Source organism: Streptomyces sp. NPDC048664 (assembly GCF_040650555.1).
Taxonomy (GTDB): Bacteria; Actinomycetota; Actinomycetes; order Streptomycetales; family Streptomycetaceae; genus Streptomyces.
The window spans coordinates 204,476-289,248 of sequence record NZ_JBEZHK010000007.1 but is presented as its reverse complement, the minus strand read 5'-3'; the positions used below and the strand labels follow the sequence as shown (position 1 = coordinate 289,248).

The following is an 84,773-nucleotide window of genomic DNA, read 5'->3' as shown; positions in this document are numbered from 1 at the left end:
GTGGAAGCCGTCAACCACCACACCGACGAGGAAGAACGCACCATCCTCAACGGCGCACGCGAGAACGTCGCGACGGAACGGCGCGAGGAACTGGGGGCGGCGTTCCGGGAAGAGCGTGAGCGTCAGTTGGAGGCTGGATGCGGCTCGATCGACAACCTCCGCCGCATCCTCAACCCCTGACCACACCCCGGCGCGGCCCACCACACCTGGGCCCGGCGCGGGGTCCCACGCCGAGGTCGGAGTGCCTTGAGGCGGCGGAGGCCGGTGATCGCGCCGTCCAGGCCGAGGTAGCCCAGGTCGGCGAGCAGGCCGAGGAGGGCCGGACACCTTCTGGGGGATCTTGGCGCGGCGGGCGGCGGTGATGTCGACAGCGCTGCCCGGCAGGGCGGCGGAGGCCCACAGGAGGATCCCGTCGGGTGCGCAGACGGTCTGGACGTTCACACCGTGGCGCCGGCGCTTACCCAAGTAGTGACGTTGCCGGCTTTGCGGGCCAGGCGTACCACGTCGGTGAGCCGGATCGCCCGCGCGGCCAGTTCCGCGATGCCCTGCTCGATGTACCGCCAGCAGGTGGACACCGAGATGTCGTGCGGGGCCGCCAGCTCGGCATGGGCCAGATTGCTGCGCAGGAACGCGATGGTGAGGGTGGCTGGAAGGCCCTCGGTGTCCTCGGCGGTGCGCCGGGATTCCCGGCGCACCGCCGTCATGGCGCGACACACACCGTCCGACCGGCCCAGGAACTCGACGAACACCGGGGCCAGACCAGCCACGATCACACCCCTACTGGTGATCATTGCGTGGTGTCGCCGATCGGTCAGGCAAGGCAGCAGTTCGGGACCCACGCAGCCACACGACCATCACGACCGCAATCTCAGTAGCGCGTGTATTGCATTGTGATCCATGGGTGCGGGGGACCCGGAATGGGCCGGTGCGTCACGGAAGTTCCTCACCCTCGTGTTTTAGGCTGTATATGACGGTTCGTCGGTTCTAATGGGGCTCGTGGTGATGGCGTCTTTGCGGAGGCTGCCTCCCATTCCCCAGCGCACGCCCATGGCGTGTGAGATCGCTTCCAGGAGAGGGGCACCTCGTCGTGACCGACGACGTTCACAAATGGGCCGGCAGGGGCTGGCGCGGACTGTGGCCCGCCCCCCGCCCGCCGGGCGGGGGGCGGACCAGGTCGGGTTTCGAGGTGGTCGCGGGCCGGGCTTCGAGGGCGCGGTTGGCGTGCCGGGGTCACCGCTGCGGTGTGTGCTGTGCTGACGGGTGCGGGGACGTTGCCGGGCATCGCCGACGCCACGGCTGCGGGCCGTCCCGGCGGCAGACAGGCTGCCGCGGTGGTCAGTCAGACGTTCACTTTCACCGGCGCTCCGCAGACCCTGATGGTTCCTGCGGGGGTGGTCGTGGCGATCACCGCGGACGGGGCCGGCGGTGCCGACAACACCGGCACCCCCTGTTCCGTCACGGGGACGGGTGGGACGGGGGCGCAGGTGGTGACCACCCTCCCGCTGACCGGCTCTCCCACAACGTTCACCATCAACGTCGGCGGAACCGGCGGCAAAGGCTGCAACGGCACCGGGACGGGGGGTGCCGGTGGATTCAACGGCGGCGCCCCAGGCGGGGGTTTTCCGCTCAGTGGTTTTCATTTTGAAGGGCCGGGTGGGGGCGGGGCCTCCAGCATCAGCACAGGTGGCTCCTTGCTGATGGTCGCCGGGGGCGGTGGTGCCGCAGGCGGCACCGGATCGGGCTCTACGGGAGGGAACGGAGGCAACGGCGGGACAACGCCGGATGCCACCGGCGGTACCGCGGGAAGCGCCGCCGGCAATGGTTCGCCGGGGCAGGGTGGGGGCGGTGGCAGCACCAGCACCAGCACCGGCGGTGCCAGCGGGGCCAGCGGCACCGCTAGCCCCTGTGCGGTCATGAACGGCGGACCGGGGAGCGGGTTTTCAGGTGCCACAGTCGGTACCGGTGGCACCGGGGGCCGCTTCGGCGGTGGCTGCGCCGCCTCTGTCATCGGTGCAGGTGGGGGCGGTGGTGGTGGTTACTTCGCCGGCGGGGGCGGCGGCAGCGGGGCCGTCAACGGCACCGGCACCTCGGCGGGCGGGGGCGGGGGCGGTGGAGGCAGCAGCTTCGCCACCCCGACGGGCACCGGCACGAGTTACGCGCTGTCCACGATCGGGACAGCGAACAACAACGGCCAGGTGATCATCTCCTACGCCCCCCCTGGTCCCAGTCTGACCATCGGCAAGAGTCACAGTGGCAGCTTCGTGCGGGGGCAGTCCGGTTCCTACACGCTCACGGTCGGCAACGACGGGACCGGCCCGACGGACGGCAGTGCGGTCACCGTGACCGACACACTTCCCGCAGGACTCACGGGGACAGGGTTGAGCGGTACGGGATGGTCCTGCACTCTGGCCACCCTCATCTGCACCCGCAGCGACGCCCTGGATCCGGGGGCCAGCTACCCACCGATCAGCCTCACGGTCGATGTCGCCTGCACCGCCCCTGACGACGTCACCAACACGGCTACCGTGACGGGCGGCGGGGACACCGGCACCCATACCGCGACCGACCCCACGACCATCACCGGCGTCTGCCCGCCCACGCTGACCATCGGCAAGAGTCACAGTGGCAGCTTCGTGCGGGGGCAGTCCGGTTCCTACACGCTCACGGTCGGCAACGACGGGACCGGCCCGACGGACGGCAGTGCGGTCACCGTGACCGACACACTTCCCGCAGGACTCACGGGGACAGGGTTGAGCGGTACGGGATGGTCCTGCACTCTGGCCACCCTCATCTGCACCCGCAGCGACGCCCTGGATCCGGGGGCCAGCTACCCACCGATCAGCCTCACGGTCGATGTCGCCTGCACCGCCCCTGACGACGTCACCAACACGGCTACTGTCACGGGCGGAGCCAGCGCCCCTGACACCGTCACCGACCCCACGACCATCACCGGGGTCTGCCCGCCCTCACTGACCATCACCAAGCATCACACCGGCCACTTCGAGAAGGGCAGGAAGGGCACCTACACCCTCACCGTTGCCAACAACGGCAGCGGCCCCACCAGCGGAACCGTCACCGTCACCGACGCCCTCCCCCCGCAGCTCAGGGCCGTCTCGATCAGTGGCGCCGGCTGGACCTGCACCCTGGCCACCCTCACCTGTACCCGCGACGACGTCCTGGATCCGGGCAGCAGTTACCCGCCCATCACCCTCACCGTGAAGGTCTTCTGCAAGACCCATGAGAAGGCCGCGGACACCAAGCGCGGCAGCAGTATCCAGGTCAACAACACAGCCACTGTCACCGGCGGCGGCAGTCCATCCGACACCGCCACCGACCCCACCACCATCAGGTGCAACGAACATAACAAGCACCACCGACCGAAGCGGCATGAAAAGCACGGACGGAAAAGGCACTTGCCCCCCGGCCGCCGCTGACCAGCAGACACAGCCCCACGGCACTGAACAGGTCAACTGCCCCTGACCGCCCACACGCGAAGACCGGTCCTCTCGGCGAAAGAGGGAGGAGCGAAGGCCCTTTGCTGAATAATCAGACCTGTTCGGGAGATCGCTTCTGCGACTTCGGACGCAAGCCATTGAGCGTGTTTCATCTTCGTTGTTGCTGGTGGGAGGCCCTTGACGAGGTGGTCGTGGAGGCTCTGTCGCTGGTCGGATACCCGAGTTCGACAGTTGATGGGCATGCGCGGGCGCTCGGGGCTCTCACCTGGGGTGATGGGGAAGGACGCGTATGCCCACAGGGCTCCCAGCGCCCTGCACAGAGCGGGGAAAGCGCGCGAGGAATGAGATGACGAACCATCAAATACTTTTGCAGAGCGGTAAATTCCCCTGCTCCTTCATGCTGGAAAGGCAGATGCAAACCGCGGACGTTCCCGGAGGCCGAGAGCGTGGCGGGCACCGGTGGGCACACGGACTGTGCCCACCAACTGTCGAACTCAGGGGATAGGTTGATCGTCTTTGGGTCGATGCCGGGGATCATGGAACGTCACGGTGGACACCGTCCGCTCACGATGACGTGATGTCAGAAGTCCCTGGTAGATGCGTGTTCCGTGACGAATGCGAGCACCGACAAGGACCCCGAGTGGCTCGTCTACCAGGCGGGTTGTCGGGTGTCGGCCGGTATGCGGGGCTGGCTCGCCGACAAGATCGCGGCCCGGCATGCGGCGAACGGTTCCCGCTGGCGTAAGAAGGACGCCGTCTTCCAGGCCACCCTCACCATCGCGTTCCTGCGCAGCAATCTGACCTATGCCGAGCTGGCGGCCCCGCACGATATCTCGGTGTCCACCTGCTGGCGCCGGTACATCGAGCAGGGCATCGCGGAACTGGCCGCGCGGGCGATCCGGCGCTCAGCTGAAGTGGTGGCGCGTCCTGGCCACCGAGCTGCGCTGCCGGCCCGGACGCGCCACCCGGATGGTCAAGCCGTCCTCGCCCTGCACCACCGCGAGCAACAGCCCTTCGCATGCTGATCGTTACCGGAACGTGCCCACCGCGAGGAACCATGATCCCCAGGATCGACCCAAAGATGATCAGCCTCACGGCCAGGAAAGGAGCCCGCACAAGCCACTCGCCAAGGGCCTCCCACCAGCCAGAACGAAGATGAAACGAGCTCCTTGGGTCCGGGCACATGTCCCGCCCCGGCGTTCTCCCATCCAGCCCCGACTGACCCGGAGCACGATCCAGACGCCGTTCAGCCTGGCATCTGTGACGGGTGCCTGGTCGCCGGCAGGGAGAGCATCACTGGCAGAACGGTCTGTGCGCACTGCCGTCTCCGCCGCCAGCGTCCAAGGACAGCAGCGGTCTCTGGGCCGATCCCCCTGGATCCGATCTCGAGCAGTGCAGTATCGCGGTGAAGGCGGGCGCAGGTGTGGCGGTACGGTCCAGTTGTCGCTCTCAGAACACCTCGCTCCGGCTTGCGCCGGTCCGGGCCAGGGACGGAAGGGCCGGGAGGCTGCGCAGGTCCCACCGCGCATGGCCCTCCCGCCCCCGACAACACCACACCTACCCTCACGGACCCCTGGGACTCCCTCTTCGTCCGGCGATGCCCGGTGGGTGTGCACATTTTTCAGACATGCATATGGGCCCGACCATCCAGAACGGTCAGGCCCATATGTGGGGACGCGCTGTCAGATCACCATCGATACCAGCGGCCGCGGCCGCCTCCGGCATCCGTGGAACGCATCACGAAGCCAAGCAGCCACAGCACCAGCACGGCCACCGCGACCCACCAAAGGATCTTGATGGCGAAGCCCGCACCGAAAAGGACCAGAGCAAGAAGCAGCACAAGAAGCAGGGGAACCATAGTCATCAACCTCCTGCGGCACCGTATGCCCGGCAGGCCACCCTCCATTCCCTCGGTGACACGTTGTTTATGACGGGAAGGTAGGGGCACCAGAGACTTCGCCGCGACAGCGGCACCAACCGCTTACGAGGAGGGGCATTCCATGACTGCCGGCGAGAAGGCCAAGGCGAAGACCGAGCAGGCCAAGGGCAAGACCAAGGAAACCCTCGGAAACGCCGTCGGCAACGACCGGATGGCCGCCAAGGGACATGCGGAAAAGGCCACGGGCGACGCCCGCGAGGCCAAGGAGAAGACCAAGGACGCTTTCAAGCACTGACATCTTCCCCAGCCCACCCCATCCGGGGTTTCCGGCGGTATCGCCGGAAACCCCGGATTTCTGCTGCAGTGGAAACTCCCGGGTCAGCTGAAGAGTGACGGGCGCGGCGGGTCGATGACACCCCGGCCGCCCACGCAGCCCTTGTACAGCCCAGTCGACACCACTCAACTCACCGGTGACCTGTCTGCTCGACCGGCCTCAAGGCTCGGTCCGGGAGATCCCAGCGGCTGCGAGGTCATCTCTCCCAGGCGCCCCGGCCGGCTTGGCGGTGTCCCCGTCAGGTGCTCCAGTGTCGCCGGGCACGAGCAGGTCATAAGCGCCGGTCAGGTGCAGCACGCGGGCGGGGTGGCCCCGCAGGCCGCTGAGGGCGAGTTGTCCGTCGTCAGCAAGGAGGCGCCGGCGCAGCTGGAGCAGAAAGTTGAGACCGCTGGAGTCCATGAAGGTCACGCCGGACATCTCCAGATGCAGAGTCTTGCCGTTGAGCGGGATGACGAGGGTGGCCTGGGCGAGGGCAGGGCAGGTGTGGAGGTCCATCTCCCCTGCGACGGTGATCACGGTACGGTCGGCGTACTGCTGCGTCACCACATTGAGGTCGTTCACGGTTCGCCCCTCCAATCGGGGTCGAGCCCATCACGCCCCCACCACGGGGGCATCAAGCGCGCAACTACTGGCGAGCCGCGCACAGCCAAGCAAGACCACCCGCACCCTGCCCCGGCCACTGTGGTGGCCATACAGGTCAGCGCGGGGTCTCCCACCAGACCAGGCTGGTCATTCAGCAAGCCTCGCACACACCGGCCCGGTTCCACGACCCTGCACACCCGTCCAGTGGTCAAACAGACCACACCGCCTCGCGATCACGTCCGCTGCCCTGCCTGCGCGACAGGCCCTGGCCGTTCCGCCAACGCAACTGATGCGAGAATCACCCAGGGCATGCCCCTCGTACACGGCGCTCGATACAGCTGCCTCGCTCGAGCACAGAGACCAGTAGCCATGAGTGAGATGTCAGTGGGTATGTGAAGCGATACGAAAAGGGACATTCCGTGATCTCGACACAAAGAACGACGACAGGACTCGGCCCATGCTCAGCCAGCTAGGTCTGAAGCCACCCCTGAGCCAGGAAGAGGCGGCGCCTTTGCACTACTTCACCGTCTGGGAGACCGGGTCCGCCCCCATCTCCGAGGCCCGCCAGGCCGTGCGCGCGCTGCTCTCCCGGGTCGGATACCGGCCGGATCACCGCACCAGCCAGGACGCCCAGCTCGTCGTCAGTGAACTCGTCACCAACGCACACCGACACGCCCCCGGCCCCGGCAGACTCGAGCTGGAAGTCATACCCGACGCCGCGCTGCTACGGATCACCGTCCGCGACAGCTCCCCCCACCAGCCTCAGCTGCAGCCGCCCGACCCCGGCCGGATCGGCGGCCACGGCCTCCACCTCGTCACCCGCCTGTCCACCAAGCTGCACACCCTTGCGCAGGAAACCGGCAAGCAGGTCGTCGCCCACCTCCACCTCCACGCCGCCGACAAACAGCGAGCGGACGGATCCGGCTGAGGCACTCAGCAGCCGCGAATCCCAGCTCGCGACTGGCACCAGCACCGACCGCGCGTGATGTCGCCGAGGGAGCGGTCCAGGCGGCATGCCGCAGGCCACTTCCGACGGCCGGCATGGACAAGGCGATTCCGCCGATGCCGCCAGCACCCACGCGGCCTGGGAGTGGCGCGGCGCCGGCAACAGGCTCAGTGGGTGGTGAGCATGCCCTCGCGGAGCCGGGCCAGGCAGCGGGACAGCAACCTGGAGACGTGCATCTGGGAGACGCCCAGGCGCTCGCCCATCTGGGCCTGGGTGAGTTCCTCGACGAACCGCATGTGGATGATCTGCCGGTCCCGCTCGTCGAGCTGGGCGATCAACGGTGCCAGAGTGTGGAAGTCCTCGACCAGCTCAAGAGCGGTGTCGTCGAGGCCGATGAAGTCCCGCAGGGCGCTCTCGCCGTCCTCGCCGGTCCCGAGCGCGGCGTCGAGGGAGGCGGAGGCGTAGCCGTTGGAGGCCAGCTGGGCCTCGCGGACCTCGTCCTCGGACAGGCTCATCAGCGCGGACAGTTCCTTGACCGTGGGGGTCCGGCCGAGCCGGCTGCTCAGCTCCTCCTTGGCCCGGGCCAGCTGCACGCGAGCCTCCTGCAGACGCCGCGGAACGTGCACGGCCCAGGAGGTGTCACGGAAGAACCGCTTGATCTCGCCCACGATGTACGGGATCGCGAAGGACGTGAACTTCACCTCACGCGACAGCTCGAACCGGTCGATCGCCTTGATCAGCCCGATCACCCCGACCTGGACGATGTCCTCCATCTCCTCCGGCCCCCGGCTACGGAACCGGGACGCCGCGAAACGCACCAGGGACATGTTCATCTCGATCAGCGTGTTCCGCGCGTAGCTGTACTCCGCCGTCCCCTCCTCCACCACCGCCAACTGGTGGAAGAACAACCTCGACAGTTCACGGGCGTCCCTGGGCGCCACCCGGGAGGGGTCAGCGACCTCCGGAAGCTCGGACGTCTGCGTCCGCGTCCGCGTTGTCGTCGTCATAAGCGTCATGCCGTTTCCCTCCCAAAGTACGGACACACCACTGCTCCATGCACAGACCCAGCCGGCGGGCCGGCGCTCACCCATTGCCGCTTCTCGCTCACGAAGGTCGCGGACATGGGCGCCGACCTGTCCCCCGTCGACCTGCCGCCCATCGATGAAGGCATGGGCTGGAGACGCCGTTGCCCTCCTTCTCGCCCGGCTCCACCCGGCGGGCTCGCGGGGCACGCCACGAAGAGGCTGAGGGTATTGGTAAGAGCCAGCAGGCGCTCCACCGCAGGACTGACGGCGGTGAGGGTGACGGCTTTGGAAACCGAGCCGGCGCGGCTGTGCATGCGAAGCAGGACATTGAGGGCGGAGCAGTCGCAGAAGCCGACGCCCGAGAGATCCAGTTCCAGAACCCTCTTCGTCCGGTCGAGTGCGCCGCTCAGCGTCTGATGCAGCAACTGCTCGCAATCCACATCGAGTGCTCCGGACACCCTGACCACGACCCTGTCACCCATCACGTCGAGGACCATCGCCGCCGAGGCGGGCGCCTGAGCATGCCCCGACGCGGTATCACGCTCCGCACCCACTCCCGTACCTGGAGAGGCCGTCGCACAGTGGGACATGTCAAGCTCCCCGCTCATGCCGTCGTCTCGGTCCCTCCTAGGATCACCCACCCTGCCTTTCACGTCAACCAATGCATGAAATGTGATTCATCCTTTTGAACACGTGAATCGGGTCCGTATCGTAGAACCATGGATCGAGCACCGGAACCACACGCAGGCTGGACGTTTCTCACCAATCACTCCCGGGTGCTGGCAGCCATCGCCGAAGATCACACCATCCGCGTCCGCGACATCGCCGTTCGCTGCAGGCTCACCGAACGAGCCGTGCTGAAGATCATCTCGGATCTGGAGCAGGGTGGGTATCTCACCCATGTCCGCCAAGGCCGCTCGAACGTCTACCACGTCTCCCCCGACACGGCCCTGCGCCACCCCGCCGATGCCCCTGCCACCGTGGCAGAACTGCTGTCCATCCTGATCCACCACGAGTCCGGGCACCCCTCGGCGGCGGTCCCCGAAGAAGAGCAGGGCAGCGACTTGCAGTGACGCGCCACGCGTCGCAACACGGGACGGGGAGCCGCCCCGTGCGCGGCCCGCTGAAGGCCGGAGCAGGCAGGCGGACAGGCGCAACCCGCACCGGTGCACCGTCACGGCGCCACCACGGTCGCGAGGCGCGGAGAGGGCGTCGCATGTCGCCCTTCGGCCGCGCTGCGTCCTGCGTCCTGCGTCCTGCGTCAGGAAGCCTGATCGCCTCGTCGGGACCGCCTGAGGGGCCCGGTCAGCCGCGGTGTCGCGGTGAGGTCGGCGCCCAGCGTCTCGGTGAGCCGTCCGGCTGCGGCGTCGGCCGGCTCGCCAGGGTTCCCTTCAGACACGGCCCGGATGTGCGAACCTTCGCCATCCCGGAATCCTCCCTACGCCAGGATCGGTCCGCGCTTTGTGCGAGGTCGATCTGCAACCAGCTCCACGTCGTGGACACCGTAGGCGCCTGATCGCTGGAGTTCCCGCATGAGTTCACCCCATGAGCCAAGGCCGGTGACAGTGCCCATCAGGTCGTAGCTCCAGCGGGACCGTCATCGCGGCGACCGGGTGTGGGCCGCGGCCGCCGGTCTCATCGGGTTCGGGACGGCGGCGCATGGGCAGCTGGTGGGGTCCGCGGTCGGTGACGGCTCCCCACTCCTCCTCTCCCCCTCCCCCAGCCTCTCGATCAACCAGCAACGCAGCAGGTCAGCCACCACCCGATACGCCGACAGGCCCCCATCCGGGCGTCACCAGGCGCCGACGGACCCGACTTGCCACTCCTATCGATATTCGATAGCTTTCCATCGTGATTCGATCAAAGGAGTGGCGTTGGGCAAGGTGACAGTGCTCGTGCTGCGCGCCGTGATGGTGGCACTGCACGCCGGGGCGGTCTCCGCCCAGGCGCTGATGGTGGCGATGCTGACAGGCGCGATGAGGGAGAGCATCCTTGTGGACCGCCGCACTCCGGTCCTCGTGATCACGATCATGGGCGTCGTGACGGTCCAGGTCGTCCTGGTCTGCGTGTGGCGGCTCGTGACGATGGCGCAACGCGGAACGGTCTTCTCCCACGCCGCGTTCCGCTACGTCCATCTCGTGATGGGCGCGTTCGTGGCGGCCTCGCTCCTGGTGCTCGCGCTCGGGGCGGTCCTGGCGCCAGGCGATGTGGTTCCCCCGGGCGTGGTGGCTCTGTTGGGCGGGGCCAGCCTGGCGATCTTCGGCAACGCACTCATCGTGCTCGTGCTGCGGATGCTGCTCGCCCAAGCCGTCGCACGCGACGTCGAGGCGTCGCAGCTGGGGGCCGAGTTGGCCGAGGTGATCTGATGCCGATCGCCGTCGACATCGACGTGATGCTGGCGAAGCGGAAGATGTCCGTGGGCGAACTGGCGGACCGCGTGGGGATCACACCCGCCAACCTGGCGGTGCTCAAGAACGGCCGGGCCAAGGCGGTGCGCTTCACCACGCTCACAGCGCTGTGCGAGGTGCTCGAGTGCCAGCCCGGAGACCTGCTGCGCTGGGAGCCCGACGGCCCCGGGGAGGGGGACGGGGCTGCGCACGACTCCGGAGCATCCGTCCCAGCCGGCTCCCCGCCACGGTGACCACGGTCGCGGTAGCCGGCCGCCTGCACGCGATCACCAGGTACGACGCCCTCCACCATCCCTGCTGCGCGACCCGCTCCGCCTGATCTTCAGCAGGCTCCCGAGTGACGACCTGACGACGACGTCCGCACAGCCCATCGCGGCACGGGCCTGGCCGTAGCGCCCGCAGCCGGTCGGCGTCCACCGCGCGCCGCACTCACCGATGGCGGACTCCACAACGAACAGAGCAGACATGACGACAGCACGCCTCCCCTATCGCCTCGGGGGCACAGACAGTGCCGACGTACTGGTGGTCGGGGCCGGCCTGGCCGGACTCAACACCGCCACCCTCCTGGCCCGACAAGGCCACGACGTGCTCCTGGTCGAACGCCGGACGAACCTTGCCGGCGCGATCCGCACCACAGGAATCTTCGTACGAAAGACACTCGACGACTTCCCGCTGCCCCCCGACTGCCTCGGACCACCGATCCGACGCGTGGTCCTCTACCCCCCTGGCCTACGCCGCCCGGTCAGCCTCGTCAGCCCCCGCGACGAATACCGGGTGGGCGACATGGCGCCACTCTACGAAGCGACGGCAGCCACCGCGGCCGACGCCGGCGTACGCATCGCACTCGGCACTCGCTACGCCGGCCGACAGGGCAACGTCTTCCACCTGGCCGGTCGGGACGGACCGGCCACGGTCCGGGCCCGCTTCGTCGTCGGCGCCGACGGGGCCCGTTCAAGAGTCGCCCGCGACCTCGCTCTCGACCGCAACCAGCACCTGATCGTCGGCGCCGAAGAGGTCTTCGAACTCCCCGGAAGCGACCAGCCGCCGACCTTCCACTGCGTACTCGACCCCTCACTCGCCCCCGGCTACCTGGCCTGGGTGATCAACGACGGGCAACACGCCCACGTCGGAGTCGCAGGCTACGCCGACCGCTATCCAGACGGTCTTCGCCGTGCGATGGAGCGGTTCAGCACCTCAGCGCCCGGACTGACCGGCATCGAACGTCCCGAAGCGGTGGAACGGCGCGCTGGTCCCATACCCGTCGGCGGCCTGCTGCGCCGGATCAGCTGCGCCGACGGGCTCCTCGTGGGTGATGCGGCAGGCGCGGTCTCCCCGCTCACTGCCGGCGGCCTGGACCCGTGCCTGCGACAGTCGCAGCTCGCGGCCGAGGTCCTCGACGACGCGCTGCGCACCGGACGTCCCGACACGATGGCCAACTACGACGGAGCCGCGCTCCGGCCCCATTTCCGCGGGCGACTCATGCTGCGCGGGCTATTGGCCCGCGTACGGACGCCCCCCGTAGCAGCAGCGGGATTCGCCCTGCTGCGCACACCGTTCGGCCGGGCCGCGGCAAGCCGAGTCCTCTTCGGCGACAGATCCTTTCCCGACCCCACACCCAAGTGAACCCACTGACCGAGAGGCCGAGTCATGCCCACTTCCCCCGTACCAGCAGCCACGAAGCTCATCACCACGATGGCGGGGCTGGCTGTCACCTGCGGACTCCTTACGGCTTGCGGTAGTGCCAAGAGTCCCGACGTGACGTACAAAGCCTGGATCGAAGGGGGCAACCTTCAATCCGTCAGGCACGACTACATCGATGGCGCCAACGGCGCGGTGAGCATGCCGGCCAAGGTGAGCGGAGCAACATGGAGCACCCGGGAGGACGGCGGGCACACTCCACGCATAGAGGTCGTACCTACTGGCAAAGGCGTGGCGCACTGCCTCCTGCAGGAAGGCGACGACCACGTTCTGGACCAGCAAGAGGGAGCTGCGGGCCAGCCGGTGACATGCTCCGCCCAGCGGTAGCGCACGACCCCCGCCGCTCTCCCGCCACCGGCCGGGATCGATCCCGGCCGGTGGCGGGGAGTCCCGGGAGGCCGTGACGGCCCCGAACCTGAGCTGCTGGACGCTCCTGGGATCCGGTGCCCCTGCTGCGGGGAACCAGCCAGCGGCCGCACCTCGCGCCCGGCTACGTCGACCTGTACGCGCACCCGCTGTCGGCGCTTCCGAGCACGTTCCCGTGGCCGGCGCGGGCCGCCGGCCTGGGCGACCAGGGCGGCCGGGTGCGCGGTGGCGAGCTGGTCGGCGACCACCCTCACCGTTCGGGGCTGCGGCCCTCAGGTACTTCCGGCCGATGTGCGGAATGTCCCCGACCCGCTTCTCCTGGCTGTCGTTGAACAGGCACATCAGAGCTACCCGGGCCGGGTCGGCGCCTTCCATCATGAAAGTCGGCCACACTGAGCGCCCGTCGATCGGCGTGCGTCAGGCGACGGTGACGGTGACGAACGCCCGCAACTACTGCACCGAGGTGTCACGCGAGTAGCGTCGGCGCAGTGCGCGCAGCTGGGCCACCTGCTGCTCGAAGGACCGCACCTCCGCGGCTCCGACGTACGGCACCGGTAGCCAGACGACGGCACCGTCGCGCAGCCGGGCCGCGACACGGAGGTTGGTGCTGTGGAGGCAGGGGGTCGCCAGCCTCTACCCGCACATCTTCGAAGCCGACGATCGCGTCCCACTCCAACCGGTGCCACCGCAACAGGGTGCGGAACCTCAGCCCCGTCGGGCCCGCCTCGACTCGACGCCCGAGCATCGTGAGGGCGCCCACAACGGTCGCCACGCCGATGGTTCCGGAGAGAATCCCCCACTTTTCTGCCTGCGCAACTCCGAGTCCGGCCACGACTCCTGTGGCAATCGCCGCCAGTGCGGACAACGCGATCGCTACGCGTAGGGACTTTCCGCCGGACCGCAAGGACAGCCGGACCGCAAGGACAGCTCACCATGATCAGTCACCCTCTCATCCTGTCACCCGCCCACCGCCGCATCCAATGTGCCGATCGCACCGGCCAAGCTCCCCTGCCTCCGAGATGGCCGACCGTGACGCTCAACGTGGCCAACCGAAGCACTGGGGCACACCGGCCGAGTCATCTCACGTGATCGACATCCCATGGCAGCGACCGCGTCCGCGCAGGTGCCCGAGCAGGGCGGCATCGTCGGCGTGGGACCGGGCCGGGTCGCTGCCTTCTTCGGGCCGCTGCCGGTGGAGGCGCCGCACGGGATCGGCTCGGTTCAGGCACGGGGGTTGCGGCGCTTCGGGGTCGCCACGGTGGCTCCCGCAGCAGCGTCGGCGCCACGCCACCGAAATCGGGAGCGGTTCGAACGTTCGTGCCGGTCTGGCGGATGCCCTTCAGGCGAGGTGACCAGGAATGTCACCCGGACAAGGACCCGTGACGAGTGCTTCGTCGCCCCTCTTCACGGGCGGCCCTCGCCACAGGAGGGGCCACCGAGCCTGCGCCCCGGGAACGCACGCGGTCACCAGTACCTCGGCGATGTTCACGACGACCTGCAACGCCTGCTCACCTACCACCTGCGACCGGGATGTCCGACCACGTCCTCAGTCGAGTGCGCGCTCGTAGACGAGGAAGCCTTCGTGCCGGGCCACTTGGTCGTAAAGCGCACGTGCCGTCACGTTGCCGACGTGAGTCTGCCAATAGAGCTTCTCGGCACCGGCTTCCCGTGCCACCGCGGCCGTCGCCTCGATGAGCGCCCTGCCCGCTCCTTGGCCGCGGGCTGCGGGCACGGTGAACAGGTCCTCCAGGTAGCAGTAGGCGCCGGAGGCCCACGTGGACCGGTGCAGGATGGAGTGGCAGATGCCGATCAGTTCACCGTCGCTCCAGGCACCCAATGCCGTCATCGGCTCAGCCGGGTCACTGAAGCGCGCCCATGTCAGGTCGGACACGCTCGGGGGGAGTGTGTGGTCGTAGAACTCGAGATACGCCTGCCACAGAGGCTCCCAGGCGGTGCGATCACCGGGTGCCAGGGGGCGCACGTCAAGATCGGGGTTCTGTGGCACGGTTCCTCACAGCCAGTCGAGAGCGGCCGTTGACGGGGTGCAGGATATCCGGCGCCCCGCCTGAGCCCGGCAGCCGATGTCCGCAACGCCCTGTCCGCCCTGGTGGAGCAGGGCTGAGGACCGCCGACCCCCGGCTCTGCTCGCACCCGCCCGACACGAACGCCTTACGGCCCGGACACCCGGCCTGCGGGCGTCTCAGCTGCACGTCGGTGCCGTCGAAGCGCAGCCCGACGGCCTCTGCCTCGGCGTAGGCGACCACGCCCTCGATGGTGCGCAGCCGGATGCCGGGCCGGTCGGGCACGGCGAACCCGCGCGCCGCAAGCAGCGGCCGGAGCTGGCGGATCGTGGCGGACGCCGGGGAGCGGTCCACTCCGAAGAGCACAGCCAGAGCTGAGTGCGGAAGATCGTGTCGCACATGCGTGAGCGTGACCAGCACCCGGTCGACGAACACCAGACGATGCTTCGGGCCGGCACCGGCGGCCGCGCAGGCTGATGGGTTCACGTCTACGGGCGCCGCGCCTCACACCGCCTACGCCCGCCGCAGCTCCCACTGCTCCTTCGTGATCTCGTACCGCACACCCCCGTGCTCGGAACCCTCAACCGCCATCATGTCGTCAGGCGTGGGGATGCTCTCCGCGAGCGTCATCCCGAGCTTCTCCATGACGTTGCGCGAAGGGCGGTTCACGGTCATCGTCTCGGCCCAGACCATGCGAATGCCGAGCTCGGCGAACCCCTTCGTCAGCAGCGCCTGCGAGACCTCCGTGGCATAGCCCCGGCCCCAGGCCGCCCGGCGCAGGCGGTAGCCGAGCTCGGCCTCCTCACGCGGGCCGCTGCGCAGCGGACGCAGGCAGAACCAACCGACGAACGCGCCGCCGTCCTTCTCCTGCGCGGCGAACAGGCCGAGGTCGTGATCCCAGCGCTCGTAGCCGGCAAGGATGCTGGGGATGGCGAGGCGACGCACCTCCTCCGGCGGGGTCGGAGCGCCGCCGGTCAGGTAGCGCATCACCGCCGGGTCGCTGTCCAGCTCGATCAGCAGGCCCGCGTCGGCGGCGGCGAAGGGGCGCAGGGTCAGGCGCTCGGACTCGAGGTAGGTGGTCACGTGAGGATCATGGCTGAGACGGGTGGGACGGGCCAGGGAGTTTTCGGGCCGCACCTGTCACCGGGTGGGGTACTGGAGGAACAGCACGGCGCGGCCGCCTTCACGCCACCGCCAAGGACCTCCTCTACCGCGCCCCAGGCCGTAAGGAGTCCGGCGCCGCTTCACTGTCCATACCGTGCAGGTCAACTACTGCTTGTCGTGGCAGTTGCCGACCATCACGATCAGCCTGGCAAGCCCGTACCGGGGCATCACCACGTCTGCGGTGAACCTGAGGACCAAACCAGCGCCGGCAACCGAGCCGACCAGACCGAGAAAACGGATCGCACCGTCGATCATCAGCTTCGCGATGGAACCAGGGCCACTCGTCTCCGCCTTGAAGTGCGTCCCGCCGACCCCACCACCGCAACCGGCCATCCGAGAGGAACCACCAGCCGATGTCCATATGGCCTTCCATCGTTGCCGTTCTCGGTACCCTGGCCGGCGCTCTGACCGCCGGACTCCTCCAGCACCGCTCAGCACACACCGCACGTGCCGAGGAACGCGCCGGTCGTCACCGCCAGGACCAGTTCGACGCCGTCACCGACTTCGCGGCCGCCCTCGACGCGCACCGCTCGGCGATCTTCCACCGGGAGCGCCTGGCTCTGACCGAGGCAGGCACCGAACACCAACTGGAGGCCCAGACGAGATCCCACGACACCCGCGCGGCCGTCACCGCGCCCCACATCCGCCTCCAGATCCTGATCCCCGAGCTGGCCGGCCCCGCCCAGCAAGCCGCAGATGCCACGTACGCACTACGCAAGGCCATCGACCAGACCGAGCTGGACGCCCGGCGGCATACGGCCAAGGAAGCGTCCGCCGCCTTCGTCGCCGCGGCCGCCACGCTGCTGAGCCCCGACAGCCGCTGACCACGGGCATCGTCTGCCAGCGACCGGACCTCCTGTCGGCGCCCAGGCCATCCGCTCGGCGCCCCTCGCATGCTCCCGTGGCCGGTATTCCTGAGCCCTTGCTCACAACACAACGAAGGCCCCTAACCGTACTTCAGAAGCGGTACGAACCATCACCCCTGGCGCAGCGGCCCCGCAGACAGGAGGAGCAGGTTCCGCTGCTGGGCCCGCGGGACCGGTGCGTCACTCACGTACCCTGCGGTGCGCACGATACGCCCGATCCCGCCCCACCACCCAGCCGGACACACCTGTTCGCATGCGAGTGGGCCCGACCGTGTCGGCCGGACCCACTCGTCCTCGCGCGTGGCGCGCTCCTCGCGCCGGATGCCTTCCGGCTACCAGCGGTACCAGCGGCCCCGACGTCCGCCGCTGTCCGCGGAACGGACCACGAAGCCGAGCAGCCACACGATGAGCACGAACACCGCAATCCACCACAGTGCCTTCAGGGCGAAGCCCGCACCGAAGAGGATCAGAGCCAACAGAAGAACCAGAAGCAGGGGAACCATCGATATCAACCTCCTGGCAACCAGATGCCCTTAGTTCATCCCTACAAGCACACAAACAATGAGTTACTTCCAAGGGATGAGGGGCATACGAGCGCCGCACCCCGTGGACGGTTCCCCCGCGCGGGGACCTCACGCACCACACTCACCTTGACATGTCGCTCAAGGTAGTGCCTTGGCCTTCGATGTGTACCGGTCGTGACGAGGATGACCGGCCTCAGCAGGTGCAGCAGCCGGTGGGCATGGCGATCCCACCCGCGAGCTGGAACCGTCGTAGGACACCGTCCGGTAGGCGCCGAAGCGCACCCCGGACGGGGTTGGGCGGCCCAGCGGTCCGGCGGGCACCTCGTACAGTGACCACACCGGCATGCACTCCCAGCCGACGGCGAGGTCCTGCGGCTCCGCGGCAGGCCTGCCCAACCGGTGTGCCATCCGCAACGAGCTCTACGCCCTGCGCAACAACGCCTAACCGGGGCCACCGTGCACTTCCACATCGACAGGAACGGAGACCCCGCCAACACCGCCGCGATCACCACCGCCCACCGCCTCGGCCGGCCCCTGGACGGCCTTACCGCCATCCTGTTGAACGGCGCGTACGCCCGAAACATCGACGGAACTCACCCATGGCCACGGGTTCGGGAGCGCGGCCGTCCGCTCCGGCTTGCGCCCCCGGGATGTGGCGGCGACGGGCCCGGCGAAGGCGTGTCGTAAGCTGCGCCGGGTTCTGGTTCAGGGAGGCATGTGTGGGGCGGGATACGGTCCTCGGCGGCCGGTACGAGCTGGTGGAGAGGCTCGGGCAGGGCGGCATGGGAACAGTCCATCAGGGAGTGGACCGGCAGTTGCGCCGCACCGTGGCGGTCAAGCTGCTCTCGTCGGAGTTGGCCCACGACCCGCAGTCGCGAGCCCGTTTCCGGCGTGAGGCGCACGCCGCCGCCGCGCTGAACCACCCAGCGGTGGCCACCATCCACGACGTCGGCGAGGAGCCGCACGAGGACGGGCCTCGTCCCTACCTGGTCATGGAGTACGTGCAGGGCACCACTCTGGCCGAGGCCCTGCGAGAGGGCCCGTTGCCCGTCGCCGAGGCGATCACCGTGGCCTGCGCGGTACTGGACGCGCTCCAACACAGCCACGAACGCGGCATCGTCCACAGGGACATCAAGCCCTCCAACATCATGCTCACCGGACCCGGCTCGGTGAAGGTCCTCGACTTCGGCATCGCCAAGGCGTTCACCGAGGCCGCCACCCGCATCACTGGCAGCGGCGCGGCCATAGGCACCCCCGCCTACCTCTCGCCCGAGCAGATCAGCGGCGCGGAAGTCGACCACCGGGCCGATCTGTACGCGATGGGGTGCCTGCTGCACGAACTCCTGACAGGACAGACCCCGTTCCGCGGTGAATCGCCGTTCGCCGTCATGCATCAGCACCTCTACGCCGAACCCGAGCCGGTCTCCCGGCTCCGACCGCAGACACCGCCGGCAGTCGAGACGGTGATCCTGCGCGCACTGCGCAAAGACCCGGCGGAACGGTTCACCGATGCGGGAGACATGCGCGCCGCCCTCGCCGACGCCCTCACGCAGAGCGTTCTGCCGACGGCCCAGGCCACCCCTCCGCCGCCCCCCTCCCAAGCGATGCGGTCCAGTGGCCGAACGGCATCCCGCGACAGGTTCCGTATCTCGCTGCGTCCTTCCGCCGACAGTGCTCTCGCCGTGCTCGGCTGCCTCCTTTCGCTGCTGTGCGCACATGTCGATCTGGTGGAGACCCTTCACTTCGGCCAGGTCGCCGTCGCTGCCTCAGTGCTGGGAGCGGTGGCACTGCCATGGTCGACACGCTTGGCGTGCGCGGTGAGCTGGGGACCGGTGGCCGAGGCCGTGGCGGTCAACTCCGAACTGCGGCGTGCCGAGCTCGGCTGGGCCAACTCCTACGTTGCCATCGCCGTCCTGCTGGCAGCGACTGCCGCCTGCTGTCTCGTCAGCGCGATGCGCGGTCGGGAACGGAGCGCCGGCTCGCTGATCGCCTTCTGGTTCAGCGCCACCGCATCGATCTGGTACTTCTTCGACGACCTGCACAAACTCTTCCTCTTCTACCTGCTCCTGCCTCTGGTGACGGTTGCCACCCTGTCGTGGCAGGCCACCGAAGTCCTGCGTCGGCGGGCCAGGAACACGCAGGCGGCGACACCGAGGCCGGCCAGCAGCGTGGCGCCGTAGGACCGCCGGCCCACGGCCGCATCACCGCGGAACCTCAGGGCGTGAAGCTGCCAGTGGCTCGCCTGCGGCCTGCCGCCTTCGGAGGCGTCGATGGGGCGGTGAGCGGTGGGCGTTACGAGTCTTCCGGCTGGAGGAGGACGGCGCAGTGGGGCTGTGTGCCAGCGTTCATGAGGTCTGATCGGCCCTCAGCTCAGAGCCCGTCACCCGTCATGCTTGGGTGGAAAAATGCGACCGACCGACGCTGTGCCGACCGAGGCAGCTTCGGGGTGGTGCAGTCGCTGTCGTCAGGCAGACGGGTGGCGTTGTCTCCCCGTGCGGCGCTGAGCGTGCCTCCGGAAATCTCACGACACCCCTCCACGATACGGCGACCGGCACGGTCGGTATGTGGGCGCCGGCCACTCGTGCACCGCGTCCCGGGCCCCCAACAGGCCGCCCGCCAGAGTGAGAAGGAACACCCCGGCAGAGATCGCCGCCTGATGCGCCTCGAAGCCGTCCCTTCCCCGGAAGGACCCCCTGTCCAGTGCGCGCGCCAGAGCCCCCCGTACCGGCGATGACGAAATGCGCCAGCTCATCCCCCCACCCGGCCCCGGGCCGTCCCCATGGCCACAACTGGGTGCCGAGCGCACACGCCAACCCGATCGGCACCACCATCACACCGGCCCACGCCAGAACCCGGCACAGCGACCGGCCCCGGCGTCCCCACCGCGCATGGCTGCCCCCTCCCCTCGCCGGCATCGCGTCGGCCGCCGATGCCCAGGAACGCAGAGCCGACGACTGAACCGAACTCACGTCAGGTGGGCAGCCGGTGTCACGCAGGTCGGCACTGGTGAGCACGGACGATGGTGGATTCGACCGCGACGAGGACTCAGTCGAGATCGCCCTCAGCGTCGGCCTTGGGCCGGCAGGGCAGTGATGGCCCTCTCCCAGCTCGCCGTCCACGGCCGGCCGGCGCGAGGCCGATACCTCCCCCCCATTCCGTTCGGAGTCGAGGGGCCGGCAGAGGACCGTGGCGCGGGATCAGCTGAGTTCCGGTGGACGGCACCATGATCGGAGAGGGGAGGTTGCGCGTACTGAGAAGACTCGCTTTCAGGCCGAGTTACCCGCCGTTTTTTTCCGCCCGGTCGGGACGGAAGATCTCCTCGATGGTCAGGCCGAAGACATCGGCGATGGTGAACGCCAGAGGCAGACTGGGATCGTGCCGCTCGGTTTCGATGGCGTTGATGGCCTGGCGGGAGACCTGGCACCGGTCGGCCAGGTCGGCCTGGCTCCATCGACGAGCCGCACGCAGTTCACGTAGTCGGTTCTTCACAGCGTGCCGTCACCGGTTCAGGCGGGTACGCAGGTCGGCGATCGTCATCCAGAGCCCCACGCCGCCAAGGAAAATAAGTTGCGCCACCTGATGGAGCTGGATGATGCCTGCGGCATCGAGCAGCGTAGCCACTTGCAGCGCCACGAGGACTGCGGCGAAGGCGATGGCCATGCTCTCCAGCTGAATTCTGCGCAGGTACTCGTCCGTGCGCCGGAACGCCCGAAGCAGCACCCAGGCGATGGCGAGGGTGAAGACGACAGTGGTCGCGATCCACCAGTCCTTCTGGGCGGTGCCCGGACTGGGGCTGCTGCCCAGGGCCAGGGCTACCACACCCAAAGCGGACACGGGTACGCCGTCGATGAGTACACCGCGGCGAGCCGCGCGCCTCACCTGATCCTGCTGAATCTGCTCTGTCATGCAACGAATGTAAGGTGCCCTTTCCATCAAGTCAAGACTCCTTGACTTGATGGAAAGGGTACCTTACATTCTGGCCATGCTGAACGAGAGACGGCTCCCGACTCGCCGAGCACTGCTCCGTACCGCCGTGGCATCAGCCATCACGTCCGTTTCCATGGCCACCGCGGCATCCGCCCGTTCGCGACCCTCCACGGGCTCGCCGATCGCCGCCAACGTCACGCCCGCTCCGGTGCGGCTTCGCCTGCTCGCACCAACCGGTCCGCACCCCCTGGGCACGGTCTCGTTGCACCTGGTCGACCGGGCGCGCGTCGATCCGTGGCAGGTATCCCGCCCGGCGCGGGAACTCATGGTCCAGCTCTGGTACCCGGCACACGCCGCCCATGGCCACCCACCCGCGCCGTGGATGTCACCCGGCGCCGTCCCCTTCTTCGAGCGGGAACAGGGCGTCCCGTCCGGCACGCTGCGGTTGCCGACCACACACGCCACCTGGCCGCACCGGTGGACCGCGGCCGGTGCGGGAGGCCGGTCGTCCTGTACTCACCGGGCCTGCACAGCAACCGCAGCCTCGGCACTGTTCTGACCGAGGAACTGGCCAGCCACGGCTACCTGGTCGTGGCCATCGACCACACCTACGACGCCGGCCTGGTCGAATTTCCCGGCAGCCGTGTGGAAACCTTCGCCATCACCGGCGACATCGACGACACACTGATCGCCAAGGCCCTCGCCGTCCGTACCGCGGACACCCGGTTCGTGCTGGACCAGCTCACCGCGCTCAATGCCGGACACAACCCCGACGCCGAACGGCGACCCCTGCCACCCACCCTCACCGACGCGTTCGGCCTGTCCCGCATCGGCATGCTCGGGCACTCACTCGGCGGCGCCACAGCTGCCGCAGCCATCCGCGCCGACCGGCGCCTGCGGGCCGGAGTGGACCTGGACGGGAGCCTCCTCGCACCTGCCACCACCAGTGCCGACCGCCCGTTCCTTCTCTTCGGCAGCGACCCGGGCCCAGGCCCGGAGGATCCCACCTGGGACCAGTTCTGGACCAGCCAGAACGGCTGGAAACGCGAACTGGCCCTCATCGACTCCACCCACACCTCGTTCACCGACCTGGAAACACTGCTCCCCCAGGCCGCACCCATCCTCGGGTTGACACCCAGCCAGGTGAAGCAGGCAATCGGCGCCCTCGCCCCACACCGCGCCATCCACGCGCAACGCGACTACGTACGAGCGTTCTTCGATCTTCATCTGCGCCACCTCGACAACCACCTGCTCCAGCGCCCCTCACCCCGCTACCCGCAGGTCCGGTTCATCCGATGACGCACCGACCACACCCGGTACCACGGCCGCCCCTCGGGCGGGACTGTGGATCGTTCGGCGCAGCTCCCGATCACGGAAGATGCATCGACCGCAAAGGGGGCTCGAGGCGCAGGGTCGGGGACGTTCCAGGTGCGGGCAGACCAGCAAGATCCATGTCGCTGGCGACCGGAAGTGCCGCCCGTTGGCGTTCGTCCTGACCGCGGGCCAGGCCGCGGACAGCCCGCAGTTCATCCCCGTCCTGAAGAAGGTGCGGGTGCGCGGGCCCGTCGGCCGCCCACGCACCCGGCCGGACGCCGTTACGGGGATAGGGCGTACTCGTCCCGCGGAAGACGCGTTCACCTGCGCGAACGCCACATCAGGGCGGTCATTCCGGAGAAGTCGGACCAAGCCGCCAACCGGAGGAAGAAGGGCTCCCGGGGCGGCCGGCCCGTCAGCCGCGACGCCAGCCTGCACAAGGAGAGGAACACCGTCGAGCGCCTGATCAACAAGCTCAACTCCTGGCGCTGCATCGCCACCCGCTATGCCAAGTCCCCGGGCAGCTACCTCGCCGGACTCCACCTCCGCGCCGCGATGGTCTGGATCAAGGGTCTCACCCGGGCCGCTCCGTGATCAGGACTCGGCTGTCACTCCGCCGGTGACCAGGGAGCGGAGCGCAAGTGCGCGACGCTGTGCCGGGCGCGGCCCTCCGGCGGCCCGCCGGCCGCCTTGCCCACGGCGACCATGGAGACGATCGCCCAGCCCGGGTTCGGGTCCAGCTCCTTGGTGAGTCCTTCCAGGTCGAAGGCCCGGAATTGGTGCGCGGCCAGCCCCATTGCCTGTGCCTGAACAGTCATGTGGGCGATGGCCTGGCCGAGGTCGTAGTCGGCGAACTCGGAGTAGAGCAGCTGCGTGTCATCGATGTGCCGGCGCGTCAGCGTGACGACGAGCAGGCTCGCGTCCGTCGCCCAGCGGGCCGAGCTCGGCGCAAGGTGAGGGAGCAGCCGTTCGTGCTCCGGCTCACCGGGCCTGCCGGTGAAGAAACCCCACGGCTGGGAGTTCCCCGCCGACGGCGCCCACGCCGCGGCTTCCAGCAGCAGCCCGAGGGCGTGGTCGTCGACAACCGCAGACGGATCGAATCGGTAGGGGCTGAAACGCCCGGCAAGCAGCGGGTGTATGCCGCTGGGCGGCTCCTGAGGATGGTGCATGTTCCGCTGCAACCGGCGACCTCGAGTGCGTATTCCGGCCGGTGCGAGCGCGGCGGGTCTGACGGGTCGACCTCAGTTCAGGTGCCGGGTGAAGAACTGGGCCGCAGCGTCCCCAGCATGCTGAGGGACGCCGGTGTGCCCGCCCATGTTGGCGTGCAGTGTCTTCTCCTTGGAGCCGAAGGCGTCGAACAGGTCCAGGGCCGCCTGCCGGTCGTTGCCCTCGTCGTCCCATTGCAGCAGGACGTGCAGAGGAATCGTGACCTGGCGGGCCTCCGCGAACGTGGCGCGAGGCACGAAACTCCCGGCGAACAGAACGGCGGCCGAGATGCGCGGCTCGACCACCGCAAGGCGGACGCCGATGGAGATCACTCCCCCCGAGTACCCGACCGGGCCGCCGGTTTCGGGCAGTGCGAGGAGGGCATCCAGAGCGGCCTGCCATTCCGGGACCGCCTTGTCGACCAGCGGAAGGATGAGAGAGTCGATGATCTCGTCGCCGACCGGCTCTCCGGCTTCCATCGCCCGGCGCAGGTCGGCACGGGCCTGCTCGGCGGCGGGCAGGCGGGGCCGGTCACCGCTTCCGGGGAGCTCGATGGTGGCCGTGGCGAAGCCGACCGCCGCGGAGTGCCGGGCCCGGGCCACCAGTCGGGGGTACGTCCTGCGCAGCCCGAGGGGAGGGGGGCCGAGCAGGATAAGCGGCGCGGCATCGGATGCGGATGCCGACGCGGGCGTCCACAGGATGCCGGGGATCTCACCGAGGGTGAATTCGCGTTCGAGGACGCCGTCGTCGAGGCGTTGCTCGGAAGTGAAGTGCATGGTCGTGCCTTTCGGGAGGCTCAGAGACGGCGCTCCCGGACGACCACCTATCGCCCGACCGTGACCCCGGAGGGGAGCACCCATGTCGATACTGCGTTCACGGGTACCACCTCCTCGTTCTCTCGCACGGCCCCCGGAAACGTAACAGCGGTCGCCGTGGTCCGCCAACGGGTTTTCACGGAGACCTCTCGGCCCGATCCGCTCGACCTGTCTGTCCCACCCTGGCCAGCACCCCGCCAGACCTTCGACGAGAACCCTTCCACTCTCACTCGCTGCCTGATCCGGCGCTACACGCCGGTGGCGCCGTCGATGCGTTCCCGGACCAGGTCGGCGTGGCCGTTGTGGCGGGCGTACTCCTCGATCATGTGGACATAGATCCAGCGGAGGTTGACGTCCTGCTCCATGAAGCGGCCCGTATCGGTCAGAGCACGGTCGGCGCAGTGCTCGCGGGCGCGGGCGATCTCCGCTTGCCAGGTGGCGAGGGCGTCACTCAGGGCAGCGCCCACACAAAGGGCGAAGCCGCCGTCGGGGCCGTCCGGGTCGGCCTGCGCGTCGTAGATGGGCGGGGCCTGTTCTCCGGCGAGGATGCGCCGGAACCAGTTCCGCTCCACCTCCGCCATGTGCTGGACCAGGCCGGTCAGCGTGAAGCCGGACGGCGGCACGGATGCGACGGCGGCCTGCTCATCGTCCAAACCCTCGCACTTCATGGCCAGTGTGGTGCGGTGAAAGTCGAGCCAGCCTTCAAGCGTCGTGCGCTCGTCGGCGTTCAGGGGCGGCATAGGGCGATCGATGGCGCTCATCGGTCGATTATCGCCAGCAGCCGAAGCCGTCGACAGGCGGGGCCTCACCACAGGGCGGACGTTGCTCGGCTTTGTGCTCGTAGCGGCGTGGGAATCGGAGGTGCGATGCGATGCCGGATGCTCGCTGGCACCGCCAATGTCGCAGGTGGCGATGGTCCACTTCCGCCGCTAAGAGTCAGCCGCCCGGCGGCAACGACGGCGCGGAAGTGCCTGATACCGCGGCCGGCCTGCGAGCAGGTCAGGCGGGTGGTGGCAATGAGCCGGCAGGTGTGCAGGGCCGCTTGGCGCGCCTCCCTCAGGGCGACACGGACAGGTCCCGGCGAACCGTGGGGAGGCCTTTCGTCCGGCAGGAAGACCAGGACGACCCAGGGCCGTCCCAGAGCCCCGCGGACTTCTCACGGCAACTCGGGACGACGGCTTCGTCGTCTCGGTGGGCACACGCCACACGATCGTTCCGCACTCCGTCGATGCCGCCGCGCTGCAGCCCCTGCTGCGACGGGCTGGCTACGGTTCGCTGAACTATTGGGCAAGTAGGGCGAATTGGGGGCCCGAGACGTCGAGGCATAGGTTGACGACATGATGGACGGGGCGAACTCCGCGGCGCAGACCATGCCGCGGGAGCAGCAGAGAAGGGGGCGGCATGCCGCGCGGCGGAAGAAGGACCAGGGCGGGCTGGCTCGTTCGTCCCTGTTGATGGCTGTTGGCACGGTGGTGTCACGGGCAACGGGACTGATCCGCCAAGTACTGCAGGCCGCAGCGCAGGGAACAGGCTTGTTGGCCAGTACCTACAACACGGCGAACACCGTGCCGACGAGCCTGTACACACTGCTGATCGGCGGGGCGCTCAACGCCGTGCTGGTGCCGCAGTTGGTCCGAGCAAGGGCAACGCAGCCCGATGGCGGACGTGCCTACGAGCAGCGGCTGGTCACCCTCGTGGTCTGTGTACTGGGCGCAGGAACGGCGCTAGCGGTGTGGGCGGCGCCGCAGATCGTGGGACTGTATATGCAGGACACCCGGGACAGTCACAAGGCCTTCGAGCTGACGGTGACCTTCGCGAGGTTCCTGTTGCCGCAGATCTTCTTCTACGGGCTGTTCGGCATCTACGGACAGGTGTTGAACGCGCGCGAGAAGTTCGGCGCGATGATGTGGACCCCGGTACTGAACAACGTGGTGCTGGTCGCCATGTTCGGTGTCTATTCTGGGGCTGATGACGGTTCCTGACCGAGTGGAGGACATCACCGCCAACCAGGTGCAGGTGCTGGGGATCGGGACCACGGCAGGAATCGCCCTGCAGGCCCTGGCGCTGATCCCGTTCGCGCGGGCAGCCGGGTTCCGTCTCCGCGCGCGGTTCGACTGGCGGGGCACCGGCCTGGGCAGGAGCGTCCACGCGGCGAAGTGGACGCTGCTGTTCGTCCTGGCCAACCAAGTCGCCCTGACCGTAGTGACGAACTACGCCAACGCCGCCGACCAGGAGCTGCCGCAGGCCGGCGCCGGCTACTCGGCCTACACCTACGCGCAGACCATCTGGATGCTGCCGCAGTCGATCGTGACGGTGTCCCTGGTGACGGCCCTGCTGCCCCGTATGAGCCGGGCCGTCGCTGAGGGGCGCATCCCCGATCTGCGCGCGGACCTGTCCCGGGTGCTGCGGATCAGCGGCGTGGTCATCGTGCCCGCCGCATTCCTCTTCCTCGCCCTGGGGCCGCAGATCTCCTCGCTGCTGTTCGCCCACGGGGCGGCGGACGCCGCCTCAGCCCGCCCTCTGGGGTACATGCTGCAGGCGTTCGGACTCGGGCTCATCCCGTTCTCCGCCCAGTACCTGCTGCTGCGCGGCTTCTACGCCTTCGAAGACACCCGCACTCCGTTCTTCATGGCGACCTGGATCGCGGGGGTGGACATCGTCCTGGCCACCGTCTGCCATCTGTTCCTGCCCGCCCGCTGGGCAGTCGTCGGCATGGCCGGGGCCTACACCCTTTCCTATGGGGCTGGTCTCGCACTCACCGCGCATCTGCTGCGCAGGAGGCTCGGGGGTCGTATCGACGACGGCAGTCTGCGCCGTACCTACCTGAAACTGCTCTGCGCAGCGGGCCCGGCTGCGGGGCTGGGGTGGGCTGCAGCTCGTGCGTGCGCGGACCTGGGAAGTGGGACGTGGCCTACGGCCATCGCTCTGACAGCCGGGGTACTCACGACGACCGCGGGGTATCTCCTTCTCGCCCGGCTGATGAAGATCAGTGTGTGGCGTCGCTTGCCCGGGATGCGTTGAGTGTGGGTTGACGGGCATGTGGACGGTCCTGCGCGTGGCCGGCGATGCGGTCCGTCCAGTCGCGTTTGGGCAGGGAGACTCACCGGGACGTGCTGCTCGCGCTGATACCTGTGACTTCAGCAGGGCCTGACGCGGGAACGTCGGCTGCAGGGGCCAGGCGGGCGGCGTGGCGACCAGCGACTCCGTTGAGGTTGGGCCCGGAGCGCATGTCGGTCGATCGCAGGCTCAGTGGACGAAGCGGGTTGTGGGCCGGCGAGGTGGCAAGTCCGCATGTTGGTTGTTCCGGTGCCGGGCCGCGGTCCTTTCGCTCGGCTCCACCAGTGATCACCGCCGCTGCTGCCGCAGGGCAGCAAAATCAAGGGGCGCGGCCGCTGTGGGCACGGCTAGCATCCGCAGTCGCGCTTCCAGCATTCACCGATCAAGGAATCCGCCGATGCCGAGTCGTCCGTCCGTTGCCATCGCAGAGTTCTCTGTCTCCGACCCTGGGGACGGGCCCTACGGAATCACTGCCGGACCAGACGGTGCACTGTGGTTCACCATGGTCCACCAGGGACGGATCGGCCGTATCACGCCCGGCGGTGACGTCACGGTCTACCGGATCGAACCGGCTTCCAGCGGACCATCGATCATCACAGCAGGACCCGACGACGCACTGTGGTTCACCGAGTTCCGCAGCCACCGGATCGGCCGCATCACCACGACCGGAGACATCACATCATTCCCGCTGCCGACGGCGGATGCCGGGCCGTTCGGCATCGCCGCGGGCCCCGATGACGCACTGTGGTTCACCGAGGCCAACGCCGACCTCATCGGCCGCATCTCGCCCGACGGGCACGTCGCCGAGTTCCCTCTCCCCCTGTCGGGAGCCTTCCCGTCAGCCATCGCCGCCGGCCCGGACAACCGGCTGTGGTTCACGATGAACCAGGCGAACGCGATCGGCGCCATCGGACTCGACGGCGACGTCACCGTTCACCCCTTGCCCACACCGGCCAGTGCCCCGGTCGGCATCACGGCCGGCACCGACGGCGCCATGTGGTTCGTCGAGATCGGCACCGGCCAGATCGGACGGATCACGCCGGACGGGAAGGTCGACGAATTCGCCCTGCCCGACCCTGCGTCACGCCCGCACGCCATCGCCGCCCACGCCGACGGAAACTACTGGTTCACCGAGTGGGGTGCCAACCGCATCGGCCGGATCACCCCTGACGGCCGTATCGACGAACACGACCTCCCCAGCCCGGCCTCGGAACCCCACGGCATAGCCCAAGGGCCGGACGGCGCGATGTGGACCGCTCTGGAGATCGGAACGATCGCACGCCTCACCACATCCTGAGCTGGAATCGCGGCAGGGACTCCGGCCCAGAGCATCACCCCCAGGAGTGGGCTTCCGGGCGCAACACCAATGCCCACCGACCGAGACACGAGCGGAGCCTCGCTCCGAAGGCTCGAACGGACCGGCGCCGTGGACGGGCGCCTGCGACACGACCGGCGGGCGGCCGACCTGCTCTGGGACGAGCGGTTGCAGCACGGCATACTCGTACTGCCCGACGCGCGTGCGCGGGCTTTGCGGTGCGAGGCGTTGTGTTCCTCCTTCCCGTCAGGGAGTTCGGTCTGGCCTTTCTCGCGGCGATGCGGGATGACCAGGCCGGTGCCCCGGTAGCCGCCGTCCGCGATGACCGTGGTCGTGCCGGAGTACCGGTAGTTCTTGGAGTGCTCGGCAATGGTGTACCAGGGTGCCGTCCGCGATGAGTACGGTGCCCTTGCGGAGCCGCTTGCCCTGCTGAAGCGCGAGCGCGGGCCCGAGGTGGCCGATGACGCGGTCGGCGGTCGACTTGGACACCCCGCACAGCGGGTCGGGCGTGCCCGAGGCGGCGGATGAGTAGATCACGGGCCTGGTCGTCGGTCAGCGTGTCCAGTCTCGACGGCGCAGCCCCCCGAGCGACCGGCAGCGGCCGTACCTGCTCGGCGTCGCGGGCGTTGTCCAGCACTACAAGAATCCGCTTGCCCACCAACATGCCGCGGAGCAGTGCGGACCGCGCCGGCAGCCCTGCCGGGAGGCGGCGCGGTGGCAGACCCAAGGCGCTGCGGATCCCGTGCGGGCAGTCGGCCAGGTCCAGGGCGGTGTCGCCCGGTCCGTAGCCGTGGAGGTCCAGGTGGAGCTGCCCGTCGGAGAACCGCGGGGTGACCCGGTGAGCCCAGTGCGCCACCGGCAAGGTCCTGCCCACGCCGGCTGTCCCGGAGACCGCGGTCAGCCGGACGGTCGCCAGGGCTGCTGGGTCGGGCCGTGTCAGTTCGTTCTTGTGGGTGATGACGTCGCTTACTGACACGGGGAGTTGAGCTGAGATAGGTAGCGCTGTAATGGCGGGGGGCGTGGTCGGGCCCGCAACGACCGGAGGTACTGCGGGGGCGGGGGGAAAGGGCGCAGTGGCGGGGACCGGCGGTCTGGGGCCGGCGACAGGTAGCGGGGCGGCTGCCGCCGTCGCGACCACGGCGCCCAGTTCGAGGTCCGGGTCCTGGCGGAGGATCCGCTGATGGATGCCGACCAGGGCGGGCGAGGGCTCCACCCCGTACGCGTCGACCAGGACGGACCGCGCGTCCTGGAAGGCGCCCAGCGCCTCGGCCTGCCGCCCGGACCGGTACAGGGCGATCATCAGCTGGCCGCGGAGCCGCTCCCGCACCGGGTGGGCGCGGACCAGTTCCTCCAACTCGCCGACGAACGGCCCGTGTCGGCCGGTGGCCAGCCCCGCCTCGATCCGGTCCTCCACCACGGTGAGCCTGAGCGCTTCCAGGCGCACCGCCTCGCAACCGGCCGCGGGCAGGCCCTCGAACTCCGCGAGGGCCGCGCCGCGCCACAGCGCCAGGGCCGCGGTGAGCGACTCGTGTGCCGGCCCGGGGCGGCCCTCGGCCAACGCCTCGCGCCCCCGGTCGGCGAGCCGTTCGAACCGGACCGCGTCGACCGTCTCCGGGTCCACATCCAGCTGGTACCCCGGCGGACGGGTGACCACCGGCTCCCTGCGGCCACCGCTGGGCTGACCGGACATCGCCCGGCGCAGCCGCGAGACGTAGGTGCGCACGGTCCGGTGCGCGTCACCTGGCGGCCGCTCCCCCCACAGCTCGTCGACCAGCGCCGCAACGCTCACCGTCCTCCCCACGTCCAGCAGAAGCCGGGCCAGCACGGCCCGCACCCGCGGTCCGCCCAGCGGTATCGCTCTGCCGTCCACGACTACTTCCAGCGGACCGAGTAACCCGAACTCCAAGCCGCCCTGCTGGGTCGCCACCGGCGATCCCCCCTCCCCCTCGGTTCACCCTCAACTCCCGCTGCATGTAAGGCCGCAGGCGATCCATGCGCAGCGTCCACGGTGTACGATTCCGCGCGCGCAGATGTTGCAGGGGCTGCGCGGTTCACTTGCCCGTCGTGCAGCGGCCCGGCTCGTGGACCCGCCACCTCGGCGTCGGGGGCACTGATGGTCCAGCACAGATCAGCGGGGCGGACGGCACAGGTGGACAGCTTCACCGACTGGCGCGAGCTCATCTGCGAGGCGTTCCTGGCGCTGACCCCGGAGTCGGACCGGCGCGACGGATTCACCGGTGCGGTGACCCAGTGGCAGTTCGCCGACCTGAGCCTTGCCCGGATCGACTCCCGGCGCCAGAAGGTCAGCCGCACCGACCTGGACATCGACCGCACCCCGCGCCATGGCTACTACGCCAACCTCCAGCTGCAGGGGGTCAGTTCGATGACGCAGCAGGGCCGTTCCGCCGTGCTGCGGCCCGGTGACCTGGCGGTGGTCGACACCGCGCAACCGTTCGCCTTCGACTTCCCCGAGGGCTTCGTGCAGCTCTCGCTGTACCTACCGGGCCCGCTGCTGGAAAGCCAGCTCGGGCAGGGCGTGCCGACCGCGACCCGGGTGGACACCGGTGCCGGGGTGGGTGCCGCGGTCCGGCACGCGCTCGGCGCGTTGAGCCGCGGCGACCTCGCCCCGGACACCGCGGCGCGACTGGCGGGCCACACCTGCGGACTGATCGCCGTGGCCCTGGAGCAGCCGGCCGTCGCCGACATCCCGGCGGTGCGCGGCGACCGGTTGCACCGGGCCGCGTTGGACGACATCGACGAGCACCTCACCGACGACGACCTCTGCGCGCCCACAACCGCCCAACGCCTGGGGGTCTCGGCGCGGCTGCTCTACGCGGTCTTCGCCGGGCGGCGGCGCAGCTACGCCACCGAAGTGCGGCACCGACGCCTGGAGCATGCCTGGCGTCAGCTGCAGGACCCGGCACGGTCCCACCTGCGGGTCATCGACGTGGCGGTGTCGGCGGGGTTCGTGGACGTCACCAGCTTCCACCGGGCGTTCCGGCGCGCGTACGGGCGTACCCCGCTGCAGGTGCGGGAGGGGGCGACGGGCCCGTCGGTCGGGAGCACCTGACCGGGTGCTCCCGACCGGCGGACAACCGCGCCGTGCGGGTCAGGAGATGACGATGTGGACGAACGCGTTCACGGAGTTGAGGCACTGGTTGCCGGTTCCGTTGTCGTGCGCGGTGTACCCGTTGTCGCCGTAGTTGTCGTCCTGGTAGCCCAGGATCAGGCTGCCGCCCCGCCCACCGACCACGTACTGCCGTCCGACGACGTCGAGTAACCGGGCCAGGTTGCTCGTCGCGCCCGGGATGGTGATCAGGCCGTGGTACAGGTCGTTGTCCGAGGCCGGGTCGACGTACCGCTTCCAGGTCAGCCCGTGGCCGCCGGTCTGCACGCAACCGCCGGCGTTGACGGTGACGTGGTCCCCCGGCAGGAACGAGAAGTTGTACGTGGTCTGGAGTGTGGTGACCACCGGTTCGGTGATGGTGCAGTCGATCGGCAGGGTGGTGCCGGAGCATCCGGGGCTCATCGACAACGCCTTGGGCGTCACCGCCGGAGTCCGGCGGACGTTGCGGTTGATCGCGGCGGACGCGGCACCGGACCGGGCGGCGGTCGCCACGGTTCCGTGCTGCGGGGCCGCTGCGGCGGCGCCGGCGTTCGTGCTCACCGCCGCTGCCGCCATGAGAGCGGCGGCCGCGACGAGCGTGATGCGCTTGTTCATTCGATGCACTCCTTGCTGGACTGGTGTTTCCTGACGACGCCAGTCCTACGAGAGGCCCTCGACAGTTCGTTTGCGATACGTCGACAGCCCACCGACCCGGGTGGAGCGAGACCCGGCGCGAGCGGCCCCGCGGGCAGGCGTGGGGAGTCGATCCGTCGCGACGCGTGTACGGGTGCGTCGTGCAGCAGTGCAGCAGTGCAGCAGTCCAGATGGCAGGAATGACCGCCATCGTGCTGCACGACCTGGGTGCCCGCGCGGAAGCCAGACGATGGTTCTCCAGCGCCGCCGCAGCCGGCCAGGAATACGGCGACCGCCAACTCCTCGCGTGGCTGCGGGCCAGGGAGACCGTGGTCCCGCTCAACTACAGCGCCCCTCAGGCAGCGGCCACCCTCGCAGCAACCGTCGCCGCCCGGGCCTACGCCCTCCCCACCAGCCCGAGCGGGCCCGCGAAGCGGTCGACACCGCCGACGCGTTCATGGAGCGGCCCGACGCCGACGCGCGCGCCGACACCTGGCTGACCCACGGCGCGCAAAAGCCTCTGCCCACCCTCGGCAAGGCTCTTGCACAGGAGTGGACTCGCGGGCGCAGAGGGAGGTCACCTACATGAGGGCCGGGTCCTGGGGCTCATCAGAGCCCTCAGCTACCTCTGTTCGCAAGCAAAGCACCCAGAATCAGCGCCGCGCCGATCGCCAGCCCCGGATACCACCCGCCGATCCCGCAACCGATCATCACGAACACGCCACTCATGACAAGCCCCACCGGGGCACCCTTCGCCTTCATGCGCCGCATGATGGCAGCTCTGCCCGAGGGCGCACACACCACCGACATGGATTGTGACCAGAGGGGGACACACGACCTTCCCTGCCGGAGTCCTCGCCCGGACCCTGGTCGGGCTTTCCGCCCCGCACGACCGGCGGCGACGGACAGTCCATCGGGACGAGGGGGCTACCGGATGCGCGCATCACCCGGTAGCCCGGCCTCCACCCAGAGTGGCGGCAGGTGTGATGAGCACGGACGGGATGCGGAGCAGTGGCGGGGCCACGAACTACCGGGACATCCTGACGGACCTCGTCGGGCGACGATCCCGCAGCCGAGCGTCGGCGGGCCTTCCTGGAACTCAGCGCTCTGGGCTTGTTCTTCAAGGTCGGATCGGGCAGTGGCGACATGCGGCAGCGGGTGACCAACCGCCCCGGGCAAATCCGATGGCACCGACAACCTTCCGGCGACGAGACTGCGCTGGTGAACACCCTGCCACCGCCGAGCGACCCGTCCTCCAGCCGGTACGGGACCCGCGCGCCCGCGACCTCGTTCTCGACTATGCGGACATGCACGCCCTGGTCGCCGGGCTGGTTCTGCCCGGCGGCGCCTCGATGTACGCCATGAGCGCGATGGAGACCTCCCGCGAGCTCATCCGGCACTCCTACTACCGGTACGAGTTCGCCACCGTCGCCGTCACGCACTCCCTGTTCGCCCTGGAGCACGTCCTTGCCGAGCGTCTGGCCACGAACGAACCACTCCACACCCTGATCGAGCGGGCCGCCGACGCAGGGCTCATCACGGCTGGACTCGCTGCCGAACTCGACCGCAGCCGATTGCTCCGCGACAAGCTCACGCAGGGCGCCGAGTCAAGTGCCGCCCTCCGCCCGGTCCAAGCCGTCGCAATGGTGCGTGCCGTCTTCGATGCCGTCTCCCTGCTTCTTCGCCCACCGTCGACGGCAGGGGCGTCAGCCCCCGACGTGGGCAAAGCACAACCCGAAGACGGACTCGCCCGGCTGTGGGAGGACCACCTGCGCGCACTGTTCCCCGACGGTTTCCGCGGCGTGGACTTCGACGGCGTAGATCTGGTCCTCCTGGACGCCGATGTCGCCGGCCTCGTGCAGAGAGAGCTGAACGGCGGACTCGACGCCAGTGGCGTCGCTTGCCTCTGGGGCCGCATCACCGACCTCGACAAGATCGTGCCCCTGATCAACGAGGAGTACTGCGCCTCCTACTTCACGAAGCTCCGGACGATGGCCCAGGTCGCAGCAGCGCCCTACATCCCCACCGCGACCTGACCACCGGGTGAGAATCGGGGCCTCCCACGACCCTCGTCCAGGGTCTGGCTCGATGACGTTCGATGCCGCCGGGCATACAAACGGCAGCTCCGGCGGAGGAGGCACCGCCGAGTCCATCGTGCCGCAGAGGAAGCCGGTGGGACCGCGTCCGGCGGCACTTCTCCCGCCAGCTCGTGCGGAGTGCGCCTTGCCGGCCCGCACCCGGTCAGGAGGACGTCCCGGCATGCCGACCGTTGCACGGGGCACTCTGATGGCGTCCAGCACCGCATAGGACATCGTGGAGTCGTTCACGTTCCCCGCCGTCACGACCAGCGGCGCGGGATGCCGCGAGGAAGAACGTGTAGCCATCTGCTCGCGGTGGCCGGCAGGGGCTCCTCTTCCGTCATTCCCCTGGGCGCTGGGTGACACTCTCGCGGCCCCATCTGTGCGGCCATGAGGATGGTTCGACCGCTTCTCCCGGGGGCGGCATTCGTTGGCTCTTCATGATCCCGCCGGTGCGGCCGGCCGCACCGGCGAACTCGCGACCAACCCGAGGAGCAGCTTCATGAAGACAGTCCGGATGGCGATGGTGGCTACCGCCGCCATGCTGACTCTGAGCGGCGCGCAGGTGGCGTCCGCGGCGTCGGGAGATCCCCATCCTGTGCCGGGGCACCCGAACACCGCGCCCGGCGCTCCGCACCACTCGCCGGGTGCACCCCACACACCGCCCGGGGCTCCGCACAACCCGGCGCCCGGTACGCCGCACCTCCCTCCGGGGGGTCCGCACAACCCGCCGCCGGCACCCGGTGGTCCGCACAACCCGCCGCACGGGGGCCCGCACACCCCTCCCCCGCCGCCCGGCGGTCCCCACCTGCCTCCCGGGGGTCCGCACCTGCCGCCTCCGCCCCACGGAGGCCCGCACCTCCCGCCCGGCCCCGTGTTCCCCCCGCCCGTCCTCGGTAACTCGACGGTCTTCCTCGGCGACGGCGACAACGGCAGAGTCGTACGGGCCAGGGTCGGGGACCTGGTCAGGGTCCACCTCTCGGGGCGCAGGGGCGACGGCGTGATCTGGGCGTGGGGCTCCCCCATGACCAGCTCCGGCGTGCTCAGGATGGTGAACGGGGGTCCCTCCCGGAACGGGGACAGCGACGCGCTGTTCCGGGTCGTACGCCCGGGCCGTGACTCGTTGTCGGACAGCAGCCAGTGTGTGGTCAGGGCGCCGGGCCGCCGCTGCCCGATGATCGCACAGCAGTGGATGGTCACCGTGCTGGCACGGTAACCAGAACCCTGACCGGGCGGCAGGACCCGAGCTGCCGCCCGGCCCTGGTCGTCGACGCCGTCGCTCGGCCGCTGGCCGCTATCAGCGGTGGATGATCCGCGACTCCGCACGCTGCGGCCGCCGGGTGGTCAACGGTCCGATCTGCCGTGACTGCACGGGCATCGTCCGCGACTTCTTCTGCGACCACTGCCTTGGCGTCGAGCGCGCCCGGGTGCTGCGCCAGGGCGGGCTCCCCCTGGTCGAGGACCTGGTCGCCGCGGACGTGATCGACACCGCCGAGAGGGACGTGGTGCAGGGCGGTGAACTGGGCCTCCATGCGGTTGGGCCAGGGGTTGCGGAGGAGTCGGCCAGGCTGCGGACGCGGAACGTTCCGGCTGCTCACGGCTAAGAAGGAAGCGGGACGTGGAGCGCGAGATCCTGCGCCAGGCGACCACCTCGCCACCGCTTCGACCAGGGGGAGTCCACTCCGCGATAGCCGAGCCGAATTCGAAGGTAGAGCCGCACGCAGTGCGCGAGCTCAGCCTCCGTGGTCACTTCCGGGTGTCAGGCCGCCGCCGTGTCCGCGGCCAGCGCCTCGCGCAGCGAGTCGTCCGCCGCGCCCAGGGTCAGACCGGGCGTCAGCTCGTCGGCCAGCCGTCAATCGCGGGTCATGACTGGATGGCCTCCCCGAGCGATGGCATCCAACAGCCGGAAGCGGCGTTCCTGCCGCGGGGTCGTGGCCAGTCCCCCGGTGACGCGGTCAGGCCGGTTCCGGTACGGGGCGCGCGGTCGGCCGACCCGGTGCGCGGGGACCCGGAGCAGGAGGTCGTCGCGCGGTCGCACTGGGATTCTCGTGTGAGGCGGGTCCTCGTCGCGGGCAGCGAGGGAGCCGGCTTGGGAGGGGGGCCAGGGCGATCCTGCCGGGGGCGCGGTGCGCGGTTTGCCGGCCTTCGCCGTCACCTGTCCTGAAAGAGCGTTATGTTTTGTGCGGGCGGGATAGGTATGCGTCATGACTGACCACATGGGGACAGGGCACCCGTACCCCCTCGGTGCCACCTATGACGGTTGCGGTACGAACTTCGCCCTGTTCAGCGAGGTGGCCGACCGCGTGGAGCTTTGCCTCCTCGACGACAGTGGCGCCGAGCGGCGTCTGGAGCTCAGGGAGCGCACCGGTCATGTCTGGCACGCGTTCCTGCCGGATGTCCGGCCGGGGCAACGCTACGGCTTCCGTGTGCACGGCCCCTACGATCCCGCCGCCGGGCAGCGCTGCAACCCCGGCAAGCTCCTGCTGGACCCCTACGCACGAGCGATCGACGGCATGGCCGATCAGGACGCCTCGCTGTTCGGCTACCGGATCGACGCACCCGACGAGCCGAACCACGACGACAGCGCAGCGCACACCATGCACTCCGTCGTGGTGGACTCCGTCTTCGACTGGGGCGAGGACCAGCCACCCGCCCGGCCCTGGCACGAGACGGTCGTCTACGAGGCACACGTCAAGGGCCTCACGAAGACGCACCCGGATGTCCCGGAGGAACTGCGCGGCACCTACGCCGGCCTCGGCCACCCCGCGGTCGTCGGCTACCTGAAGGACCTCGGCATCACCGCGCTGGAGCTGATGCCCGTGCACCAGTTCGTCCAGGACGGCGTCCTCGAGGAGAAGGGGCTGTCGAACTACTGGGGCTACAACAGCATCGGGTTCTTCGCCCCCCACAACGCCTACGCCGCCACGGGAACCCGCGGCGAGCAGGTCACCGAGTTCAAGGCCATGGTCAAGGCACTGCACGAAGCCGGCATCGAGGTCATCCTCGACGTGGTGTACAACCACACGGCCGAGGGCAACGAGATGGGGCCGGTGCTGTCCTTCAAGGGCATCGACAACGCCGCCTACTACCGCCTTGTCGACGGTGACGCCGCGCACTACTACGACACGACCGGCACCGGGAACTCGCTGTTGATGCGCCACCCCAACGTGCTGCAGCTGATCATGGACTCCCTGCGCTACTGGGTGACCGAGATGCACGTGGACGGATTCCGCTTCGACCTGGCGGCCACGTTGGCGCGGCAGTTCCACGAGGTCGACCGGCTCTCGGCCTTCTTCGACCTGATCCAGCAGGACCCCGTGATCAACCGGGTGAAGCTCATCGCGGAGCCCTGGGACATCGGCGACGGCGGCTACCAGGTCGGAAACTTCCCGCCCCAGTGGTCGGAATGGAACGGCGAGTTCCGGGACACCGTCCGGGACTTCTGGCGTGGGGAGAACGGCACGCTGGCGGATTTCGCCACCCGTCTCACCGCCTCCCGCGACCTCTACGACGACGGCCGCTCGCCCTGCGCGTCGGTCAATTTCGTCGTCGCCCACGACGGTTTCACGCTGCGCGACCTCGTCTCCTACGACGACAAGCACAACGAGGCGAACGGCGAGGACAACGCGGACGGCGAGAGCCACAACCGCTCCTGGAACTGCGGTGCCGAGGGCGACACGGACGACGGCTCCGTCCTGGCCCTGCGCGACAGGCAGCAACGCAACCTGCTGACCACTCTCCTCCTGGCCCAGGGTGTCCCGATGCTGGCGCACGGAGACGAATCCGGCCGCAGCCAGCGCGGCAACAACAACGCCTACTGCCAGGACGGCCCGCTGTCCTGGATCGACTGGTCACTCGCCACGCAGAACGCCGACCTGACCGCCTTCACCAAAGTCCTGATCCGCCTGCGGGCCGAGCACCCCGTGCTGCGTCGGCGCGGCTGGATCGCCGGCACGCCGCCCCGTGACGGCGCGCTGCCCGAGGCCGCCTGGTTCCGCCCGGACGGCGCCACGATGGGCGAGGAGGACTGGTCGCGACCGGACGCTCACGCCGTCGGCCTGTTCCTCAACGGCGACGCCATCGCCGAACCCGATCCGCTGGGCCATGAGGTGCACGACGACTCGTTCCTGCTGCTGTTCAACGCCTGCGGCGACGACGTGGACTTCACCCTTCCCGAACCGTCACACGGGCGAACGTGGCAGACCGTCCTCGACACCGCCGAACCGCAGGGCGCCGACGAGACGGAACACAAGGCGCAGACCCTCATGACCTTGCAGCCACACAGCACGGTCGTACTGCGCCGCACGTCGTAGAGCACCCGTCATACGCACCCGACCCGAGCGCGTGCTCACGCGCTCGGGTCGGCACCGCACCTGCGGCGGGCGTACCTCGGTCAGTGGGTGGTGAGCATGCCCTCGCGGAGCCGGGCCAGGCAGCGGGACAGCAACCTGGAGACGTGCATCTGGGAGACGCCCAGGCGCTCGCCCATCTGGGCCTGGGTGAGTTCCTCGACGAACCGCATGTGGATGATCTGCCGGTCCCGCTCGTCGAGCTGGGCGATCAACGGTGCCAGAGTGTGGAAGTCCTCGACCAGCTCAAGAGCGGTGTCGTCGAGGCCGATGAAGTCCCGCAGGGCGCTCTCGCCGTCCTCGCCGGTCCCGAGCGCGGCGTCGAGGGAGGCGGAGGCGTAGCCGTTGGAGGCCAGCTGGGCCTCGCGGACCTCGTCCTCGGACAGGCTCATCAGCGCGGACAGTTCCTTGACCGTGGGGGTCCGGCCGAGCCGGCTGCTCAGCTCCTCCTTGGCCCGGGCCAGCTGCACGCGAGCCTCCTGCAGACGCCGCGGAACGTGCACGGCCCAGGAGGTGTCACGGAAGAACCGCTTGATCTCGCCCACGATGTACGGGATCGCGAAGGACGTGAACTCCACCTCACGCGACAGCTCGAACCGGTCGATCGCCTTGATCAGCCCGATCACCCCGACCTGGACGATGTCCTCCATCTCCTCCGGCCCCCGGCTACGGAACCGGGACGCCGCGAAACGCACCAGGGACATGTTCATCTCGATCAGCGTGTTCCGCGCGTAGCTGTACTCCGCCGTCCCCTCCTCCACCACCGCCAACTGGTGGAAGAACAACCTCGACAGTTCACGGGCGTCCCTGGGCGCCACCCGGGAGGGGTCAGCGACCTCCGGAAGCTCGGACGTCTGCGTCCGCGTCCGCGTGGTCGTCGTCATAAGCGTCATGCCGTTTCCCTCCCAAAGTACGGACACACCACTGCTGCCGGCCGGAACGCGACCGGCGAGCCGGCGAATACCCCTTCATTCTGCATCCATTCCGGGGTCGCGCACGCCGTCGGGATCCTGCCCCGTCCCCGCATCCCGGCGCCTTCCGCGAACCGATGAGTGCGCGGAAGGCGGGACCACTCCCTCGACCCGTGTCCCCGGAGCACGTCGTCCGACGTCGTCACCCACGTCTCGAGGACCGACCGTGCCAGCGCTGGAACCCTCCGGCCGCGGCCCTGCATTGAACACGGCATCGAGGCCTGTCATCACCAGGATGCGCGACAACGCCGGCCGGACCCCTGCCAGCACGAACTCCGCCCCGGCGCGGCTTGCGCTCTCTCTGGCCCTCAGCAGCGCGGCGAGGCCGGACGAGTCGCAGAACGGCACCGCGGACACGTCGACGACCAACCTGGCCGGTCCCTGACCGAGGCACTCGGTGAGGACGGCGGTCAGTTCCGGGCCCGTGTCCAGGTCCAGTTCACCGAACACGCCCACCTGGGCCGTGTCGCCCTCCCGGACGACCAACGTGGTGATCGCCCCCACGCGGCTCATCTCGCGTCCCCCCGGATCGCGGTGACCACGGCGGACACGATCTCTGCTTCGGGCCGCCGGGCCGCCTGGCGCGGTCCGGGCACGCAGCCTTGTTGCCTCCCAGGCCGCTGGGGTCTGGGCCCAGGCACAGGAGTACGGAAATACCTGATCATGCCGCTCGGATGCCCCGGGAGATCGACACCTCTCCTCCTTCTCTCCTTCGACAAACGTGAGAAGCGTCTCTGTGCGGCCAGGGGGCCATGAAGGGGCGCGGCTGCGCGGGCGCGTGCGGAACGCGGCAATCAGAATGCATACAGTGATCACATGAGGGAACCCGCCGGATGAGAGCAGGCATCTGCTCCGTTTTCGTCCGCGGGCGCGACCCGACCGGGGTGCGCGTGCCGCACGGCTCGGGCCGAGGTAGCGGTCCGCCTGTCAAAGGAGTGTGTCGCTGTGTTGCTGCCTGCGGAGAAGGAACTGCTCTCGATCCTGGCTCGCTTCGCCGAGATCCGCATCCGCCACGACCTGCGGCCCACCGGCCACTCGAGCCGAGAGCTCGAGGACATCACCTACACGCTGTGCGTCATGACCGGCACCCGGACGATCGACAAGGCCCTCGCCGCCGCCGACGCCCAGTTGGAACAGCTGCGAGCCAGCCGTCAGGCGGCCACCGGGACGGATCCCGTCCTGGCAGCCTGACCAGACCACGCGGTGGCCTGCACCGCTCGCGCCCACCGCCAACGGACCTTGTGCGGCTTCCTCGTCAGCCGTGGCGTGACGGGGCGGTTCGTAGGCCGCCGAGCAGCGTGGCGAGGTAGCGGTGTGCTGTTTCGATCCGGTCGGCGGGAGTACCGTCGTGGACGTTGACGGCGTGTGCGATGCCGCACATCAGAGGGACGAGATCGGCGGCGGACAGGTCGGGGCGGACCGCTTCGGCCTGGTGGGCGCGGTGGAGGAGTTCGGTGCCGGTTGTCGTCAGCGCCTGCCTGAGTTCCGTGGTGCGTGGGAGGACGTCCGTCGGCGCGGCGGTGACCAGCGGCAGGGAGGCATCGGTGATCTGCGCGTGGAGAGTCCGCGTCAGAAAGCCCTCGAGTGCGTGCCAGGGGTCCGTGTCGGCCAGCGCCTGTTCGCCGTGGGCGGCCAAGGCCTCCAGGCAGGGGGTGGCCACGGTCTCCAGCAGTGCCTCGGGGGTGGCGAAGTGCCGGTAGACGGTACCGACCCCGAGTCCGGCGCGGCGGGCGACGTCGTTGAGCTGCAGGGTGACGCCCTGGTCGACCAGGGCGCGGGCGACGGCGACGATCCGGTCCCGGTTGCGGGCAGCGTCCCTGCGTAGCTGTGGGGTCGTCATGTGTGGCCAGTCTCTGTCGTGTGTCCCGTCATATATGTCGGCGTCCGATCATACGCAGCGGTTCCCGATCGGGGGCGGGCGTTGTGACGGGCGGCTGGGTCACCCCACCCGCCCGTGTCGTCTGTCAGTGCCGGTCCTGCTGCCTGCCGAGGAATCCGGTGATGATCTCCAGCCACTCCTTGGGCCGTTCCAGGAAAGGCAGGTGTCCGGTGGCGAGCGCGGCGGTCGTCGCGCCGGGGACAGCCTCGGCCAGCTGGTGCTGGAGAGCTGCGGGTATCAGGGGGTCCTCGGTGGTGACGACGACGAGGGTCGGGACGGTGATCGGGGCGAGGTCCGCGCGCACGTCGACGCGCCGGACCAGGTCGACCTGGGCTCCGGTGCCCGGCGGCAGGGCGAGGGCCGTCTGCTCGGCGGCGGCGCGTACCTGCGCCGGGGTGAGGGAGTTCAGCACCGGCGCGCCGAGGGTCAGCCGGGTCAGGTACTGGGCGAGCAGGACGTGCTGTCCCGACTCGTAGAGCTGGTGCCAGACCGCGGCGGCCAGGTCGGTTCGCGTGTCCGGACGGGCGAACGTGGCGGTCAGGACCAGGGAGGTGACGCGTTCCGGGTGCCGGGCCGCGACGCGGATCGCGACCGGGCCGCCCAGCGAGTAGCCGCAGACGGCGAAGGTGTCGAGTCCTTCGTCGTCCGCCGCGGCCACGAGTTGGTCCGCCAGTACGTCGAGCTCCAGGGGCGTGGATGTGGTGGGGTTCTTCCCTGAGCCCGGGTAGTCGACGCCGACGACGGTGTGCCGCGCGGCGAGCCCTTCCATGATCGGCCCGTAGTTGGCTTCGATTCCGCCGCCCGCGCCGTGGGCGAGGAGGAGGCCGGGGCCGGAGCCGTGGACGATGCGCGCGCGGGCGTCGGGGAGTGGGCTGGTCATGGAGGTGTCCTCGATATCTGTCGAAAGGGGTGCAGGGACGGGTGGGTGGGTCGCGGGGTCCCGGTTCCGGGGTGCCCGAGGGCGGCCGGTGCCCGCGTCACGGTGGTGGGGAAGGGGGTGGCCACGTCGTGGGGACGAGGCCGGCCGAGCCGAGGCTCACCGGCGCAGGTGTGGTGCCTGGGTGCCGGTGCTTACCTGGCCGGGACCGGTGCGTGGGCTTGACTGAGCCGGCGTACGGCCTCGGCGACGCGGCGGTCGGTGGCCGGGCGGAACGGGGCGACCGGACGCGCGTCGGGTCCGATCACCATGCCGGTCCGCCCGGTCAGCACGTGGTCGGTGGCGGCGATGATCGACGGCCTGGCCGCCGCGGACGCCGGGCCCGAGGTCGAACGTTCGAACTTGCGGCGCACCAGCGGCCACATCAGTCGCAGGGCGGGAGAGACGATCCTGGGGTCGGTCAGGGTTCCGTTGGTCATGTCGGTCGCGGCGCCACCGGGGTCGGCGGCGAAGACCGATACGCCCGTACCCTCCAGCCGCGCGGCCAGGTCGAAGGTGTAGGCGAGGTTGGCGAGCTTGGCTCGGCCGTACCAGTGGAAGCCGTAGTAGCCCCCGGGCGGCTCGACTGCGTCGAACACCCGCTTCGCGACCCCTACCGCACCCGAGGTCACGTTCACGACCCTGCTCGGTGTGGCCGCCACCAGGGTTGGCAGGAGCAGTTCGGTCAGCAGGTACGGCGAGAGGTGGTTGACGACGAACGAGGCCTCGACACCGCCCACCTCTCGCCGGTCGGGGAACATCGCCCCGACATTGTTGACCAGGACTGTCAACCGATCCCCTGAGGCTGAGTGCTCGGCTGCGATCCGCCCGGCGAGCGCGCGCACCTGGTCGAGCGAGGAGAGGTCGGCGGTCAGGAATCGAGCCGGGTGCGCCGGGCCTGTGGCGTTGATCCGGTCCGTCGCCCGGGCACCCCGGTCAGGGTCCCTGCCGATCACGGTGACCGCGAACCCGGCGCCGGCAAGCCCCAGCGCCGTCTCCACACCGATGCCGGCCGTCCCGGCGGTGATCACGGCTGTCCTCATGTGTTCCTCCACCCCCACGCAAGAATCGGATAGGTCATCCGATTACTGGAGGGGACGCTACCACACACGCGGATTTCCTATCCGCTTAGCCCGTGGTCGATGCGGGGTTGTCGAGTGCCGTGCGGTGCGTCCCCGACCGCCGGGAGGCCGAGCGCCGGTCCTGGTGGTACGCGTCCTGAGCAACTCAGGACGCACATCAACCGGCTTTTCGACGGAGTTGGTCGCCGCGACCGTCGACGCGGCGAACTGCACCCGTCACCCGCCGGAGCCACTCCGCGGTGGCCGCACGCCGGCCTGCGGCGGGCCTCGTGGCGGACGGACGAGGCGTCAGCGCAGGCCGCCGGAGGCGAGGATGACGTCCCCGGTGATCCAGCGCGCGTCGTCGGACGTCAGGAAGGCCACCAGCGGGCCGTAGTCGTCCGGGGTGCCCGTGCGGCCCAGCGGGGTGCCGGCGATCGCCTGTGCTTCCTGATCCGAGCCGGGGAATCCCATCGCCCGGGTGCCCTCGGTGTCCGACGGTCCGGGCATGATCGCGTTGACCCGGATGCCGCGCGGGCCCAGTTCCTTGGCCGCCACGACGGTGAAGGCGTTGACGGCGCTCTTGGACGCGACGTAGAGCGAGGAGTACGGGGGGTAGGTGAGCGTGCCGGCCGTGGAGACGTTGACGATCGACGCGGTGTCGATGTCGTCCTGCGCGGCCAGGGCCTGCGTGGTGAGGATCGTCCCCAGCAGGTTCGTGGTCATCTCGCGCTGGAACTCCTCTTCGGTGATGTCCGACAGCGGCGCGAAGGCGGCGACGGCCGCGTTGTTCACGAGGACGTCGACCGGTCCGTACTCCTCGCGGGCGCGATCGAACAGATGCCGCACGTCGTCGCCACGGGCCACGTCCGCCCTGACCGCGACCGCCCGGCCGCCCTCGGCGGCGATGCCCGCGACGACCCGCTCCGCGCCCTTCGCGTCCTCCCTGTAGTTCACCACGACGGCCGCGCCGGTCCCGGCCAGCGCCTTGGCGATCCCCGCACCGATACCCTTCGACGCGCCCGTGACGATCGCCGTACGTGCGTTGTTGCTGCTCACAGTGACTCCTCGAACGTTGATGCCTGCGGAAGTCACCGTAGGAAAGCCCATAACTGCTGGGAAGTACCTACTTTTTTGTAAGCTCATGAAGTGATGGAAACTCAGCAGGTCGCGACGGCAGCCCGGCTTCTGGCCCACGACACCTTCGACAACAAGTGCGCGCTCAGGCCGATCATGGATCAGACGACGAGCCGCTGGGCGACTCTGATCATCTCGGCCCTCATCGCCGGCCCGCACCGCTTCGCGCAGCTGCACCAACGGGTCGGCGGCATCAGTCAGAAGATGCTGTCGCAGAACCTCAAGGCACTGGCCCGGGCCGGGCTCGTCGACCGCCATGTCGCGCCCACCAACCCGCCCCAGGTCACCTACAGCCTGACGGAACTCGGTGTCAGCCTGGCCGGGCCGCTGACCGAACTCATCCAGTGGTTCGGCCTGCACGGCGACGAACTCCTCGCCGCCCAGGAGCACTACGACAGCCGGGAGGGGTCACCGCGCGCGTGACCGAGAAGGGCGGGTGACCTCCCAGGCCGCCTCGATCATCTCGAAGATCTCGTCCACCCCGGCTTCCGGCTCGGCCGCTTCCCGGGCCAGCGCATAGGCGTCGATCACGAACCTCGTCCGCGAACTGCGCCCAGGCCGCGGCGTCAATGGGCCACCACAGGGGCCCGGTCAGGGCAAGCCGAAATCCCGTGGAGCCCACGTGCGTGGCGTGGAATGATCTTCGGTGACCTCTGCTGGAGAGGAAGGCTGAAAAGGTGTACGTACCGCCATCCGCGCGAGTTCTCGATGACGACGAGCGTGAGCTCGTGGAGCTGGCACGCCGCACCATAGACGCGCATACCGACGCCGGGCCCGACGAAGACGGGATCCACACGATGGGCGCCGCGGTCATGGCCGCCGACCACCGGATGTTCGCCGGCGTGAACCTCTACCACTTCACCGGCGGACCCTGCGCCGAACTCGTGGCGCTGGGAGCCGCGCGAGCCCAGGGCGCCCGCCAGATGCGCTGCATCGTGGCCGTGGGAAACCACGGGCGCGGGGTCGTCGGTCCGTGCGGGCGCGATCGGCAGGTCTTCGTGGACTACCACCCCACCATGCGCGTCATCGTGCCCACGCCCGCAGGGCTCCGGTCCGTTCTCGCCGCCGACCTGATGCCGCTGGTTCAGCGATGGACTCCGGAGGCGGGCATGAACGATCTCGACCCATCGCTCCACCAGGACCCCGAGACGGCCGGTCCCCCGATCATCCGGTTCAACCCCCGCTACCTCGAAGACGTCCGCTCCGGCGCCAAGACCAAGACCACCCGCTTCCGGGACCCGGCCCAGCTCGGGCCGGCACGGCTGGTGTTCGAGAGCGACCCCGAGGTCGTCCTGCCGGCCGAGGTGACCGGCATCAGGCACTGCCTGGTCAGCGAACTGACCGACCAGGACGCCCGAACCGAGGGGCTGACGACCTCAGCCGAACTCCGGGAAGTCCTCAAGGGCCACTACCCGGATCTGGCGGGAACCGACGAAGTCGACGTCGTCACCTTCCAGATCAACGACGGGACAGGCCCCGCTTAGACCGCCGATGCACCAGCGGCGGCTGGGTCGCAAGGTCACGACGACCACAGGGGGCTTGTCGCTTCGGGCCGGGCCGCCCGAAGCGACAAGCGCTGTCAGAAGTCGTACGGCTTCTTGGTGCTCCAGTTCAGCACGTCGGCCTCGTTCCAGCTGAACTGCGGCTTCTGGCCCGTGATGTCGACCGAGTAGAAGGGGCCGTCGTGGCCGTCCGCGCCGCGCAGCGCGAGGGCGAACGAGTTCGCCGTGTGGTGCTTCGCGCCGTAGTCGAAGAGGTTCACCGCACTGTAGACCTTGCCTCCGGGCTGGAGGGTGATGTGCTTGCCGCCGCCCGGGTTGTCCTTCTTCGAGTGCGGGAGGGCGGCGGCGTCGACGTCGCCGAGCTTCACGGCCGGGTACGAGGTGACCCAGCACGGCTTGGTGCCCGCGTTCGACGCGGTGACCAGCAGGTGATCGCCCTGCTGACCGGCGAAGCGGTGCACCGCGGTGAGCAGCATCCCGTCTCCGCGGCACTGCTGGGCGCCGGTCGTCGTGCTCTTGCTCGCGACCTGGTCCGTCCCGCCGGAGACGGTCGCCGAGCCTGCCCCCTGCTTGCTGCCACCGCCGCTGTCGGCCTGCTCCGTGCCGCTCTTGCCGGTCCCGTTGGACGTGGAACTGCTCTGCGCGGTGTCAGCGGTACGATCGCCGCCCGCCGCCTTCGAGCCGTCGCCGCCGCCACAGGCGGTCAGGCCCAGCGCCAACGCGGCGGTGACGGCCGCCAGGGTGGCGGAACGGACGGTACGGCGGGTCTGGTGCGTGGTCATGATGAGAACTCCCCCACGGTCTTTCATGGCTGCGGCACCTCCCCCTGCTCCCGCAGGGCGGCCGCCCGAGCTGTTTCGCTACACCCCGTGAGATGACGCCCGACTGGGCGCCGTTCACCCGGTTCTGTCCGCATTCGGTAACAGAGCGGCTGGGCACGGACACGCCGGCCGCCGAGCCCCAGGCGGGAGGTCGACTCGTACGGGGCGTGAGGCGGCGGACGGGTCCGGCTCGCGGAATCGGCGGCCGCCGTACACACATGCGGCGAGGGTGTCCCCGGAGCGATTCCGGGGACACCCTCGCCGTATGAGCAGTCGTACGAGCGTCAGCCCTTGAAGGCGTCCTTGATCTTCTCCTTGGCCTCGCGGGCGTCACCCGCGCTCTTCTTCATCTGCCCTTCGGCGGCCATGCGTTCGTTGCCGAGGGTGCGCCCGAGGGCCTCCTTGGCCTTGCCCTGAGCCTGCTCGGTCTTCGCCTTGGCCTTCTCGCCGGCACTCATGGAATACGCCTCCTCGTCGCTTCGGATTCCGCTCTCGCGGTAACCCCCTGCTGCCCCGGCGGTTCCTTCACAAACAAGGAGTGCTCGGTGAATAGGGTTCCATCGGCAGGGCATACGGCGGGTCAGGAGGTTGATAACTATGGTTCCCCTGCTTCTCGTTCTGCTCCTCGCCCTGGTTCTTTTCGGTGCCGGTTTCGCCATCAAGATTCTCTGGTGGGTGGCCGTGGCGGTCCTCGTGCTGTGGCTGCTCGGCTTCGTCATGCGATCCACCAGCGCGGGTGGTGGCCGCGGCCGCTGGTACCGATGGTGACCGTGGTGACCTGACACCGCGTTCACCCATACGTGTGGGGCCCGACCGTACTGACGGTCGGGCCCCACACGTATGCTCCTCTTTCTCGGCCCCTTCTCGGCTTCTCAGCGCAGTTGCTCGGCCAGTCCGACGATGATGCCTTCGGGGCCGCGGAGGTAGCAGAGCAGATAGCTGTCCTCGAACCGGGCGATCTCGCCGACGAGTTCGGCGCCGTGAGGGCGCAGGCGTGCGACGGTGTCCTCGATGTCGTCGACGGCGAACATGACGCGGTGCGTGCCCAGGATGTTGTGCGGGCGTTTGCGCGGCCCGGCGCTGGTCGCGGCGGGGCTGCGGTACCTGGCCAGTTCGAGCCGGCTGTGACCGTCCGGGGTCCGGACCATCGCGATGTCACAGCGGACGCCGTCGAGTCCGGTGCACTGGTCGGCGAAAGGACCCTCGACCTCCGCCCTGCCCTCCAGCTGCATACCCAGCTCCAGGAAGAACGCGATGGCGGCGTCCATGTCCTCGACCACGATGCCGACGTTGTCCATCCGCAGTACCGCCATACCGGCTTCTCCTTCTTCCTCGTGCTTCGTCGTGCGGCCGGTGGTGGCCGCTGCTGTCCCTGGGACGGAGACGGTGACACGTTCTCGACATCCGCGGGCCGTCGAACCCCGGAAAACCTGGATGCCGTTCCCGCGAAGGCGGTCAGCCGCATGGCGCCTTCCCAAACCAGTGCACGGTGCCGGGCCGCTCCGGTCTCCGGGACGGGAGGTCGTCCCGACCCGTCACGGGCGTGTCGGGTCCAGCCCCTGCAGCAGTAGGTTCAGGGTGAAGGTGAACCGGTCGTGTCCGGTGCCCGAGGTGAGCTCCCGCGCATGGGCGACGGTGTGGGGGAACCGGTCGGCCGGCAGCATGCGCAGCCGCTCCTCGATCTCGGCGGGGTCGATCACCCGGCCGTCGGCGTCCTCGCTCTGCCGGCGGGCCGCGGACGCCTCCAGGCAGTAGCCCGCGATGTAGAGGTAGGCCGCGTCGCTCGTCCAGGCCGCCTGTCGGGCGGGCGCTCCGCCGGCGAGCAGGATCGCGAGCATCCCCTCGCCGACCCGCAGGGTCGCCAGGTCGGCGGGCACCACGGCGAGGGCGGCCTGCGCGATCCCCGGGTAGCGCAGAAACCGGTCCCGCAGCTGTGCGCACACGTCCATGAACTGCTCCCGCCAGCACGCGGGGTCCGGCGCGGGGAGGGTGACCTGGGAGCACAGCCTCCCGATGAGCAGGTCACCCAGCTCCGCTCGGTTCCGTACATGCGCGTACAACGACGCGGGGCCGGTGCCGAGCCTCGTGGCGACCATGCGCATCGTCAGGTCCTCGAAGCCGGCCGACTCGACGGCTTCGAGGGCGGCGTCGATGATGCGCTCCACGGTGATGGGGGTCTTCTCCCGGCCGGCGGACCGGCGCGCTCCGGTCTCCGCGTCGGTGTTCCTGGCCGAGATCAGTGCCGCCCACTGGTCTCGGGAGATTGCGTCACGGCCTGCCCGTCGTCCTGCCATGCCGCCACCCTACCCGTTGACGAACAATGATCGCCACTAGAACAATGTTCGTTGTACGGTGTGTGCATCACCACGAAGGGATCACCATGACGACCTCGGTCTCGATCATCGGAGCGGGTCTCGGCGGACTCACGCTCGCCCGGATCCTGCACCTCCACGGCGTACCCGCCACCGTCTACGAGGCGGAGGGGTCCGCGGGCGTCCGCACCCAGGGAGGACAGCTCGACCTCCACGAAGAGGACGGCCAACTCGCCTTGGAGATGGCCGGACTCACCGAGGAGTACCGCTCGATCATCCATCGGGGAGGCGGAGCGCGACGAGTCGTCGACGAGCGGGGACGCGTCGTCGTCGATCGGCCGGACGACGGCTCCCTGGCCCGGCCGGAGACGCTGCGCGGTGACGTCCGGCGGATCCTGCTCGCGTCGCTGCCGCCCGGGACGGTGCGATGGGGCAAGAAGCTCGTCTCGGCGACACCCGTCGGGGACGGGCGACACGAGGTGTCGTTCGCGGACGGCACCTCGGCCGTGTCCGACGTCCTCGTGGGCGCCGACGGGGTCTGGTCCAGGGTCCGGGCGCTCCTGTCGGACGCGCGGCCGGTGTACTCGGGCATGAGCTACGTCGACACCTACCTTCACGACGTCGACGCGGCCCACCCGCACGTGGCCGACCTCGTCGGGAACGGCGCCCTGTACGCCCTGGTCCCGGGCAAAGGGTTCCTCGCCCACCGTGAGGCCGGCGACGTCGTCCACACCTACGTCGTGCTGCATCGTCCTGCGGAGTGGTTCGACGCGATCGACTTCGCGGACGCCCCGGCGGCGAGGGCGCGGGTGGCGGCGGAGTTCGACGGCTGGGCACCGGAGCTGCTGGCCCTGATCACCGACGGCGAGTCCGCGCCGGTCCTGCGCAGCATCCACGAGCTGCCGGACGACCACCGCTGGGACCGGGTCCCCGGCGTCACCCTCCTCGGCGACGCGGCACACGCCACCGTCCCCGGAGGAGACGGAGCCAACCTCGCGATGCTCGACGGCGCGGAACTCGGTACGGCGATCGCGGCGCATCCCGGTGACCTCGAGGCGGCGCTCGACGCCTACGAGAGCAGGATGTTCCCCCGGAGCCACAAGGCCGCTGCCGCCGCCCACCGCACCATCGAGTTCGTCTTCGGCGCCAACGCCCCCGCCGGGGTCGTCAGCCTGTTCGCGGGGGACGAGAGCACGTCCGCCTGAGACGGCGGAGCACCGGACTCGCCGAACATCCGAACGCCGGGGCAGCGCGGGTCCCCGGGACACCGTCCCGGCCGCACACTGCCGCGGACAAGAGCGCGTTCTCCGCCTCGGGCACGGCACGCTCGTCGGCGTTCGGCGGGCGCGGGGCGATGCGGAGAGGAGCCATACGCCCGTTCTGAGGTGGCGGCGACAACCAGGCCGACGCCTGCACCGACCGTCACCATGAGGCGTGCCCCCGGCGCCGGGAACGAGGCGCGTCAGGGGCTTGCGGGTTTGCGGGCCACGAGGCAGGCGTGCGGCCTGTTCGCCCGTCCGCCGGGCTCCTGCTCCAGTCTCGCGGTGACGACGAGTCCGGCCTGGTCCAGCAGCTCGACCACGCGGTCCAGGGGCAGGAGGTACGACTCGTAGGACACCGGACGGCCGTAGCCCTGCCTCGGCCGCAGCCGCTCATCGCCGACATAGTCCCCCCAGAGCAGATGGCCGCCGGGCGCGAGCGTGCGGTGGAACTCGGCGAACACCGTCGGCAGATACTGCGGGGGCGTGTGATGGGTGGAGTACCAGGCCAGAACGCCGCCGAGCTCGTCGTCCCCCGTCTCCAGCGCGGTCATCGAGCCCTCGGTGAACCGCAGGTCCGGATAGGCGTGCCGGGCCAGCCCGACCATCTTCGGCGACAGGTCGACGCCGAAGGCGGACACCCCCAGACCGGCCAGGTGCGCCGTCAGGCGTCCGGGGCCGCACCCCAGGTCCGCGATCGGCCCCAGACCGGCCGTCCGCACCAGTTCGGCGAACCCCGCCAGCATCGCGCGCGACAGCGGGTCCATCTCGGCTGGAGACGGGACGCGTTCGACGTAGTCGGCGGCGACCGTGTCGTACGACTCGCGGACTGCGGTCAGAAAGGAGGGCTCGGCCATGACGGCGACCCTAGAGCAGGGGGCTGACAGGCCGTGGCCCACTGTCTTGGGTTCGGAGACTCAGTGGCCGCACCCGGGGTCGGGACCGGTCACGAGGTGGTGGGTGGGACGTTCTGGTTGGCGTGGAAGAAGTTGTCGGGGTCGTACGTGTGCTTGATCGTGGCGAGCCGGTCGTAGTGTCCGCGGTACGTACCCCGGACCCGGTCGGCGCTCTCCTCCTCGCCGAGGAAGTTGACGTAGGCGCCGCCCATGGAATGCGGGTGTAGTTCGCTCCAGTAGTCGACGCACCACCGGCGGACCAGGCCGGCGTTGGCAGGCTCGGGGTCGATGCCCGCGATGACGCCGGACCATGTGGCATGTCGATAGGCCCAGGCAGTGTCGTCGGCATCGACACGGCGGGTGGCCCCGTCGATCGGGTACAGGTGCATCGTGGACAGGCCGGTGGGGAGGTTCTGGCCGTACTTCTCGTGTACGGCGATGGAGTCGTCGGGGACGGCGTCGAAGAAGTCGCCGCGCCAGTACCACTGCAGCCCCTTCGGCATCAGCCCGTCGAACATGCTCTGCAGGGCGGGGTAGGGCACGGGAGTGGTGAAGTGGAACGCCGGCGGCCCGGGCACGTTCACGACGGTCAGCGCCTTCTCCAGGCGATCCCCTTCCAGGTCGCCTGTGTAGCACCACACCACGGCACACATCTTCCGTCCGTGGATCGGCTCGGGGAAGGGCGGGCCGGGCGGTACCGTCAACAGGGCGAAGAAGCCGCTGAGTTCCTCGGGCGCACCGGGCAGGAACTCCCGGTACCACCGGAGCACTTCACGGGTGCGGTCCACGGGCCAGACGGTCATCGCGAGGCCGACGGTGTCCACGGGGTGCAGCCGGAAGGTGAACGACGTGACCACCCCGAAGTTGCCTCCGCCGCCCCGCAGCGCCCAGAACAGGTCCGGGTGTTCGGTCTCCGATGCGGTGACGAACGTGCCGTCGGCGAGGACCACGTCGGCGGACAGCAGGTTGTCGATGGTCAGGCCGTACCTGCGGGTCAGATGCCCGTGGCCGCCACCCAGGGTGAGACCGCCGACTCCGGTGGTCGATACGATCCCGGCCGGAGTGGCCAGTCCGAACCCGTGGGTCGCGTGGTCGAGGTCGCCCCACCGGCTTCTGCCGCCCACCCGCGCGATCCTCCTCTGCGGGTCGACGTCCACCCAGCGCATCGGCGTCAGGTCGAGCATCAGCGCGTCGTCGGCCGCGCACAGCCCCGGACCGCTGTGCCCGCCGCCACGCACCGTCAGCTCCAGCCCGGTGTCCTGGGCGAACGAGAGCGCGGTCCGCACGTCCGCCACGTCGACGCACCCCGCGATCACCGCCGGACGCCGGTCGATCATGGCGTTGTAGATCCTCCGGGCCTCGTCGTAACCCGCGTCTCCCGGAGCGAGGACGGGTCCCCGCAGTGCCTCACACAGACTCCCAAGAGCAGGTCCGTCGATGCCGCCCATGATCGGGCACCCTTCTGTGCACGCGCGGGAGCACGGTCCGGGAGACGGCGAGAGGCGTCGACGTGGATCCCCTCACCCCTGCGACGAGGACCGGAAGCAGAGTTCAGCCGCCCCGCAGTGACATTGTCCGGCTGCCCGCCGGGTCCCGCACTTCGGGCGTGGGCCCGAACGACGTCCAGCCCGCCAGTGCCCGCGCGGATGCCGGCCCGACGTGCTGTCCATGAACCTTGGGCACACCGCTCTTCCGTTGAGCGGCACCACAGGCTCGCCGATCATGTTGATACGGGCGTTCCACCGAAGCGGCGGCCGGTGGGGACCGGCCTCCGGCGACGGGTGCGGTTGCGGGTCAGTTCGTGGAGTTCGTGCGGCGCGTCCGCGCGGCGAGCAGGAGGGCCGCGCCGGTGACGAGTGCGGTGCCGGCGCCGCCGGCCAGCAGGGCGGGGTCGCCCGCGCCGGTGGCGGCGAGGGCGGGGCCGCTGCCGCCTTGGGGGGTCACGGTGCTGCCGCCGCCCGGGGCGGGGGCCGAGGCGGGCCTTGCGTGGTTCCTGGAGGCGGCGGTTCCGGAGGCGGTGTGGTTGTGCCCGTCCTTGTCCTCGCCGTTCTCCTGCCGGGCCTTCGTGTCCTTGGCGCGAGCCTCGAACTGGCCGCTCGTCAGGAACGCGACGCGGTCGGCGGGGGTGCCCGCGAGGGCGGCGCGGCCGGCCTTGACCAGTTCCGGTCCGCCTCCGTCGATGACCTGCGCGACCCGGACGCGGTTGTCCTGGTCGCGCAGCTCGTACTGCGTGACCTCCACGAAGTGGCGCAGCGCGGCCGGGGTGGGGGAACCGCCGAGGAGCTCGCGGATCGCCTCGCTCAGGATGGGGCCGTCCCACTCCTCGTCGACCCTGGCCAGCGTGGCCCGGTCGTCCTCGGCCTGGGCGAGGAACCGGCCCTTCTCCAGGAAGGCGGCGCGGTCGGCCGCGGTCCCCTCCAGGGCCTTCTTGCCCGCCTCACGCACCGCGGGGCCGCCGGTGCCGATCAGCCGGGAGACCTCGACACGGTTGTCCTGGTCGCGCAGCTCGTACTGGGTGACGTCGTGGAAGTGGCGCAGCTCCTCCAGGGTCGTCCCGTCGTTGCCGAGGAGTCGCTCGACGCCTTCCTTCAGGCCGGGGCCGGCGCCGTTCAGGAGCGAGGTGACGGCCACGCGGTAGTCGTCCAGGCGGATCCTGAACTGGTCGGTCTCGATGAACGCGCGCATGGCCGCGGGGCCGTCCGCGATGGCCTTGCGGCCGGCTTCCCTCATGTACGGGCTGGCCATCGGGTCGGCGATGATCGCGAGGATGGTCTCGCGGTCCTGCTCCGCCTGGTCCGTCCCGGTCGGGTCCTCCGCCTTCCGGTCGGGTGCGGTCGGCGCCGGCAGGTCGGCGGGCGCGGACTCGGCGGCGAACACGGGCGACGAGAGGAGGACCACCGGTGCCAGGGCGGCGGTGGTGACCGTCGCCGCGAGTCGGGACAGTCGTACAGAAAACACGTTCTTCACGGGACACAAGACCGACCACCCCCGCACATGGTTGTGCCGATCTCCGAAAAAAATCGGCACACATCGGGATTCATACGGTCGTCGAGGCGGACCAGGTGGCGAGGAGGTCGAGGGCGTGCGCGGAGGGGCTGCCGGGTTCCGCGGTGTAGAGGTAGAGGGACTGGTCGGGGTCGTCGGGGAGGGTGAGGGACTCGTAGGCCAGGTCGAGTTCGCCCACGAGGGGGTGGCGGTAGGGCTTGATGCCGTGGGTGTACCGCAGGACGTCGTGGTCGGCCCACCACTGGCGGAAGTCCTCGTCGCGCACGGACAGCTCGCCGACCAGTTCGTTCAGGCGCGCGTCGTGCGGGTGGCGGCCCGCGTACAGGCGCAGGGCGGCCACCGTGCCGCGGGCGGCGGTCTCCCAGTCGGCGAGGAGGTCGTGGGCCGTGGGGTCCAGGAAGACGAACCGGGCGAGGTTGCGGTCGCGGTGCGGCAGGGCGTCGAAGTCGGTGTAGAGGGCCTTGGCGAGCGGGTTGGCGGCGAGAACGTCCAGCCGGTGTCCGAGGATCATCGCCGGGGTGGCGGTCAGCGCGTCCAGGATCCGCAGGAGGCCGGGCCGTACCCGCTGCGGGGGCGTGGGGCGTCTGCGGCCGGAGCCCGGCCTGGGCCTGGCCAGGTCGAAGAGGTGGGCGCGCTCGGCCTGGTCCAGGCGCAGTGCGCGGGCGACGGCGTCCAGGACGGCGCTCGAGGCGTTGGGGGTGCGGCCGCGTTCCAGCCGTACGTAGTAGTCGACGCTGACACCGGCCAGCTGGGCGACCTCCTCGCGGCGCAGGCCGGGCACGCGGCGACGGCCGGCGTGCGGGCCGAGGCCCACCTCGTCGGGTCCGACCCTGGCCCTGCGGGAGCGCAGGAAGTCACGTAGTTCCAGGTTGGGACCGCGCTCGGCCGGCGTGCTCATCTCTTCAGGCTAGACCGGCGCCCGGGGCCGGGTGCCCCGCGAGGGGGGTCCTGCCGGACCCCCGGTGGATCCGGGCTCCTGTGGCGGTCGGTGCGGGTCCCGGAGCGGTGATCTCCTGGATTGCGTACGACACACCCTGTCCGGAGGTACTGCCCATGACCAAGCCCCTGATCGTCGTCACCGGCGCCAGTTCCGGCATCGGCGCCGCGACCGCGCGCCTGCTGTCCGCGCAAGGGCATCCGCTGCTGCTGCTCGCGCGGCGGTCGCGGCGGATGGAGGAGCTCGCGCTGCCGCGCACGCTGTGCCGCCGGGTCGACGTCACCGACCGCGGCGCGGTCGAGGCCGCCGTGCACGAGGCGCAGGAGCGGTTCGGTCCGGCCGACGCGATCATCAACAACGCCGGGGCCATGCTGCTGGGCCGCATCGCCGACCAGCCGGTCGACGAGTGGGACCGGATGATCGACCTCAACGTCAAGGGAGTGCTGTACGGCACCCGCGCGGTGCTGCCCGGCATGCTCGCCCGGGGCACGGGCACGATCGTCAACGTCAGCTCGATCGCGGGCCGCAAGACCTTCCCCGACCACGGCGCCTATGTCGCCACGAAGTTCGCCGTGCACGCGCTGTCGGAGAACCTGCGCGAGGAGGTCGCCGCGCGCGGCGTGCGGGTGGTGACCATCGCTCCGGGCGCCGTGGAGACCGAACTGCTCTCCCACACCAGCGACGAGAGGATCAAGAGCGACTACGAGGCGTGGAAGGAGTCGGCCGGCGGCGCCCTGGACCCCCAGGTCGTGGCCGAGGCCATCGCCTACGCCTACGGTCAGCCGCAGAGCGTCACCATCCGTGAGATCGTCCTCGCCGCCACCGGCCAGGAGGCCTGAGCCGGGCCGGGGACGGCGAACCGGCCCTCCACTCCCCCGCCGTGCCGGGCGGGCGGTCATCGACGCGGTCTCCCCCGCGTCGCGGCCGGGGACGGCTGCCCAGGAGGGGCCGGTGCGGCGGGCGCCCGCGATCGTCCGCTTCGCGCGGTCCGGAGCCGGGTGCGGGGCGTGTCCCTCGCGGTCCGTGCTCGCCCACCGGGGCCGGTGCGGGCGGTCCGAGCCGGTTCCCGGTGTCGGTTTTTTTACGGTTCCTTGGTCTCTGGCCTGGAAAGAGGTGGATCCCCGGCCTGGCGGATGGCGTCTTAGGGGTGTCCGGAGGCGATCATGTCCTGTTCGCTTTGCTGGCCGTTGCGAGGGGAGACATCGGGTGGCCGGAGCATTCCGTTTTGAGGTACTCGGCGCGCTACGCGCCTATCGGGGGGACGTCGAGCTGCGGGTGGGGCCGCCGCAGCAGCAGGCACTGCTGTCGCTTCTGCTGCTGCGCGCCAACCAGCCCGTCTCGATGGCGCAGATCGTCGGTGCGCTGTGGGCGGACGCGCCGCCGTCGCGGGCCGTGACCATCGTCCGCACCTATGTGTGGCGGCTGCGCAAGCTGCTGGAGCCGGAGGGCGGCGGACCGACCGTCCTGGAGCTGGCCGGTGACGGATACCGGCTGGCCGTGTCCGCCGGGGTGCTGGACCTGCGCCGTGCCGAGGAGTTGGCCGGGCAGGCGGCGCGCGCCGTGGCGGACGGCGGGACGGCGCAGGGCGCGGGGCTGTTGGAGCGGGCACTGTGCCTGTGGCAGGGGGAGCCGCTGGCGGGGGTGCCCGGTCCGTTCGCGGAACGGCAGCGGGTGCGGCTGGAGGAGTTGCGGCTGACCCTGTGCGAGGAGCGTTTCGAGCTCGCCCTGAGGCTGGGTCAGCACCGTTCGGCGATACCGGACCTGGTGGAGCTGACCGATGCGCACCCGCTGCGGGAGCGGCCCTACGGTCTGCTGATGCGGGCGCTGTACGGGGCGGGTCGGCAGGCCGACGCCCTGGCGGTGTTCAGCCGGGTGCGGGATCTGCTGGTCGAGGAGCAGGGCATCGAGCCCGGCCCGGAGCTGGTCGAGGTGCACCGACGGGTCCTGGCCGGCGATCCGGGACTGGCCGGACCGGGCTCGGCGCGGCCGGCGTCGACGTCGCCGGCCGGCGGTGCGGGCGCCGGGGCCGGTCGGAGCCCGGCCACGCCCGAGGCGGCGCAGTCCCCGGCGACGGCGCCGGTACCCGCTCAACTTCCTTATGACGCGCCTGACTTCGTGGGCCGAAGCGAACAGGTCGACACCTGGTACGCGCTGCTGACCGAGCCGGTGCGGCGCACCCCCGTCGTGCTGGCCGCGGCCGGGATGGGGGGTGTGGGCAAGACGTGTCTCACGTTGCACATCGCCCACCGGGCCCGTGCGCACTACCCCGACGGGCAGCTCCACGCCGACCTGCGGGGCAGCGGGGCCGATCCGGCGAAGCCGGGATTCGTGCTGGCCGGGTTCCTGGCGGCGCTGGGCGTGCCCGAGGACGAGGTGCCCGACGGTGTCGAGGAGCGCTGCAGGCTCTTCCGGTCCCTGGTGGACGGCCGGCGGCTGCTGATCGTGCTGGACAACGCCCGGGACGCCGCCCAGGTGCGGGAGTTGATCCCGGGATCGTCCAGCTGCGCGGTCATCCTGACGAGCAGATCACCCCTGTTCGACCTGCCGTTGACGGCGCAGCTGCTGCTGAAGCCGTTCCACACCGAGGAGGCGCTGGACCTGCTCGGTTCGATCGTCGGCCCAGAGCGGTTGGCGGCGCAGCGTGAGGACGCCCTGGAGTTGGTCGAGGCCTGCGGGCATCTGCCGCTCGCGGTGCGGATCGTGGCCACCCGGCTGGCGGCGCGGCCCGCCTGGTCGGTGGCGACGCTGACCGCGCGGCTGGCGGACGAGCAGCGTCGCATCGCCGAGTTGCGGATCGGCGCGCTGGCCATCGACGCGGTCTTCGAACTGGGCTACCAGCAGCTGACGGCGGAGCAGGCGCGGGCGTTCCGGCTGGTGGCCCTGGCCGGTGCGGCCGACATCGGGGTGCCGGCCGCGGCCGCCGCGATGGGTGTCGGGGAAGCGGCGGCGGAGGACGTGCTGGAGTCGCTGACCGACGCCGCGATGCTGGAGTCGGCCAAACCCGGCCGGTACGGCTATCACGATCTGGTGCGGGTCTTCGCCCGGCAGCGCGCGGAGTCGCATGATCCCGGGGAGGCGGCGGCGGCTCTGGGCCGGCTGCTGGACTGCCTGCTGGCGACGGCAGCGAGCGCGTTCCCGCACGCGATTCCCGGGGACGCGGTGGCGGACGTGTTCGGCCCGCTGCGGGCGGAGGGGGCCAGGTTCCCCGACGTGCACGCCGCCCGCGCGTGGGTGGTGGCTGAGATCGACAGCCTGGTGGCGGCCGCGTTGAGCGCGGTCACGCTGCGCCTGCCCGACGCGGCCCAGGACCGGCTGGGCAGTGCGGTGGACCTGCTGATCGCGGTCAGCCCGTTCACGCACGCCGTGTGGAACGAACGAATGGCGCCGGTGGCGCTGGCGCTGTCCGACACGGCGGAACTCACCGGCTGCCCACGGGTCATCGGGCGGGCGCGGATGCTGTGCGGCGGCATCGCGCTGCGGGCGGGCAGGATCGAGGACGCGGGGCGGCACGCCGGGCTGGCCGTCGAGTCGGCGCGCGCCGCTGGGGATGTGTACACGCTGCGCCAGGCCCTCAACGACCTCGGTCTGGTGGCGCAGTTCCTCCGGCGTTTCGAGGAGGCGGCGGCCTGCTACGACGAGGCGATCGCCCTGGCCCATGCGCTGGGCCATCGCTCCGGTGCGGCGGTGACGACCGTCAACGCGGCGCTGGCCCGGGTGCGCAGCGGGCGGCCCGAGGAGGCGATCGCCTCCTGTGAGTCGGCGCTGCCGCTGCTGCGTGAGCTGGACGACAACGTTGGCACGGCCTACTCCCTCTACGTCCTCGGTCTGGCCCTGCACGAACTGGGCCGCTTCGAGGAGGCGGTGGCCCGCTACGAGGAGGCTCTGGTGGTGTGCCGGTCGGCCGGACTGCGGGAGCGGGAGGCGCAGGTGCTGTTCCGGCTGGCGGAGACGTTGCGCCGTACGGGGCGGGTGGCGCAGGCCGTGGAGCAGGCGGAGGCGGCGGTCGCCCGCTGCGAGGAGGCGTGCTCGGAACGGGACCGGGCGCAGGCCCTGGTCGTTCTGGGGCGGGCGTTGGCGGATCTGGGGCGGACGTGCCGGGCCAGGGAGCATCTGGATCGGGCCCGCGGTGTCTTCGTGCGTCTGGGGCTGCCCGAGGCGGACGACGTGTCGAAGCTGCTGGCGGGGTTGGGCTGAGCGCGACCTGTGCCAGGGCGGGGGCCCTGGACGCGTGGGGGGAGGGACGACCGTGGGGATCAAGGGGTGTCCGCGTCCTGGGGCGGCCGCTGTCAGCCGTGGATCACTGCTGCGCGTTGGGCGGTGTGTAGCTGGAGCCGGTGTTGTTGACCTCGGTTCCTATGTGGCCGCTCTGGACGGAGGTGAGCTGGAAGGCCGCCGTGCCGGTGTGCGCCGGGTCGGTGTGCTGGAGGCCGGCGGCGCCCAGGGCGGTGACGGCGAGCGCGGTCAGGCCGAGTGCGGCACGGGTGCGGAGCGGCTGGGTCATGGGGAGTTCTCCTTGGTGGTTCCCACCGGTGGTCTGCCGGTGGTCGGTTGAAGGGGCGGCGTGTGGCCGGCGAAGGGGCGCGTCAGCAGCACAGGGGGATGTCGGCGGCGGGCGCGGCCCTTTCGATCGTGGTCAGCGCGTCGCGCAGGTGCGGGGCCGGGGCCAGGGCGCCCTGGAGGGGGAGCACCGCCAGCAGCAGGACCAGGACCGCACGCCGGGCCGCTCGGTGGTGCAGCGGGCCGGTGGCGGGCCCGCCGTGGGCGGGGGCACCGGTGGGGCGGCTGGAGGTGTGCGGCATGCGGAGCGCCTGCTTTCGTCGGGGAGATGGCGGTGAGGGGTGCCGGGAAGGGGGGCGGGTGCCGCCTTCCCGGCGCTGTCTCCTGTGACGTTAGGCGCCGGCGATCAACGTGGGTTCAGCAACCGATCTACGGCCGTGCAGATCGGTTGCCCGCGGCGGGTTCCTGGGGGGTGGCGCCTTCGCTCACGGCCGGGAGCAGGCTGCCGCGCTGGCCGAGGCAGCGCAGGCTCTGGCGGTAGGCCCAGACGGCTCGCTCGGTGCGCCCGGAGCGTTCCAGCAGTTCCCCGAGGTCGTTCCAGGCGGAAGCCGCCTGCCGGTCGGCCTCGGAGGCCTCCAGGAGCAGCGCGGCCCGTTCGCAGCCGGCCTCGGCCGCCGCGTCGTCGCCGAGTTGGAGCTGGGCGCCGGCCAGGACCAGCAGGGTGCGCGCGGTCTCCAGCCGGTGTCCGCCGCCGAGCAGTTCCAGCGCCCGCCGGGCGTGCTGCTCGGCCTGGCGGGGGTCGGACTCCAGCAGGCTGGCGCGGGCCAGCGCGGTCTGGCAGTAGGCCATGTCGACGGTGCTGCCGTGGTCGGCCAACGTCTCGGCACTGCGCGTCAGTTGTGCCTTGGCCTCCGCGATGTCGCCGGTCGGCGACTGCATCAGGACGGAGGCGTAGGCGTTGCGCAGCCGGGACAGCGCGCGGGCGTCGTCGCCCTCGGAGTAGATGGCGAGGGCGCGTTCCAGGAGCAGCAGGGCGTCGGCCGAGGCGCCGTTGCGGTGGGCCACCACTCCGGCGTTCCAGTAGGCGGCTCCCAGGGCCTTGCGGTCCTTGATGCTCTCGGCCTCCTCGATGGCGGTGCGGGCCAGGGCCGCGGCGCGGTGCAGGTCGCCCCGCTCGACGTGCAGCCCCACGAGGGTGGCCAGCAGTTCGACGCCCAGCACGGTCGGGGTGAGCCGGAGCCGGCGGGCCTCCTCCAGGGTGGTGGTGGCCAGGTCGACGGCGTGGGCCAGGTCGCCCATCTCGCGGTGGCAGCGGCACAGTGCGACGGCGACGGCGAGCCGCGGGATCAGGGACGGTCCGAAACCGGCGTGGTCCAGCAGCGCCTGGTAGCGCTCGGCGGCCTCCTCCAGCCGGCCGTCGTGTTCCAGGGCCTGGGCCGCGCCGTACTCGGCGGAGAGCCGGACGGCGTCCTTCCCGGCCGCGGCGGCCTCGTCGCGGACGGCCGTGTAGGTGTCCAGGGCGGTCTTGGGGTCGCCGTTGCGCAGGCTGATCTCCGCGTAGCGCAGGTCCGTCTGGAGGGTGTCGGGCCGTTCGGCGTCCAGGAGTTCCAGCAGGTGATCGGGGGGGCAGCCGAGTCGGCCGGCGATCTGCTCCAGGACCTCCGGGGAGGGGGTCCGCTTGCCGGCCTCCAGCAGCGAGATGTAGCTGGGGGAGATCTTCCCTCCGGCCAGGTCCATTTGCGACAGGCCGGCCTCGCGGCGCAGCCGGCGGATCCGTGAGCCCAGAGCCTGTGATTCCGCCATGGTCGGCTTCCCCTCATTGTGACTGACGGCTGGACAGAGTAAGTGAATATACTCGGTCAAGGTCAGCTCGGGCCAGGCCGTTCCGGTCCGGCCGGCGGGTGGCCGCCGCGGGGGTCAGGGCGCGGCGAGCAGGCCCCCCAGTCCGTGGGCGCGTTCCACGACGAAGCCCTCCGCGTAGGGGGTGCCGCTCAGGGTTCCGTGGAAGCGGTCCGCGGCCTCGACGGCCGCCGCGTCCAGGGGGCGGAAGCCGGGCCGGGCGGTGGTGAACGGTTCCAGGGCGCGCTGTTTGGCCGCGTGGTGGGCGGTGATGTCGACGAACACCTGGGGGGCGAAGCGGGAGAAGGCCGGGGTGCGCGTCTCGCCCGGCCGCATGCCGTAGAGGTCGACGCGGCTGGTGCGCGTGGCGGCCGCGGCGGCCCGGGCGGTGAGGCGGTGGTCGGCGTGGCCGTCGCCGCTCCAGTGGGTGAGCACCGCCCGGGGGGCGACCTCGGCGATCAGCCGGTCCACGGCTGCCACCAGGGTGGTCTCCTTGATGTCGGTGACCTGCCGGTTGCGGGTGCCGGTCGGCCAGCGCAGTTCGTAGCCGAGGGTGGCGGCGGCCTGCTCGGTGTGCCGGGTGCGGTGCTCGGCCTGGGTGCCGGACTCCGGCAGGGAGAGGACGGCGGTGACCACCCGGACGCCGTTCGCGCCGAGGTGGGCGATGGTGCCACCGGCGGCGATCTCGGCGTCGTCGGGGTGGGCGACCAGGACCAGCACGGAGGCCGGGCGGTGCCCGGCGCCCGCTGCGGTGCCCGGCCGTGCGCTCACGCCTGCCATCCGTAGAAGGCCACGGTCTTGTCGATCTGCTCGGCGGGCAGTCGGGCGTACCAGTCGAGGGTGTCGGCCAGGGAGGTGGCGTAGTCGCTGAGCCGGGACTCGCCGAGCACGTCGCGCAGTTCGCTCATGTCGGCGGTCAGGACGGTGCGGGGCACCTCGCCGGGGCGCATCGGCAGGTGCTGGATGCCGGCGGTGCTGCCGAAGTGCTCGTTGACGGCGGTGGCCACGTCGTTGACGCTGACGCTGATTCCGCTGCCGCAGTCGGGGATCACGTCGGTGCGCTCGGTGCGGGTGAAGCGGATGGTCATGTCGGCGAGGTCGTGCGAGTAGACCATGTCCACGATCTGCTCGCCGTCGCCGAACACCTGGATGGGCAGGCCGCGCATGGCCTGGGCGGCGAAGGCGGGGACGATCTTGCGGATGGGGAGCAGGGACTGGCCGGGGCCGTAGGCGTTGTAGTAGCGCAGGGAGCAGATGCGGCTGGGGCCGGACTCGTTGGCCATCTGGGCGAAGGACTCGGCCGCCGCCTTGGTGATGGTGTAGGTGTTCAGCCAGACGTTGGGTTTGCCGGGGTAGAAGACCCGGGGCACTCCGCAGGTGCCGGCCGCCTCGAAGACCTTGACGGTGCCGCCGATGTTGACGTCGATGGCCTCCTGCGGGGTCTCCTGGAGTTCGGAGGTGCCGAGGACGCCGGCCAGGTGGTAGACCTCCTCGGCGCCCTGGAAGGTCTTCGTCAGCAGGTCGAGGTCGCGGACGTCGCCCTGCACGAAGCGGGCGTCGGGGCGCAGCGCTTTGGTGCCGATGGGCACCAGGTCAAGGACGGTGACGTCGTGGCCCTCCTCGATCAGGCGGCAGGCGATGGTGCTGCCGAGGAATCCGCTTCCGCCTGTGACGACGGCTTTCATGGGTTCTCCTTGGGGTGCGGTTCCGCGGACCCGGGAGGTCGCGGGAAAGGGGTGGTGGGCGGTGGTGTGCGGGGTTCAGGGCCGGGGTGCGGCGGGGGTCCGTGCGGCGGGGGTGCCCCATTCCGCGTACGGGACGGTGGTGCCGCGCAGCGCGGTGGCGTAGCCGCCGAGGTTGTCCACCAGCGCCGGCGGGTTGTCCAGTGCGGCGAGGCGGGCGGGCAGGTCGGCGTAGAGGGCGTGCGGGGTGGCGGCGACGAGGGTGCCCAGGCCGTCCAGGTCGTCGGGCCAGCGCAGCGGGCGGGCGCCGGTGAGGGCGGTGATCTCCTCGGGGGTGAAGTACGGGTCGTGCAGCCGTACGTCGGCGCCGTGGGCGAGCAGGTGCTCGGCCAGGCGGCGGGCGGGTGAGCCCTCGACGATCCTGGCGTCGGGCGCGTAGCTGAGGCCGAGGATGCCGATGGGGCCGTCGCTGATGCGCAGGACGGACTCGGCGACGCGGGCGGGGTGGTCGCCGTCCCAGTCCATCGCGGAGGCGACCAGGGGCAGCGGGCTGTCCTGGTCGGTCCCGTCGACGGCGAAGCGGGGGCTGAGCGGGATGCAGTAGCCGCCGATACCGATGGAGGGGTGGAAGGTGGGCACGTTCCACTTGGTGCCGGCCAGTCGCAGCACCTCGGGCACGTCCAGGCCCGGGTATGCCTCGGCGAGCTGGTTGGTCAGCACCAGGTCCAGGTAGCGGTAGAGGTTCTCCACCGGCTTGGTCAGGCCGGCGTGCCGCCAGTCCGGCGCCGGGTGGACGCTCTGGCTGATCGCCTCGTACAGCAGGCGGGCCAGGGGCAGGGAGTCCGGGCGGGCGGTGCCCAGCACCCGGGGCAGGGTGCGCAGGTTCATGTCGGGGGAGAGCATCCAGTCCCGGCGGGGGGCGGCCGCCAGGTGGAGCGAGGTGTCGGTGGCGGGGTCCGCGCCGAGGGCGGCGGGCACGAGTTCGTCGAGCCAGCGCAGGCTGATCGTGCTCTCCAGGGCGATGAGGCTCTCGCCGCCGGTGCGGGCCCGGCCGATGGCTCCCAGCACCGCGCTCAGCGGCCCGGTCACGGGGCTGCCGTCGCGGTCGGTGTTGACGCACACCAGGTGCACCCGGGCGGCGGCCGCCTCCGGGTCGTCGGCCGCGGCGGCCCGCAGCCGGCCGGCCGACCGGGCGGCGGCCAGGGGGATGACGTCCTCGAAGCCGGGCAGCGGCACCGTCCCGGCGTTGATCTCGCTCACCCGGTGCGCGTCGGTGTCGAGCACCGTGCAGGGGAATCCCGCCTCGGCCAGCGCGCAGGCGGCGGACAGACCGATGAAGCCCGCCCCCCACACCGTGACGGGCTCCGTGCGGTCCTTCAGCGCCGCCGCAAGCGGGCGCGGGGACGTCGAGGGCTTCATCGGTCAACTCCCTTGGATCGAAGCAAGTTGACTGAATTCTATGAACCACTTTACAAGTCAGTCAATATTGCAGTCATAACGCTTTTCGGTGTTCTGCGGACCGTTCTCAGACGTCGGTCGCCGGCGCGGCCAGGTCCAGGTCCCTCGTGACCCCGGTGGTGGCCGCGTTCTGCAGGGTCAGCCGTCCGGTGGCCGCCTCCTGCTCCCCCACCAGCGCGAACCACTGGCTGGGCCGGGCCGGCACCCGGCGCAGCTGGCGGCCCAGCCTTCGGGGCCGCCAGTGCTCCAGCACGTCGTATCCGGCCGCGCGCAGCCGCCGGGCGGTGTCCATGAAGGTGCGCAGGTCGGCGGAGGGCATGCGCATCAGGTGCACGCACTCCGCCTCGGGCACCGGCCCCAGCTCGGCCAGCAGGTTGACCGAGGCGCTGGTGCTCCAGCACCGGTCGAGTCCGATGTCCAGCGTGCGTGCCATGTGGTGGTAGCCGCCGCCGTCCCCCAGGGTCCGGTCGTCGCCGGTGCGGGCCACGAAACACAACCCGGCCTGGTACTCCGGCGCATGCTCCCAGTCCAGGGCGAACTCCACCCGGACGTCGAGTTCGTGGGCGATGGCGAGGACCGTGCGCAGATGGGCCATCCGCTCCCCCGCCACCGGTTCCGCCGCCGCCACCCGGTCCGGTGCCTGCCGCGGGGGCAGTGCGCGGCAGAGCGCGGTGAGGCGGTCCAGGCGGTCCAGGAAGCGCGTGTGGGCGGGCGGGACGGGTTCCTTGTCCGCCGCCTGGTCCGTCTGGTCCGTCTGGTCCGGATCCTGGTGGTCGGTGGGCCGGGCGGGTGCGGTGTCCTGCGTCCGCCCGGGCGGCGTGGGGCCGCGGCGGCGGCGGTGGAGCGCCGCGCGGGCGGCGGCCGGACTCAGGCCCTCGTCGGCGGCGATCGCGTCGAGCACCCCGTAGTCGCAGTACTCCAGCCTGCCCCCGGCGGCGGGGCCCAGGACATCGAAGAGCTCGGCCCACAGCCGCAACAGGGTGAGATCGGCGGCCAGTTCGTCGCTCTCGTTGCAGATGACGGCGACCGCCTGGCTCCAGCCCCGGTGCCGTTTGCGCCGGTAGCGCGCGATGGGCACGCAGGCGGAGGCCAGGGCGGCGGCGCCGCCGGCCAGCCGCCCCGACCCGGCCAGGGCCCGCAGCACGGCCACCAGGGAGTCCGCGGTCAGGGCGAGGCGCCGACCGGAGAGGTCCTCGAAGGCGAAGATGCGTCCGGTGGCCGCGGAGCCGAACTGCTCGAAGGTCTGCGCGTACCCCACCGGGGACACCGTGACGGGCGCGAAGCCGAACCTGCGCGTGAGCGAGCGGAACATCGCCTCGGCCCACACCCCTTGGGCGGCCTCCTCACCGACCAGGTCGCTGAACCCGCGGGGCAGGGCCTCGAAGGCGTGAGTCATGGTGTTCCTCCCCTTGTGGGCGTTCGGCGCGTTCAGCGCAGCGACAGCGATCCGGTGCGGACGGTGTGCCGCAGCGCTCGGGTCAGCAGCAGCCAGGCCAGCACGCCCCAGCCCGCCGTGACGGCGACCTCGCCGGCCACCGCGCCCCAGTCGAGCGGACCGCCGGCGGCCAGCGTCCGCGCCGCCGTCAGGCCGTGGGTGAGCGGCAGGATCCGGGCCAGGAAGCCGGCGACACCGGTGCCGGGCACGGCCGTGGTGACACCGCTGAGCAGCATCAGCACGATGGTGGTGCCCGCGGTCAGGTACATGCGGGAACCGGGTCTGCGCACGCTGATACTGGTCATGCACAGGGCCAGGCAGTAGCAGGACAGGGTGCTGAGGGCGAGCACGGCGAGGATCACCGGCAGCGCGGCCCAGTGCAGGGGCACCCCCAGCAGCGGGCAGACCACGCAGAGCGCGATGGTCGAGGTCAGCAGGCCGTCCGCCATCCAGTGCAGGCCCCGTGAGGCCAGCACCAGGAAGGTGCTGCCCCGGCTGAGCAGCAGGAACTGCAAGGTGCCCGAGACCCGTTCGCCGACGGTGGAGGAGACCACGCCCAGCGCGCCCAGCGGGCCCAGGATCGCGGCGTTGCCGAAGGCGAGATGGGCCTCGGCGGCCGGGGAGCCCACCAGCCGGCCCAGGCCGGCGAAGAACAGGACCTGGCAGATCAGGCGCACGGTCCAGCCGAAGAGCCAGGTGCGCAGGGTGAACATCGCGCGGTAGTCCTGGTAGCTGGCCAGCGCGCCGTAGGCGACCTGGCGTGCGGCGGCGCGCAGCCGGGCCCGAGGTGAGGGGCGCCCTGAGGGGGTCGGGTCCGGGGCGAGGTCGCCGGCCGGCCGGCCGGGCGCGGGGACGTGTCGGGGGGCGAGGTCAGTCATGGAGGACCACCCGTCCGCCGCGCACGGAGGACAGCACCCGGCGCACGGCCCACAGTCCGACCGCGGCCTGGAGGGCGACCAGGGCGCACAGGGCGGCCAGTCGGGCGCCCAGGTCGGGCACGGAGCCGGTGGCGGCGTCCCGCAGCAGTTGCGCTCCCCAGGAGAGGAAGAAGCCGCGGGCGATCCACCGCAACGGCTCGGGCAGTGTGGTGATCGGCAGGATCAGGCCGCCCAGCAGGTAGAAGGGGTAGGTCAGGGCGTTCTGCAGGCTGCGGGCGGCGCGGACCAGGATCATCAGCCCGCTCATCAGCAGGGCGGTGGCCGCCACCCCGGCCGTCACCAGTGCCGCGACCAGGAGGGTGAGCCCGGGCCGGTCGACCCGGATCGGCAGCCCGAACACCCAGCGCCCGACCAGGAGCAGCTCCCCGAGCACGGGCAGTGCCAGGGAGGTGGTCAGCAGGGTCCGCAGCGCCAGCGCCAGCAGGTAGCGGGTGGGGGTCAGCAGGGACGGGCTCAGGGTGCCCTGGGCGCGGTCGTCGTCCACCGCCTGCGAGGCCACGAACACCGCGTGGGACCAGGCTCCCATCAGGAAGGCGGTGAGGGCGGTGGTGGTCGCCAGAGCGCCCTGGTGGTGGTTCTTGAGGAAGTGGAAGAACACCAGCGAGTAGAGCGGGATCACCAGCAGGGTGGCGAAGAGTTGGGGTGAGCGCATCAGCATCTGCGCCTGGGCGCGCATGAAGTGGAGCATCAGATCGTGAACTCCCGGTCGGTGATGACCGTGCGGTAGAGCTCGGTGAGCCCGGGCGGTGCCACCGCGATCTCGGTGGCTCCCACCTCCACCAGCACGGCGAGCGCCGCGGACTGGGCCTGCGCGCCGTCGAGCCGGGCGGTGAGCGTGCCCTGCCCGGTGACCTCGACGGTGCCGGGCAGTTCCGCGATCCGGGCGGCCGCCTCGGCCCCGACGCCCTCGGCGCGGATGGTGCGCGGCGCGCCGATCCGGGCCAGGAGTTCCCCGGCGGCGCCCAGGTGCAGGATGCGGCCGTGGTCGATGAGGGCGATGCGGGTGCAGACGTCCTGGGCCTCGTGCATGTCGTGCGTGGTCAGGACGATCGTGCAGCCCGCGTCCTTCAGTTCGTGGACGAGTTGGCGAAAGCCGGCCCCGGCGTGCGGGTCCATGCCGTTGGTGGGTTCGTCCATGATCAGCAGAGGGGGCCGGCTCAGCAGGGCCCGGGCGAGGTGGACGCGCTGGACCATGCCGCGTGAGAAGAGTTCGACGCGGTCGTCGGCTCGGGCGGCCAGCCCGAAGCGCTCCAGCATCTCGTCGGTGCGCCGGCGGGCGGTGCGACCGCCCAGGCCCTGCAGGGCTCCCCAGTACAGCAGGTTCTGGCGTGCCGTCAGCCGTCCGTACAGACCCCGGTCACCGCCCAGGACCAGGCCGATCAGGCGGCGGACCTCCTTGGCCTCGCGCACCACGTCGTGGCCGCCGACCCGGGCGGTGCCGGAGGTGGGCAGCAGCAGCGTGGTCAGGATGCGGGACAGGGTGGTCTTGCCCGCGCCGTTCGGGCCGAGCAGGCCGAGCACCTCCCCCTCCCCGATGCTGAAGCTCACCTTGTCCAGCGCGGTGACCTCCGCGCCCCGGCGGGGGGTGAAGACGCGGCCGAGTTCCTGCACGTCGACGATCGCCATGGTCAGCTCCCGCTTCCGGCCGGGACCGCGGCCGTGGCTGTGGCTGTGGCTGTGGCCGGGCGTTCGGGCCAGGGGGCCAGGGCGGACAGGGCGGCCACGGCCGCCTCGTGGTCGGCGGGGTCGACGAGTTCACCGGTGACCAGCAGGAGGTCGGCCACCGGGGTGCGGCGCAGCCGCACCCCGGCGAAGTCGAGGTCCTCGACCGCCTCTCCGACACCGCGCCGCAGCGGTTCGGTGAGCTGGAAGCCGTAGAGGCGGGGCTGCGGGTCGGTGGGGCCGAGCGCGTCGCGGCGGGCGCGCTCGAGGCGGGCGGGTTCGCGCAGGTGCTCCGTCAGCTCGGCCGGGATCACGGCGGCCAGGGCCGGGTGGCCGGCGGCCTTGCGGCAGAGTTCCTCCAGCTCCGGCGCCAGCGCGTGGTCGGCGGCGGCCCGGGCCAGGGCGGCCGGGTCGGGGGCCGCGGGCGAGGTGAGGACGAAGACCAGGTCCAGTACGTCCTTGAGGGTGAAGTCGCGCTGGAAGCGTTCCTCCGCCACCGCCAGCACGTCGGCGTGCGTCTGGTCGGCGGGCAGTTCGGGCCGCAGCGGCACGGCCCGCTCGGGCAGTCCGCCATAGGCGAAGGTGGTCACCTCCACCCCGCGGTCGAGGTCGAGCATCGGGTCCTCGCCGAGCCACCACACCGAGACCAGCAGGTCCCTGCGGCCGCCCTCGCGCAGCTCGGTCATCAGGACCTCGCCCGCCTCCTGGCGGTCCAGGACCTCGCCCAGCACCCGCCACAGCGTCGCCTCGTCGGGGACGACGACGTCGAGGTCGCCGATCGAGCGCAGCAGATGATCCGGGTAGTAGCGGGCCAGGGAGGGGCCCTTGACGGTGCGGGCCCCGGGCACGGCGCGGACCGCGGCGTCCAGGTCGCGGTACAGCTCGCTGCGCCGGGTCATCCGGGCCAGTTCACCGCGCGAGCCCTCGCCCAGCGGCACTCCCTCGCGCTCGGCCAGGGAGAGCACCAGGGTCGACACGACGGCGCCCTCCTGACGTGCCCGCCGCAGCAGGTGACGGGCGGGGAGGTCGGGGTCGACGTCCAGCAGCTCGTACAGCAGATCGAGACTGAGGGGGAAGGGGGAACGGGTCGGCGGGCTGGCGGCGTTCACGGGGTTCACGGGGTCTCTTCCTGGTCCTGGGGTGCGCCCGCGTCCTCGGCGCCGGGGCGAAAGGCGTGGCGGTACTGATGGGTGCGGCGCCAGCCGCGGGCCTCGAGGGCGGTGACGACGGCTCCGCTGCGCCCGACCTCGTCCAGGCCGTGGCAGACGTTGCCCAGCAGGGGCAGTGCGAGGTCGTCCGCGAGGCGGGCCGAGGCCCGCACCAGGGCCGCGGTCGCGGCGGCCCGCAGCGCGGGGTCGTCGACGAGGATGTCGACGAGGTCCACGAAGTCGGTCCCGCTGGGGTCGTCATGAGCGTCGACGCAGAGGGTGGCGTGACCGGCCGGCCGGTCGTGGCCGTCGGCGTAGACGAGGAAGGTGCGCCGGGCGGGAGAGTCCAGCAGGGCGTCCGCGGCCTCGCGCACCGCCTGGGGCAGGGTGGTCAGGCCGCGGCCGTCGGCGGCGGTGACCATGGCCCGGCGCAGCCAGTCGCGGACGGCGTCGTCGTGCTCACGCCTCTCGTCCAGGACGACCCTGGGCCCGGCGGCGCGGGCGGTCCCCGGGGCGGGGGCCGCCTCCGGGGGCAGCGCCAGGTAGCTCAGATGGGGGGCGAGCGCTGGGTGGGGGTCCTGGGCGCCCGGGACCCGCACGACCGCCTCGGTGCACTGCGGGAAGCGGGCGAAGAGTACGTCGAGGAAGGCCGGCGCCGCGTCGAGCAGACGCGCGTCCGCGTGTTCCACCAGGCACTGGTCGACTCCGGTGAGCGGCTCGCGCCAGGCGTCGGCCACGAACAGCAGGCCGTCGTCCGAGCGGTGGAGCAGCCCCGCCGCGTCGGCGGCGGCCAGGTAGTCGTCCCGGGCCGTCAGGGCGCCGGGACCCGCCGGGATGTCGGCACCCGTCGGGATGTCGGCACCGGCCGGGGTGGTGGAGGGCACGGTGGCGGAGGGCGGCGTGGTGGCGGGGTCGGTGGTCATGGGGTCCGGTCCGCCTCGGGCCGCACCACGGCGACCAGGTCGCGTGCCACCTCCGCCGCCGCGGCGGCGACCTCGGCCGCGGTGACCCGGCCGAGGGCCTCGATCTCCTGCTCGGGCAGGGTGATCTCGGCCGCCAGAACCCGGTCGCCGGCCAGCGCGATCGCGGCCTCCTGCTGGGACTCCGAACGCAGCACGACCTCCATCACGGCCTGCCGGACGGCCGCCGCGAAGGCACTCGGTGACGGTCCGTCGGAGGCGACCTGGGTCAGCAGCTCGGTGAAGGCGTCGAGGAGGCGGGGGCCGTTGGCGGGTTCGACCCCGGCGAGCATCCGCCAGGCACCGGTGTCGCTGTAGCTGCGGGACCAGGACTGGAAGGAGTACGCGAGCGCCTCCTCGTTGCGGATCCGCGCGTACAGGAGGGAGGCGGGGCTGGAGCCCATCAGGTGCCCCAGCACGGTGTAGGCGTGCCGGCGCGGATCGCCGAGATGGGGTGCGCGGCTGCCGGCCTGCAGCCAGCAGTACTCGTCGGGCCAGCCTTCCGGAAGTCGGGGGTGGACCGGGGGCGGGGTCTGCGGCGGGCGCGCGCCGAGCGGCGCCGCGGCGGGCAGCGCGGCGAAGCCCGCCTTGTCGAGGGCGGCGAGGACCTCCTCGGCGGGCAGTCCTCCGACGGTGCTCACCGCGACGGGCGCGTCGGCCAGGGCGCGGCGGTGGGCGTCGCGCAGAGCGTCCGCGGTGATGCGCGCGATGCTCTCCGGGTCGCCGCCGACCGGGTTGCCCAGCGGGTGGCCCGCGAACAGGCGGGCCAGGAAGGCGTCCTGGACGGCGTCGGAGGGGTCGCTGGCCGCCGCGCTCAGTTCCTGCAGGACGACCTCGCGCTCCCGGTCCAGGCGGGCGGGGGTCAGTTCGGGGTGGAGCAGGGCCGCGCCCATCCAGCCGATGGTCTGCGCGGCGTCCTCGTTCAGCACCTGGGCGTACATCACCAGGAGTTCGGGGCTGGTGAGGGCGTTGCAGTTGCCGCCGAGCCGCTCGACGCGCTCACTCAGCGACGCGCCGCCGTCCAGCGGGACGGACATGACGAGGTGTTCGAGCATGTGCGTGGCGCCGGAGATGGCCCCGGGGTCGTGCCGGGCACCCGATCCGAGGGCGACGCACACGGTGGTGGTGCGGCTGCCGGGGGTGTGGTCCACCAGTACGGGGACGTTGTGCATCAGGAGCTGTTCGGTCACGAAAGGGGTCTCCGTCGCTGCGCGGGGCGGGTGGGGCTGCGTGCGGTCCCGTCCGGGAAGCCGTCGGAACCCCGCCGGTACCGGGCCCACGGCCGACGGCCGGGAACGCCTGCGCGAAGAAGGCCGCGGACGCGGCCGGAAAGAAAGAAGAAGGGGACGCCGCGGCGCAGGGCGTCGGCCGCAGGGCGTCGGCCGCAGGGCGTCGGCCGCAGGGCGTCGGCCGCAGGGCGTCGGCCGCAGGGCGTCGGCCGCAGGGCCTGCGACGCGGCCCCGTGAGGGGGCGCGTCACAGGCCCTGACATGCGGCCGGGCTGCCGCCGGCACGGGTCCGGCGGCAGCCCGGCACTGGGCGTGCTTACTTGCCCGCGCGGACCTTGATCTTGTCGAGGCGGGGACGCATGCCGACAGCGTGGTTACGGGTCATGATGACTCTCCTTCATTGTTGTGATCCGCAAGGCGTTCGTTCTCCTTGCGATGAGGAAATATGACCATGGCCGAGACTGCAGCGTCAAGCTAACTGTCAATAATTTTTGGAGGGGGCACACTCGGCGCCCTACATAGGGGAACAACTGGGCGAGTCAGCCGAGTTGCAACCAGCCCCCACCTCTCGACAAGAGGACAACAGGGAGATCGAGGGGAACATGACTGACTTTATTGACTTGATCCGTCGGATCGTGTCAATCTCGTGTGGTCAAGCACGCGAACGTAGAGGGGAATCCGTTGGGACGCCTGCCGGGGAGCCAGCAATCCCTGCTCCTGATCAAGCCGGACGGCGTCTCGCGCCGTCTCCAGCCCTTCATCCTCGACGCGGTGCGCGACGCCGGGCTGACCGTCCTGTGCCACCACAGGATCCTTCTGGACGAGGACGACATCCGCCGGGCCTTCGCCGACATGCGGCGCGGCGAGAACCCGCTGGAGCACCTCACCCTCGACCTCTGGTATGCGCACCGGCCCATGGAGGTGATCGTCGTCAGCGGTGGCGGCGACACCGTGGAGACGGCCGCCGCCGTCAAGCGCAAGGCGCGCGCCGCCTACCGCCTGGGGGTGTGGGCCAACGTGGTGCACACCCCGGACCACTGGGAGGAGTTCGCGCTCCAGCTGTCCGTGTTCGGGCAGGGCTGCGCCGACTGCCGGGCCCTGCTGGGCGGCACCGACTTCGGGGACTACGAGGATGTCGCGCAGGCCTATCCGCCGGGGATCCTGCTGCCCCCGCGCTGGCGCGACCCGCAGGCGCTGCGCGCGGTCGTCGAACCGATGTGGGGGGACGCGTCCTCCTGCGTGTGGCGCCCCACCTACCCCCCTCTGTACGAGGCGCCGCACCGGGCGGACGCGCCGCGCGAGCACGTCGTCTGCGTCACCCGCTCGCCCAACCAGCTCTCCTTCGACAACCTGGTCGCCGCCGTGATGGCGGCCCTGCCCGGCATGGACTTCCCGCAGGCCTTCGAAGTGATCTTCTCCTCGCTGCACCACGCCGAGTTCCCGCTGGCCGCCGGCACCGCCGCGGAGTGCGAGAAGTACGCGGCGGCGCTGTGGGACACCGGTCTGCGCACCGTGGTCCGCGCCCTGGACGACGACTTCGACTATCCCGCCCCGGACGGGCCCGTCCACCCGAGCCCGGCCGTCGGGAGGGTGCCCGCATGAACGCCACCGCCTCCCCCGCGCTGCCCGCCGGCGCCGGTCGGCTGGACACGCTCCTCGACCACGCCTGCGTGCGTTTCGCGGACGCCGTCGCCCTCGACGACGGCGAGGACGTACTGGACTACCGCACCCTGGGCGAGCAGGGCCGCGCCCTCGCCGCCGCCCTGGTGGCGGCCGGGCACCGCCGCGGGGAACCCGTCCTGGTCGCGGTGGACAACCGCGCCGGCGATATCGTGTGCGAGCTCGGCGCGTGGTCCGCCGGAGCGGTCGTGGTCCCGGTGCACCGCGACTCCCCCGCCCTGGTGCTGGCCTCCACCGCCGAACGCGTCGGCGCCCGGCTGCTGCTCGGCGACCCGCGCCACCAGCCCACGCCGTGGCGGGGCGTCACCGGTCCGACCGGCCACGCCTGCATCGGCTCCCTCCTCCACGCCGGTCCGGCCGGCGGGGAGGGCGGGCCGCGGGTGCCGGCCGAACTGGACGCCGACCAGGCGCTGGTGGTCTTCACCTCCGGCTCCACCGGCCGCCCCAAGGGCGTGGTGCTCTCCCACCGCGTCCTGTGCGCCAAGCTCCGCGCGATCTCCCGGGCGCTGCCCTTCGAGCAGGGCCAGAGCGCCCTGCACCTGCTGCACCTGAACTTCAGCTTCGGCCAGTGGACCTCCCTGCTCACGCTCGCCACCGGCGGCACCCTGCTGCTCACCCCGCGCTTCAGGGCCCGCGAGGTACTGGAGCACCTGGCCGGACGGAGCGTGCAGCGGACCGCGGTCGTCCCCAGCATGCTGCGGCTGATCCGCCGCGAACTCGACGGCTCCCCCGGGGCGGACGGCCTGCTGCGGCGACTGGCCGAGACCGGCTCCCCCGGCACCTGGATCTGCGGCGGCGAGCCCCTGCCCGCAGGACTCGGCCGCGGCATCAGGGCGCTGCTGCCGCACGCCGGGATCGCCGACGTCTTCGGGCTGAGCGAGAGCGCCACCTCCGACTTCATCCTCACTCCCGACCGCTACGACGAGGAGGCGGGCACCATCGGACGCCCCTCCCTGGGGGTGGAGTACCGGATCGTGCCCGCGGACGCCGACGGAGGCGAGGACGGCGGCACCGCGGCGCTCGCCGGCGGGGCCGGTGAACTGTGGCTGCGCACCGAGCATCTGATGACCGGATACCTCGACGATCGGGCCGCCACCGCCGCCACCATGGCCGGCCCCTGGCTGCGCACCGGCGACCTGGCCCGGCACCGGCCGCAGGACGGCCGGGTGGAGCTCGTGGGCCGCGCCAAGCAGCTCATCGTGCGCGGCGGCGCCAAGATCTCCCCGCTGGAGGTGGAGGCCGCCTACGCCGACCACCCCGACTGCGCCGCCTGCGTGGCCGTCGGCGTTCCCGACGCCCTCCTGGGCGAGCGCGTCCACCTGGTGTTCGTGCCGCGCGCGGGCCGGATGCCCGCCGAGGAGGAACTGCGCGCCCACGGGCTGCACCGGTTGGAGGCCCACAAGGTGCCCGAGCGGGTGCACCGTGCCGAGCAGCTCCCGCTGGGGCGTACCGGCAAGACCGACCGGGCCGCGGCCGCGCGCATCGCCACCACCGCCGCCACCGCCGCCGACGGCTCTCGGCCTGCCGAGGGCGCCGAGAACGCCGGGACTGAGGCCGCCGCGGGTGCCGAGGGTGCTGTGCGGGGTGCGGCATGACCCTGCTGGGTGTCTCCACCGGGGTGTTGGCCGACCGCACCGATCTGACGGGGCTGCTCGCCTACGAGCCCGACGTCGTCGAGTTCTACAACTACCCCCGGTCGATGCTCGCCGCGATCGAGGCGTTCTGCGCCCGCCACGGCATCCGGGCCGCGCTGCACACGCCCGTCCCGTACGACGAGCCGGGCCCGCTGCGGCGGTTCGCGCCCACCGGCCCCGACCGGGACGAGGCGGCGGCCGCCCTGCGGATGACCGAGGCCACCGTGCGCTGCGCGGCCGACCTGGGCGCCGTGCACGTGGTGGTGCACTTCCCCAGCCCCTACCCGCCCTACCCGGTGGCCGGGTTCGACACCTGGTGCCGTGACTTCCTGGACGCGGCCTGCGCCCTGGCCCGCGAGCACGGGGTCCGCGTGCTGGTGGAGAACCTCTCCGCCCACCCGCTGCTGCGCACCGCGGCGCACTACCGCGACGCACTGGCCGGCCGACCGGAGCTGGGGCTGTGCCTCGACGTCGGTCACGCCCACCTGCTCGGCCCCGAGCAGGGGCCGCTCGCCTACGCCCGCGCCCTGGGTCCCGCGATACGCAGCATGCACCTCTACGACACCACCGCCGCCCGCTACCCCGAGCACGGTCACGAACCCGTCCGTGCGGGGCGGTCGGCCGCCGAGGGCTACCTGGCGACGGCCGAGGTGCTGCCCGCGCTGCTGGACCTGACCGGCGCCGGCGTCGTCGTGCTGGAGCACCGGCCCCCGGCGCCCGGCGACCCCGCTCCCGGGGAGATCGCCCGCCTGGTCCGCGCGGTGATCGGCCGCCCCCGGTCCCCTGACCCGGCGGCGTGGAGCCCGGCCCCGCGCACGCCGTCGGAGCCCGCCCGCCCCACGCCCACCGGACCTGCCCGTCCCGCCCACACCTGAGGAATCCCGATGCCCGACACGACCGCTGTGGAACTCCTGCGGCGCCTGGCCGCCGCCGACGACGACCGGCGCCCCGCGCTGCTCAAGCACGTCTCCGAAACCACCCAACGCCTGATCGACACCACCGGGCGCGGCATGGAGCTGACCGAGGCCGACCTGAGCAATCTCGACCTGCGCCGGGCCGACCTGCGCCGGGCCACCCTCAACCGGGCCCTGCTGCACGGCACCCGGCTGCAGGAGGCGGACCTCTCCGAGGTCACCATGGTCTGCCCGGGGATGGAACGCACCAACCTCACCGGAGCCAGTCTGCGCTCCGCCTACGTCCACGCGCTCGCCGCGCAGACCTGCGTCTTCGACGGCGCCGACCTGACCGGGCTGCGGGACGCCACCGGCACCCTCTTCCACGGCTGCAGCATGCGCGGCGCCCACCTGGACGACGGCCACCTGTCCGGCTCGTCGTTCTACCAGTGCGACCTTTCCGACGCCTCGATGCGCAACATGAACCTGCAGGGCGCGCTGATCAGCGAGTGCCTGCTGGACTCCGCGGCCCTGGACGGTTCCTGCGTCGACCAGCTCTCCGTCACCAAGTCCAGCCTGCGCGAGACCTCGCTGGCCTCGGTCTCGGGCCACGGCCTGGCCCTGCAGCGGCTCACCGCCGCCGACGGCCTGGTCCTGACCGGCGCGGGCCTGCCGCAGCTGCGGCTCACCGGCATCCAGGCGCACACCTGGAGCGCGGCCGGACTCAAGGCGCCCGACGCCGACTTCACCGACCTCGCCGTGACCGCCGCCGACCTCAGCGGCGCCCAGCTCACCGGCGCCCGCTGGACGCGCTGCACCCTGCCGCAGATCCGTCTGGACGGGGCGTCGCTGAGCAACGGCAGCATCGTGGAGAGCAGCCTGCGCGGCGCGGTCCTTACCTCCGCCCGCGGGGAGAACCTCCACATCGTGGAGAGCGACCTGTCCGACGCGGACATGGCCACCTTCCTGGGCCGCTGCCTCACCGTGCGCGACTCCAGCCTGGCCGGCGCCAACCTGCGCCACGCCAACCTCTACCGCGCCATGATCACCGGTGACCCGCCGCGCGGCATGAGCCTGCGCCGCGCCGTCCTGGACGGTGCCACCCTCGTCCAGGCCTACATCGCCGCCGACCTGCGCGAGGCCGGCCTGGTCGGCGCGAACTGCGCCTACAGCCGGTTCAGCCAGTCCGACCTGTCCGGTGCCCGGCTCGACGGCGCCGGGATGTACCAGTCGACCTGGGTCAAGACCGTCGTCACCGGCGCCCGCCTGACGGGGGTGAAGGCACCGGTGTTCACCGACCGCTGCCCGGGGCTGGCCGAGGCCCTGGAGCGCGACGGCGGCCAGGCCGCCACCGAGTTCGCCGCCTTCAACCAGAGCCTGAGCGCCGCGCTGGCCAAGGGCCGCAAGGGCTCGACGTGACCATCGACCAGAACCCCGACGACGGCTCGGAGGGCCGGCGCCGGCTGATCGAGGCCGGAGTGACGGTCGGGCCGGGCGTGCGCGCCTGGCTCGGCGCCGACGTCCGCATCGGCCGCGACGTGAGCATCGGCGCCGGCACCGTCCTGGCCGCGGACACCCTCACGCTGCGCGACGGCGTCACCATCGGGGAGAACTGCGACCTGCGCGCCGGGACCCTCTTCCTGGGCGAGGCGACCGAACTCCAGCACGCGGTCACCGTGCTGGTCGCCGACGCCTTCGAGGTCGAGGGCGGCGGCCGCATCGAGTCCGGGACCCGCATCACCTGCCGGTCCTTCCAGGCCGACCGGCTGCTCTACCTCGGCCAGGGCACCAGCGTCGGCTACGGCGGCACCACCGCCTCCACCTCGCACGTCGTGATGGGCTCCCGGGTGGCGATCGGACCGCACAGCATCCTCAACGCCAACCACCCCATCATCCTGGGCGACCAGGTCGGCTCGGGTTCCCACCTGACCGTGTGGACCCACGGCTTCCACTTCGGCCACCGGCTCCTGGACGGCTACCCCGCGACGTTCGCGCCGGTGCGCATCGAGCGCAACGTCTGGCTCGCCTACCACGCCACCGTGCTCCCCGGCGTGAGCATCGGCGCCGACACCATCGTCGCCTCCGGCAGCGTCGTCAGCCGCGACCTGCCCGCCAAGGTGCTGGCGGGCGGGGTGCCCGCCACCGTCAAACGCGCCCTGGAACCCCGTCCCGCGGCCGGCGACCAGGCCCACCGGCTCGTCGACGCCCTGCTCGACGAGTGGATCACCGAACTCCACTGGAAGGGCCTGACCGCCCGGCGCACCCCGGACGGGGGGATCGACGTCGGAGAGCGCCACCGGGTGCTGCTGGTCACCGAGGACACCTGCCTGGACACCGTCAACGCCAACGCCGCCGACCGGCGCGGCTTACACCTGCTCACCGTCGAGGACCGCCCCGACCTTCGCCCCTGGACCGGCCGCACCCGCGCCCTGTTCGAACTGCGCTCCGGACGTCTCACCGGCGACCTGGAGGAGGTCGGCCACGACCTGCGGGACTTCCTGCGCCGCCACGCCCTGCCCTGCGGCGACCAACTGCCCTTCCGCAGCCTGCCGGTCGAGGGCTTCGCCCGACTGACCGCGCTCACCCCCAAGCCCACGACCCCGGGACCGCGCCCATGACCACCACCGATCCCGCCGCCCCCGCGCACACGGCCCTGCCCGGCCCCGCCGGCGGCCCCCGCAACCTGGACCTGCGCTACGCCGACCGCCCCGTCCACACGGACCACCCGCACTACTTCCCCTTCGTCGTCGACCACGCCGAGCCCTGGCTGCGCGGCCGCCCCGGCGAAGCGGTCTGCGAAGTGGGCTGCGCGGCCGGGGCGTTCGCCCACTACCTCCTGGACCGGCACCCCGGCACCGACCTGACCTGTGTGGACCTCCAACCCGCCCTGATCGAACAGGCCCGGCTGCGCGTGCCCGGCGCCCGTTTCGTGACCGGCGACGTGCTGCGCCCCGACTCGCTGCCCGCCGGCCCCTTCGACACCGTGTTCATGGTCGCCCTGCACAGCCACTTCGACGACCCCCGGCACTGGATCGACGCCCTGCTGCGCCTGACCGCACCCGGTGGACGCGCCTACGTCTTCGGCCTGTTCAACCCCGAACCGGTCGACGTCGTCGTACGGCTGCGCCACCTCGACAGCGACCCCGAGTGGCTGCCCGGCTGGAACCAGTTCTCCGTGCGGACCGTCGCCCGGCTGCTGGACGAGGCCGGACTGCACCACACCTTCCACCGCTACCTGCCCGCCGCGCCCCGCGCACGGCAGCCGCAGGACCCCCTGCGCTCGCACACCGTGCCCGACCCCACGGACACGGACACGGACGCGGCGCTGGTGTACCTCAACGGCAGCCAGATGCTCCACCGCTTCGCCCTGCTGGAGATCCACCGCCCCCACCCCGGGCCGGACTCCACCGGTGAGCGGCCATGACAGGCCGCCCGTCCCGCCCACCCGGCACACTCCCCGCTCCCCCGCGCCGCGGGCGCCTCGCCGCCCACGGCCACAGCGTCTTCGCCGAGATGTCGGCCCTGGCCGCACGGCACGACGCCGTCAACCTGGGCCAGGGCTTCCCCGACACCGCGGGCCCCGAGCCCGTCGTCGAGAGCGCCGTGCGCGCGCTGCGCGCCGGCCACCACCAGTACCCGCCCGTCCCGGGCCTGCCCGCACTGCGCCACGCCGTCGCCGAGCACCAACGCCGCCACTACGGGCTGGACATCGACCCCGACCGGGAGAGCGTCGTCACCACCGGCGCCTCCGAGGCCCTGGCCGCCGCGCTGCTCGCACTGAGCGCGCCCGGCGACGAGATCGTGGCCCTGGAGCCGTTCTACGACTCCTACGCCGCCTGCGCCTTCCTGGCCGGGGCCACCCTGGTGCCCGTACGGCTGCGCGCCCCCGACTTCACCTTCGACAGCCGGGACCTGGCCGCGGCGATCACCGAGCGCACCCGGATCCTGCTGCTCAACACCCCCCACAACCCCACCGGCACGGTCCTGACCCGCGAACAGCTGCACGAGGTCGCCGCCCTGGCCCGGGAGCACGATCTGCTCGTGATCTCCGACGAGGTCTACGAACACGTGGTGTTCGAGGGGACCCACCAGCCCATCGCGGCGCTGCCCGGCATGTTCGAACGCACCCTCACCGTCTCCTCGGCCGGCAAGTCCTTCTCCTTCACCGGCTGGAAGGTCGGCTGGGCGACCGGCCCCGCCGACCTGGTCACCGCCGTCCGCGAGGTCAAACAACACCTCTCCTTCGCGGGCGGTACCCCCCTCCAGCACGCCGTGGCCGACGCCCTGCGCCTGCCCGCCTCGTACTTCACCGCCGCCACGGACAGCCTGCGCCGCCGCCGGGACCTGCTGACCGACGGACTGCGCGCACTCGGCTTCGCTGTACGGCCGCCCCAGGGCACCTACTTCGTCACCGCCGACATCACCCCGCTGGGCGAGCAGGACGGCATGGAGTTCTGCCGCGCACTGCCCCGCCGCTGCGGCGTGGCCGCCATCCCCCAGCAGGTCTTCTACACCGACCCGGACGCCGGACGCCGCTACGTGCGCTTCACCTTCTGCAAGCGCGAGGACGTGCTGCGGCAGGCACTGGAGAGACTGCGGAAGGGACTGGCATGACCGCACGACAGGCCGACCCCCGACACCCCGCGGGCGCCGATCCGGCGGTGCCGCACAACGGACCGCTGGTCACCGAGGACGACATCGCCGCCGTGGTCGAGGCCCTGCGCTCGGGGTGGCTCGCCTCCGGCCCCCGGACCGCGGCGCTGGAGGCGGCGTTCGCCGAGCGCTTCAGCCCCCGGTACGCCTGCGCCGTCTCGTCCGGCACCGCCGGGCTGACCCTGGCGCTGCGCGGCGCCGGGCTGGGGGACACCGGCGCCACCGTCGCCGTCCCCACCTACGGCTGCTCGGCCCTGCTGGACGCCGTGCTGGCCGCGGGCTGCACGCCGCGGGTCGTGGACATCACCGAGCGGACACTGAACCTGGATCCCGAACGCCTGGCCGGGACGGGCCCGCTCGACGCCGTGATCGCCGTGCACACCCACGGCCACCCCGCCGACCTGGACGCCCTGCGCCCCCTGGCCGCGCTGCTGGTGGAGGACTGCTGCCAGAGCCTGGGCGGCCGCGACGAGCAGGGGCGCCTCCTCGGCACCGTCGGGGACGCCGCGGTCTTCTCCTTCTACGCCACCAAGACGATCGCCGCGGGCGAGGGCGGAATGCTGCTCCAGGCCGACCGCGACGCCTTCGACCACATCCGCGTCCACCAGGATCCGGGGGCCCGCGAGATCTACATCCCGCGGTTCAACCACCGCCTCTCCGATCCCGCGGCGGCCCTGGCGCTCAGCCAGTTCCGGCGCCTGGACCGCGTCACCGCGCACCGCACCGCCCTCGCCGCCCGGTACACCGCGGCCCTGCCCCCGCACGTCGCGCCCCCACCCGGCCTGACTCCCGGCCAGGTGCCCTACCGCTACTGCCTGCGGGCCGCCGACCGCGCCCAGCAGCGGCGCTGGATCGACCACCTGCGCGCCGCGGGAGTCTCGGCCGACCCGCTGATCCCCGCCCGGCACCTGCTGCACCGGCAGCTGGGCCTGCCGCCGGCGCGGTACCCGGTGGCCGAACGCGTCGTGGACCGCACCGTCTCGGTGCCCCTGTTCGCCGCGCTCACCCAGGACCAGGCCCACCGGGTGGCAGCGGCCCTGACCGGCCTGCCGCACTGAACCGAGAGAGACCACCATGACCACACCCCCGCCCGTGGACCCGGACGCCCCGGACGACCGGCGCACGTTCCTGGCCGGCCGGCTGGCCGCCGTCCGCGACCGCATCGCCCGCGCCGCCCGGGCGGCCGGACGCGACCACACCCGGATCACCCTCGTCGCCGTCACCAAGACCTGGCCCGCCGACGACGTCCGCCTGCTGGCCGGCCTGGGGGTGCGCGACATGGGCGAGAACCAGGACCAGCAGGCGTCCGCGAAGGCGGCCGCCTGCGCCGACCTCGTACCGGCCCCGTCCTGGCACTTCGTCGGCCAACTCCAGACCAACAAGGCCGCCTCGGTCGCCCGCTACGCCGACATGGTCCACTCGGTGGACCGCGCCTCCCTGGTGTCCGCGCTCGCCAAGGCCGCCCACCGTGCCGACCGGGACCTGCGCTGCCTGGTCCAGGTCAGCCTGGACCACACCCCGGGCCGCGGCGGCGCCCACCCCGACGACGTGCCCCGCCTCGCCGCGCTCCTCGCCGACGCGCCCCGCCTCACCCTGGCCGGCGTGATGGCCGTGGCCCCACCCGGCGAACAGGCCGACCGGGCCTTCGCCCGGCTCCAGCACGTGCGGCAGCGGCTCCTGCACGACCACCCCCGGGCCGAGGTGATGTCGGCCGGCATGAGCGGCGACCTCGAACCCGCCATCGCCGCGGGAGCCACCCACATCAGAGTGGGCTCCGCCATCCTCGGCCACCGCGCCCCCACCGCCCCGTAATTGCCCTGACGGCACGTCAGCCTCTCTTGCTAGACTGTCGTCCGCCACGCGAAACCCCTCTAGGAGCCCCTTCGTGAGTCCACTCCTGCCCACCGCTCCCTACCGCGGCACCAGGGACTTCCTCCCCGCCGAGATGTCCGTCCGACAGCAGGTGTTCAACCATCTGTACGAGACGGTGGAGCGCTACGGCTACGGACGCTACGACGGACCCGTCCTGGAGTCCGCGGAGATCTACGAGGCCAAGTCCGGCCAGGAGATCGCGAACCAGCAGCTGTACTCCCTCACCGACCGCGGTGGACGCCGTATCGCGCTGCGCCCGGAGATGACCCCCTCCGCCGCCCGCATGATCGCCCACAACGCCGGCAGCCTCCAGTTCCCCGTGCGCTGGTACAGCCACGTGAACTGCCACCGCTACGAGCGGCCCCAGCGCGGACGCACCCGCGAGCACTGGCAGCTCAACGTCGACATCTTCGGATCCGACAGCCCCAACTGCGAGATCGAGATCTTCGAACTCATCCACGACCTGATGGGGTCGCTGGGGGCGGACCGCGACATGTGGATGCTGAGGGTCGGCGACCGGGCCATCCTCAACAGCATCCTGCGCGACGTGGTGAGGATCCCCCACGACGCGCACCAGCAGACGATGGCCCTCATCGACCGCTGGGAGAAGACGCCGGCCGACGAACTGCGCGAACAGGCGGCCCAGTTCGGCGTCGACCGGGCCATGTTCGACCTGCTGGAGACCACGCTCGGCGCGGGCGCCGACATCCTGCCCGACCTGCCCGAGGAGGTCCGGGAGACCTCCACGCTCGCCCGCGTGATGAAGAGCGAGGCCCAGGACCTCTTCGTCTTCGACCCCTTCATCGTGCGCGGCCTGCAGTACTACACCTCCACCGTCTTCGAGGTGTTCGACCGCTCGCCCGAGAACAACCGCTCGCTGTTCGGCGGCGGCCGCTACAACGACCTCGCCGGCCTCTTCACCAAGCAGCAGATCCCCGGCATCGGCTTCGGGATGGGCGACGTCACCCTCCACGACTTCCTGGACACGCACAACCTGCTCCCCCAGCCCAGGAGCGAGGTCGACGTCACCGTCATCCCCGTCGACGACGACCTGATCCCCGCCTCGCGCGAGATCGCCCGTCTCCTGCGCCACGCCGGGATCCGCACCTCCACCACCCTCGAACCCCGCAAGCTGGGCAAGGAACTCGCACGCGCCGACCGCAGCGGGGCCCGCTACGCCGTCATCGCCGGCCGCGACGAGTGGCAACGCCAGGCCGTCGTGCTGCGTGACCTCCACGACAACGCGCAGCACGAGATGCCCCTCACGGACCTCGCCCCCCACCTCACCCGACACCTCACCGCCTGATCCTCCGGGCGGACCAGCGCGGACACGTGGAAGGGCGGCACCCGTGGGGGTGCCGCCCTGTGGTCGTGAGCGTGAAGAGGTCCGCGTGCCTCAGTACGCGCTGTTGACGTTGTCCATCGAGCCG

Annotated in this window: 78 protein-coding genes and 9 pseudogenes; 38 read left to right on the top strand and 49 right to left on the bottom strand. The window is 71.1% G+C overall.

Annotated elements, in window-relative coordinates:
* Positions 1–180, top strand: a pseudogene (locus tag AB0C59_RS10855) (hemerythrin domain-containing protein); the annotation flags it as partial.
* Positions 181–336: 156 nt separating this feature from the next.
* Here the strand turns inward: AB0C59_RS10855 and AB0C59_RS10850 are convergent.
* Together AB0C59_RS10850 and AB0C59_RS10845 are read right to left on the bottom strand one after the other, a co-directional pair.
* Positions 337–459, bottom strand: a pseudogene (locus AB0C59_RS10850) (transposase family protein); the annotation flags it as partial.
* The gene (locus tag AB0C59_RS10845; RefSeq protein ID WP_363002845.1) at positions 438–767 is read right to left on the bottom strand and encodes a hypothetical protein; all 330 of its coding nucleotides are present in this window, start codon (positions 765–767) and stop codon (positions 438–440) included. The pseudogene AB0C59_RS10850 and the gene AB0C59_RS10845, both read right to left, overlap by 22 nt.
* Before the next feature lie 1,146 nt (positions 768–1,913).
* On the opposite strand from AB0C59_RS10845, the gene AB0C59_RS10840 reads away from it, so the two are divergent.
* The gene (locus AB0C59_RS10840) at positions 1,914–3,434 is read left to right on the top strand and encodes a hypothetical protein (protein WP_363002843.1); all 1,521 of its coding nucleotides are present in this window, start codon (positions 1,914–1,916) and stop codon (positions 3,432–3,434) included.
* Positions 3,435–4,063: 629 nt separating this feature from the next.
* Positions 4,064–4,480: a hypothetical protein gene (locus AB0C59_RS10835; RefSeq protein ID WP_363002841.1), complete on the top strand. Its 417-nt coding sequence runs from the start codon at positions 4,064–4,066 to the stop codon at positions 4,478–4,480.
* 662 nt (positions 4,481–5,142) lie between these two features.
* Here AB0C59_RS10835 and AB0C59_RS10830 read toward each other — a convergent pair.
* Positions 5,143–5,313 carry a hydrophobic protein gene (locus AB0C59_RS10830; RefSeq protein WP_363002839.1) on the bottom strand — a complete coding sequence of 57 codons (171 nt, stop codon included), beginning with the start codon at positions 5,311–5,313 and terminating at the stop codon, positions 5,143–5,145.
* A 142-nt stretch (positions 5,314–5,455) separates the two neighbouring features.
* On the opposite strand from AB0C59_RS10830, the gene AB0C59_RS10825 reads away from it, so the two are divergent.
* Complete coding sequence (locus AB0C59_RS10825; RefSeq protein ID WP_363002837.1) at positions 5,456–5,629, top strand: CsbD family protein; 174 nt, start codon at positions 5,456–5,458, stop codon at positions 5,627–5,629.
* Between the two features lie 198 nt (positions 5,630–5,827).
* On the opposite strand, the gene AB0C59_RS10820 is transcribed toward AB0C59_RS10825, so the two are convergent.
* Positions 5,828–6,229, bottom strand: a complete 402-nt coding sequence (locus tag AB0C59_RS10820) for an STAS domain-containing protein (RefSeq protein ID WP_363002835.1) — start codon at positions 6,227–6,229, stop codon at positions 5,828–5,830.
* A gap of 478 nt (positions 6,230–6,707) precedes the next feature.
* Here AB0C59_RS10820 and AB0C59_RS10815 point away from each other — a divergent pair, with 478 nt between their 5' ends.
* A complete protein-coding gene (locus AB0C59_RS10815; RefSeq protein ID WP_363002833.1) occupies positions 6,708–7,178 on the top strand; it encodes an ATP-binding protein in 471 nt (156 codons plus the stop codon).
* 185 nt (positions 7,179–7,363) lie between these two features.
* Here the strand turns inward: AB0C59_RS10815 and AB0C59_RS10810 are convergent, their stop codons facing one another.
* Positions 7,364–8,203, bottom strand: a complete 840-nt coding sequence (locus tag AB0C59_RS10810) for an RNA polymerase sigma factor SigF (protein WP_363002861.1) — start codon at positions 8,201–8,203, stop codon at positions 7,364–7,366.
* Between the two features lie 5 nt (positions 8,204–8,208).
* Positions 8,209–8,703: an STAS domain-containing protein gene (locus AB0C59_RS10805; RefSeq protein ID WP_363002859.1), complete on the bottom strand. Its 495-nt coding sequence runs from the start codon at positions 8,701–8,703 to the stop codon at positions 8,209–8,211.
* A 237-nt stretch (positions 8,704–8,940) separates the two neighbouring features.
* Here AB0C59_RS10805 and AB0C59_RS10800 point away from each other — a divergent pair, with 237 nt between their 5' ends.
* The 4 genes from AB0C59_RS10800 (at position 8,941) to AB0C59_RS10785 (ending at position 12,252) form a co-directional block, all read left to right on the top strand.
* A complete protein-coding gene (locus AB0C59_RS10800) occupies positions 8,941–9,294 on the top strand; it encodes a helix-turn-helix domain-containing protein (RefSeq protein ID WP_363002831.1) in 354 nt (117 codons plus the stop codon).
* Positions 9,295–10,095: 801 nt separating this feature from the next.
* Positions 10,096–10,587 carry a DUF2975 domain-containing protein gene (locus AB0C59_RS10795; protein WP_363002829.1) on the top strand — a complete coding sequence of 164 codons (492 nt, stop codon included), beginning with the start codon at positions 10,096–10,098 and terminating at the stop codon, positions 10,585–10,587.
* Positions 10,587–10,862, top strand: a complete 276-nt coding sequence (locus AB0C59_RS10790) for a helix-turn-helix transcriptional regulator (RefSeq protein WP_363002827.1) — start codon at positions 10,587–10,589, stop codon at positions 10,860–10,862. Before AB0C59_RS10795 ends, AB0C59_RS10790 begins: the two co-directional genes overlap by 1 nt.
* A 232-nt stretch (positions 10,863–11,094) precedes the next feature.
* Positions 11,095–12,252 carry an NAD(P)/FAD-dependent oxidoreductase gene (locus AB0C59_RS10785; protein WP_363002825.1) on the top strand — a complete coding sequence of 386 codons (1,158 nt, stop codon included), beginning with the start codon at positions 11,095–11,097 and terminating at the stop codon, positions 12,250–12,252.
* Positions 12,253–12,905: 653 nt separating this feature from the next.
* Here AB0C59_RS10785 and AB0C59_RS10780 read toward each other — a convergent pair.
* The 5 genes and pseudogenes from AB0C59_RS10780 to AB0C59_RS10760 form a co-directional block, all read right to left on the bottom strand.
* Positions 12,906–13,071, bottom strand: a pseudogene (locus AB0C59_RS10780) (HAD family hydrolase); the annotation flags it as partial.
* Positions 13,072–14,239: 1,168 nt separating this feature from the next.
* Positions 14,240–14,674: a GNAT family N-acetyltransferase gene (locus tag AB0C59_RS10775; protein ID WP_363002857.1), complete on the bottom strand. Its 435-nt coding sequence runs from the start codon at positions 14,672–14,674 to the stop codon at positions 14,240–14,242.
* A 157-nt stretch (positions 14,675–14,831) separates the two neighbouring features.
* Positions 14,832–15,179 (bottom strand): annotated as a pseudogene (locus tag AB0C59_RS10770) (transposase family protein); the annotation flags it as partial.
* 48 nt (positions 15,180–15,227) lie between these two features.
* Positions 15,228–15,797, bottom strand: coding sequence for a GNAT family N-acetyltransferase (locus AB0C59_RS10765; RefSeq protein WP_363002823.1), 570 nt, complete (start codon positions 15,795–15,797; stop codon positions 15,228–15,230).
* Between the two features lie 186 nt (positions 15,798–15,983).
* The gene (locus AB0C59_RS10760) at positions 15,984–16,133 is read right to left on the bottom strand and encodes a hypothetical protein (RefSeq protein ID WP_363002821.1); all 150 of its coding nucleotides are present in this window, start codon (positions 16,131–16,133) and stop codon (positions 15,984–15,986) included.
* 98 nt (positions 16,134–16,231) lie between these two features.
* Between AB0C59_RS10760 and AB0C59_RS10755 the strand changes: the two genes are divergently transcribed.
* Positions 16,232–16,702 carry a hypothetical protein gene (locus AB0C59_RS10755; protein ID WP_363002819.1) on the top strand — a complete coding sequence of 157 codons (471 nt, stop codon included), beginning with the start codon at positions 16,232–16,234 and terminating at the stop codon, positions 16,700–16,702.
* A 374-nt stretch (positions 16,703–17,076) separates the two neighbouring features.
* On the opposite strand, the gene AB0C59_RS10750 is transcribed toward AB0C59_RS10755, so the two are convergent.
* Positions 17,077–17,247: a hydrophobic protein gene (locus AB0C59_RS10750; RefSeq protein WP_363002817.1), complete on the bottom strand. Its 171-nt coding sequence runs from the start codon at positions 17,245–17,247 to the stop codon at positions 17,077–17,079.
* A gap of 740 nt (positions 17,248–17,987) precedes the next feature.
* Here AB0C59_RS10750 and AB0C59_RS10745 point away from each other — a divergent pair.
* Positions 17,988–19,448 carry a protein kinase gene (locus tag AB0C59_RS10745; RefSeq protein WP_363002815.1) on the top strand — a complete coding sequence of 487 codons (1,461 nt, stop codon included), beginning with the start codon at positions 17,988–17,990 and terminating at the stop codon, positions 19,446–19,448.
* A gap of 1,096 nt (positions 19,449–20,544) precedes the next feature.
* Here AB0C59_RS10745 and AB0C59_RS10740 read toward each other — a convergent pair.
* Both AB0C59_RS10740 and AB0C59_RS10735 read right to left on the bottom strand, forming a co-directional pair.
* Complete coding sequence (locus AB0C59_RS10740; RefSeq protein WP_363002813.1) at positions 20,545–20,757, bottom strand: helix-turn-helix transcriptional regulator; 213 nt, start codon at positions 20,755–20,757, stop codon at positions 20,545–20,547.
* Between the two features lie 9 nt (positions 20,758–20,766).
* Entirely contained in the window at positions 20,767–21,174 is a 408-nt protein-coding gene (locus tag AB0C59_RS10735; RefSeq protein WP_363002811.1) for a hypothetical protein, read from the bottom strand.
* 498 nt (positions 21,175–21,672) lie between these two features.
* Here AB0C59_RS10735 and AB0C59_RS10730 point away from each other — a divergent pair, with 498 nt between their 5' ends.
* Positions 21,673–22,494 carry a lipase gene (locus AB0C59_RS10730; RefSeq protein ID WP_363002809.1) on the top strand — a complete coding sequence of 274 codons (822 nt, stop codon included), beginning with the start codon at positions 21,673–21,675 and terminating at the stop codon, positions 22,492–22,494.
* 118 nt (positions 22,495–22,612) lie between these two features.
* A pseudogene (locus AB0C59_RS10725) lies at positions 22,613–23,103 on the top strand (IS5 family transposase); the annotation flags it as partial.
* A 14-nt stretch (positions 23,104–23,117) separates the two neighbouring features.
* Here the strand turns inward: AB0C59_RS10725 and AB0C59_RS10720 are convergent.
* The 3 genes from AB0C59_RS10720 to AB0C59_RS10710 form a co-directional block, all read right to left on the bottom strand.
* Positions 23,118–23,678: a nitroreductase family protein gene (locus AB0C59_RS10720; RefSeq protein WP_363002807.1), complete on the bottom strand. Its 561-nt coding sequence runs from the start codon at positions 23,676–23,678 to the stop codon at positions 23,118–23,120.
* A gap of 72 nt (positions 23,679–23,750) precedes the next feature.
* Positions 23,751–24,491: an alpha/beta hydrolase gene (locus tag AB0C59_RS10715; protein WP_363002805.1), complete on the bottom strand. Its 741-nt coding sequence runs from the start codon at positions 24,489–24,491 to the stop codon at positions 23,751–23,753.
* Between the two features lie 287 nt (positions 24,492–24,778).
* Positions 24,779–25,291: a DinB family protein gene (locus AB0C59_RS10710; protein ID WP_363002803.1), complete on the bottom strand. Its 513-nt coding sequence runs from the start codon at positions 25,289–25,291 to the stop codon at positions 24,779–24,781.
* A 693-nt stretch (positions 25,292–25,984) separates the two neighbouring features.
* On the opposite strand from AB0C59_RS10710, the pseudogene murJ reads away from it, so the two are divergent.
* A pseudogene (gene murJ, locus AB0C59_RS10705) lies at positions 25,985–27,551 on the top strand (murein biosynthesis integral membrane protein MurJ).
* 433 nt (positions 27,552–27,984) lie between these two features.
* A complete protein-coding gene (locus AB0C59_RS10700) occupies positions 27,985–28,884 on the top strand; it encodes a virginiamycin B lyase (RefSeq protein WP_363002801.1) in 900 nt (299 codons plus the stop codon).
* Between the two features lie 218 nt (positions 28,885–29,102).
* Here the strand turns inward: AB0C59_RS10700 and AB0C59_RS10695 are convergent.
* Positions 29,103–29,403, bottom strand: a pseudogene (locus AB0C59_RS10695) (IS5/IS1182 family transposase); the annotation flags it as partial.
* Positions 29,404–30,130: 727 nt separating this feature from the next.
* Positions 30,131–30,691: pseudogene (locus AB0C59_RS10690) on the bottom strand (AfsR/SARP family transcriptional regulator); the annotation flags it as partial.
* A gap of 360 nt (positions 30,692–31,051) precedes the next feature.
* Between AB0C59_RS10690 and AB0C59_RS10685 the strand changes: the two are divergent.
* Positions 31,052–31,972, top strand: a complete 921-nt coding sequence (locus tag AB0C59_RS10685; protein WP_363002799.1) for a helix-turn-helix domain-containing protein — start codon at positions 31,052–31,054, stop codon at positions 31,970–31,972.
* A 39-nt stretch (positions 31,973–32,011) separates the two neighbouring features.
* On the opposite strand, the gene AB0C59_RS10680 is transcribed toward AB0C59_RS10685, so the two are convergent.
* On the bottom strand, positions 32,012–32,623 hold the full coding sequence (locus AB0C59_RS10680) for a hypothetical protein (RefSeq protein ID WP_363002797.1): 612 nt from the start codon (positions 32,621–32,623) through the stop codon (positions 32,012–32,014).
* A gap of 209 nt (positions 32,624–32,832) precedes the next feature.
* Between AB0C59_RS10680 and AB0C59_RS10675 the strand changes: the two genes are divergently transcribed.
* Positions 32,833–33,141, top strand: coding sequence for a hypothetical protein (locus AB0C59_RS10675; protein ID WP_363002795.1), 309 nt, complete (start codon positions 32,833–32,835; stop codon positions 33,139–33,141).
* A gap of 118 nt (positions 33,142–33,259) precedes the next feature.
* Here the strand turns inward: AB0C59_RS10675 and AB0C59_RS10670 are convergent, their stop codons facing one another.
* Complete coding sequence (locus AB0C59_RS10670) at positions 33,260–33,403, bottom strand: hypothetical protein (protein WP_363002793.1); 144 nt, start codon at positions 33,401–33,403, stop codon at positions 33,260–33,262.
* A gap of 545 nt (positions 33,404–33,948) precedes the next feature.
* On the opposite strand from AB0C59_RS10670, the gene AB0C59_RS10665 reads away from it, so the two are divergent.
* The 4 genes from AB0C59_RS10665 (at position 33,949) to glgX (ending at position 39,032) form a co-directional block, all read left to right on the top strand.
* Positions 33,949–34,677 (top strand): hypothetical protein, encoded by a 729-nt coding sequence (locus tag AB0C59_RS10665; protein ID WP_363002791.1) that lies wholly within the window; start codon positions 33,949–33,951, stop codon positions 34,675–34,677.
* A 916-nt stretch (positions 34,678–35,593) separates the two neighbouring features.
* A complete protein-coding gene (locus AB0C59_RS10660; protein ID WP_363002789.1) occupies positions 35,594–35,935 on the top strand; it encodes a hypothetical protein in 342 nt (113 codons plus the stop codon).
* 91 nt (positions 35,936–36,026) lie between these two features.
* Positions 36,027–36,323, top strand: a complete 297-nt coding sequence (locus tag AB0C59_RS10655) for a hypothetical protein (RefSeq protein ID WP_363002787.1) — start codon at positions 36,027–36,029, stop codon at positions 36,321–36,323.
* Positions 36,324–36,923: 600 nt separating this feature from the next.
* On the top strand, positions 36,924–39,032 hold the full coding sequence (glgX, locus tag AB0C59_RS10650; protein ID WP_363002785.1) for a glycogen debranching protein GlgX: 2,109 nt from the start codon (positions 36,924–36,926) through the stop codon (positions 39,030–39,032).
* 80 nt (positions 39,033–39,112) lie between these two features.
* Here glgX and AB0C59_RS10645 read toward each other — a convergent pair whose 3' ends face one another.
* Positions 39,113–39,952, bottom strand: a complete 840-nt coding sequence (locus tag AB0C59_RS10645; RefSeq protein WP_363002855.1) for an RNA polymerase sigma factor SigF — start codon at positions 39,950–39,952, stop codon at positions 39,113–39,115.
* 84 nt (positions 39,953–40,036) lie between these two features.
* Positions 40,037–40,543, bottom strand: coding sequence for an STAS domain-containing protein (locus AB0C59_RS10640; protein WP_363002783.1), 507 nt, complete (start codon positions 40,541–40,543; stop codon positions 40,037–40,039).
* 441 nt (positions 40,544–40,984) lie between these two features.
* Between AB0C59_RS10640 and AB0C59_RS10635 the strand changes: the two genes are divergently transcribed.
* Positions 40,985–41,230 (top strand): DUF5133 domain-containing protein, encoded by a 246-nt coding sequence (locus tag AB0C59_RS10635; RefSeq protein WP_363002781.1) that lies wholly within the window; start codon positions 40,985–40,987, stop codon positions 41,228–41,230.
* 64 nt (positions 41,231–41,294) lie between these two features.
* Here AB0C59_RS10635 and AB0C59_RS10630 read toward each other — a convergent pair whose 3' ends face one another.
* From AB0C59_RS10630 to AB0C59_RS10615, 4 genes are all read right to left on the bottom strand, one after another.
* The gene (locus AB0C59_RS10630) at positions 41,295–41,879 is read right to left on the bottom strand and encodes a TetR/AcrR family transcriptional regulator (protein ID WP_363002779.1); all 585 of its coding nucleotides are present in this window, start codon (positions 41,877–41,879) and stop codon (positions 41,295–41,297) included.
* A 124-nt stretch (positions 41,880–42,003) separates the two neighbouring features.
* Positions 42,004–42,798 carry an alpha/beta fold hydrolase gene (locus AB0C59_RS10625; RefSeq protein ID WP_363002777.1) on the bottom strand — a complete coding sequence of 265 codons (795 nt, stop codon included), beginning with the start codon at positions 42,796–42,798 and terminating at the stop codon, positions 42,004–42,006.
* 191 nt (positions 42,799–42,989) lie between these two features.
* Entirely contained in the window at positions 42,990–43,877 is an 888-nt protein-coding gene (locus AB0C59_RS10620; protein ID WP_363002775.1) for an SDR family NAD(P)-dependent oxidoreductase, read from the bottom strand.
* 327 nt (positions 43,878–44,204) lie between these two features.
* A complete protein-coding gene (locus AB0C59_RS10615; RefSeq protein ID WP_363002773.1) occupies positions 44,205–44,954 on the bottom strand; it encodes an SDR family oxidoreductase in 750 nt (249 codons plus the stop codon).
* A gap of 93 nt (positions 44,955–45,047) precedes the next feature.
* Here AB0C59_RS10615 and AB0C59_RS10610 point away from each other — a divergent pair, with 93 nt between their 5' ends.
* The gene (locus tag AB0C59_RS10610) at positions 45,048–45,455 is read left to right on the top strand and encodes a helix-turn-helix domain-containing protein (RefSeq protein ID WP_363002771.1); all 408 of its coding nucleotides are present in this window, start codon (positions 45,048–45,050) and stop codon (positions 45,453–45,455) included.
* Here the strand turns inward: AB0C59_RS10610 and AB0C59_RS10605 are convergent.
* Positions 45,441–45,581: pseudogene (locus AB0C59_RS10605) on the bottom strand (TetR/AcrR family transcriptional regulator); the annotation flags it as partial. The gene AB0C59_RS10610 and the pseudogene AB0C59_RS10605 overlap by 15 nt on opposite strands.
* Positions 45,582–45,709: 128 nt before the next feature.
* Between AB0C59_RS10605 and AB0C59_RS10600 the strand changes: the two are divergent.
* Positions 45,710–46,516 carry an ASCH domain-containing protein gene (locus tag AB0C59_RS10600; protein ID WP_363002769.1) on the top strand — a complete coding sequence of 269 codons (807 nt, stop codon included), beginning with the start codon at positions 45,710–45,712 and terminating at the stop codon, positions 46,514–46,516.
* A gap of 95 nt (positions 46,517–46,611) precedes the next feature.
* On the opposite strand, the gene AB0C59_RS10595 is transcribed toward AB0C59_RS10600, so the two are convergent.
* Both AB0C59_RS10595 and AB0C59_RS10590 read right to left on the bottom strand, forming a co-directional pair.
* Entirely contained in the window at positions 46,612–47,316 is a 705-nt protein-coding gene (locus tag AB0C59_RS10595; protein WP_363002767.1) for a DUF4232 domain-containing protein, read from the bottom strand.
* A 323-nt stretch (positions 47,317–47,639) separates the two neighbouring features.
* Positions 47,640–47,813, bottom strand: coding sequence for a CsbD family protein (locus AB0C59_RS10590; RefSeq protein WP_363002765.1), 174 nt, complete (start codon positions 47,811–47,813; stop codon positions 47,640–47,642).
* Between the two features lie 139 nt (positions 47,814–47,952).
* On the opposite strand from AB0C59_RS10590, the gene AB0C59_RS10585 reads away from it, so the two are divergent.
* On the top strand, positions 47,953–48,123 hold the full coding sequence (locus AB0C59_RS10585; protein ID WP_363002763.1) for a hydrophobic protein: 171 nt from the start codon (positions 47,953–47,955) through the stop codon (positions 48,121–48,123).
* Positions 48,124–48,227: 104 nt separating this feature from the next.
* Here AB0C59_RS10585 and AB0C59_RS10580 read toward each other — a convergent pair whose 3' ends face one another.
* Positions 48,228–48,668 carry a VOC family protein gene (locus tag AB0C59_RS10580; RefSeq protein WP_363002761.1) on the bottom strand — a complete coding sequence of 147 codons (441 nt, stop codon included), beginning with the start codon at positions 48,666–48,668 and terminating at the stop codon, positions 48,228–48,230.
* Positions 48,669–48,890: 222 nt separating this feature from the next.
* A complete protein-coding gene (locus tag AB0C59_RS10575) occupies positions 48,891–49,649 on the bottom strand; it encodes a TetR/AcrR family transcriptional regulator (protein ID WP_363002759.1) in 759 nt (252 codons plus the stop codon).
* 86 nt (positions 49,650–49,735) lie between these two features.
* Between AB0C59_RS10575 and AB0C59_RS10570 the strand changes: the two genes are divergently transcribed.
* Positions 49,736–50,872, top strand: a complete 1,137-nt coding sequence (locus tag AB0C59_RS10570; RefSeq protein WP_363002757.1) for an NAD(P)/FAD-dependent oxidoreductase — start codon at positions 49,736–49,738, stop codon at positions 50,870–50,872.
* 257 nt (positions 50,873–51,129) lie between these two features.
* On the opposite strand, the gene AB0C59_RS10565 is transcribed toward AB0C59_RS10570, so the two are convergent.
* From AB0C59_RS10565 to AB0C59_RS10550, 4 genes are all read right to left on the bottom strand, one after another.
* A complete protein-coding gene (locus AB0C59_RS10565; RefSeq protein WP_363002755.1) occupies positions 51,130–51,783 on the bottom strand; it encodes a methyltransferase domain-containing protein in 654 nt (217 codons plus the stop codon).
* A gap of 89 nt (positions 51,784–51,872) precedes the next feature.
* Entirely contained in the window at positions 51,873–53,270 is a 1,398-nt protein-coding gene (locus AB0C59_RS10560; protein ID WP_363002753.1) for an FAD-binding oxidoreductase, read from the bottom strand.
* Between the two features lie 346 nt (positions 53,271–53,616).
* On the bottom strand, positions 53,617–54,780 hold the full coding sequence (locus tag AB0C59_RS10555; protein WP_363002751.1) for an ALF repeat-containing protein: 1,164 nt from the start codon (positions 54,778–54,780) through the stop codon (positions 53,617–53,619).
* 79 nt (positions 54,781–54,859) lie between these two features.
* Entirely contained in the window at positions 54,860–55,726 is an 867-nt protein-coding gene (locus tag AB0C59_RS10550) for a helix-turn-helix transcriptional regulator (RefSeq protein WP_363002749.1), read from the bottom strand.
* A gap of 155 nt (positions 55,727–55,881) precedes the next feature.
* On the opposite strand from AB0C59_RS10550, the gene AB0C59_RS10545 reads away from it, so the two are divergent.
* On the top strand, positions 55,882–56,604 hold the full coding sequence (locus tag AB0C59_RS10545) for an SDR family oxidoreductase (protein WP_363002747.1): 723 nt from the start codon (positions 55,882–55,884) through the stop codon (positions 56,602–56,604).
* A gap of 367 nt (positions 56,605–56,971) precedes the next feature.
* The gene (locus AB0C59_RS10540) at positions 56,972–59,959 is read left to right on the top strand and encodes a BTAD domain-containing putative transcriptional regulator (protein WP_363002745.1); all 2,988 of its coding nucleotides are present in this window, start codon (positions 56,972–56,974) and stop codon (positions 59,957–59,959) included.
* Positions 59,960–60,062: 103 nt separating this feature from the next.
* On the opposite strand, the gene AB0C59_RS10535 is transcribed toward AB0C59_RS10540, so the two are convergent.
* From AB0C59_RS10535 to AB0C59_RS10475, 13 genes are all read right to left on the bottom strand, one after another.
* Complete coding sequence (locus AB0C59_RS10535) at positions 60,063–60,266, bottom strand: hypothetical protein (protein WP_363002743.1); 204 nt, start codon at positions 60,264–60,266, stop codon at positions 60,063–60,065.
* 82 nt (positions 60,267–60,348) lie between these two features.
* Positions 60,349–60,564 (bottom strand): hypothetical protein, encoded by a 216-nt coding sequence (locus tag AB0C59_RS10530; protein ID WP_363002741.1) that lies wholly within the window; start codon positions 60,562–60,564, stop codon positions 60,349–60,351.
* A 127-nt stretch (positions 60,565–60,691) separates the two neighbouring features.
* On the bottom strand, positions 60,692–62,065 hold the full coding sequence (locus AB0C59_RS10525; RefSeq protein ID WP_363002739.1) for a helix-turn-helix transcriptional regulator: 1,374 nt from the start codon (positions 62,063–62,065) through the stop codon (positions 60,692–60,694).
* A 114-nt stretch (positions 62,066–62,179) separates the two neighbouring features.
* The gene (locus AB0C59_RS10520) at positions 62,180–62,872 is read right to left on the bottom strand and encodes a PIG-L family deacetylase (protein ID WP_363002737.1); all 693 of its coding nucleotides are present in this window, start codon (positions 62,870–62,872) and stop codon (positions 62,180–62,182) included.
* Positions 62,869–63,786 (bottom strand): NAD-dependent epimerase/dehydratase family protein, encoded by a 918-nt coding sequence (locus AB0C59_RS10515; protein WP_363002735.1) that lies wholly within the window; start codon positions 63,784–63,786, stop codon positions 62,869–62,871. Before AB0C59_RS10515 ends, AB0C59_RS10520 begins: the two co-directional genes overlap by 4 nt.
* A 75-nt stretch (positions 63,787–63,861) precedes the next feature.
* Positions 63,862–65,202, bottom strand: coding sequence for a UDP binding domain-containing protein (locus AB0C59_RS10510; RefSeq protein ID WP_363002733.1), 1,341 nt, complete (start codon positions 65,200–65,202; stop codon positions 63,862–63,864).
* Positions 65,203–65,308: 106 nt separating this feature from the next.
* The gene (locus AB0C59_RS10505) at positions 65,309–66,637 is read right to left on the bottom strand and encodes an ATP phosphoribosyltransferase regulatory subunit (RefSeq protein WP_363002731.1); all 1,329 of its coding nucleotides are present in this window, start codon (positions 66,635–66,637) and stop codon (positions 65,309–65,311) included.
* Between the two features lie 32 nt (positions 66,638–66,669).
* Positions 66,670–67,554 carry an ABC transporter permease gene (locus AB0C59_RS10500; protein WP_363002729.1) on the bottom strand — a complete coding sequence of 295 codons (885 nt, stop codon included), beginning with the start codon at positions 67,552–67,554 and terminating at the stop codon, positions 66,670–66,672.
* Positions 67,547–68,302, bottom strand: a complete 756-nt coding sequence (locus tag AB0C59_RS10495) for an ABC transporter permease (RefSeq protein ID WP_363002727.1) — start codon at positions 68,300–68,302, stop codon at positions 67,547–67,549. The genes AB0C59_RS10500 and AB0C59_RS10495 overlap by 8 nt, the downstream gene beginning before the upstream one ends.
* Positions 68,302–69,240, bottom strand: coding sequence for an ABC transporter ATP-binding protein (locus AB0C59_RS10490; RefSeq protein WP_363002725.1), 939 nt, complete (start codon positions 69,238–69,240; stop codon positions 68,302–68,304). The genes AB0C59_RS10495 and AB0C59_RS10490 overlap by 1 nt, the downstream gene beginning before the upstream one ends.
* Positions 69,241–69,242: 2 nt before the next feature.
* Positions 69,243–70,394 (bottom strand): hypothetical protein, encoded by a 1,152-nt coding sequence (locus AB0C59_RS10485; protein WP_363002723.1) that lies wholly within the window; start codon positions 70,392–70,394, stop codon positions 69,243–69,245.
* The gene (locus AB0C59_RS10480; protein ID WP_363002721.1) at positions 70,391–71,347 is read right to left on the bottom strand and encodes a hypothetical protein; all 957 of its coding nucleotides are present in this window, start codon (positions 71,345–71,347) and stop codon (positions 70,391–70,393) included. The genes AB0C59_RS10485 and AB0C59_RS10480 overlap by 4 nt, the downstream gene beginning before the upstream one ends.
* Positions 71,344–72,573, bottom strand: coding sequence for a pitrilysin family protein (locus AB0C59_RS10475; protein WP_363002719.1), 1,230 nt, complete (start codon positions 72,571–72,573; stop codon positions 71,344–71,346). The genes AB0C59_RS10480 and AB0C59_RS10475 overlap by 4 nt, the downstream gene beginning before the upstream one ends.
* 719 nt (positions 72,574–73,292) lie before the next feature.
* On the opposite strand from AB0C59_RS10475, the gene AB0C59_RS10470 reads away from it, so the two are divergent.
* The 10 genes from AB0C59_RS10470 (at position 73,293) to hisS (ending at position 84,649) form a co-directional block, all read left to right on the top strand.
* Complete coding sequence (locus AB0C59_RS10470; protein WP_363002717.1) at positions 73,293–74,213, top strand: hypothetical protein; 921 nt, start codon at positions 73,293–73,295, stop codon at positions 74,211–74,213.
* The gene (locus AB0C59_RS10465; RefSeq protein WP_363002716.1) at positions 74,210–75,886 is read left to right on the top strand and encodes a long-chain fatty acid--CoA ligase; all 1,677 of its coding nucleotides are present in this window, start codon (positions 74,210–74,212) and stop codon (positions 75,884–75,886) included. The genes AB0C59_RS10470 and AB0C59_RS10465 overlap by 4 nt, the downstream gene beginning before the upstream one ends.
* On the top strand, positions 75,883–76,800 hold the full coding sequence (locus AB0C59_RS10460) for a sugar phosphate isomerase/epimerase family protein (RefSeq protein WP_363002714.1): 918 nt from the start codon (positions 75,883–75,885) through the stop codon (positions 76,798–76,800). Before AB0C59_RS10465 ends, AB0C59_RS10460 begins: the two co-directional genes overlap by 4 nt.
* A 9-nt stretch (positions 76,801–76,809) precedes the next feature.
* Positions 76,810–78,237, top strand: coding sequence for a pentapeptide repeat-containing protein (locus tag AB0C59_RS10455; protein ID WP_363002712.1), 1,428 nt, complete (start codon positions 76,810–76,812; stop codon positions 78,235–78,237).
* Entirely contained in the window at positions 78,234–79,436 is a 1,203-nt protein-coding gene (locus AB0C59_RS10450; protein WP_363002710.1) for a DapH/DapD/GlmU-related protein, read from the top strand. The genes AB0C59_RS10455 and AB0C59_RS10450 overlap by 4 nt, the downstream gene beginning before the upstream one ends.
* Entirely contained in the window at positions 79,433–80,242 is an 810-nt protein-coding gene (locus AB0C59_RS10445; RefSeq protein ID WP_363002708.1) for a class I SAM-dependent methyltransferase, read from the top strand. Before AB0C59_RS10450 ends, AB0C59_RS10445 begins: the two co-directional genes overlap by 4 nt.
* On the top strand, positions 80,239–81,432 hold the full coding sequence (locus AB0C59_RS10440; protein WP_363002706.1) for a pyridoxal phosphate-dependent aminotransferase: 1,194 nt from the start codon (positions 80,239–80,241) through the stop codon (positions 81,430–81,432). The genes AB0C59_RS10445 and AB0C59_RS10440 overlap by 4 nt, the downstream gene beginning before the upstream one ends.
* On the top strand, positions 81,429–82,529 hold the full coding sequence (locus AB0C59_RS10435) for a DegT/DnrJ/EryC1/StrS family aminotransferase (RefSeq protein WP_363002704.1): 1,101 nt from the start codon (positions 81,429–81,431) through the stop codon (positions 82,527–82,529). The genes AB0C59_RS10440 and AB0C59_RS10435 overlap by 4 nt, the downstream gene beginning before the upstream one ends.
* Positions 82,530–82,545: 16 nt before the next feature.
* Positions 82,546–83,283, top strand: a complete 738-nt coding sequence (locus AB0C59_RS10430) for a YggS family pyridoxal phosphate-dependent enzyme (protein WP_363002702.1) — start codon at positions 82,546–82,548, stop codon at positions 83,281–83,283.
* Between the two features lie 73 nt (positions 83,284–83,356).
* Positions 83,357–84,649 (top strand): histidine--tRNA ligase, encoded by a 1,293-nt coding sequence (hisS, locus tag AB0C59_RS10425; protein ID WP_363002700.1) that lies wholly within the window; start codon positions 83,357–83,359, stop codon positions 84,647–84,649.
* The last annotated feature ends 124 nt before the right edge of the window (positions 84,650–84,773 follow it).

Excerpts from the sequence above, each read along its gene's own strand:
- AB0C59_RS10480 (WP_363002721.1), bottom strand. The coding sequence starts at position 71,347 with ATGACCACCGACCCCGCCACCACGCCGCCCTCCGCCACCGTGCCCTCC.
- AB0C59_RS10435 (WP_363002704.1), top strand. The coding sequence starts at position 81,429 with ATGACCGCACGACAGGCCGACCCCCGACACCCCGCGGGCGCCGATCCG.
- AB0C59_RS10630 (WP_363002779.1), bottom strand. The coding sequence starts at position 41,879 with ATGACGACCCCACAGCTACGCAGGGACGCTGCCCGCAACCGGGACCGG.
- AB0C59_RS10735 (WP_363002811.1), bottom strand. The coding sequence starts at position 21,174 with ATGACAGAGCAGATTCAGCAGGATCAGGTGAGGCGCGCGGCTCGCCGC.
- AB0C59_RS10670 (WP_363002793.1), bottom strand. The coding sequence starts at position 33,403 with ATGAAGGCGAAGGGTGCCCCGGTGGGGCTTGTCATGAGTGGCGTGTTC.
- AB0C59_RS10535 (WP_363002743.1), bottom strand. The coding sequence starts at position 60,266 with ATGACCCAGCCGCTCCGCACCCGTGCCGCACTCGGCCTGACCGCGCTC.
- AB0C59_RS10675 (WP_363002795.1), top strand. The coding sequence starts at position 32,833 with ATGGCAGGAATGACCGCCATCGTGCTGCACGACCTGGGTGCCCGCGCG.
- AB0C59_RS10810 (WP_363002861.1), bottom strand. The coding sequence starts at position 8,203 with ATGACGACGACAACGCGGACGCGGACGCAGACGTCCGAGCTTCCGGAG.
- AB0C59_RS10785 (WP_363002825.1), top strand. The coding sequence starts at position 11,095 with ATGACGACAGCACGCCTCCCCTATCGCCTCGGGGGCACAGACAGTGCC.
- AB0C59_RS10610 (WP_363002771.1), top strand. The coding sequence starts at position 45,048 with ATGGAAACTCAGCAGGTCGCGACGGCAGCCCGGCTTCTGGCCCACGAC.
- AB0C59_RS10800 (WP_363002831.1), top strand. The coding sequence starts at position 8,941 with ATGGATCGAGCACCGGAACCACACGCAGGCTGGACGTTTCTCACCAAT.
- AB0C59_RS10525 (WP_363002739.1), bottom strand. The coding sequence starts at position 62,065 with ATGGCGGAATCACAGGCTCTGGGCTCACGGATCCGCCGGCTGCGCCGC.
- AB0C59_RS10460 (WP_363002714.1), top strand. The coding sequence starts at position 75,883 with ATGACCCTGCTGGGTGTCTCCACCGGGGTGTTGGCCGACCGCACCGAT.
- AB0C59_RS10510 (WP_363002733.1), bottom strand. The coding sequence starts at position 65,202 with ATGAAGCCCTCGACGTCCCCGCGCCCGCTTGCGGCGGCGCTGAAGGAC.
- AB0C59_RS10590 (WP_363002765.1), bottom strand. The coding sequence starts at position 47,813 with ATGAGTGCCGGCGAGAAGGCCAAGGCGAAGACCGAGCAGGCTCAGGGC.
- AB0C59_RS10680 (WP_363002797.1), bottom strand. The coding sequence starts at position 32,623 with ATGAACAAGCGCATCACGCTCGTCGCGGCCGCCGCTCTCATGGCGGCA.
- AB0C59_RS10515 (WP_363002735.1), bottom strand. The coding sequence starts at position 63,786 with ATGAAAGCCGTCGTCACAGGCGGAAGCGGATTCCTCGGCAGCACCATC.
- AB0C59_RS10440 (WP_363002706.1), top strand. The coding sequence starts at position 80,239 with ATGACAGGCCGCCCGTCCCGCCCACCCGGCACACTCCCCGCTCCCCCG.
- AB0C59_RS10750 (WP_363002817.1), bottom strand. The coding sequence starts at position 17,247 with ATGGTTCCCCTGCTTCTGGTTCTTCTGTTGGCTCTGATCCTCTTCGGT.
- AB0C59_RS10490 (WP_363002725.1), bottom strand. The coding sequence starts at position 69,240 with ATGGCGATCGTCGACGTGCAGGAACTCGGCCGCGTCTTCACCCCCCGC.
- AB0C59_RS10840 (WP_363002843.1), top strand. The coding sequence starts at position 1,914 with ATGAACGGCGGACCGGGGAGCGGGTTTTCAGGTGCCACAGTCGGTACC.
- AB0C59_RS10430 (WP_363002702.1), top strand. The coding sequence starts at position 82,546 with ATGACCACACCCCCGCCCGTGGACCCGGACGCCCCGGACGACCGGCGC.
- AB0C59_RS10580 (WP_363002761.1), bottom strand. The coding sequence starts at position 48,668 with ATGGCGGTACTGCGGATGGACAACGTCGGCATCGTGGTCGAGGACATG.
- AB0C59_RS10565 (WP_363002755.1), bottom strand. The coding sequence starts at position 51,783 with ATGGCCGAGCCCTCCTTTCTGACCGCAGTCCGCGAGTCGTACGACACG.
- AB0C59_RS10825 (WP_363002837.1), top strand. The coding sequence starts at position 5,456 with ATGACTGCCGGCGAGAAGGCCAAGGCGAAGACCGAGCAGGCCAAGGGC.
- AB0C59_RS10545 (WP_363002747.1), top strand. The coding sequence starts at position 55,882 with ATGACCAAGCCCCTGATCGTCGTCACCGGCGCCAGTTCCGGCATCGGC.
- AB0C59_RS10645 (WP_363002855.1), bottom strand. The coding sequence starts at position 39,952 with ATGACGACGACCACGCGGACGCGGACGCAGACGTCCGAGCTTCCGGAG.
- AB0C59_RS10500 (WP_363002729.1), bottom strand. The coding sequence starts at position 67,554 with ATGACTGACCTCGCCCCCCGACACGTCCCCGCGCCCGGCCGGCCGGCC.
- AB0C59_RS10455 (WP_363002712.1), top strand. The coding sequence starts at position 76,810 with ATGCCCGACACGACCGCTGTGGAACTCCTGCGGCGCCTGGCCGCCGCC.
- AB0C59_RS10760 (WP_363002821.1), bottom strand. The coding sequence starts at position 16,133 with ATGATCGACGGTGCGATCCGTTTTCTCGGTCTGGTCGGCTCGGTTGCC.
- AB0C59_RS10570 (WP_363002757.1), top strand. The coding sequence starts at position 49,736 with ATGACGACCTCGGTCTCGATCATCGGAGCGGGTCTCGGCGGACTCACG.
- AB0C59_RS10715 (WP_363002805.1), bottom strand. The coding sequence starts at position 24,491 with ATGCACTTCACTTCCGAGCAACGCCTCGACGACGGCGTCCTCGAACGC.
- glgX (WP_363002785.1), top strand. The coding sequence starts at position 36,924 with ATGACTGACCACATGGGGACAGGGCACCCGTACCCCCTCGGTGCCACC.
- AB0C59_RS10465 (WP_363002716.1), top strand. The coding sequence starts at position 74,210 with ATGAACGCCACCGCCTCCCCCGCGCTGCCCGCCGGCGCCGGTCGGCTG.
- AB0C59_RS10575 (WP_363002759.1), bottom strand. The coding sequence starts at position 49,649 with ATGGCAGGACGACGGGCAGGCCGTGACGCAATCTCCCGAGACCAGTGG.
- AB0C59_RS10560 (WP_363002753.1), bottom strand. The coding sequence starts at position 53,270 with ATGGGCGGCATCGACGGACCTGCTCTTGGGAGTCTGTGTGAGGCACTG.
- AB0C59_RS10505 (WP_363002731.1), bottom strand. The coding sequence starts at position 66,637 with ATGACTCACGCCTTCGAGGCCCTGCCCCGCGGGTTCAGCGACCTGGTC.
- AB0C59_RS10495 (WP_363002727.1), bottom strand. The coding sequence starts at position 68,302 with ATGCTCCACTTCATGCGCGCCCAGGCGCAGATGCTGATGCGCTCACCC.
- AB0C59_RS10790 (WP_363002827.1), top strand. The coding sequence starts at position 10,587 with ATGCCGATCGCCGTCGACATCGACGTGATGCTGGCGAAGCGGAAGATG.
- AB0C59_RS10595 (WP_363002767.1), bottom strand. The coding sequence starts at position 47,316 with ATGACCACGCACCAGACCCGCCGTACCGTCCGTTCCGCCACCCTGGCG.
- AB0C59_RS10755 (WP_363002819.1), top strand. The coding sequence starts at position 16,232 with ATGTCCATATGGCCTTCCATCGTTGCCGTTCTCGGTACCCTGGCCGGC.
- AB0C59_RS10815 (WP_363002833.1), top strand. The coding sequence starts at position 6,708 with ATGCTCAGCCAGCTAGGTCTGAAGCCACCCCTGAGCCAGGAAGAGGCG.
- AB0C59_RS10655 (WP_363002787.1), top strand. The coding sequence starts at position 36,027 with ATGATCCGCGACTCCGCACGCTGCGGCCGCCGGGTGGTCAACGGTCCG.
- AB0C59_RS10665 (WP_363002791.1), top strand. The coding sequence starts at position 33,949 with ATGCACGCCCTGGTCGCCGGGCTGGTTCTGCCCGGCGGCGCCTCGATG.
- AB0C59_RS10530 (WP_363002741.1), bottom strand. The coding sequence starts at position 60,564 with ATGCCGCACACCTCCAGCCGCCCCACCGGTGCCCCCGCCCACGGCGGG.
- AB0C59_RS10720 (WP_363002807.1), bottom strand. The coding sequence starts at position 23,678 with ATGCACCATCCTCAGGAGCCGCCCAGCGGCATACACCCGCTGCTTGCC.
- AB0C59_RS10620 (WP_363002775.1), bottom strand. The coding sequence starts at position 43,877 with ATGAGGACAGCCGTGATCACCGCCGGGACGGCCGGCATCGGTGTGGAG.
- AB0C59_RS10830 (WP_363002839.1), bottom strand. The coding sequence starts at position 5,313 with ATGGTTCCCCTGCTTCTTGTGCTGCTTCTTGCTCTGGTCCTTTTCGGT.
- AB0C59_RS10585 (WP_363002763.1), top strand. The coding sequence starts at position 47,953 with ATGGTTCCCCTGCTTCTCGTTCTGCTCCTCGCCCTGGTTCTTTTCGGT.
- AB0C59_RS10805 (WP_363002859.1), bottom strand. The coding sequence starts at position 8,703 with ATGGGTGACAGGGTCGTGGTCAGGGTGTCCGGAGCACTCGATGTGGAT.
- AB0C59_RS10625 (WP_363002777.1), bottom strand. The coding sequence starts at position 42,798 with ATGACCAGCCCACTCCCCGACGCCCGCGCGCGCATCGTCCACGGCTCC.
- AB0C59_RS10445 (WP_363002708.1), top strand. The coding sequence starts at position 79,433 with ATGACCACCACCGATCCCGCCGCCCCCGCGCACACGGCCCTGCCCGGC.
- AB0C59_RS10700 (WP_363002801.1), top strand. The coding sequence starts at position 27,985 with ATGCCGAGTCGTCCGTCCGTTGCCATCGCAGAGTTCTCTGTCTCCGAC.
- AB0C59_RS10550 (WP_363002749.1), bottom strand. The coding sequence starts at position 55,726 with ATGAGCACGCCGGCCGAGCGCGGTCCCAACCTGGAACTACGTGACTTC.
- AB0C59_RS10710 (WP_363002803.1), bottom strand. The coding sequence starts at position 25,291 with ATGAGCGCCATCGATCGCCCTATGCCGCCCCTGAACGCCGACGAGCGC.